Genomic DNA, 108,249 nt, shown 5'->3' on the forward strand with positions numbered 1-108,249 from the left:
TACCCGAGGTATCGTCGAGATCAATTTGCGATCCTCTATAAGATCATTCAACAGTATCCAGCATTCATTGATACTGTTTTGACAAAGTGCATGGCAGAGAAACTATATCATGCGAATGATTTTCGTGATATTGCTCATCACCTTCATACATTGCGAGATGAACCGATTGAAGAGGGACAACCCTTTTATACTAGCTCACCAAAGCATTCTCATATCAAAGCATCTACCCGTTCTCTACTTGCCTATACCAGCATTTTAGGAGGTAGAGCATGATGAACAAGACTGTGCATGAATTACAAGATCAATTTCGTCAGTTACGTTTAGCAGAGACGGCGGAGGAGCTGCCACAGCTTCTTCGCGAAGCTGAAAAAGCATCATGGACCTACCTGGAATTTTTAGAATCGATCACTCGATATGAATTAGCAAAACGTGAAGCAAAAAGCCTCGAGAAAAGAATGAAATGGGCGCGCTTCCCTTTCGTGAAGTCGTTAGATGAGTTTGAACTGAAAGGACAAAACGTTCTGACGGCTCGTCAGCTTTCTCAACTCCGAGAATTAAGCTGGCTAGAGCAGCAGTACAATTTAATCCTTCTGGGTCCCCCTGGTATAGGTAAAACACATATCGCCATTGGATTAGGACTGGAAGCTGTGTATAGAGGATTCCATGTTTACTTCGCTACAATGGGTGAGCTTGTGCAGCTTTTAAAGTCAGAAGAATACCTGAATAAATCTAAAGTTCAGCTTAAAAGAATTAGAAATGCCGACCTTGTGATTATCGATGATTTAATGTATATGGCGATGGATCAGAGAGAAGCAAACTTGTTTTTTCATTTGATTAACCATTTATACGAACGAAGTTCGATCATCCTGACTTCAAATAAGAGTCCAGAAGAATGGGGTCATTTAATTGGAGATCAAGGAATCACAACAGCTATTTTAGATCGCTTACTTCATCGGGTGGAAGTCATCCATGGTGGAGAGAATGAGGAAAGTCATCGCATGAAAAACCGGAAAAGCATTTTTTCAGCAGAAGTGTAAAAAGGAAACGAGCAAAAAGTGTAAAATTCGACTTGACGTCTACATGCCTTAGCGTTTTATACAGCAAAGGATGCAAATGAAATGGATAGGCTATTCCGAAAGTCAGGATTATTTAGAGTAAAGTGGGATCAAATTCATTTTTCAGATGGAAGATCCTATGGTGATTCTGTAATCGAAAAAGCAATAGCTGATACCACTATTGTATTCGAAAAAAGAGAATCAATAACTTCTCCGACTATAAGTAAAGAGGAAAGAAAATTGCCAAATGAAAGTCTATATCCTTGGTACGAGAAAACTCAGACTTCCATGCGATTTAAGCCAGGTGTATTAGCAAAACACTTAGCAGAAACTACTAACTTTGTTTACTCAAGTGAACGTTTTTTCAAGTACGAAAATGGAGTATACAAAGAGGTTAGTAATTTAAAGATGCAGAGCTTTATCCAGAAACATCTAATTGAAGAATATAGTAAAAGCCATCATATTCACGACACACTCGAACAATGGAAAAACCGAATCATTTACGAAGGGGATTTATTAGACAATCCTCAGTTGATGAACATGATTAACTTCCAAAATGGAATGTTTGATTTGAATACTAAATCCCTTATTCCTCACTCCCCACTTTTCTACACTGCAGTTCAAATCAATGCAGAATATAATCCCTCAGCAGACTGTCCTCGGTTTAAAAAATTTATCGAAAATTCCCTCGAACCTAATGATGCCCTAATAGCTCAAGAGATAATGGGTTATCTCTTAATTCCTTTAACGGTTGCAGAAAAAGCATTTATCCTCTATGGACCTGGGCGATCGGGTAAGTCAACTTTCCTAAAAGTAATTGAACAAATTTTAGGGAAAGAACAGATAAGTAATGTACCGTTGCAAGATCTATCCCAACGATTTAAAGCAAGTTTACTGCTTGGAAAATTAGCAAATATTTATGCAGATCTACCAAACAAAAGCATCCAAGATACAGGAGTTTTTAAAACGCTTGTTTCTGGAGATACCATTGTTGCTGAAGAGAAGTTTGGCAAGCCTTTTTCATTCTCAAACAGAGCAAGACTTATATTCTCTTGTAATGAGCTGCCATCAAATTATGTAGACCGCTCCGATGGTTTTTACCGCAGGTTAATTATCCTTCCGTTTTTACGCCAAGTACCCGAAGATCAAATTGATCCATTCTTGCTACAAAAGTTCCAGCAAGAGCAAGATGGCATAGTCCAATGGGCACTCCAAGGTTTGTTTCGCTTAATCGCAAATAAATTTCAATTCACAAAGAGTGAATCTAATAAAACATTACTTGATGAGTATCGTAAGCAATCTAATAACGTAATTTGGTTTGTAGAAGAGCATTGCGAACTCATTCCAAATGAAATTGAGTATAGTAGTGTGCTTTATCAACATTATAAGCGAATGTGCTTGGAGAATGGATTACAACCAATCTCGCAGACCAAATTCAACAAATCGTTGGAAAATGATTATCCTGCACAACTTCTAAGAACCGAAGAGTCAAAATCGAAAAGAGTCATTTTTAAAGGAATAAAGATTCGTAGAAATGTTTAACAGACAACCACGAGGAGGGGGGAACGGGGAAAAGAAATGGTTTTTTGAATCTAATAAAAATTCTTTGCAAAAATATAGATATAAAGTTTATAAGAATGGATGGAACCCTTTGAATTCCCCCTCCTGTAGTTGTGAAAAAATTTATAAAATGAGGAGGAATAAATATGAATAGAAAAAAACTACTAAAGAAAGCGTTAATTAAATATGGGAAATTGGATTTTAAACCTATCTATAAGGAGAGGCAAACATTAGGTATATTGGGCATTATGTATCAGTACCCAGATGAGTATGAATACTTTTATGACGAGCAAGGCAATATTTTAAAAGGTTTCTTCTTGGGTAAGAAGTTTGTTCGACAAATCAATTTTTATGGACATGAACGGATTGAAAAAGAACTATTTCTATTAGAAAACCGAGAGTTTGTTGTGTTTGAAAGACGAGAGGTCTGGACTAATATTGAAAGTGGCAAAACAGTAGTTCGAAAAATTGCTGAAAATCAGTCAATCAAATGGTTTCATTTATAAGGGAATAGTAAAAAAAGGCAGTTTGGTAATAAGTTATTACTTACAAACTGCCCTTTCTTTATTATTTTTGTGAATATCGATCGATAAAATTGAGGAGAAGTTGAGCGATTATATCTTGAATTTTTAAATGGGGAAATTGTTCTTCGCACGTTTTGACAAACTGTTTATATAAATCGTCAGCCATGCGGAAGTTTTTTGTAGCTATTTTAGAGGAAGAGCGGAAGATACGCTTGTCTAATATGAAGTCATCATTGTTTTTGTGACACTCAATTAGATTCTTTAAGATCATGAAGTTTTCTCGAATAAAATTGAGCTCTGGAATTGTATGATCATCATTGGGATGCTCAATAATTTGGTTCTCATCCCGCACGAATTTGTAATACTGATTGTCCCGTTTGATAAACACATAATCGTCTTCTTGCATTAACTTTGTAAAGGTAGAGTAGTTGATACCGATTATATCTGCTACTTTTTGTAAATCTGTACTATCCTTTTTTAGTAGTTCATTAACAATTCTCACTCTTTCTTTGCTACTAATTGTGTAGAATTTGTCTTTGTTCATCTGTACACCTCCTAAAATTTTTTGATGATATATTATAGTAGTTTGATAGAGAATTATTCAATTCTCCCTTGATAAATCAAGGTTTTAACGGGTTGCATATAGGCAATAGGGAACTATCGTTGACAATAGTAAATATATTCCATTTATTTTCGTTTACATTGAACTTTTCTCATTGTACTCTTAGTTCAAATAGGAAAAGGAGAGTGTTGTATGAGTGAAGAAGCAAAACTAAAATCACATTCAAATTGTTTGCAAAGATTATTATTTGATAGCCCAGAAGTAAAAGAAGTAGAAGAAAAACTTGATCAAATAGTTGACATAGCAGATAGTTTATTAAAATTATTGATTGATAAGGAATCAGGATATACTTCTTTTGGGTATATTATTAGATATGATAAAGACGTATTGCCTTTTATAGACAAATATTCTAACAAAGAGAAAGTGAGGATAATAAACGAGGCATTGAAACAATACTTTGAAATACAGGAAAGTATAAAATAAATTAAAAAGTGGTGACTATGGATAAGCGAAGTGACGAATCTTTTGATGATAAATTTCCTAATGGGATATTTGCCGTTCCAAAAGATAGCAGAGTAAAAGTAAGAAAATTATTTGAGTATTGTCAGGAAAAAGGTATTACTCCAGATAAGTTATCGGAAAAGGAAATAGAGAAATTCTTAGATAGAAAAAGTAAATAGATAATAAATTAGCATTGGGAAATTGTAACCGTTAAGTGATTTTGAACACTTTCTGCTAAGTAAGAATGAACACTTAATTGGAAATTGAGCGTGGCATTGTCACTTTACATGGAGCCTCTACGGGCATGATTATGAGCCGAGAAGCCAATTGCACCAATTCATTCGGCTCATTCTTGATAGGCTACCATGCCCGCCTCTCCAAATAAAGTGCTCGTTTCTACTGGAAAATAGTGTTCAATTTTATCGAGCAAAATCTGTTCAATCTTTTCTGACGGTTACAGAAATCCCTTGCTTTTTTTGTGTGTAATTTAAGATACCTGTTCCACTACCAAATATATACAAGGAAATATATAATAGAAATAGTCATACCGAACTATTAAATCATCCAAAGATATTTTTTATTAACTTAATATTACCTGGAGGATAAAATGGAATTAAAAATGTCAGAAATATTAACGGTTGTTAGTTATATTGGAGTGAATAATGGTTATTTAGGTAACTTTTCTTATAGTAGTCATGCCGAATTTTATCCTTTATATTGTGACTTAGAAATAAATCCTTATGATTATGAGGGGACAACAAGAGAGAAATTTATAAAAATATTGTTGAATGCTAATACTAATGATCAAGTAAAAATTCTACGTGGAGTAATTGAAAAGTATCCAATAGAATATTTTGAGGATTTAGACTATGAGGAAAAAGAACTTAAACAGAAAAGAAGACTATTTGACCGCATAAATGTGTATATTCAAAGACTTGAAAAGAGTGGTTTTATAGATGTCCCCAAGTTACATATAACAGCTAATTTTGTTGAAGAAGCATTGAAACAAGCTGAAACGCTATTAAAAGAGCATGATTCTTATAGTGCATTAGATCGTATGCATACAGCACTACATGCATTTCTATTACATATATGTAAAGACGAAAAAATAATATTTGAAAGTAGTGAACCTAAAATACAAGATGTATTTAGTAAATTAAGAAAAGAACATCCTGCATTTAAAAATAACCAACCTTATGTTACACCAGTGAATCAGATGTTAACAAGCATTGGAAAACTCCTCGAAAACCTAAACGAAATTAGAAATAACCGAAGTATGGCTCACCCCAACGAAGAATTTCTCCCAGAAGAAGAAGCCCAATTTGTAATTAACTCAGCTCGGATAATATTAAAATATATTGATAGTAAGGTAAAAACCAAAATAGAGTTTAGAGACAGCAAGAAGATAGAGGTCTAATAATAAATTAAACAGTTGGATCGATTGAAACAATATCGGTATTATTTCTTTCTGAAAGTGATGATTTAGGTGAAAAAATTTAAGAAGCTAAAGTATTTTATTCGTTGTTTACTGTTTTTTATACGTTTGAGGCTGTTACCAACAATAATAACAATAATCCTTTTGACATTGAGTTTATTTTTTAGCAGTGCAGATAGACAATTAGTAGACCCAATTTTAAGGAAAATAGCAGTCGTTGATATTCCATACTTTAATTTTACTTATAATGGCTTTACAAGAGTATTAGAAACTTTCTCATTAAGTGTTCTATTTTTATATGTAAATATATTATTCGCTACAATTAGCAAGAATTTAAGAAAAATTGAAGCCTACAAAGATTGTTTGAGTGAATGTATCTTTTCTTTTTACTCATATTTTGGAAGTTACTATAAAATGGATTATAAAAATCTAAATAAAGAACTTCAAAGACAAGATTTTGACTACTATTGTAAAGTAAAGTCTAATGATTCTATCAACCATGATTATGAACTATTAGAAGGAAGGAATATGTTGTTAAAAGAAGGAGGCATTGTTAGCTTATATACCAAAGATATATACTTTGAAATAATACCTACAAGCTTTGCTAAATATAGACATTTAAAGAAGTACCTCGAAGAATTAAAAGCGAATTTGGATAAGCTATCATTTTATCCATTAAATGAAGAAATAATGTATTTTAGTAAGGTTCTTTCAACAAATTTAACTGAAGAAATAGATAGTATGATTCAACCAAGTGAAAGAGCATTTATACTTAATCCTAATATTGTAATGGTTGATATGGAAGACAAGAGTTACTACTATATAAAATCATATAACTTGCCTAATTATGAGATGTATAAAATGTTCCAACTAATAAAATCAGAATACCTTCTAATTCCTATTAACCCAGAGAGTGATAAAGCTCATCTTGGATTACATAAAATGCTAAATTTAAAATGAAATTTATAGATACAGAAAGAGACGAGAAAAACTTCTCGCCTCTGGCTTTTTGCCTCTTAAACAAACACGCTGAACCGTATCATAAATAAAGGTAAACTATTAAGTGACTCAAGCATGCTACTTTTACGGGGTTCTTCCCCTCTAACAAATAAAATTCATATTATTTATTATTCAACTGTCAAACAGAAAAAATAACATGAAATTAAGCAAAAACAAGTATTTTGTGATTATTTGTCAAAATGTATAATATAATTTAATAAAGGAGTTATATATGGAAGGTACAGTATTGAAACAAGTAATTACTGACAGCGCTGAAGAATTAGCCTCTAATGTAAAAAGTCATATGGAAGAATGTACTTCAGAATTAACAGAAATGTTAAATCATCTTAGTCTATTAAATAGTTGGACAGACTACCTTAGTAGATTCGAGACAAATATTATCCTAAAGGAAGTAGTTTATGACTTACTTTCTTCAGTATATATAAGTACAAATGGTATGTATAGGAATGCATATTCTAGTTTAAGAAGTGCAATTGAATTAGGAATAGGTTTTGTTTATTTCACTGACCATAATTATGATTTTCTAAAGTGGAAGCAGAATAAATTTGATTTATCCTGGAGCCTATTAAATTCAGAAAGCATAGGTGTACTTAATAAAAGTTATTTAACTTTGTTTTTCTCTGAATTTAACTATGAACCATATATAGAAAAAGTGAAGGAACTATACAGAGAATGCTCAGAATTTACCCACGGAAAGTTTAATTATATGCAGACTATTGAATCTTCGAAGATTGCTTTTGATAAGAGTAAATTTATTGAATGGGCAAAAATGTATGTGGAAGTTATTCGAAACTTAGTAATTATCCTCCGTGTAAGGTTTTCTAATGAATTAACTTCTTTTGGACAAGAAGATAATATTGATTTTATGAATGAGATTTTTATAAATTGTGACCATAGGGAGTTGAAAATAAATGAGTAATGTGTTAAATGATGAGTTTATTTACAGGACTGAGGATCTAAAAGATAGCCAGTTAGATGAAGTATTCGTAGAATCAAAGATGGATAGAGAGAATATTGATTTTTTGAAATCTCGTACTCCAGCCTTATTAGTTGGAAGTCGTGGTACAGGGAAAACAATGTTACTGAAAATCGCTGAGAAGGAACTGGATTCAACTTTTGAAGATGATAGGGTACTAAGTATTTTCGTCAGTTTTAAAAAAGCCATATTTTTAAATACTATTGAAGATATAAAGTATTTTCGTCAGTGGATGCTTGCAAAGATTTCATTTAAATTAAAACGCAAGCTAGAGAAAAAAGGATTATTAACAAATAATGAGCTTTTCGGAAGATATTTTAATGTAGATGTAAGCAATCAGAATTTAATCGACACTTTAAGTCAATTTACTAAGCTTTTAGAGAAAGCTTCGAAAAGAACAGTTGATTTTAATAGTGAGGTTAGCCATATTTTTGGGCGGGAAACAGAAGACATTGAGCTCTTAAATGAATTAGATTACTTTCATGCATTAATTGAAGATTTGTGTGAAGAATTAGAAATTGAAAGGATAGTTTTATTATTTGATGAAGCATGTCATAACTTCATTCCATTGCAACAAAGGGAATTTTTCACTTTATTCCGAGATTTAAGGTCTGCATATATATGCTGTAAAGCTGCCGTGTACCCAGGTATATCGTCATTTGGAACATTCCAACAATTCCATGATGCTACGGTTAGAAAAGTGGAAAGAGACCTTTTAGAGGATGAATATGTTGATTATATGAGAGACATAATTAAAAAACAAACAGATGCTGAAGTATATGAAAAATTTGAAAAACAAGGCCAGTTACTCGACTTTTTAATTTATTCAGCTTCTGGAAATCCGAGATTACTACTAAAAAGTATTTATTTAGCAAGTAATGGATTTAAGAAGTTAACTAGTAGTAGAGTAAATGAAACTATTAAAAGCTTTTATCGTTCACAAATTTGGAATGAACATACAAAATTAGGTGATATTTATAGTGGGCATAAAAATTTAATAGATTGGGGAAGAGAATTTATCGAAACTGTAGTTTTACCTGATACTAGCGAAAAAAACGACACAAGATTGGGAAAGGGAGTTAATCAACAAACAATATTCTTTGCGATACACAGGGATGCTCCAGAAACAGTCAAACAAGCCATTAGGATTTTAGAGTATTCAGGTATTGTATCATTGCATACAGAAGGTACAAAAGTAAGAAGGGGAATTTTCGACAGATACCAAGTGAATTTAGGTATTGCTTTAAGTTATTACCAAACCCCAACTGAAAGAGCAGCTAATTTGATTAAGGGGTTGTCTATAAAACTTTATACAGATTATGGTCAAAACTCTCCATCCTATAGTAATCTAGAGAAGCTGAATATAATCACAGAGGATACAGATTTTAAAGATGTTATTGACAAGGTTCTAAATTTATCGATTGAAAATTTAGATATAACGGAATTTCAAAAGAACACTATTAAGAGTGCTGGTTTTAATACATTGCGTGATATCCTTGAAGGAGAAGAATCTGATTTACAAAAAGCAAGGTTGATTGGAAAAAAAAGGGCTAGAGTTATCTGGAATATCGCTTACAACGCAACAGTTGAATATTTCTCGGGCTAATAAAGGAGAGGTTTATCCACTGATAACGAAGAAAAAGGTTTTACGCCAGTGGAATAAGTAAAATTGGCGAGCTATTCGTTTTACATCAAGAGAAAGCGGCAACAATGGCTTTGAACTGCCCGAGTGTTAGACACAATCTAATCTTTGGAATGCAGTGGTGTTCCTTTCCTAAAATTCGCTTCAAATAATCTATAAATTTGGAAACAATGTCTATTATTACTGGTAAAATAGTGCTAAGATAATATATATTTATATAAAGGGGGAGATTACAATGACACAACAAAAGTTAAGTGAATATGAGTTAAATGAAATTATCCAAAAGGCTAAAGATTTTTTTAAAGAGGAAATTGTGCCAAGTCATAGGACAAACACTTTAAAGCTCAAAAAGTTAAAGGAATTTAATCTCAACCCCTTTTTAGACAAATATAAAGCTAGTTTCCTAAGTGGAAATGATGACTCAGAAAGTATTGCTAGAGCATTGGTATATCCAAGGGTTTTGGGAACTTCAATAAATACAATTTTTGGGGAAAGATTACAAAAGTTTTGCAGTGAGGTTTTAGAGGGCTTTGCATCTACTACTTCTGGAATAGATATTGAGTTTGTAGATAAGGTTGATGGTAGAAGAAAATACTGTCAAATAAAGGCCGGGCCAAATACAATCAATAAGGATGATATTGAGACAATTAAAGGGCATTTCCAGGGAGTTAAAAACTTGGCTAGAACTAATAACCTGATCATTGGACTTAATGACTTAGTTGTGGGAGTCTTTTATGGTACCCCTAACGATTTAAGCAATCATTACAAGACAATAAACCAAGAGTTCCCAGTAATTGTAGGGCAAGAGTTTTGGTACAGGCTGACTGGTGAGTTAGACTTTTATCAAAAGCTAACTGATGCTATTGGAGATGTAGCCTCTGAGGTTGATGGCTCAGAAATGATTGAGGAAGTCATTAAAACATTAGCAAATGAAATAGAGGAGACTTTAAAACCAGAATGTTTAGATCCTATTATAAAAGCAAAAAAGAAAGAGAATGGGGAATCTTTAAGCTAGGGGGGATTCTGTTTAGAGATCCCCCTTATAAAAGCACCGTTTAAACTACGTTGATTATTTTCTAAGCTTAACTTATTTGATTTAGTACATTAACTATGGACAAACCTATTGCCTTTGCCATGTTAACAGGTACAGCATTGCCAATCTGTTTGTAAGCATTAGCAGTAGAACAATCAAACTCCCAGTTGTCAGGAAAACTTTGGATTCTTGCATACTCTCTTACCGTAAAAGGCCTCGTTTCATCAGGGTGGCATCGTTCTGTTTGTTTTTGAGCTGGCGAGCAAGTAAGGGTTAATGATGGTTCATCCCATGATAACCTTCTAGCCATACCTGTTCTGCCTCCTCCTGAATAATAGCTTTTTCCCATGTATTCTTTAGCTATATCATCAGGAAGGTCTCTCCAGTAACCACCAGGAGGTACTAGATCCAGCACTCTCTTTTTTTTGTCAGGATATTTAACTCCATCAGATTTAGGAACGTCCTTTAAAACATCACCTAATGTAAGCTGATAACCATATGGTTGTGGAAATGAATAACTTAAGTTGTGTTTTTCTACTAAGTCATTTCTAATACCTACAAGTACAATTCTTTCTCTTTTTTGAGCTACATCATAATCCAAGGCTCTAAGCACATGCCATTTAACTGTGTAACCAATATCGGAAAATACTTTTAACATTAGAGCTAGTGTTCTTCCGTCATCATGATTAACTAGACCTCTAACGTTTTCAGCTAAAAACATTTTAGGAAGTAGCTGCTTTAATGCCTGAGCGTAGTAATAAAACATTGTTCCTCTTGCGTCAGACAAACCCATCTTCTTTCCTGCGTAACTAAAAGCTTGACATGGATACCCACCTGATAGGAGGTCTAACTCCCCCATAGGGATATTTACATAGTTTCTAATACCTTCCTCAACTACAGTAATAATATCCTTATTAACTACATTCCAATTAGGCCGGTTCTTTCTTAGGGTTTGACAGGCATGTTTATCAATTTCAACAAGACCTTTTGAGTCGAATCCTGATTTTTCCAAACCTAGTGCTAGTCCACCTGCCCCTGCGAAAAGCTCTACCACTGAGTAATCTCTTTTAGGAGTAATTCCTCTAACTTCTATAAAGTCCTCTCCTCTATAATCATCAACATTTATTTCTTTATTTTGTGTTTGCTCTGCTAAGGCGTCAGTATCATCTAAGAAAGGTAAGGAGATCTGTTCAGCGTCTATTATGTCCTCTAAGTTAACGTCCAACACCTCACATAGCTTTAAAGCATTGGATTTTATGGGATTAAAACTAGGGGAGAGCAACATTGAAAGTTGGTTTTTACTGATACCTAAAAGCTTCGCTAATTCCTTCTGAGTAGACAGACCTTTATTTTTCATATGTACTCTAACCTTATCTTTACTTATTGCATACAATTTATAACCCTCCACAATAGTTAAAATTATTTTTAACTCTCATAGGGTTATTATGAATTTTTATCTTCAAGATGTCAACAAAATAGATTATGAAATAATCTAATGTTTTTTTCACCGGTTTACTGGTAGTTACAGATTCAAAGTTTTATATACATATCAAGCTTTAAATATCACATACTTTGAAAGATTAACACCTTTTTTGACCTCTGCCTTATACGATTCCTTTATACCAGCTGATTTTACAATTTCTGATGAGCTGTATTTATTTCTTAAAATAATGTCATCATATTTAATTCCAAAAAGATGAATGTAAGTTGCCTTTTCATTATCTGGAGTAGACTTATACATGCTTCCTAAAATCTTGCCAAGCTCATTTATAGACAATTAACTCACCTCAATTTTATTTTACACTAGTAATGCTGGAAATTAGAACAATTAAGACTATGACGGAAGGTATTTCAAGGGGACTACATCAGCCAGAAGAGAAATATTTTATTTATCGGGAACTCCGGCACTGGGAAGAGACTTATCGGTAGCCTTAGGACAAGAGGCCATTGATCAGGGACACAAAGAAAAATACTGAACAGGTGCTCGAATGGCCAACGAATTGTTGAAAACACAAGGAGAGAAAAACTTCTTCAACTGGAGGTGCAATGGCTAGTTGCAGATCTCACCATTTATTAACGAACTAGCTATATCCTTTATCACCAACTTGCAGTGGAGTTAATGTTCCAATTCTTTTCAACTCGGTATGAGAGAGGAAGCATGATCATCACAAGCAACCGAGAGTTTGACCGGTAGAACCGAAGTATTTCATGATGAACAGATGACCGCCGCCTTGTTGGAACGAGTGACACACAATCCCCACATCATCTCCATGAATGGAATGAAATATTTTAAAATTTGTTGTATAAAAAACATTGGGTTTGATAGAATTAAATGGTATAAATAGTTGGTTTTTGTTTACTTTGATAGTTTAACTAATGGAGTTAAAATGCTTGTCTATAGAGGGGGAATTTAATATGCCTAGAAAGAAGACTGAAGCAGAAGTTACTTTAGAATCAAGGAACCCAGCTGTTCCTAGACCGAGGTTAAGTAAACTAATTGTAAAGAACTTTAGATGTATTGGACATAAGCCAGTTGAAATTGAGTTAGATGATATAGTTGTCTTAGTAGGTTCTAATAACGCCGGGAAGAGTACTATACTAAAAGCATACGAAATAATCATGTCTCATGGATCTAACGCATGTAAATTAACTCTCGATGATTTTCCTAATGGAGAGATAGTTGAAGGCTTTTATCCTGAAATAGAATTGCATACTGTGGTTCATGATAATAGTCCAGGTGAACGATGGATTAGAGTTGATAGTGAAACACAAGAAAAATATGTCCGTGAACAATGGGTTTGGAAGGATGTTGGTTCACCTATAAGAAGAGGTTATGATGTTGAACAAGGAGAATGGTCTGAAAATGTGCCATGGGGAGCTCCTAATGTAGCAAATTCTCAAAGACCGCAACCGCATTTAGTAGAAGCCTTTGAAAACCCTGAGAAACAAGCAAATGAAATTATAGATATCCTATCTTCAATTATCACAGATAGAGTAAAAAGTATGTCAAAGAGCTCAGAGGATGTTGAATCCGATTATGAAAAATTATTAAATAACATTCAGAAACTGCAAGAACAAATTTTAAATGATTCTAAAGTAGAAATAGAGGAGGCAGAGGGAGAAATATCAAGCCTTATCAGCGATGTTTTCCCTGGATATAAAGTTAAATTTGATGCTAGACCTCATGATGAAATTGATAAGAGCATAAGTCTTTTTAAAGCAAAATCTCAGCTTTTGATGGGACCTGAGGAAGGATATCAAAGTTCAATTGCGAAACAAGGTAGTGGAGCAAGAAGAACCTTATTATGGGCTGCATTACGTTTTGTTAATGAAACTCAGTTAAAAAAGAAAAACAAAAACGAAAGACCTCATGTGTTGCTTTTAGATGAACCTGAGCTTTGTTTACATCCTAGTGCAATTAGAGAAGCATGTAAAAGCCTCTATGATCTACCTAAAAATAAAAATTGGCAGGTTATGGTTACTACTCATTCGCCTGCATTTATTGATTTAGCTAGAGATAACACTACCATAGTGAGAGTGGAGCGTAGCGAAAATGGGGATATAAAAGGAACAACATTGTTTAGACCAAGGAGAATTTTACTTGATCCAGATGATAAGGGCAGGTTAAAACTACTAAATATGTTTGATCCCTATGTTGCAGAATTTTTCTTTGGAGGTCATTCAATTATAGTAGAAGGAGATACAGAGTATACGGCTTTTAAGTATATTTTAGAGTCTGCACCTGAACTCTTTAGAGGTGTTCATGTTATCAGGGCTAGAGGAAAAGATACTATCGTATCTCTAGTTAAAATCCTAAACCACTTTGACTCATCTTACTCGGTTCTCCATGACAGTGATAGACCGTTTACTAAAAAGAAGAAGGTAAATGGTGAGCCAAAGAAAAATAAGGCATGGACGGCCAATGAAAAAATTATAGATACTGTTAAAAAGCATACCGATCCAAGCAAAGTAAGGCTTTTAGCATCAGTGCCTAACTTTGAAGAAGCATACTTTAACGAGGAAGTAAAAGGGGAAAAACCTTATAATGCACTGATGACTTTAACCGGGAACAAAGAGGCATTCGAAAGAATTAAGCAGTTGCTTCAAGCTCTTGTAGATCATACATCTCCCACCCCAGAGGGATGTATAGAGTGGGAGAATACATCAGAACTTCTAACCGAATTGGAGAAGCTAGGTACAGATGAGATAATTGAATAATTATAACAGAAAGAAGTGCTATTTTAGCACTTTTTTCTGGCTAAAATAGAGAGTGATAAAAAGCAAACCTCATTTAGATTCATTACGCTGAGCAGTATCATAAGTGAGGATGGCGTGGAAAAGAAACGTCAAAAACTCATTGAAACTAGGGGTGGTTTTAACAAATGGAACCTCGAATAATCAACGATCAAAAGAAGTAAAGCAAAGAACAACATTTGGTCACTGGGAGCCCACAATGGTTTAAGAAGGATTGTATCATATTGAAGCTAATCTAAAGAGGAATGGATTTTTCTAGTCACGCTTTGTACTTCTCTCGTCAATTAATATGCCGAATTTCTTCAGCTCTTGATGGATCATGAAGCTATCTTCAATGCCTTGACGATAAGCAAACTCCTGTAATAAGGCTCCTGTGAATATCCAAGCACCTTCTAAGTCGTCAAGCAGGGTTCTTTGGGTTTTTGTCGTTAAGGCATCTCTTAATTGGTTAAATGCTGTTGTCCTTTTTACATCAGCCGACGTATATTCTGGATCATTCGCTGCTTTCTCACGAGCCACTTGATGAATACGTTCCTCCATGATACAAATAAATGCTTTTTCAATAACTGTTTTCTTCATTGCTTTATAAACCTCCTTAGACTAATCCCCCCTTATCATGAAGGGACTGCGGATAATATGGTTAATTCCGAATTTTAGATAGCATTATGAAGGGAATCGGTTTCTTGTCTGTGATGCACTTTTCGTTTCACACACCTCCTTTTTAATTAGATTACAATTTGTTTTGATTAGAGTATTGGTTATTTTGAGCTTTAGTTACATCATATTACCAATATGATTTCTTGTCAAGGCATTTTGGATAGACTTTTGGTTATAGTAATTAGTTATGATATTATTGGATAAGGTAGTATATAAGAAAGGAGCAATCCTTTATGGGGTTCATTCATTGCAATTTAAGGGTTCTAATGGCTGAGCGAGGTCTTAACATTCAAAAAGTAAAGGATAAAACATCATTATCAAGGACAACTATATCTAATCTTTACAATAATAATGGAGCCGGTATACAGTTTGATACGTTAAAACAATTGTGCGAATTACTAAAATGCCAACCAGGTGATCTGCTTGTTTACATAGACATTGTTCCAGAATTCAAAGTGATAACGGAAGAACCGAACACAATAATAGAAGAGGAAACACATGGTGTAGGTGATGAGGAAAACGGCCATGAGGATGTTTCGAGTATCAAGACCGATTTAGACATTTACTGTAAGCTAAGATATGAAGGAAATACTCACGACTTACAATTTCAAGTAGAAATCAAATACGAAATTAATGAAAATAAAAATATGGAACGTTTAAATGTTGGGATATCTCCTGAGTTTGAACATCAATTATACGAATTAAAGCTTCCCCCACATGCTGTGTCTTATGTCTTTGATGAATTCGATGCGTTTTTAGTGAATTGGGGCCATGATTGGTTTAATGGCAAAGAGATTGAAGGGAACCCCAATCTAACGATTAATCACTACGATTTGCCAAAATAACAGACAAAGTTTTTATGCTGATTTTAATATAAGGAATGACTCCTTCAACCCTGACTGGCATGATAGGAAGCGTTGGATTGATAGGCCTGAAACATTTCGGAGAGGGTAATAATGCACTCCTTATAACATTCTCATCGTTTGTAATGGGCATGAGCCAGTGGATCAAAAAGCTCCTAACCATCCAAATCTTGAATGGTAGGAGCTCCTTATCTTTTAAACTCTCAATCAGCACTCACTTGTAAAAGGTAATCTTCAATCTGCTTTATTAACTTTTCTGCTCTCTCTTGGCTTAGTGTACTCTAATGACCAACCGGATACTTCTTTCCGTTCTTCACCATCTTTTCTTCCACAATCTCTTTTACATCTAACCCAAGATCGGAACATAGCATGAGTGAGTAGATCAAAACATCCGCGATTTCTTCACGGATGTTTTCTTTATTTTCCTTAAGTGCTTCTTCACTGCTGATCCATTGAAAGTCTTCTAGTAGTTCTGCTGCTTCGATGGAGATCGAGATGGCGAGATCCTTTGGGTTATGATATTGTCTCCAGTTTCGTTCATCTCTAAATTCATTGATTTTGTTAATCAAGCTTTGAATATCGCTCATGACCGTTTCCCTCTCTTTAGCTCAACTAGTCGCTTTCTTAATTTAGGGTCTGTCGCATAAATGTATAGGCCGTGGATGCCACGCTTCATCAGGACATTAATGGAATTTAAGATGATTTCCTCTTTAATTTCTTGGTTCTTTTCAGGTGTTAGATCTGTTCGTGAAATGAATGCGCCTGTATCTTTGTATTTAGAAGGGTCAATCACTAGTTCGTCTTTGTCTTCATCATAGCTCACAGAAGGGCCGAGAACAACGCCAACGTAATTGAGATCAAATCCTTGAACGGTATAAATAGAGCCAACCTCTTTAATGGAATTCGGACTCTCAGCCCACGTTACGTTATTCTGAGTGCTATTCCATGGCATGTTAATTCCTTCTTCATCAACAATGTAGGTCTTATTGTCTTTTTTATGTAAGTAATCAAAGGTCGAGACAATTCGTGAAAGACCATATTGATTGTTCTTACTATCTATTGCTGCTTTGAACGTCGTAGCATCTTCAAAAATTTTAAGCTCAAAGGAAGAGTCTTCTGACGGTAAAGGGAGAACCTTCTTTTCAACAAATCGGTCAATCCACTGGATTGTATCTGGATTGGCGTTCATTCTCATTTGGTCTGTAAGTTTTACCGTTTTCGCATGATATTGATGAATAATTTCTTCGAGCAATCGGTCGTTCCAATAACTTTTAATCTTTAGGACTTGTTTTGGGTCAAAGATGACGATAGTGATTTTACTGCGTTTAATAATCTCATCCAGTTGGTTTTGATAACGGAAATTGTTATAGGAGTCTTCCTTTGTCAGAAGCAGATGAGCTTCGTCAACTAATACGATATCAGCTGTTGTTCCCGTTTTGGTTTTCTCGTTAATAAATGGTGTTGGCTTCATGAGGCTTCTTTTCTTCAAGTTCGGTAAGCTGTTGGCTATACTTTTATATGTCTTCAGCATCTCACTGTGATTCACTAGCAAGTAATTATCAGTGTCTTTTAATAAAGAGCTATTATCCTTAGCCAAATCTTGAATCGTGTTAAATAGAGAGCTTAACAGGACGCTTTTACCTGTGCCAGCATCACCTTCTATGACGATGACATGATTTCCTTCTTTTTGTATATGTTCTTTACAGAAGTCGAGAATCTCATTCTTTATATCAAGCTGCTGTGGCGAGAGCTCCTTATAGGGAGATAACTTATAGATATCTTTGTTTCTAAGGTTTTCAAGGGAATCGCTCACAATTTTCTCATCTCTAAGCCTATCCCAAATGACTTCAAAGAGCTCTTCGTTATAGAAGGGCTTCTGATAGTAGTTGTGCATTTCCCTTGATCTAGTCTGGCTTACGTTTTGCAGCTGGTAATGGTTATCTGCAATAAAATAGTTAATGAGATTGGACTCGATGTTGTATGTGGCAGACTGATTAAATTTCTCATGCCCAATCAAAATCAAGCGACTCAAACTTCTGCGCCTTTTATCCTCTATATGATTCTTCAACCGTCTTGTTGGTTGAACGGTTTGCCCAATATATGCTGTAGGCCTCTTTTTCTCATTATAGAGGATATACACAATCGGATAGTTATGTAGATGTAGTTCCTTTACAGTGTGCACATGATCGAGAGTAAATTCTCTTTTTTCAAATACAAGTCCATTCATGATCGTAGCCTCTGTATCTTTTTTTAAATAATTGTATCATATTTTTGATAGGGTATTTAACAATATATGCCATGATGGATATTTAAGAAAAAACAGATAGTCTATCTCGCATCTGGAGATCTAATAACACCGGGTGATTGTTTTTTAGACGAGACTTAAGTGGTAACAGATGAAGAAGGAACTTGTAGGTTGAAATAGTATATTCTTAAGTACAACCTATTCACCTTTTACGATAAAATTATGGTCGAGAGTAGAGGAGTGGTTGTTGGTGTTGAAAAATCATTTGCGGGTTGTGATGGCCCGTCATCGGATCAATAATCTAACCGAATTGATGGAAATTACGGGCTTGAGTCGTAATGCGTTGAACAAGCTTTGGCATGATACGGATGTTGAAAAGTGGGAGAAGTTATTTGTGAAAACCATAATTCGGAAATAATAAGAAGGATGTGACTATGTTAATGGTTTATCATTCAAAAACAGATACTTTTTCTATAACATTTATATTCTTATCGATCTGGATAATAGGGGCTTTATCACTGTTTCCCTTCATATCATCATTCTCAACTATCATTACTATGTTGACTATCTTTATTATTTCAGCGGGTTTAATATGGTGGTACGCAACTTCTATTAAGTATGTTTTCTATAAAGATTATCTAGTAGTTAAAGGAGGGCCATTCAAAAGTAAAATTCCTTATCAGAGTATAACAAGGGTTTCTCCAACAACAGAAAAATTCACTGGTTATCGAATTTCATCATCTGATAAGGGGCTTGAATTATTTTATAAATCAGAAACCTATGGTAGTATCAAAATTCTACCCGAGGATAAAATGAAATTTATTACAGATTTAAAAAAACGATGCCCTAATGCACAAATTCCACAGAATCAAATATTTGAATAATTGGTTCGTTTTTTCTTTTTCATCCGATGACCAACTGTATATAAATAAGAAGGAGCCCGTAATAGATAATCTTGTGCCGATGAATACAAACCTGAATCGTTACGGGGAGTATAGGGCCCTAGAAAGGCGATGGGAACAGTGGGTATGAAAGAATTGGTACGGAAACAAAAGGGATCAGTTTTTATGATCAAAATAATTTACCAGAATTTTCTTTGAATAGAAATACAGAATCTCAAATCAAATGCTTTTTGATTTTTTAGAGAATCCTAATAAAGAAGCAACCTTTGATTAATTGTATTAACTATACAAGTGTTTTCGCTTACTTTTAGAGAACGTGTAGGCAAAAAACAATTAACGTGATGAAAAGAGTAAAGCACGAGAGCCCAAGGTCAGTGTCCTAACAGTCATTCATACATTTGGGCGTGATTTAAAATTTAATCCTCATCACATCCATACATTGGTGACAGCAGGGTCATTAGACAATGGATCGGTTACACTAAATTGGGACAAGTTTGTTAAGGTGCTCTACACTGAAATCAACTATAAAAAGCAACGCCTCGTTTCTTGCTTTGAAGATCAAGGAATCACAACAGCTATTTTAGATCGTTTACTTCATGTGTGGAAGTCATCCATGGTGGAGAGAATGAGGAAAGTCATCGGATGAAAAACCGGAAAAGCATATTTTCAGCAGAAGTGTAAAAGGAAAACGAGCAAAAAGTGTAAAATTCAGCTTGACGTCTACATTTATAAATGCAGGTTTATTGCAAATCATTGTCAATAATATAAATAGTAATTGACAGTAGACTGATTATTAAATAATATCATAATATACAAAAACTGAATATCTTATCATGAGAGACTGAGGGACAGGCCCTGTGACGTCCAGCAACCATCATTTTTATGAAAGGTGCTAAATCCTGCAGAATGCTTCATTCTGAGAGATAAGGTTTAGATAAAAAGGGGCTGTCTCAAAAGCCCTTAAAAAGAAAAGCCTGAAGTGACATTTATAAGTCGCTTCAGGCTTTTTGTCTCCGATGATCGGTTTATCTCTTCCTGAAACAGGCGGATGGTCTTCGCCTGTTTCAGGAAGTTGTGGGCGATTGCGATCAGCCCAAACTCAATGTTCACCTTGTCAAGGCCACGAAGGTGAAAACGACGGAACGACCGATTGCCCTTGATATGACCGAACACGCTTTCGACCTCTGTTTTCCGTTTTCGATAGGTCTTTGCGCCTTCTTCCGTATCAAGGGCTCGTTTCATTTTTGATTTTCCTTCTTCATATACCGGATTATAGTGAATCTGGCGATTGCCTTTCGCTTTTGTACAATCCGTCTTGAATGGACACCCGGTACAGTCTTCACATTCATATATTTTGAAGTCTCGTTCGTATCCGTAGGCATCCGTTCGTTTGCGGTAGTATCGAAAAGTCACTCTCCGGTTATTTGGGCATATATAGGTATCATCATGTTCCAAATACGTCCAGTTCTGTACCTTCCATGGGTCGTTCCGATAGACCCGGCTTTCTTCTTTTCTCATCGTATGATAAGGGATGAGGGCATCCCATTCGTTTTCAGCGATATATAAATAGTTGGGCTCACTTCCATAACCAGCGTCTGCGATTAGCTTCTTTGGAAAGGGGAGTTGGCGTTCTTCAAGCATACGAAGGTGTGGAATCAAACAACGAGTATCTGTTGGGCGTTGATGAATGGAATAACCGACAATGAATTGATTTTCGGTCCCTGCCTGTACATTATATCCGGGTTTCAGTTGACCGTTTTTCATATGATCTTCCTTCATACGCATAAATGTGGCATCTCGATCGGTTTTGGAGAAACTATTTCGATCACCGAATGTCGCTAATTGATCTTCGTATCTTTCTAAGCGTGGCAGATAGTCTGTGTTTAACTTCTTATGTAATTGGCGCCAGTGACGAGCTTCCGCTTTTTTCTCTTTTTTCAGAACCGGATCTTGTTCGTCATGAAGGGCTTGTTCCGCTTGATTCGCCTGTTTTTCCACTTGAGTGACAGCTTCACGTAACTGTTCAGAAGTCACACGCTTGTTTTCCCCTTGATCATTCTCTACCTGCTGGTTATCGGAATCAATCGTCTCTTCAATGTGGGCGAATAATTCTTCGAGCTTGTCCTGTAGCCGCTCCTTATACTTCTGGACGGACTTTTTCCAAACAAACGTATATCGATTGGCATTCGCCTCGATTTTGGTTCCATCGAGAAAGTAGTTGTCCATGGTGATGTAGTTTTGGTCGAGCAGTAACTGAATGAGGGACGTAAACAATGGCTCAATGATGTCTTTCATTCGTTCCGAGCGAAAACGATTAATGGTGCGGAAATCTGGTGTTTGACGAGCGGCCAACCACATCATCGGAAGATGTTCACGCAGGGACTTGGCAATGTCGCGACACGAATATAATTTTTGCGTGTAGGCATACAAAATGATTTTCGTCATCATCTTTGGGTGGTAGGCACTCCGGCCGCCACCTTTGTATGGGGCGTAGAAGAGATCTTCATCCACCATTTCCACCATGTCATTCACCACACGCGCCACATGGTCTTCGGCGATGAGATCGCTAAAATCCATTGGAAGGACTAATTGGTCCATGTTATAATGAATGAAAGTAGCTATAGAGTTACTCAAAAGAATCGCCTCCGTTTTCTTATTTTGTTTGTGTGGGTACTTACATTATAACGAACGGGGCGATTTTTTTGTATTCAAAAGGGCTGCCCATAAGTCAATCATTTTGACTTATGGGACAGCCCCTTTCTTTAGTGTTTCAGGCACGCACACCCTAGGGTGCAAGTATTAAACTGTGGAGTGGACGGCGATATCGGCTAGGGAAACCAATCTAGTCACCAGATTGAGAATCATTTTTATAATCACCGTAATAATTTATGGAATTCAATAGAATGTAGTATCTAACATTCTCGAATTTTCATTAATTATAAGAATTTACTTACCTAAAGGAGTTTGAAGAATGAAAATAAAAATACGTTTATTTCAATCAATTATTGCACTAGTAGGTTTGACTGTAATCATGAATGGTTGTTCTTCTAAAGAAACAACAGCAGATGAAACTGAGGAAAAAGTCATTTTAGTTGGGACTCAAAATGATTATCCTCCTTTCGCCTTTGCTGACGAAAATAATGAACTTACAGGATATGATATTGAAGTTGTGAAGGAAATTGATAAAAAATTAGATGGATATACATTTGAATTTGTTGCAACACCTTGGGATAGTATGTTTCTTGCACTCGAATCTAATAAAATTCAGGCTGTTGCTGATCAGATAGCTAAAACACCTGAACGTGAAGAAAAATACTTGTTTACTGATGAATCTTATTTTGCAGCAGAAACTGTGATTGTCGTGAAATCTGGTAGAGAAGATATTCAAACGTTAGAAGATTTAGAAGGGAAAAAAGTGGGCGCTTTAGCTGGTGATTCTTATACCTTATTGTTAGAAGAACATAATGAAAAGGCAGATAACGGTATTATTTTAGAATATAGCGAAAGTGGAAATCCTTCAGAAATTTTGCAAGATGTACAAAATGGCCGCGTGGATGCCTATGTGAATGACCCTATTATGATCAATAACGTTTTAGAAAAGTATGACCTAGATGTAGAAATTGTGGGACAGTCTCTAGTTAATGATGACATGGGAATTGTATTTAAAAAGGGTGAGCAGGGAGAGGAATTAAAGGCGCTAATTGATCCGATTCTAAAAGAACTCAAGGAAGATGGTACTTTAGCTGAGCTCTCAAAAAAATGGACTGGTGGAGAATATATCCCTGAGTAAGTTTGAAGAAGGGAAGATAACATGGAGAATTTACTAGATATTAATTATTTAATAGAAAGCTTTCCTTACATTATTGCACGTCTGCCTATTACAGTTGGAATAGCAGTAGGTTCACTAATATTGAGCTTATTTATTGGGCTTGCCAGGTACTGTCAATAAGTTTGTGTAACGGTCTTAGGGTACTCCTCGAATAGGGTTTCTAGCTTATGACTGTCCCTCTGCAGAGGGACAGTCATAAGCTGCTCGTCGCTCCTTGATTATGGCCCGGAGTAGCGTTGCTTGAACATTTCTTGTAAAGCTTCGTAGGCCTCACCAAAACCACGAAGCCTACGTGTCGCCCAGCGTTCGTTATAGTCAATCGCTTGGAGATACACGATCTTCTCCGCCGCTTTCTCATTGGGTAAGCTGTTCATCGTTTTCGTACGTTTCTTTATTTCTTTCATTGTTCGTTCGATAATATTCGTCGTGTAGATCATGGGCCTGATCGTAGAAGGATACGACAAGAACGTCAAAAGGACATCTAAGTCCTTCTCCCAAGTAGCCACCACTTTTGGATAACGCTTTTGCCAATTTTCTTTAAACTCCTTAAAGCGGTTTTTCGCTTCCTCATACGTATTGGCTTGATAAATCGGCTTGAAGTCCTGGGCAACGGCTGGTTGATCTTTCTTCCGAACAGCGTGTAAGGCATTTCGCACCTTATGAACCACACACCGCTGGACATCTGCCTTTGGATAGACGGCCTTCATCGCTTCTTCTAGCCCAGCTAAGCCATCAAATACACCAAGGAGGACTTCTTCTAAGCCGCGGCTATAGAGATCGAGAAGAATGTTTCGCCATCCATTCGCACTTTCTTGACCCCCTACATAAAAACCTAGGATTTCTCGGTAGCCTTCTTCTGTTACGCCAACGACAAGGTACACCACTTCATTCGCCACATCCTCTCGGCGTAGCTTGAGGTAGGTCCCATCTAGATAGAGCACGGAATAACGCTTTTTTAGGGGCCGCTGTTGCCACTGAGTGATATCTTCTGTCACAACATCTGTCACTTGACTGATCGTTGATGCTGAGTATGAGTGACCCAGAATCTTTTCAATAAAGTGACCGATCTCACGTGTGCTAACCCCTTTTTGATACATGGTGATGATGGCTTCTCCTAGCCACTCTTCTCGACGTTGGTATGGAGAAAATAGCTCGGTTTGAAAGGCATTTTGGCGATCTCGTGGAACGCGTAGATTCTCCAGTCGGCCATATCTTGTATCCAACTGGCGAGTGTAAAAGCCATTCTTTTGGTTTTTTAATTCTGGATGTTCATGCGTAAAGAAACTTTCCATTTCTTCTTTCATGATGGTTTCGAGCTTCTCTTTTACAAATTCACGAACCATAGAATCTAATTGATTTTCAAATGTACTTTGTCCTATACTAGTACTCATAGGTAGGGCCTCTCCTCTCAGTTGGTTTAGCGGTTAACTAGAGGGTACCCTACCTCTTTTTTTGATTCAACGCCTTTACACAAACTATCGTACATCTGGAATGTCAACACTAAATCGGACAATTATTTAAAGGTTCATTAACTTGTATTCAGTCGGTGTTAAGTAATCTAATGATCCATGAATTCGAATAGTATTGAACCAGTGAACGTAGTCAAAAAGTTCAAGGTCAAGTTCCTGTTGGCTAGAAAAAACCGCACCACGAACGAACTCTGTTTTGATCGTCTTAAATGTGGCTTCTGCGACGGCGTTATCATAGGGCGTTCCTTTCTCACTCAATGAACGCTCAATGCCAAAGGTTTCTAATGCCTGATCGATAAGTTTGTTCTTAAACTCACTTCCTCTGTCCGTGTGGAATAATTCGAGGCGCTGAAGATTGTATTTAACCGATGCAAAGGCACGTTGAACTAACTCAGCACTTTTATGAGGACCTGCGCTGTAGCCAATAATTTCACGATTATATAAATCTACTAATACACAAATATAATGCCATTTCTGTTGAACACGTACGTAGGTTAGATCACTGACAACGACTTTCAGTTCTTGCTCCTGATTAAACTCCCGGTTTAGTGTATTCCCAATTTCTGATTCATTACAGCTTGTTTTTGCTGGTTTAAACTGAGCTACTGTATATTTGGAAACCAGGCCCTGCTCCTTCATAATCCGCCCAATACGGCGTCTTGATACAGTCCAGCCTTTCTTTCTTAGCTCAATTTTAATCTTTCTTTGGCCGTAGTTATCACGGCTGTTCTTAAAAATATCAACGATCAGTTCCGACAACTCTTCATCCTGGTCGTCTCGAATTTTTGCTTCATAATAGTACGTACTTCGGGCCATTTGCAGGACATCGCACATTGCTGATACCGAGTATTTGTGGCGGTTGTTCCGAATCACATCTACTTTCGTCCCATGATCAGCGCGGCTTGCTTTAAAATATCATTCTCCATGGCAAGCTTTTGATTCTCTTTCCGCAGCCGAATCAACTCTTCCTGTTCGGGTGTACGGTTGTCTTTTTCTTCAAAGGATCCACTGTTCTGGTGCTGCCGAACCCACTTATCAAAGGCAGAAGGCGTCAGCTCGTATTCTTTGATAATTTCTGCACGGGGCTTGCCAGAAACATGAAGTTGAACGATTTGATCCTTAAATTCTTTTGTATAGCTTCTTCTCGGACGCTTGGTCATGTTTGATTCTCCTCAGAGTTTATTTGAATCAAGTGTATATGACCTTAACGAAACTGTCCAACTAAGTGTAACCTATTCAATCATCGCTTGCCACAGCGCTTATAAAAATATATAAAATTCCCGTATTGAGGGTGTTTTCTTCTTTATATGTTTCTTTCATTAGAGGAACACCTCTATTAGTTCAACTCTATCTTGTATTCTACGGAATACCAAAGGTCATATACTTTTTACAGTCTGAATACGGGTGGCTTATCAATTTAGATGTTAATATTATAGCCCCTGAAGTATATGCACTTTTAGCATTTTCAATTAATTTAGGTGCTTATTTGTCTGAAACAATCCGGTCTGCGATTGAGTCAGTCGATCGAGGGCAATTTGAAGCGGCTAAGGCTATAGGTATGAGTCCTACACAAATGATGCTTAAAATTATATTTCCGCAAGCATTGACAGTGGCCATACCTAATCTCGGAAATATGTTTATTACAACGATAAAAGACACCTCTCTTGTTTTTATTATTGGTGTTATAGACATCATGGGACAAGCTAAAATACTCGGTTCTCGTGGTTTAGCATTTTTTGAAGTATATATTGCTGTATCGATTGTTTATTGGATCGTTTGTATTATAGTCGAGAGATTGCTAGTTAAAATAGAGAAGCGCGCTCGCAGATATGAAAGAGGGATTGCTTCATGATTAAGTTGGAGAATATTCATAAGTACTTTGATAAGCAGCATGTGCTAAAGGGGATTAATCTGACCGTTAATAAGGGAGAAGTTGTTTCGATTTTAGGACCGAGTGGCTCAGTGTTTATGGCAGAATAAAAATGTAGGTTATGGCATTCCTTTTATGCAGGCCCCCCGCGGGGGGCCTGCATAAAAAAAGCCACTTGCTAACACCCCAAAAATTCAATACACTTCCTGTTGGACCCAATAATCTGGCAGGAGGTAGTTTTAGGAGATGTTACAAGTGGACGAAATTAAGTATATCAGAAATGAAGTTAACTCAAAAGGGTATTCGTACTCAGATGTTGCGAGAAGAACAAACACGGATTTCCGCACAGTCAAAAAGTATGCCGATATGGACAATTTCCAACCGGAAAAGAAGAAGAAGAAAGCTCAGCCGGCTCCAGTAATGGATCCAGTCAAAGACATAGTTGATCAATGGTTGAGAGAGGATATGAAGAAGAAAAAGAAGTATCGAAGGACTGCCAAACGTATTTGGCAATTACTTAAAGATGAAGTAAGTTTCAAAGGTTCAGAGCGAACTGTACGCGGGTATGTCTCCAAACGGAAAAAGGAGTTATTGGAAGAAAGCGATGACGCTGCTCTTCCGTTGGAATCCAAGCCAGGAGACGCTCAAGTAGATTTTGGGGAAGCCCCTTTTAAAGTAAAGGGAAAGGTTATAGACCTGCCGTATTTGGTGCTTTCTTTTCCATACAGTAACGCATTCTTAGTTCAGGTGTTTGAAGCTGAAAATCAGGAATGTTTCCTGGAGGGCTTAAAACGGTTCTTCCATCATCTGCAAGGAGTGCCAAAAAGGATTCGTTTTGATAATTTATCCCCCGCAGTAAAAAAGGTTTTACCACAAGGAAAACGCGAGCTTACTGAGGGTTTCAAGCGCTTCGCTTTGCACTACGGGTTTGAGTATGAATTTTGTAATCCGGGTGCCGGCAATGAAAAAGGACATGTAGAAGCGATGGTTAAATATGCGAGGAATAATTTCTTCCTTCCGGAACGAACGGTATATCAGCTGGATAATTTGAATGATCGGTTATGGGAGGAGGCAGAAAAGGATCGAAACCGTCCTCATTATGAAAAGAAACAAGAAATTGCCAGGCTGTTTGAAGAGGACAAAGAAGCGTTAATGTATTTACCGCCGGAAGAATACTCTTGTGTACGCTATGAAACTCTCAAAGCAGACAAGTACGGCTATATCTTAGTAGATACGAAAAGGTATTCTACTTCCCCGCGCTTTGCCAATCAAAAGGTATTGGCTGGCATCACTTATAACAGGATAGATATCCTTTCGGACAACTATGAAGTGATTGTGAGCCATGAACGACTGTATGGAGAAGAATCAAAGTCGATGAAATGGCAGCCTTATCTGTACCTAATGGCTAAAAGGCCGACGGCGCTAAAATATACAACTTTCTATGATCAACTGCCCTTTAAATGGCAAACTTATCTGGAGGAATGTACTCTGGAAGAAAAGAAAAAGGCGCTTCAGTTACTCTCAGACCTTCTTAAAGACCATAGTCTGGAGACAGCTACAGAGGCCCTGGAAATTGCATCCGAGCGATGTCATCCATCCACAGAAACAATAAAGCAAGTCTTTCATCAGCTCATTCATGGCAGAGGCTCCAGAGAGACAGTAAGGCTAAAAAGTACAGTTCCAGTAATGCCAATAGCTGAACGAGGTATGAATCAATACGATGTCTTCTTCCAGCAGGAAAGGAGGAAGGCCTAATGCAGGAACAGATCCAAGAATATGCCAAGCGCTTAAAGCTAAGCTGGATTCGAGAGAACTACCGAGAGGTAGAAGCGGCGAACACAGAAGAATATTTACTGAAGCTCTTTGAAAAAGAAATAGAACAGCGTGAAGAACGAAAAATTAATCTTTTGTTCAAGGCGGCAACCCTGCCGAACGTATCCGGCAAACCTTTTGACTGGAAGGATATTCAGCTGGGGCAGGGGTTAAGTCAACAATCTCTCCTGGACGGTGAATTTATTGAATCAAAAGAAAACATGGTGTTTTATGGCGGCGTTGGTGCAGGAAAAACCTACCTTTCCACCCTCATTGGCATGAATGCGATACAAAAATATGGGAAACGAGTGAAGTTTTTTTTTATACCATTGCTTCTCTAGCCAATGAGTTATTAGAGGCGAATGACAAAGGAAATCTCAATAAGCTGTTTAAGAAAATCGAGAAGCTTGATCTTTTAATTCTGGATGAGCTGGGATATATACCGCTTCACAAACATGGGGCCGAGCTACTCTTCCAGGTCATCTCCTTGTGTTATGAAAAGCGGAGTATTATCATCACTACAAATCTGCAGTTTGGGCAATGGAATCATGTATTTGGCGACCCTATTTTAACGGAAGCCGTGGTAGATCGCCTGATTCACCACTCTCATTTAGTGATTTTCGGAGGAGATAGTAACCGAATGAAAGAGTCATTCCTTTTGAACAATATGTAAGGAATAAGTGTTATTAAGTGGCTGCAAAAAGGCTTGCCGTTTTATGCATTTTTCTCTTGCCAAATACAGTGGCTCAGGCAAATCAACACTATTACGTTGCATTAATTTCTTGGAGCAGCCTACAAGTGGATTCGTTGAGGTTAGTGATAAAAGGGTCAATGTGGAGTCAGCTAGTAAGACAGATATTTTGTCCTTAAGAACGTCGACAGGAATGGTGTTTCAACAAAATAATTTATTCAAAAATTTAACAGTGTTAGAAAATGTGATGATTGGTTTAACAAGTGTGAAGCAAATGAAAAAGAATGATGCTAAAAAGATAAGCATAGACATTCTTGAAAAAGTTGGTTTGGATAACAGGTTAAGTCATTATCCAGCACAGCTATCAGGCGGGCAACAGCAAAGGGTTGGTATTGCCCGGGCGCTAGCTCTTAATCCAGAAGTTTTATTGTTTGATGAACCGACTTCATCCCTTGACCCAGAGTTAGTGGATGAAGTGTTGACAACGATAAAAGGGGTAGCAAATGAAGGAAATACAATGTTAATTGTCACACATGAGCTTAATTTTGCTCGTGAGATTTCCGACCGTGTAATCTTTATGGAAGACGGAATGATTATTGAAGAGGGAACAGCTGAACAAATTTTTAATAATCCAAGTGTTGAAAGAACGAAGAAATTTTTAAGTAAATTTATAAGGAACTAATTATCATTTGAAAATGAAATTCGATTATGGAAGAAGGATATAAAATGAACCCAATAGAACGAATTTTGACTCACTTTCCTCTTATGATTTTAGATGGAGGCATGGCGACAGAACTCGAGAATTATGGGTGTAAATTAAATGATCGATTATGGTCAGCCAAAATATTAATAGAAAATCCGGAATTGATAAAGAAAGTTCATCTAGATTATTTTGAAGCAGGTGCAGATTGTGCCATAACGGCTAGCTATCAAGCTACTGTAGAAGGATATAGGGAAAGAGGCTTGAGTGAAGACGAGGCGATTGGTTTAATTAAAAAATCTGTTCAAATTGCTATTAAAGCACGAGATGAATTTTGGAGAATTGAGGAAAATCAATATGGCAGGCCTGAACCTATCGTGGCTGCTTCAGTAGGTCCTTATGGTGCCTTTCTTGCAGATGGTTCTGAATATCGAGGTGATTATTTATTAAGTGAAAATGAATTAGTGGCTTTTCATAGAAACAGAATTAGAATACTGGTTGAAGCTGGTGCTGATATCCTAGCGTGTGAGACCATTCCTTGTCATAAAGAGGCTAAAGCCATAACAAGGGTATTAAAGGAATTCCCTCAAGTTTACGCTTGGATTAGTTTTAGTGCACAAGATGACTTTCATATTAGTAGCGGAGAAAAAATGGCAGATTGTGCAAAATGGCTAGCAGAGGAGAAGCAAGTAGCAGCAATTGGTATCAATTGTTCTGCACCAAATTATATTGATTCATTAATTAAAGAAATAAAAAATAAAACTTCTAAACCAATCATTGTTTATCCGAATTCAGGTGAAGAATATGATGCATCGAGTAAGCAGTGGAACGAAATAACTTCAAATCAACAATTCACCACTAGCACTCAACGCTGGTATGAAGCGGGAGCTAGGATTATAGGTGGATGTTGCAGGACAACGCCTGAAGATATAAAAGCTATTAATGATTGGGCACGTAAATAGCTATAGATAAAGAGCATTGGTCATTCTACCAGAGCTTTATTATTTTGCCTTTTAAGTAGTTAAGGTGAACCGTATAACCAAATAATGGTATACGGCTAATTGAAATTGAAGGAGACCGTTCATGTGATTTAGACGGTCTCCTTTTAATAATCTTACACTTGTACTTCACTCATCAATGCATGAGTATTATCTTCTGTATCTTTAAAAAATACCATCCATGTTTCTGTTTGTCCCATTTTTGCTACGACATGTGGTTCATCGACAAAAGTAACTTCTTTGTCTGCTAAGCGCTCATAAGCTTCTTTAATATTAGTGACTTGAAAATAAATAACTGAACTTGAATTGGCGAATTCTTCTTTTTCAGGCAGGGATAACATTAGGCGTAACCCGTTGCATTCAAAGAAAGCCATACGATCAGTGTTAAATAAAAGAGACAGACCTAATTTTTCTTTATAAAAATCTAATGCTCTATTCAAGTCTTTAACAGGTACGCCAATCTGTCCAACTTTTTGAACCATTGTCGTTGCCATAATCCATTTCTCCTTTCAAATGTTTATTCAATATAAGCATAAATCATATCCTCTAATTTTTCTTATCCAATATCACCTGTTTCCGATATTCCATAGGAGATATACCAACATGTTGTTTAAACATTTTACTAAAGGACACAGGGTTTTGAAATCCCAGTAAGAAGGTTATATCAGTCATATTTTTACCTGCTTTTGATAATAGTTGCTTTGCTTTTTGTATTCTAAATTCTGAAATATGCTGATGAGGTGTTTTACCATATACCTGAAAGTAAGTCCTTATTAAATGGTTAGGTGATAAACAAGCAACTTTAGCAACATCATCTAGGTTTATAGGTTTATCAAAATAAGCTCTAATATAATCATGTGCCATACTTACTCTTCTATATAATTCTTCACGTGTAGAATGACGAATGGCATGTAATGATTCAATTTCTTTGTATGCATTTAAGTGTTCATTTAAAATAGAGTACATTATCTTATGGAATTGTTCCTCATAACCAATAGAATCAATATCGAGATTAGGTAACATCTGTTTGAAATTTTCTAGTTGCGAAGAAAGAGCGTTATTTTTATGATAGGTTTTTTCAAAAAAACCAATAGAACTTGTATCCTTAAACGGATCGCTTAGAAGACGGTCATTTGTTTCTTTTAAAGAACGAAAGACCTCTTCTGCAAACCCTTCTTTAAAGAAAACACAAAAGGATTCCACCACTCTAGGCTCATCAATTGAAATTGTGTAGGCACCTTCATTGAGGAGTAAGTATCTACTCTCTTCAACAGCAAAAAAGCCTTTGTTCGTCTTGTAATGGGCTTTACCATTAAAGAATGTTTTAATGGACAGTTGACCATTTCCTACCCAGTAAAACTGTTCACTTTTTGCATGCAACACGAAATTGGCAGAACCATTTTTTGTCATAATTACAGTCTCCATAATATCGAAATAAAGGCTAGCCTATCGATGTTTACAAATAGTTGAAAAAGCGGTCAATTAGAGACCGCTTTTACTCATACATTAACGTTATAATTCAGTGCTAACTCATCCCCGGGGAATCCTCTTATTCCCCAGTTGTGTTTCGGTGTTTCAAAAATGGTAATCTCAATATCTTGAGGGGATATACTCAATTCACTATTTATACGTTCGAATAGTAGCTTTAGTAATTGTTTTTTAGCTGCAACCGTTCGACCTTCAAACATACTAATCTCAATTACGGTATATGCTTCAGTTCTCCCGCTCGCAAAATAAAAATCTTCTTTGTCCATAGGGAAAAAGCGATGAAATTTCTTATCTGAAGGAAATTCAAGTGCTTCTACCATACACGAATGAATTACATTCGATAATGTGTCTTTAATTGGACTTAACCTGTCCTTAACCCCATAAATTTTAATTTGTCCCAATCTCATCTCACCTTTCTCTTCTCAACTAAACTCGGCTAACCATATCAATATTCTATAAAAAAGTTAAAAATTCCTTTTGAAAGTATCCTGCCCGTTACTTTAAGCAGTTCACCATAAGAAAATAAATATATTGGTAAGACTTTATTCGGAGTAGAACTTACAAAAAATATATAGAATTTATAGTGGTAAATGTTATCTAGAGGAGAATGTTTATGGCTCAAATATCAATTCAGGAATTAACGGCAAAAAATATGTATAAATGCATAGCTCTAAAATTAGCGGACGATCAAGTGGATCGAATTGCTCCTAATGTTTATTCCATTGCAGAGTCTAAGGTAGATCCCCAATTTACACCGTACGCTATACACTTGGATGAGGAAGTTATAGGTTTTGTGATGACGGAATGTGATCGAGAAGAGATTGAAGAGAGGAAGTATTGGATTCCTAGGTTTATGATTGATGTCTCTTATCAAAGAAAGGGATACGGGAAAGAGGCAATGCAACAAGTCATAGATATGCTCAAAAAGAATGATGACTGTCAGTATATTGGCCTTTCAACAGAGCCAGATAATAATACAGCACTGCGATTCTATGAGTCACTTGGATTCGTAAACACAGGCGAGTTGTTAGAGGAAAGTGAAGTTATTTTACTACTAAAAGTATAGACTGTAACTTCGCTAATGGCCTATTAGGAAAAAATGAGTTATTTATCGGGATGAAGTGAGTAATAGCTTGGGGGTAAGTGAAAGGGGAGTTAAATATGGATACCAATGGGGTTGTATACGCTGCTAAAATGACGAACGCTTTAGCAAAAGAAATTCCAGAAAGCAAATGGGAAATTCAATTAGTACCAGAATTAGGAACATTGAGAAAGCTCTTTATACATATCGTTCGTGTAAGGGATGTTTATCGTGATGGTTTGAAAACTGGAAGTATAAAATTTCCTGGTCAATTGGCATCAGATGAACTTCGTTTGCTTGATGAATTAGAACGAAGTATGGAAGAATTAGTATTTGCATTTAAACAAACAACATTTGATTCTATAAAAATGGGAGAGAATTACCTATCTATAATGGAATTACTAGGTACAGTCATACAACATGAGGGTATTCATCAAGGACAATACTATGTTGCACTTAAGCAGTCAGGGATGAACTTACCAAAACAGTGGGTCCAGGATTGGCATATGTGATTTTACAGTATTGACGATTGTGAAAATATATTCTTACACGAACGGGGAGCGTTAGCACAAGAAGCTGTCGCTGCTTATGGAACATACATCAACAACTTACTGGAATAATCCAGTAGAAATAATACTTTTAAATTCAGAAAACGAGCGTCTAAGGATTTTCAAAAACTTTCAATTACAAAGAAGTCTCTTAAGACCAGATTGTTGAATAACTTATTGTAGAAATAATGGAAATTTGAGATGATTGTTATTAAATTAAAGGGCAGTTTAGCGTGGCTACCGACCAACTAAGTGATTGCTTACACTTAATTAATTGGAAGGAAAGTTTTATCCTTTCGCGAATTCATTATACATGCCGAAATTACGTCATTCGCAAAAAAACGCGGTAGAGCATTGGAAAGAGCATTATAATTTTCTATAACTCCATAGAGAGGGGATTACGCATGAATCAAAGACCGTCAGAAGAAGAATATGCAGGGGACGTCGGAGAGTATATCCGGTTGGTGCCGGATGGCAACATCATCGACATTCTGCTCGCCCAGGAAAAGCAAATGACCGAGCTGCTGGCATCGTTGACCGAAAGCCATGGCGCGTATCGGTATGCGGAAGGCAAATGGACGCTAAAAGAAGTCGTGGGCCACATCGTAGACGGAGAACGCGTCATGACCTACCGTCTGCTCCGGTTCGCAAGAGGGGACCAGACGCCTCTGTCCGGTTTCGACCAGGAATTGTTCATACCTCCTTTCGGAAGCTGGACAACCGCGCAATTGGCCGAAGACTACCGGTCCGTACGGCAATCGACGATCACACTGCTGCGCGGGTTACCGGCGGAGGCGTGGTCCCGCAAAGGCACAGCCAACAACGCAAGCATTACGGTGCGTGCCCTCGCGTACGGCATCGCAGGACACGAGATTCATCACATGGGGGTCATCCGAAATCGGTATTTGAGTTAGTTGTCCGGAAAATCGGGACGGAAGCTGCGCGGAAAACGCGGCTTCCATTCTTTCTTTATGGCAGCCTTCCCGCCCCGTTCATAGACTGATATGAAGAGATGGCAAGACGGGTTGAAAAAATCAAGGCCTCTTCGTTAAGCTAACGAAGAACGAGAGCTCAATACATCATACGAATGACAAACAAGGGTTGGTGGTTATTCCGCAAAAGGGCGCTTAAATGGAATAAATAGTAAAGAAAAAGGCCGCGAAATATACAACGTTTTATACAAAACTTTTATGTTGCGGTCTTTTTAATATGCAAAAATTATACTGCCATTTTATACATGAATTAATTGCCAAATACATTTACATCTAACCCAAGGTCGGAACATAGCATGAGTGAGTAGATCAAAGCATCCGCGATTTCTTCACGATAGAAGAATCTGTACCCATAAATTAGGGCTTTCATATTTTTTCTTTTTAATTATTGTCACATTGAGATATAAATGGTTTTGCTAACCTAGAATGATGTAGTTTATCTCCTAAACTAAAAAACTCACAGAAGCTCATGATGAGGGGCTTCCATTTTTCAGGATCAATATAATTTTGGTTATCTTCTACTAAAATTGATTCGTCAATGTGTGTTTTAATTATCTCAACTTCAATTGCCTTGAGGAAACTAGGTTCATCAAAGGAATGAATGTTCTTAACAATGGCCTCTAGCTGAACAGGACATTCATGTACAACAGGAGCTTTCACTAATTGAGCCGGTTTTGCAGTAAGATTCGATCTCCCAAATTTATCCGCTACATATTCATAACCCATATTTAGTTTATAATCTGGTATTCGTTTTTTTCCGGTGGTTAGAGCTAGCTTATCTACAGCACTAACTAATGCAGCTGAAGGTAAGTTTAATACACATTCTCTTTCTCTAATTAAATTTGTAACAGTCTGTGAATTTCCACTCATGCCCAGCATACATGAATGATTCAACCACCATGCTGATGACATTGGCGCTAAGTTAGGTGTACCATTTTCATTTAATGTACTAATCAGGACAACAGGGGTTCCAAAATAGAATATCTTAGAATTAATAGTTTTATGCATGCCTTTCACTCCCACTAATGATTTCGAATGCAAAGTAAGTATATTATTTTTAGGTGGGAGATTACTTTCAAAATCTTGCTGTTACATTTTTAAATTTTAAAAATGTACTAAATGAGAAGGAGCCCTGTAATTTATCGATGTCCTTCCTTTCTAGAGTGGAATACTCAATGACTGAGTTGGGAATGACGTTACTTCCAATTGTGGAAATGATGTATGATTGGGGAAAAAAACGAATAGAAGAAATCAAGAGAGAATTAGAGAAATCAAAATAAAGGGTGAACTTCAAGAAGCGGGAACTATTAGGAGAGACAAAATCGTTCAAACTGAAGGGAAAAGAGAGATTGGGTATGTCATAATCGCATGAGAGATCTTCTTATAATCGTTCTAATAGGCACGGGCCATTGTATCAAAAAAAGCTCCTAACCATCCAAAGCTTGAATGGTAGGAGCTTCTTTTCTTTTAAACTCAATCAGCGCTTACTTGTAGAAGGTAATCTTCAATCTGTTTTATTAACTTTTCTGCGCCCTCTTGGCTTAGAGTGATCTTTCCATCTTTCAATGCTAGGTTCTTCGGAGAAACTTGTCCGGTGATCATACATTCCTGATGGGCTTTGTATTTTTGGAGGACAATTTTCTCCTCGTCTACAAATATTTCAATTGGGTCCTTTACATCAATCTGTAACACCCGACGGAGTTCCATGGGAATGACAATACGTCCGAGATCGTCTATTTTACGAACAATACCTGTGCTCTTCATCTTTATCCACCTCCTTGAATAAATAGGGCTTTGCCCTGTGGCTCATTTTAAAGTTGAAATCCTTAATACAAAAATATCACAAACTGAGATTATCCTATACTTTTCTCGTGCGCTATAAAAACGGAGCCTCCTATCGCTAGTTTCGTGTCTAACAAAGGAGCAGGGGAATGCAAAGAAAGCATGCATAACTGTTCACTTCTATTTATTATAAAAACAATAACCTCCTACTGTAAATGAATGTCGAAGCCTTAACAGTGGGAGGATGAAAGAAATGCTAGCAATGTCTTAAGTTCATTGTATCAAATTTTTACGAAATCAAAAATCCTAATATATAAAATAAAATGTTGGAAAGTTTTGTACTTTACCTTTCATGACACCCGTATTATTCGTTAGTTTAATCATAAAGTGTGTCTATTTTTGAGTCAACATCAGTTTAAGTTTGTTGCGCGGCTGGCTTAAAGGTGATTTTTTGAGTTTTTAGTACAGTTTTTTGTCCAAATAGTAAGGTTTTTCCTCATGCAATACCATCAACAGCTATTCTATTTCACACTGGGACAAGTTCCTTTGGTTCCAATCCAAATAGCCTGAAACGTCCTGTTTCAGGCTAAAGTGAGATTTTCTAGTTTATATGGTTTTCAGCTATTACAAGAAACAACCATACATAAAGCAAACTTTCGCTTTATATAACTCGTGTGAAACCAATACGCATACTAGTAGAATTGACCATTTTTCAAATTTTATTCATTTTAAGGGATACAATAGATGATCACAAATATAAAAAGTTATTAAGCTTATTCCGTACAATATCAAAAATGGTATGTAAGAAGCAAAGTCAATATATTCTTTAAAGCTACCATCATAAAATACTAAATATACAACTACATAACCTATAAAACCTGATAAAGCATAGACAACACCACGAGTTATGTAATTATCCTTCTTTCGATAAAGAAATAGATACTTCGGTAACAATCCAAAAACTAAAAAACACAAAACTGTTGTTGGAAGGTAAATAATAATAAGGCTCATATCCTCAAAATTAAGATTAGCTAAAAATACAATTGATAGAACTAAAGCTGGAACAAATACAAGCATTATAGGTCTAAAAATATTAATCACCCTTTCATTTCCATTCCCTCTATTTAATTTAACATAATTTAACTCATTCTACAAACATCCAGCTGTTGACAGTTCAGTTAATAACCTGTATAATCCTCCTTAACTAATTGAAAGGAGTTTTGTTATGAAAAAGACATTTTTATCATTATTTAGTATGTTGATTTGTTTGGTTTTTTTTGGCTCTACGAGTCTAGCATCCTCAGAAGAAATTCAAGTATTAAAGACCTATGGTAACGCCTTAATCCAAATCCCAGACATCGGAGCCCATTATGAAATCCTTAATTATGAGGGGATTATTTATAGCGGTGAAGATAATAGCATTACTGTTGACCTAAAGGAAAAAATAGAAAATTTTCAAGTAAACATATTCTCAGATAAAGATGAATTAATCGATACTTACCATCTAAAAATAAAGAATGATTCAGCTATTGAAGACGACAATAGTGTTAGCGCTTTAATTACGAATAACCTCACAATTGACAATACAGATCCTAGACAGAAGGAGATGCAGGCAGCAATTTATAATGACGCATTGGAAGTTGTAACACACGAAACGAATATTACATTAAGTTGGTCTGAATTACCATCAGATTATCCATATGAAATTTATCGTGATGGAGAACTGATTGAAAAGACTTTTGAAACAAGTTACACTGATAAGAATCTACAATCGGGAGAAACTTATACATACCAGGTTTTAGCTACTATGGACATGTCTCCTGACCATGCAGAAGAATTAAGATCAATCATGGCTGACTATGACCTTTCAAAAGAGGAATTAAAAGAAATGACTAAAATTGAAGGGTCTTTGAATACATTAATAAAAATTCCTGAACAAAAAATGAAGACTTTTTCAAGTTTACCCGGATCCCCAGAATGGAGAAATTATATCATTCGATACCAGACATTTATCCCTGATTTTAGTGTCAAGAATCCAAACCCAATAAGTAATCATAATTATTTCAAAGGAGACAATAGAGGCTTCAATTTTTGGTCGAATAAATACCGGACAAGAACTGACATAAATATAAAAATGACTGGTGGAAGCCTTCTTTCTATGCACAAAGATGTTGGTATTACAACTGGTTGTAAAGATGCTCAATGTAAAACAGTTACTGGTACTGAGAGAGCCAGTGCAAGTGGAATTACGTTCTCTAGAGGAACAAATACAACAAGCAAAAAAGTCTGGAACGTAAGGCACGATGTCGGTATACCTTTTCATAAACTATATCCTAACATAAACTACTATTATGAAGGTGAAATGACGAGATCACCTAGCCTTTATATTAACGGCGCCCATGACAAGGCTCCGAGCCACGAAATGTATATTGTTCCAATGGAAAGTGATGATGTAATGACTCTTTATCGAAAGGCAAACCAGGGTTTCGCATATTTGTTACCTGGAACTCCTCAGACAAGCTTTAAAATATCTTATTAATTAAATGTAATCTCCCCCCGCTTATGCGGGGTTTTTGCTTATCCAAATAACCAGATTTTTCTTCCCTCAATCTTCAACACTAATTAACCTGCTATCATAAGTGTTGTTTCATTCTAATGACTTTGCTACTTTTGTAGGTTCTTTTTATTGGCCATTCTGTATCACGGTATTCTGCAACATGAAAAGGATACAAAAAAGGCGTGCCAGCCTTCCGAACATTCTCTACTGTAATTGATGCCGAATCAAGACAGTGGAGGTTGAAAGGGTGTTGCCAGTACCTATTATTAATACTATCAAACTTTTATGAAGCGAGAAATCCTTTTCGATTATTAAAATTGCCCATCCATTAGGGATTGCCTGGGAGACGGTTGAGAAATACGCAGACGGCGAGCAGGTGCCCGAAGAGAAATCGAAAGTTCGGAACGGAATGGTGTGTGAAGAAGGCTGGAGGAAATGGTTTCCGATTGGTTGTGGGAAGATCAGGGCTGAAGAAGAAGTAGCGAAGAAATAATAAGATCCTCTATGAAGCACTGAAGGAGAAAGGGCTTAAAGGATCCTATCGAATCGTGTATGTTTATCAAAGCCTGGAGTGCAAGTCGGGAGGAAGCGGATGGAGAAAATCAGGGGGGGTGTAATATAAACTGTGTAAGTAAGAGAGCGTACGGCTCTTACTTCGCAGTTTATTTTTTTATTGTTACACTATAACTATATAAGTTGAATTTATCTTTTACAATCGAATGCACAATCGATCAATAACTTTTCTAGGTGAGTCATTTAACTCACGAATAAAAGCTTGCACATTTCTTCGAATCTCTTTAACAGAGGAATAAAAAAGGTTATTAATTACGTCTGATTTGAGCCATTTCCATAACCCTTCAATGAGATTTAACTCAGGGCTGTAAGGTGGTAAAAAAACCAATTCTAAACGATGTTGGTGGTTACGCAAAAAAGGTTCAATCAGCTTCGCATGATGAATACGGGCATTATCTAACACCATGACAATCTTACCGGTCGGATAGTGTTTCAATACCTTTTGAAGAAAACGAAGAAACGCTTCGGCATCGTATCGTTCTTCTTCTACACAAAGCACATCTCCCGTTTCATAATTAAGTGTACCGATGAGTTTGACACCCTGGTGCTTTCCATAAGTCGGAATGATTCGTTGCTTGCCTTTTAAAAACCATGTGTATTGAAGAGCTTGGTAATCCCGAATCATCGACTCATCTTGAAAGAGAAGATGGTCAATCTCCTCATTTAAGAGTTTTTTTATAGGCAGGGAACGTCTCTTCCACAAACTCTTTTTGTTTCAACGGGTCAGCTTTTGCCAGCGTATAAGTCGGTTTGGTATAACTAAGGCCTAAATCGTGTAAAAGTCGAGAGACACCACGAAGAGTATACGGTTGGTTCCATTTTTTCTCGATAAATGAAGCAATGATCTTTAACGTCCAATTATACTTAGCTGGGAAGCCAACATCTACGGGAAGTTTGGTCGCAATCACTTGAGCCAATTCCTGTTCTTGTTCGGGTGTTAATTTGCGTGGCGCTCCAGGTGATTGTCCCATGGTTAAGCCATCTAGTCCCTTTTCTTTGTAGGCATTCACATAGTTATAGATAGTTTTTTCGGAACGCCCAATCATGGTTGTGATTTCTTTTTTAGAATAGCCTTGTAAATAAAAGTAAATCGCTTGATAACGTTCATACATTCGTTTATCTTTGGTCGTTTTCATCGCTGTAAGCAAGGTTTCGATTTCATGTTGACGTGAATGGGTCATCTCGTTCCTCTCCGTTCATTGGTAAGTGTTACCCTTATATTTCAACAGAGAGTAATTGTAATCCTTTAATTCAACTTATATATATAAATTGGGGAGTTGTTTATAATGGCGAAATCTAAGCGTGATCCAAAAGCAGTAGAGTTAGCTAATAGAATTATAGAACAATATCAACCAGAATCCGTACAAGACATGCAGAATGCACTAAAAGATATATTTGGTCCTATGTTTGAAACGATGTTAAAAGGAGAAATGAATCATCATTTGGGCTACAACTCCAATGATAAAGGGGAAAAGAACACAAATAATAGAAGAAATGGATATGGAAAGAAAACGCTAAATACTAGTGCTGGAGAAGTAGATATTGAGGTGCCAAGAGATCGTGATGGCTCTTTTGAACCGAAAATCATTCCTAAACGTAAAAAGGATGTTTCTGAAATAGAGGATAAGGTAATTGCCATGTATGCACGTGGTATGTCTCAACGAGACATTTCTTCTACAATTGAGGACATTTATGGCTTTTCTGTATCTCATGAAATGGTTTCTGATATCACAGATACTGTGCTGCCCGACTTAGAAGAATGGCAATCTCGTCCGTTAAATGACTGTTATCCGTTTGTTTTTGTGGACTGCATGTACACAACCATTCGCAATCAATATGAGACAAAGAAGTATGCAGTGTATACCATTTTGGGTTATACCATGGAAGGCAAAAAAGACATCCTAGGTCTGTGGCTAAATGAAACAGAAAGTAAGCATAAATGGATGCAAATCTTTGATGAAATAAAGGCTAGAGGAGTAGAAGACATCTTCTTTATTTCCATGGATGGCGTATCGGGTTTGGCGGAAGGTGCTCGCTCCATATTTCCTGACGTCATCGTTCAACGATGCATTGTACACTTAATTCGCAACTCCATTAAATACGTACCAAGCAAGGACTATAAGGCATTTACAGCCTCTTTAAGAAAGGTTTACGGAGCTCAAAGCCTTAAGGCTTGTCAAAGTACATTTGAATCCTTCAAACAACAATGGTCTGCCTACCCAGGAGCTATTGATGTTTGGGAACGCAATTTTGACCACGTGGAACAATTATATGACTTTGGTAGTGCAGTTCGCAGAATTATGTACACGACAAACGCAGTGGAAAGCATCCACTCTAGCTTTAGAAAAGTAACGAAAAAAGGAGCATTCCCCAACGAGAATGCCCTACTTAAAGTTCTTTATTTACGAGTTAAAGAATTAGAAACCAAATGGGAAGGTGGTCATGTCCGTAACTGGTCACTAGCCATGAACCAGCTATTAATGGATGACCGATTAAAGGATAGAGTTCTCAAATATATCTAAGTGTGTGATCCCAACTTACACACTTTATTTGACAAACCCAAATCAGGAGACCGTCGATCACAATATGACGCATCTGAGCCATCCAACGGGTGAGGCCCAGCTTGATTTTGGGAAGATGGAGGCGATGAAGGGCGGAGAGCTGATCGATGTCCATACCCTTATCCTAATCCTTCTTTTTAGTATAATTCTGTCTTCGCCATTTCCCCTCTCGAGACAGGACACAGAGTGCCTTCTGTATGGACTAAAGGAGATCTTTTAACAGGTAGGTAGTCCCACGAAACCATCCGAATGGATAATATGCGTCCAGCCGTTGCCAGGCGCGTGGGAATGGTTCGGAGACGATCTTCACAGATGAGCTCATGAAATTTCCCTTTTTTTACTACGGGTTCCCATCGCCTGTAATCCCCGTGCAGGAAACGAGAGAGGGAGTGTAGGGAATAAGGTCGGCAATGTCCGACACTACTTTATGAGACCGCTCCAGTGATCGACAAGCTGTTGGTCATAGTGCGTGTGAACAAGGGTATGAAGTTCGTTTTTATCGAGTAGCAAACTTGGCGGAGAGACTTAATAAAGCGTGGAAGGAAGGACGGTTTCAGCAGTTCAGGAATCGATTGAATCGTATCGACTTTGTCCCACAATGAAAAAAGAATCCAGTTTACATAGAGGATCATTTCTTTTCTTGTTCCTACAATAACTTGATGATTTTTTCAAGTTTTTTCTCGATTTCTTGAATGCGTAGCTTATTATGATTAGAATTGAGAACTAATCTTCTTATAAAGAAGGCAAATGATATAAAAAATAAAAGAAATAGACCTATGATCAGAGCTTGATATAGTATTGTCCCTAGATTAGATGGCTCAAACAATATTATCCCTCCATTCCTTTCTTCCATTTACTTCTGAAGCCGATGAACGCGTTCCTCAACGTTAAGCGTTTTCGCTTACGGGCTCGATGACTTATGTTTGGACTAATCCCATTGTACCTGAGTAAATTTCATAAATTCAATCCTTAGTCGAGCGTAGCTATAAAAGATGTAATCTGGCAAGAACGATCACAGGGACTTTTACGTTTATTTTCGGGTATAAACTCTAACCGAGCATGATTCCTACATGAAACCACATGTGCGCTCGTTAATAAGAAAAAACGATGCTTGACACGCGATGCTATTCTGCATTACTATGTAGTAGTAATCAGTATCACTCAATACCTGTGATACAGAGTACTGCGAAATATAATGAAATACAGACGGGTGATAAATGTGGAGAATATCACAGAAATGCTCAAAGGGATACTCGAGGGTTGTGTGCTTGAGATCATTAGTCGAGGCGAAACGTACGGCTATGAAATCACGCAGCAGCTGCGAGAACTTGGCTTCACGGATGTGGTTGAAGGCACCGTTTATACGATTACTATGCGGCTTGAGAGGAACAATCTGGTGAACATCGAGAAAAAGCGATCCACTGTGGGACCGCCGAGAAAATTTTACACACTCAACGAAGCAGGTCAAAAGCAACTCGAAATTTTTTGGGGAAAATGGGAGTTCATCTCGAGCAAAATGAACGAACTTAAAACGAAAGAAATCAAAAGGAGGAGGTAAAATGAGTTTTATTGAAAAAATGATCGGAAGTCTGAATGACAAGCGAGAATGGAAGACGATGGAGGCCCGTGCGAAGGCACTTCCAAAGGAGTATCATCACGCTTACAAAGCGATTCAAAAATATATGTGGACATCTGGAGGCCCCACCGACTGGCAAGACACCAAGCGTATTTTTGGTGGCATTCTTGACCTTTTTGAGGAAGGAGCAGCGGAAGACAAGAAAGTCACTGATCTCACGGGTGAGGACGTGGCCGCATTCTGCGATGAATTAATGAAGGATACGAAAACCTGGATGGACAAATATCGCACGAAGTTGAACGATTCAATTGGTCGTGACTAGCCGAGTATTATGAATCCTAAAGCTATATTCAATTGCAACTGAATAGCTGGTTACAAATGAGATTGTACCTACACTATTCAGTTCAATTTTACCCTAGTAGTAAGTAATACAGAATATCAGTAAGACTGAGTAGAGATAGACAATGTAGATGCACCAGACGATCGACCAGATCATGACTATGCTTTGTTTGAAGAAAAACAACGTATCAGATAAAGCACCCAATTTTCCGATTCGAAAGCCGCTTGACACAAATTTTTAAAAGGAGGAAAAGAGATGAGCCATACAGCCATTTCTGTAAAACGGTTAAAAAAATCTTTTAAAAACAAGGACGTTTTAAAGGGGGGGGATTTTGAGGTGCAGCGTGGTGAAATTTTCGCACTGCTAGGCTCAAATGGCGCGGGCAAGACGACGACGGTCAACATCCTCTCGACATTGCTGAAGCCCGATGAGGGTGAAGCCAGTATTTGCGGCTTTGACGTCCAACGTCAACCGGATCATGTTCGCCAGAGCATCAGCCTGACAGGACAGTTCGCCGCTTTAGACGGTATGCTCACAGGGCGGGAAAACCTGATGATCATCGCCAAGTTGCGAGGAGTTCCTAATCCCTCTCAAGTGGCTGACCATTTGCTTGCAAGATTCAGCTTAACCGATGCGGCCAATCGGCGGGCGGACCAGTATTCCGGCGGGATGAAACGCCGGCTTGACATCGCCATGAGCCTGATCGGGAAGCCAGCCGTCATTTTTCTCGACGAACCAACGACAGGACTGGACCCCGAAGGACGGATTGAAGTCTGGGATGCCGTCAAGGAGCTTGCAGGAGGCGGCACGACCATTTTGCTGACGACACAGTACTTGGAGGAAGCCGAACAACTTGCGGATCGTATCGCCATCCTGCATGGCGGAAAAATCATCACGACTGGTACCCTTGCTGAACTCAAAGAAATGTTCCCACCAGCGAAAGTGGAGTACGTCGAAAAACAGCCGACATTGGAGGACATTTTCCTTGCGATTATCGGGAAAAAGGAGGAAAAAGTAAATGAAAAGTAAAACAGGGGTATTACTAGGGCGATTAATGCGTAACATCATGCGCAGCCCGGATACAATTGTCACGGTCGCGGTCACACCGATTATGATGATGCTGCTGTTTGTCTATGTATTTGGCGGCGCCATAGAGACAGGTACGAACAATTACGTCAATTATTTATTGCCAGGGATCTTGCTGATGGCTATCGCATCCGGTGTCGCTTACACGTCCTTGCGACTGTTTAATGATGTTAAGAGCGGACTGATGGCGCGGTTCATTACGATGCCCATCAAACGCTCGTCGATCTTGTGGGCTCATGTGTTGACCTCGCTTCTTTCCAATGCACTTACGGTCGTAATAGTTATCCTCGTAGCGCTCTTAATGGGCTTCCGTTCCAGCGCGAATATTTTGGAATGGTTCGCGGTAGCTGGGATTCTCGGGCTTTTTACGCTTGCGCTAACGTGGTTGGCGATCATTCCCGGATTGAGGGCAGGGTCTATGGAAGGGGCGACAGCCTACTCGTACCCGCTGATTTTCTTACCATTTATCAGTTCGGCCTTTGTCCCCACGGAAACCATGCCGACAATTGTCCGTGCGTTCGCTGAGAACCAGCCTGTGACTTCAATTGTGAATGCGATTCGTGCCCTTTTGTACGACGGGTCTGTTGGCAACGATATTTGGACCACGCTTGCCTGGTGCATCGGCATCATGGTCATCGCTTACATCTTCGCCAGTAAAGAATTTAAACGTAAGTTAGGGTGAGATACGAGAGAATGTCGAAATTGTTTAAAGCTAAACATAAACATGTAAAGATGTACAGAGCTTCGAGGAATGATCTTGTTTTTTTGCTGAATCGCTTAGGGTCTTAAAGGAGGAGAATGCAATGAACTTTTTAGAAAAAATAACCGGCAGCGATATGACGAAAGAAATGAAAGGCTTTGAAACACGAGCAAAAGTCTTGCCAGCTGAATATCGAGCGGCTTGGGAAGAAATCACAAGTAATCTGTGGCTTCACAGTGACTTCACCGGTCGTAATCTGATGCCGATTCTTGATAGTGCTCTGGAACTGCTTGAAGTTGCCTCAGCAGATGGCCAGAGCGTCGAAGAAGTACTGGGAGATGATATCGAAGGCTTCTGCGCCGCCCTTGTTGGTGACCAAGGTGCAAAAACGTTTAGAGATAAATGGCGTGACCAACTGAACAAGAACGTAGCAAGAAAATTAGGAGGACTGAAATGAGTATCAAAAAAATCATCGAAGGCAAAAGAGAATGGAGAGCCCATGTTTCCCGTGTTGAAAAATTGCCAAAAGATTACCAAATCGTCTATAAAGAGATCCAAAAATATCTCTTCAAAGTCGGTCCTGTTGAGCTAAACGAAGGCATTGGGCTGCTCTCGGAAATTCTCGGCTTCTTTGAAGAAGGCGCAGCTGCCGGAAAAGGAGTGCTTGACGTCACAGGAACAGACGTTGCGGCTTTCTGCGATGCGCTGATTGGAGATTCAAAAACGTACGCTGATCTTTATCAAGAATCAGTCCAACAACACGTCGATAAGGCTATGAAAAAAATGAAGGATTAAAAAATCGGATCAAATACCCCTTCAAATAAAATTGGAATACCGGAACGTTCGATCGATTTGAAAGATGAATGTTTCAGAATGATTGATATTAGCATGTACCTCTAAATAACAAAAAGACGTAACCCAGCATCGTTACGTCTTTCTGTTTTGCAAAGCTTTTGGTTAGAAGTGGTTTTAATTAATACCCATAAAGACATCCTTTTTGACATTCTGTATTCCTTTTATCCTGAATGGGGCAATTAATTGGCACTTAACAGAGATGCTCCACTATAAAGATGCCGATAAGAGTACGACTTTAATTAATCCAAAAGATCTCGCCAAATGACAATTTGTGTTTTTCCTTTTCGATTGGGTAAATGGATTGGGTGTCTCAGTACGCATGAGTGTTTGCTTCTGCACAAAGGAACGGCCTCATAAAGGGCATTTAGGTGAGTTGAAGGGGGGAGTCGGGGGAATTTAGCTTATAATTTTTGGTGATCATGAAGCTAAAAGCGGTGAACACTTAATGGGTGTTTTTGCCCATACTCTCGTTTCACTATATTTTTCCAACAACCTGTGTTTTATTTACAATTTTACATATACAGGATTATAATAAGTGTAGCTCTTTGGAAGGGGGTTCTCTAAATGGAATATTTTTTCTTGATAGGTGCAGTAGTTGTAGTAGCAGTTTATGTTTTAGCTTCAATATTGGCCAAGAAAAGCCCATCTAAAAAACATTATGTTTTACCTGGTGTAATATTAACAGTTGTTTCTTTAGCTCTGGCAGTGACAATGTATTTCACTGGGACTGATGGTTGGAGCAGCATAGGATATGGAATATTATTTGTGTTTGTTGCCGTAGCTTCATTGTTAGGAACGATTTTAGGTAAGAAATTTGCTTTTTGAGAAAAAACAAATGATAAAGAGATGAGACTGGGACAAAACTCAGTAAATGTGAATGTTTAGGCTCTGAGAACAAGGTCTCTTGTACGCGGGGCATTCTTTGAATGTCTCTTTTTTTCATTTTACCAAATAAAAAAAGGACAACCTCTGATGAAATTAAAGTACACAATAACCATGGAGGTGCCCTTAATGTATAAATACTATAACCGTTTCAAGAGACTATTCAAGATAACTCTGCATCATGGCGATTAATCGATTTTGTTCAAATATTATCGCTTTTCCTACCGTCCATTGTATAAAACTGTACCTTAACTTTAATTGGACTTCTTAGTGTTATTTAATGTAGGAAACTTGTTATCCTACCCGTTATTTTCAATACTCAATTAAAGGGCGCTATTCCGGAATAAGAAAGCGCCCATTTTGCATTGGGGATTTCCTTATTCCACCTCGAGGGGGCGGGCAAAAGCATCCTTAATCAAGAACAGCCCACCAGAGATGGCTGAGAAAAACAAGTTCCACGTGAAACATTCCATGCAGCGCAAGCAACACGTCTAGAGCCTAGCGAGTCAAAATCTGAACCCTTTAGCGGCTCACTATCACTTGAATGACGGGCGTTCCCCTGCTTTTTCGAAACGAGCATAAATAGTGATCTATTCCCTGAAGGAGTTACGTGACATTAAGTGGAGGACAATTAATGCCTATAGTACTTGTTGTCGAACGCATGATCGTTGTTGGAATAATTTTGGTACAAATGATTGTCGATGCGAGTGCAATTTCCTTGATTGCGCAAAAAAGAATTGGCTTGTAGCTCCACTGACATTACATTTAATTGTATTTGCGTATTTCCCAAGAGATTTAAAATATAAGTGTTAATCAAGAAATCTATAGGAGAAGAAAAAATCTTATATCTTTTTTAAATAACATGACTAATTTTTAAAAAAGTAGATGATCTCGGTACTGAGGTCATCTGCCTCTAAGTAAGTATTAGAAGCTCAGTGGCATTTGGAGTAAAGGTGAGTGGGCAAATTTTTTTGTTAATTAACTTAATTTAATTTGATACGAGCATAGAATAAGGAGGGAATTGCGAATAGCAAAACTATTATTGAAAGTATTAAGTATGCTGCCCCTTCAAATCCTCGAATAAAAATAAAACCATATAAAATTAAGCTAATAGAGATAACTATAGATAAAATGGCAGGTACGTAAATAACAGTTTTTGATTTTTTAACACTAATAAGCCATTTCGTTGCAAAAAAAACAACCAAACCGACAATAATACCAACACTAATAGGTACTAATAGAAACATAATTCACTCTCCCCTATTTTAATTTTAAGCTCATATAAATTTTGGGAATTTGTAAATATGATTATCCTAACACTTTTTCGGTTATTCCTGGGAAAATAGCGAGCCGCTCGAGCTTTCTCTTGGCGGGTACCTAGAGGGGGCACTGATTTTTCCAGAAACGATAGCAGGTACGATATATTATAGTAATGAAGAGCACTTGAGGAGGCACTTTGGTTTTAGGGCCTCATCCCTTAGGCAAAATTAAAAATGACAAATAAAACATACAATAGCATACTATTAAATAACGTAGCCTGAATAAAACCGACCCACCGTTTTTTACTTTTCATCGGCTTTATTTTTCGAATGAGTGCATAGAGGATAAGGATTCCCATTGGAATGATGTAAGCAAAGCTAAACCTGAATGTCCAGTTCGCGTATATTTCCATCCCTCTTGAAAGACAGGTCCATCATACATATTGTATTTCTCATGGGTGCGATGATAACCATTGATAAATATAATAGTCATAAGAACATAATAGAATCCGACTAAAACTTTTACCCATTTACGATATAAAATGGACTTTTTTATTAATAAGAATGTCACAAGCAATAAAATAATGATTACTAACTCAAACTTCGCAGACTGAGATCGATAAATAAGCCTTGATATGGTTAGGCAGACCATCAATCCATTGCTGAAGTTGACTTTTGATTAATTTTTGAATCATTTTATTTGACTTTGTTAGGGTATCTTCAAGAAGCTCGATTAATTGCTGTAATGCGACAGCCCAATCAAGATCGTTTACTTCATCGCAAAGTTCATAGAAGAGTCCACCTATTGTACGTTGATCTGTGTTACAACGATTTTGCCAGGACAAGACAATATACCGTGAAAACACCATCGTTGTATGACTGACAAGTAGATCATAGGACATTCCTTGAAATTCTTTTTGAAGCTTTAATAGCGATTTAGTCGTCTTAAAGAAGACCTCGATATCCCAACGCATTCCATAAATACGTACGATTTCTTGTTCAGACAGCGTACAATCGGTGCTGAGAATGGCCAGCCATTCGCTCTTTTTATTACGATTTTGTACAAATACTACTTTCACTGGAATGCCATTTGCCATCGTTGTATGAATGGATCGCAAAATGCCTTTCTGTTTTGAGACAGGTGTGGCAACCCTGTACAATTCTTTCAAAGATAGCTTTTGATTGTTCACCAAATAGCGTTGATTGGTTGCCTTGACCATTCCAATGACATCAAGACCGATGTCAACGATGGATTTGATGAGGGGCTGCTGAGTAAACCATGTATCCATTAACACATAGTTTGCTGAAATACCTGCATCCAGTGCTCTCTTAACCATGCTTGGAATGATGGAAGGAGCTGATTCTAATGCTTCTATTCGCCGTTTATATCCAGAACTGCGTTTATCAATGTTCTCGGATATTCCGTTAATTTGGGCGTTTTTTGAGCTTAACAAAGTAAAGTCTAAGGGCATAAAGGTAAACCCATCAGACCAACCAAGCGTAAGCATACGAAACCCTTTATAGAAACGCTTCTTCAATGAAGAATGGTCCATACAACGAGCAAGAAGCTCAACCTTTTTACTACGGTTGCGATCAAACATAGAATCGTCGATAATTAATGCTTTTGGACGTTTTTCATCTGTAAGCCCATCGACTTTTTGAACCGCATGAGCACTTAAAAACGTTAGAAAACGGCGCCAAGCAAACTTAGAATGATTCATAAAGCGATAAACGGCGTCCTTAGCTGGATAACTGTCACCCTTCTTTGATTTTAATAGGGTATACCAACTCTTATGATGAAAGATTAAGCAGAAAATTAGTTGAAACAAATAGGAAGCTGTGAAGCCAAACTTCTTTGTTATTCTAGCTTTTCTAAGATGCTTAAAAATTTCTAATTCGCTAAATACGGATTTTAATTCTTTTGATAGTTGATTGTTTTGGTTATTTTGCTCTATCATATAGGAGACACCTCTTCTGTGTGGTAGTGATTTCTAGACAATCTCACTATACCAAGAATGAGGTGTTTTTTGTATTGATTAAGCATCGTGTCAAGGATCGTATTTAAAGATAAAAGAACCAAACAAAACCAATGGCTGTACCTAATTATTTAGGTGCGAAGTTTGAGTAATTAAGATTAATTAATTGGTTCATAACGCAGAGAGAATGAAAGTGTACGGGCAGAGAGACTTATGAAGTAATATACTGCACAGTGACCAGGGGCTCAGTATACTTCTTCAAGAAAGAGCAAAAGAAAAAAGCATTTTCACAAGCATGTCCCGCAAAGGAAATTGCTTTGATAATGCCGTAATCGAATCCTTCCACTCCTCACTAAAGTCGGAAAATTCAGCACTCAACAACGAGTGCACCTTACAAATTCCATTGCACAAGAAAAAGTAAAATGTACATGTATTATTATTACTTTATACAACCATTTAAAAAGCTAAACTGCCATTCCTCAGTAGAATACAAGGTAATGGCAGCCTAGGCGTTTTTTCTGTCTCATTTTTCAAGGTTAGTTCAATAAAGAGAGGTTTTTTTCTTAAAAAAATTTCCTTATCACAATCTTATATACAAAATAAATACTCCATATTGGAATGTCAACACTAAATCGGACAATTATTTAAAGGTTCATTAACTTGTATTCAGTCGGTGTTAAGTAATCTAATGATCCATGAATTCGAATAGTATTGAACCAGTGAACGTAGTCAAAAAGTTCAAGGTCAAGTTCCTGTTGGCTAGAAAAAACCGCACCACGAACGAACTCTGTTTTGATCGTCTTAAATGTGGCTTCTGCGACGGCGTTATCATAGGGCGTTCCTTTCTCACTCAATGAACGCTCAATGCCAAAGGTTTCTAATGCCTGATCGATAAGTTTGTTCTTAAACTCACTTCCTCTGTCCGTGTGGAATAATTCGAGGCGCTGAAGATTGTATTTAACCGATGCAAAGGCACGTTGAACTAACTCAGCACTTTTATGAGGACCTGCGCTGTAGCCAATAATTTCACGATTATATAAATCTACTAATACACAAATATAATGCCATTTCTGTTGAACACGTACGTAGGTTAGATCACTGACAACGACTTTCAGTTCTTGCTCCTGATTAAACTCCCGGTTTAGTGTATTCCCAATTTCTGATTCATTACAGCTTGTTTTTGCTGGTTTAAACTGAGCTACTGTATATTTGGAAACCAGGCCCTGCTCCTTCATAATCCGCCCAATACGGCGTCTTGATACAGTCCAGCCTTTCTTTCTTAGCTCAATTTTAATCTTTCTTTGGCCGTAGTTATCACGGCTGTTCTTAAAAATATCAACGATCAGTTCCGACAACTCTTCATCCTGGTCGTCTCGAATTTTTGCTTCATAATAGTACGTACTTCGGGCCATTTGCAGGACATCGCACATTGCTAATACCGAGTATTTGTGGCGGTTGTTCCGAATCACATCTACTTTCGTCCCATGATCAGCGCGGCTTGCTTTAAAATATCATTCTCCATGGCAAGCTTTTGATTCTCTTTCCGCAGCCGAATCAACTCTTCCTGTTCGGGTGTACGGTTGTCTTTTTCTTCAAAGGATCCACTGTTCTGGTGCTGCCGAACCCACTTATCAAAGGCAGAAGGCGTCAGCTCGTATTCTTTGATAATTTCTGCACGGGGCTTGCCAGAAACATGAAGTTGAACGATTTGATCCTTAAATTCTTTTGTATAGCTTCTTCTCGGACGCTTGGTCATGTTTGATTCTCCTCAGAGTTTATTTGAATCAAGTGTATATGACCTTAACGAAACTGTCCAACTAAGTGTAACCTATTCATATACAAAAGACACTTAACAACAATAAACCACCATAAAAAAATATAAAATCCCTAATTTATAAAACTCCCTTTTTTCAATAATTATTCATTAAGGTCAACTATGCAAACATACTTATTTTGGTTTATAGCCAAATGTAGTACAAACTCTTGTAACTCCCCGTGTATTTTTGTATCTATTACAAGCACTTTGTACCCCATTATTAACTGCATTTGTAACTATAGCTTGAGCAGTTGTTATACTGTTTATGGCAGAATAAAAATGTAGGTTATGGCATTCCTTTTATGCAGGCCCCCCGCGGGGGGCCTGCATAAAAAAAGCCACTTGCTAACACCCCAAAAATTCAATACACTTCCTGTTGGACCCAATAATCTGGCAGGAGGTAGTTTTAGGAGATGTTACAAGTGGACGAAATTAAGTATATCAGAAATGAAGTTAACTCAAAAGGGTATTCGTACTCAGATGTTGCGAGAAGAACAAACACGGATTTCCGCACAGTCAAAAAGTATGCCGATATGGACAATTTCCAACCGGAAAAGAAGAAGAAGAAAGCTCAGCCGGCTCCAGTAATGGATCCAGTCAAAGACATAGTTGATCAATGGTTGAGAGAGGATATGAAGAAGAAAAAGAAGTATCGAAGGACTGCCAAACGTATTTGGCAATTACTTAAAGATGAAGTAAGTTTCAAAGGTTCAGAGCGAACTGTACGCGGGTATGTCTCCAAACGGAAAAAGGAGTTATTGGAAGAAAGCGATGACGCTGCTCTTCCGTTGGAATCCAAGCCAGGAGACGCTCAAGTAGATTTTGGGGAAGCCCCTTTTAAAGTAAAGGGAAAGGTTATAGACCTGCCGTATTTGGTGCTTTCTTTTCCATACAGTAACGCATTCTTAGTTCAGGTGTTTGAAGCTGAAAATCAGGAATGTTTCCTGGAGGGCTTAAAACGGTTCTTCCATCATCTGCAAGGAGTGCCAAAAAGGATTCGTTTTGATAATTTATCCCCCGCAGTAAAAAAGGTTTTACCACAAGGAAAACGCGAGCTTACTGAGGGTTTCAAGCGCTTCGCTTTGCACTACGGGTTTGAGTATGAATTTTGTAATCCGGGTGCCGGCAATGAAAAAGGACATGTAGAAGCGATGGTTAAATATGCGAGGAATAATTTCTTCCTTCCGGAACGAACGGTATATCAGCTGGATAATTTGAATGATCGGTTATGGGAGGAGGCAGAAAAGGATCGAAACCGTCCTCATTATGAAAAGAAACAAGAAATTGCCAGGCTGTTTGAAGAGGACAAAGAAGCGTTAATGTATTTACCGCCGGAAGAATACTCTTGTGTACGCTATGAAACTCTCAAAGCAGACAAGTACGGCTATATCTTAGTAGATACGAAAAGGTATTCTACTTCCCCGCGCTTTGCCAATCAAAAGGTATTGGCTGGCATCACTTATAACAGGATAGATATCCTTTCGGACAACTATGAAGTGATTGTGAGCCATGAACGACTGTATGGAGAAGAATCAAAGTCGATGAAATGGCAGCCTTATCTGTACCTAATGGCTAAAAGGCCGACGGCGCTAAAATATACAACTTTCTATGATCAACTGCCCTTTAAATGGCAAACTTATCTGGAGGAATGTACTCTGGAAGAAAAGAAAAAGGCGCTTCAGTTACTCTCAGACCTTCTTAAAGACCATAGTCTGGAGACAGCTACAGAGGCCCTGGAAATTGCATCCGAGCGATGTCATCCATCCACAGAAACAATAAAGCAAGTCTTTCATCAGCTCATTCATGGCAGAGGCTCCAGAGAGACAGTAAGGCTAAAAAGTACAGTTCCAGTAATGCCAATAGCTGAACGAGGTATGAATCAATACGATGTCTTCTTCCAGCAGGAAAGGAGGAAGGCCTAATGCAGGAACAGATCCAAGAATATGCCAAGCGCTTAAAGCTAAGCTGGATTCGAGAGAACTACCGAGAGGTAGAAGCGGCGAACACAGAAGAATATTTACTGAAGCTCTTTGAAAAAGAAATAGAACAGCGTGAAGAACGAAAAATTAATCTTTTGTTCAAGGCGGCAACCCTGCCGAACGTATCCGGCAAACCTTTTGACTGGAAGGATATTCAGCTGGGGCAGGGGTTAAGTCAACAATCTCTCCTGGACGGTGAATTTATTGAATCAAAAGAAAACATGGTGTTTTATGGCGGCGTTGGTGCAGGAAAAACCTACCTTTCCACCCTCATTGGCATGAATGCGATACAAAAATATGGGAAACGAGTGAAGTTTTTTTTTATACCATTGCTTCTCTAGCCAATGAGTTATTAGAGGCGAATGACAAAGGAAATCTCAATAAGCTGTTTAAGAAAATCGAGAAGCTTGATCTTTTAATTCTGGATGAGCTGGGATATATACCGCTTCACAAACATGGGGCCGAGCTACTCTTCCAGGTCATCTCCTTGTGTTATGAAAAGCGGAGTATTATCATCACTACAAATCTGCAGTTTGGGCAATGGAATCATGTATTTGGCGACCCTATTTTAACGGAAGCCGTGGTAGATCGCCTGATTCACCACTCTCATTTAGTGATTTTCGGAGGAGATAGTAACCGAATGAAAGAGTCATTCCTTTTGAACAATATGTAAGGAATAAGTGTTATTAAGTGGCTGCAAAAAGGCTTGCCGTTTTATGCATTTTTCTCTTGCCAAATACATTGTTATACCCACAAAAGCAACCAAAGCCAAATAAAAATTTCTCCAAAAAGGATCTCTAGTAGGTACACGAGGTGGCAGCGACATAATTCCAATTACATTGTTTTCAATTACATTGTTTTTATGTCAGCATATTAGACAAAATGCTGACATTGTAATAAATAATATAATTAGCGATCAGACGACTGCACTCTCCCCATATTTATTGGTCTTGTTCCGTTTTAAAACGTAGCTTCCCAAAATTAGCATAGGATATTTCTGTGCATAATTGATGAAATCTTTCGCCTCGATTCAATGCTTTTTGTCCATTACGACGTAAAGGTGGGGAATCGATATAGTTCAAGAAATATAGACTTTTAATGATAGGGTGCAATATGCTGGTTCACCTTTGTGATATAAATGGTCTTGAATCGGTTGATTGAAAACAGTTAGACCAACATCAGCGAGTAAATTCTCTTTCTGTTTCCACTCTAGATCGCTTTAAAAAACTCCTGCGCCTGAATGATCAGACGCGGGAGTTTTTAGCTGTTTTCGTTTTCACTTTCGTCTTTCTCTTTAATGAGCGTTGCTTCTAAAATGTAACGCTCTGGTGCAGAGCCGATAAAGTCGAACGGATAGCAGGTTGACACGGTGAGCGTGGCCCGCGGCTTTGGTACGATGACGGTTCGGTCATCCTCGTCCACGATCCGCACCTTGCGCACGCGGTACGTATGGGTGCCGGTCGCAGTTTCGACGATGAGCAGGTCACCGACGCCGACCTCGCCAAGCTCGCGGAAGACGGTGTCGCGGTGCCCAGATAGCACCGAGTTGTCCTCTTCCCCTGGCAGGACGCTGTTCGCGAAATGCCCCACGCCGCGCTCCAGTTCATCCTCATCGGTTCCGTGATAAATCGGAAGGGTGGCTTCCAGCTTCGGAATGTATAGCTCCCCCATCAAGTCCCCTTTTTCAGGTTTGAGGGGGTACGGTGAATCAACAGGTTCTGTCGGTTCGTCTTCGGCTGGCGGCACAGGCTGCGGTTCCTCTTTCGTCATTTGACCCACCTTGAAGATGGCGTATCCGGTTAAAAACTTGCTGAGGTTCGTCGTGCTGAACCAGATACCAAAAATGATCGCAACGACAGCCAGGCCGAGTATCCCTTTTCTCATCATCCGTTTTGCTTAACGGAGAATCTGCGATAGACGAACACTCCACCTAATGCAAGAAGGAGTCCATACAATGTGTGCTCTAAGTAGTTAGAGGCCGTCTTTGGCAGCTTCGCCCCTTTGACTGTTTTCGTCACTTCACCGTCTTGCTTTTGCACGGTTTCATTGACTTTCTTCAAGTCTTTCCCTGTCTCTTGGATTAAATCCCATCCGAAATCTTCAGCGCGAAGAAGAATATCAGCAAGGAACTCTCCCTCAAGATTGTACAATTCGATTAGTAAGTCATAGCCGTTTGTTGTCGTCATTGATACAAGCTCACGCAAAGAGAGAGCGATTTTCTCGTCGCCTTTCACGAGGTACATTTTCACGTCAAGCTCAAATAGGTCAAGCATTTCTGAAAAAATGTCGAGAAGCTCCGCAATTTGTCTTTCCGTTAACTCAGACGCTTCGTCAAACTCTTCGAATGCCATCAAGCGATCCGATAAGTTAAGGAGACGTGCTTCAAACGCTGGATCTTCATAGTCTAACGTTTTGAAGTGCTCAATAAGACGATCCAACTCCTCTGGTGTAAGGCCGATCATCTCGAAAAAGTCGGAGTAAAGGTCGTCCCAATCTTCTCCGTTCAGATAGAACCCGATCGCAAAGTCTAAGTCATCGTAAAACTTATAATCATCCAGCGTTTCCCCATATTCGGCAAGCAGTTCTTCAAGCTCTGCTCTCGTTAAACCATACTCGTCGAGTAAGTCTTGTAAGTTTTCTTCCGTTAGAACAGGCCCTAAGAAGTCACGAAGCTCGTCCACTGAATCAAAATCAGAAATAACTAATCCCATTTCTTCTAAGTACCATTCAAGCTCTTCCTGTGACCACTCAATGTCAGTTAAGTAGTTGTCCAGCTCCGCTTGGTTCACAGCTGCAGACGCCGTGAACGGAGAAGCGAACGCCAATACGAGTGCAAAACATAAGGCTAATAATTGTCGCATTCTAGGTTCCTCCATTATGAAATTTTTTACTATTAATGAGAAAATTATAATTCATTCTGACTATTTTGGATAGAGCCTATTTTTCGGCAAAATTCGCCAAAATTCGAACGGGTTGCGACGGCTCTATTGCTAGTTTGGGAGAGGACACACAAGGCGACACACAAAGAGCCCTGTTGGAGTCTAGCACCAATCTAAGGGCAAAGTACTTTGCTCACCTACTAAGGTAACCTTTCACTATTGGCTTTTCTTATACTTAAAGTAATCGTTCATGATGATCATGATTGGAAAGATTAATACGACCAAACCAATAATGTAGTTGAAATAGCTCATGAAGGCGAAACCTAAGATAACGTTTAGAAACGCTAAGACTAACAATGACCAAAAAGTGTTTTTCTTTTTTTTGAAGCGATAAACAATAAAGCTGAGTATTAAAGAGACGAGGAAAAGGCTTGAACTAATAGCGATAACCAATATAATCACCTGAAGGATTTAATGTTGAGTAATGTTGAGCAACATGGCACTTCATCAATTTACGTAAATACTAGAGGTCCTGTTAAAAAACGAGGAGAACGCCTAGTTAAATAAGAAGGATTTGATTTTTCAAGGGGTTGCTATTGTACTGTGTTTCTTTTTATACATTTTTGAAAGCCCCGTGGACTCTTCTACGGGGCTTCTGCCTGGTAAATCAGGCTCCGGTACTCTGTTTCTGCTGGATCGTAAATCCGTCTCCTGAACTGCTGTTTTGACTTAGCTCCTGAGGACTCACAAAGCCAAAGAGTAAACCTGCTGCAATGAGTGATAGGAAAACATTCTTCATGTTCTCTCTGCCTCCTCCTGTGCCTTTTTACAGGGGCATTGCACGATATTTTATCAGTTTCCACCTCGATGCAATTCCTGAGTGGTAAAACCGCTTTCTGATGAACTGCTGTTGATATTGACTTGATCTGGACTTGCACAGCCGAACACAAAGCCTGCTACAAGTAACGTTAAAATTGTCTTTTTCATATTCTCTCAGCCTCCTCTTGTAATGACGGCAAGTTTTCTTTTGCTTTTAATGCCTCAATTAAATATTTCGTCGCCATCTTAAACATTTCCTTCTTTTTGAAATGACGCCCAGCAATCGCACTTAAGTCTGAAACATCATGCCATAATTTCTTCTTTTTTAATTTCCCCAATTCATTATCAAGAGAGGCTTCATTTGGCTCTAAGTAAATCGTTTGAAGGATGGATATCTTTGTCTGATACGTCTGTTCATTTATTTCCTCAGCCAATTTTTTTGACTGATTGAGCCACTCCCTACCTTCTTCTATCAAATCCATTCTGAACAATACTCTCGCCAACATATACTTAATAGCAAGATAGGTGTCCTTTTTAATGTCTTTTGGATAATCGATATCAAGCGCCGTTTCAAAAGAATTTTTAGCTAATTCCAATTCATCCAAATATTCATAACAGACACCTAAATTAAAATGACCTATGATCTCCAAGAAAGTATTGTTATTCTTGGATGCTGTATTAACTACTTCCTTATATAAAAGAATGGTACACTCATGTTGATTTAAGCTAAACCTATTTGCGGCTATCGATATTTTAGCAGATAATTGTCGACTAACGTAATTATCGTGTTGTTTATAAATGTCTAGGGCTTTTTCTGCATGACTTAACGAGAAGTAGTTTTGCGTGATCCCATAGTAGGCATAAGCTAGCTGTAAATGAAATTCGGCATGTTCAATTTCGTCAGGGATATCATCGAGGAATTTTTCTGCTTGGCGGTAGGAGTGAATGGATTTTATGTAGTTCCTTTTATAGAACTCATAAAGTCCGCAAAAAAAGTAATAGTAGTATTTAAGCAATTGATCCGTTTCAGTATGCTCGGTCTGTTCTTTGACACTTTCTAGTATGTTTTTTGACTCATCAAATTGCTCAATTAATTGCTTGTACCTAGAATCAATCAAATTGTAATACAGCAAAACGTTCTGGTCCTCTTCCATTTCTTCAATGGCTTGTTGAACTTCACTTTTGAGCCTAGTGGCTTCTTCAATCTCATGACGTTTAATCGTGTCGTACCATTCATTTAGTCGATTGGCCACTTCCGTACTGGCTAATTTACCCACCATCATTATCCCTCCCTTTATTCTACAAATTTCAAGAAATTTTCCTATCTTAATCATAAAGTTATCTATCTTTTTCATCAATACTCAAAATTAGAACAATCTGTAAAAAACACTGTAAACACTTTGGTTATACTAGTGAAATCTACTGAATACTCACATGTCCATAAAAATAGTTATGAAAGGAAGATCAACCGACCAAAGAATTTAAATATGGGAGAAATATAATTTACCACTGGTAAATAGAATCCAAAATGGTACAATATTCTATGTAAAATCATGAAAGAAATAGTAGTTCATTAGAATAGGAGAATGAGTCATGGACTATTCATCCAAAATTAGCTCACTTAATAACGAAATCAATCAGTTGAATAGCGTGATACGCAATGCATCAAACAATCGAGAAGAGCTTGCCCATGCTCGGTCCAAATTGCTGAATAAAAAAGAGGACTTAGCATCCGATGCTAAGTGGGTTCATGAGCCAGAGCTGGGTCATGAATTAGCACGAGGCACCATTGCGACCGAACATGACGATGCTCGTGATTCGATTGATCACGCATATGCGAAAGCCTCAGAGCAAATCGAAGAAATGATTGATGCCATTGATCAAGAGAGAAATCGCCTCAGTAGAGAGATTGACCGTACACGTACCATGGTCACATCAAGAAGAGATCGCATCACAACTCTAAAAGCAAAACAGCGATTACATGATCAAAGGGGGATGGTCTGATGGAAATTAAGGTTAATGTAGCAGAAGTCTCTGCCCTGCTTCAAGTGGTTGGTGAAGTTGCAGGAAGTTTTAACACTCAACCGACTAAAGAGACTGAAGACCTAGACATGATGGCTACGTTTGGTGATATAAAAAACGAGCTAGATGATTGTCTCAACGCTTATATGCATGCAGCAGCAGGCATGCAGGAACAATTGCAAAGCCAAATCCAAACGTATGACAAAGTGGACCAAGCCTTGGCCACTAAAATAGGCAGTAATTAAGGAGGGTAAGGAACTTGACGAAACATCTTGACGTAGCACAATGCCTGCAGATCATCGACGGCACGAACACAGCATTAAAATCTTATATGGACCACTTCGATCTTATGGAAGCGGCCATTTCTCGTGTGCTTGAATTAGAAGGCTCCCTTAAAGGGAAAGGTGGCGAAGCTCTACTGCGCAATTATCAAGAGCTGCAATTGCCTGCCATCCGTGCTGGACGTGCACTTATAAGCAGTATGATGGATAAGGGTGAGAAGCTACAGTCATTGATCTTGGCGTTTGAACCATCAGAAAATGGAATGGTTTCTGAGGACTATTATGATAGACTAGTTCCACGAGGATATGATCGTTTTGAGAACTTCATGGAACAAAATAAATCAGAGATTGATTCTATCGCAGCATCTGTCAGCCATATCATTGATCTTGGGAAGTTAGACATTAGCCACGTTCAAGACCAAGTCGATGAGGCGAGAAAACATGCGAAGGATGTTGTCGAAGGGTTGTACGAACTCGATCATGAAGGCATGACCTTGATGCGAGAGCTTCAAAGAGAAATGAACGAACTAAAAGCCATATTAAAGCAAGTAATCGAGTGGACTACTAACGGAGGCCCTCTTCTAAACGGTGTTAATATTCAGGATGTGAGATCATACTTTCAAGATATGACCCTGCATACAAAAGCATCGGAAATTGATTTGGAGACTTTGGATGCTCATGCGCTTCGAGACATTCTTCAAGATGGAGCCCTTATCAAACCGATTGTACAAAAATTTGCTGCCGGAGAGGCTTTAACGTATACAGAAAGGGAACTTCTCTATTTCTTCTTACAGCACATTTTCCTCGGTGCTGAAAAGCGGAAAGAAATTGAAAGCATTGCCGAGATGATCAGTGAAGATCGGATCGATGAATTAGTTTATCGCCTCAATCATACCGTACTTACATCTGAATCTACCCTTGATGATGAAATCGCCCTTATACAGGCTTATTTATTCAACGGAAATCGTCAATTGGAGAACGAACTTTCCTATAAAGAAATGATTCCAATCCATAAATTAAGGGCATATTCAGCATTGCTTGATAATTATAAGATCGCTTATACCGAAAGTAAACGTCTACATGGTACAACGAACGTCTGGGCACGAGTCGAATGGGTTTCTTATAAATACACCCCATATAATGGCGATTTCCAAACTCATGCACTTCAAACCGCTATTCAAATGACACCTATAGTGAATGAGTATAGCTCCCAAACACGAAAGGAGTTTTTGGCACAGGAGACTCATCAATTAGACGGGTGGGCTGACGTTTCAAAGGTAACGTATTTTGCAGGACGAGATATACTTTCAGTATTAAAAAGTATCGAAGAAGGTAAATTGCAAAAAGAATATAATGATTATACGTATAATTTTATAAAGAATGAAGTAGTTAACGTTCAATCCCCAATAAAGAGTGGAAGTGCTCTCGGACAAGTAGTTGGCTTAGTTAATCTAGGGAGAAAATACAACGACGGTAAAGAAGATCTGGAAAGAAGACTAGGTGAGGCACAAGTAGAGAGTGTTTTAGGTCAATTAAATGCAGAATTTCTGATTGTAGAACGACCAAAACGGTACAATATTAATCATTTCGAAGCCGAAGTGTTCCCTACCGTAGATACTTATAACCTTGTGAATCGGTGGAAAGAAGTGTACAGCATTAATCCGAGTATTCCTTATCCTGAGGAAGCGATAGTATCACAGGACTGGTACGAGGTTAGCGAGTTTTTTAGAAATCAAGGCGGAGAGTTTAGAAAGATACATGATGATCTACATAGCTACATCCGTGGGGGTTCAAAAAGAGACAATCAAACAGTGGAAGAGATTGCGAATGGAAATTAGTCAGGCAGGTGGAGAACGATGAAAAGATCAAATAAAAAGCGATTAATCGTCATCATCCTGGTCATCGCAGGAATCATTCTAGGGGTATATTTGCATAACGAAAAGAAAAATGCTGATCAAGAGTTGGAGCTAGCTTGGTACAGGATTGAGGAAACTGCAAAAATGTTCTGGCTTGATGTTAAATATACAGGTAAAGACCCGAATGATGTTGAATTTTTTCCAAGCCAGGATACAGAGCGGATGATGGAACGATGGAAGGCAGTTACACAACTTTATCCAGAGGGAGGTTATCCTGACGAAGTGGTAGAGCGAGGAGATTGGTTAGAAGTAAGACGAATTTTCCGGGAGATCGCTTTTCATGAAATACAAGAGGAAATGATTGAAGATACAGATGCTTTGCCAGAGGGGCAGAGGATATCTACTGGAAGCTTGGAGGATTATATTACTTATAGAAGCCTCTATAGTTTAGGCCCAGTCTTAGTGGAGCTAGGACTTGAAGAAGAGGATCATTAGTCATGGGTGGTGGTGGATCTATGTCAAGGATATGGAGGGTTATTTTAGGTTTGATCGTCTTGCTATTAGTCGGTGGTTATGTGTTGACAAGCATAGCAAAGGATGAAGCACAGAAAATAGAAGAGGAAGTGAATAGCGTACACACAGACTCTGTGACACTCATTCATATTGAAAAGATGGATCAGAACAAGGTTCTCGTCTTTTATGAGTGGGGTGGTATGTGGGAGATGGGAGGAAAACTAGCAGTTGCTGAATTAAAGAGGAGCTTGTTTGGCTGGAGCTTTGAGAGCAGCCTTTCAATAGGTGGTAGAGAAGAGAGACGGTCCTTAGTTTTTAATGAACACACTGTTATGGTTGGCCTAGCGTCCTATGCTAAAGATTTTCATGAAATCAAAATTGAAATGGCAGGCGGTGACATACATACAGCCACGATTATCGATAATGAAGATAGCTATGGACGCTATTGGTTCTATATAGCAAGTGAAGAAGAATCTGAAGAGATATTTAATGCGTCGGTTTATATGGTAACAGAAGATGGAGAAGTGATTGAAGAGATCGAGAAACCTGACAATGATCCGTTGTATTGAAAAGTGTTTAGATACAATCAAGTAATTGTAACAGCCCCCTTCGAAGCTCCTATTTGGCTTCTGAAGGGGGCTTTAGCGATTTATGAACTTTGTTGTTCGACTAGGGTTAATGTGGTCGTTTCCTTTTTCCCTTCGCGGTAGTAGGTGACTTCCACTTCGTCCCCAATGTTCAATTCGGTATATAAAAATTTCCGTAATTCGTGGCCGTCGTTAATGTCTTCGCCATTGAGCTCGACGATGACATCGTACTGACGCAATCCGGCTGTTTCGGCAGGTGACATCGGTACAACATCGGTGATCACGACGCCGCCCTTCACATCTTCAGGAAGTTTAAGCGTCTCTTCCCAATGGAAGCTCGGAATCTCACTTAGTGAACGGAAGGCGACACCCATCTGTGGACGCTGCACCTCACCGTAAAACTCCAAATCTTCGATGACTGGAATCGCGAGGTTTGACGGAATGGCAAAGCCAATGCCTTCAACAGCGCTTTGCGCAATTTTCATTGAGTTAATCCCAATCACTTGACCTTGGATGTTCACGAGTGCGCCGCCGCTGTTCCCAGGGTTGATCGCTGCATCCGTTTGCAGCACCTCGGCTTGCCAGTCGATTTGTCCGTTGCCTGTTAAGTCGATTGGAATGCTTCGCTCGGTCGCACTGATGATTCCGAGAGTGACAGAGCTTGAGAAGCGTAACCCCAGCGGATTTCCGATCGCGATTGCTGGTTCACCTGGGCTGAGAAGGTCGGAGTTCCCGAATTCAGCAACGGTTTCTACGTCAGACCCGTCAATTTCGAGGACCGCCAAATCCGTGAAAACGTCTGATCCTAGCACTTCAGCTGGGAGGCGGGAGCCGTCGGTTAACACGACCTCGACTTGATTAGCACCGGAAATAACGTGCTCATTCGTGACGATAAACGCCCGATCGCCTTCCTTTTTGTAAATGACTCCAGATCCTGTCCCTTCCTCTTCCTCTGAGGAGGAGAACATGCTGCCATTCGTCATGCTGACGATCCCGACGACGGCGTCAGATACTTTCTCTACCGCTTGAGAGACATCTGAATTTACGGCATAATTGACCGTTTCGATGTCGTTAGGTGCTTCCGTCAGCTGACCTGTTTCTTCTGTGGGTGCTCCTGAGTCTATTTCATAAGGTAGCCAGCCAAGACCTGAGAGAGCCGGTACCGAAAAAAGAACGAGAAGTGCGCCTAAAATAGCACCGATAAATGCAGAAATGCCAATTCCTCGTCTTGCGCCTTTTTGCTTTTCATTTCGATTAGATACGTGTTCATCATAGTACCCCATATGATATCACCCACCTTTATTATGAATGGAAATAGTCCATTTATCCTTATTATATAAGGCTTTTTTCATTACGCTAGCCGACTAGGCCTATTTGCACAATTTTTTATACTTCTAATAGAATTGCCAACAACATTGACGCTTAATCATGGAAGTTGCACCTTTAACCGTGGGAAATTGACGCACGTTTTAAATGACATGATGAAAGAGAGAGTCATCCAAAAGAAAAAAGCCTCCGAAAAAAGGAGACTTTTACACGACTGCGAGGGGCGTCGGCTTATAGGGATCGGTATCGTAGAGACGGAACCGCTCGCCAACCGCCAATCCTTGTTCTTGTAACACCTGCTCGACCGTGAGCCGAGCCAACTCTTTCATATTATTGTCCAGGCTTAGGTGAGCGAGATAGATTCGCTCGGTACGGTCGCCAATTACCTCGGCTAGCGCGTACGCCGCATCTTCATTGGAGACGTGGCCTACATCACTCAAAATCCGCCGTTTGACGTTCCACGGATACCGCCCCATTCGGAGCATGTTTAAATCATGATTAGCTTCAAAAATGAGTGTATCAGCGTTTTCGATCGTCTTTTTAATCCGTTCACTTACATAGCCCATATCAGTCGCAAGGACAAGCTTTTTCCCATCGTGGTGAAAGACGTAAAACATCGGCTCAGCGGCATCGTGGGACACGCCGAACGATTCCACTTCTAAGTCGGCAAACGTCTTCACCTCACCGATTTCAAAATGAAACCGCTGGTCGGTTGTGAGCGTTCCGAGAGCCTTTTCCATCGCCTGCCACGTTTTGGCGTTTGCATAAATGGGAAGGTTGTATTTCCGCGCGATGATGCCGACCCCTTTTATGTGGTCGCTATGTTCATGGGTGACGAGAATTCCGTTGAGTTGACTCGGATCGCAGTCAATTTTTTGGAACAGCTCGTCCATTTTTTTGCCGCTCAGCCCAGCGTCAACGAGCAGCTTTTGCTTATCTGTCTCCACGTAAAGAGCATTTCCCGTACTCCCGCTCGCTAAAACACTAAATCGCAACGACATCGTTTCTCTCCCTCTTACTGAATAATCTCACCGCCAATGGCGTTGATTAAGTACGTGTTCTGTTCGCCTTCTTGCTCATCGACGACGGTAATTTGCCACATGGGGGCAAACACTTGAATAGCACCTTCTTGGTGCACGAGGCTATGGTAGCCAAATTCGATCGCTGTTACGGCTTGGTTCATGCGCAAAAGCTGATCGGTATAAAGGCCTTCGATCGCCCGCAGGCTTGACATGAGGTCATGTTCCCGCCCGTGTTCCTCAAATTCAAGGATCGATTGCTCGTATCCGATTATTTCTTGCTTCTCATTAAAATTTAATACGAGCTGGTCGTCTTCATAGGTGTACGTTGTAAACCCTTCATATTGTTGGTACAGCGGCAGTCTTCTATTGTCTTGGTCAAAGGCTCCGAACTGATAGGCCGATCCGTTCAGAACATACGTATTGACGAAGCTTCGTAGCTGCTGTCCCATGTTTTGGTCTGAGATCGGGTAGGGCTCATCCAGTGTAGCGACAAGCCGAGTCGGTTCAGGGAACGAAAGGTTGTCCGCTGGAAGAGGCACGACATCGACCATGGCTTGGGTCCATTCCTTCTTTTTTCCGACAAGATGTAGGCCGGATGGCTTGATCTCTGGTAGTTCCACATGAATGGAAATGTTGTTATCATTTAAAATTTCTTGAATGCTAGACTCGTTTAAAATCGCAATTTGATTGGCGCTTTTTTTATCGAGTAGCTGCCAAGTGAGGAAAAGGTTAATCAACAGGAAGATGATGATAAATATGGACTTCGTTCTACTCCAATCCATCAGTCACTTCCTCCTTTGCTGTCAAATCAATCTTTTCCCAACGCCCGTCGTATTTTACAAACCAGAAAGGCTCGGCAATCACATAGGACGGTTTCACCATCTCGTAGCCGATTACCATTTTCTCAAGGGATCTAGGATTGAAATCTTCTCGCTCTTTTAAGGCGTCTAGCACTTCTTCGCCAGAAGGAAGCTCCTTTTTCCCTCCATCAATCGGCTGATTGTCAATGTCAAATAAAGGCCGGCGATATTCAGTCGGTTGATTCCCTGAGCCCCGTCGGACTAAATCTAGCTTCATTAAATCTTCGCCTTGAAAGCTCATCACCGGAAAGCCGTTCACCCACAAACGATACGATACGAGATCCCGCGTTCCGAACGATTGCCAGTCGTCAAGGATGTACTGATCGGTCCATCCCCCGTGACTGTTAATAAAATCAAAGCTCGCCTGAATGATGTGCCTACCGCTTCGTTCTGTCGTTTCCGAGAAGACGGGGTTCGTGTATTCCATAAAGTTGCCGCCGCCTTGTTCGGAAATGATGCGGTTCCCATCCGTGTAAGAATCGTCCTTCCCGTTTGATTGATGATACATGCTAACCGCACTCGGATCGGTAAACAACGCTTGCGAAAACTGCATCGATGACAGCATCGTCGCCGTATACGAGAGTGTCGGCAAATGAGTGTGATCCACTGGGACGTATTGACTTTGCTGGTGCATTCCCATGACGATAGAAGTGGCCGCCATATAGTCATCCGTATCTTCCATGAGCGCTTCAAGATCCGAAGGGCTCATATCCGTTTTGATCGTCACCACTTGTTCATCAAAAAGAGAAAGAAGCTGAGCCACGACCCCTTCATCAGGCTCCACGTAAAAGTAGATGCGATTGATCGACGTGAGTGGCAGTAGAAAATCCTCGTCCTCCACATCAAACAAATGGACAAACAATTCGCTCGGAATCGAGGTAGGGTAAATGAGTTGAATGCCTGTCGGAGCACTGGCAAACGGGTGTTGTACTCTCATGTCATCGTCGATGAAGGTCGTCTCGCTCATTGTTGCTAAAAAGTCTTTATGTTGCTCAAGGTCCGGACGAACGATGTAATACTCTTCATCTCCCCCATGGACGATCATCGATTCGGGAACGATCACTTCATTCATGGAGCGCTCTTCTTCAAGACGGATCAATTCCTCATAGTTGTTTTCATTATCTAAGACCGCGTAGTCCAGTTGAAACGTCCACAGTTGCCATGTGAGGACCCAGCTCATGATCACAAGTCCAGTGAGGAGGACGGTTTTGATGTTTTCATAGTTCACGCTTCTTCCCCCTTGAACGTGGAATAAGGCAACGTAAAGTAGATCGTCGTTCCAACCTTGTACTTGCTCTCAACCCAAATTTCCCCTCCATGGGCATGAACAAGCTCTTTTGCAATCGCAAGCCCTAGCCCTGTGCCACCTACGCTCCGGGCCCGCGCCTTGTCTACGCGATAAAACCGGTCAAAGATTTTCGTTTGGCTTTCTTTCGGAATCCCCATTCCTTGATCGGAAATGCTGACGCGTACATTGTGGCCTTGATGCAGCAAGGTGATCGTCACGTCGCCTCCTTCTGGGGAATATTTCATCGCGTTCGACAAAATGTTGTCGATGACTTGTGTGAGCTTGTCCTGATCGATTTCCACAAAGGTGGCGTGCTTCGTAATTTTGCGAATGAAATGAATGTCTTTCTCCTTGGCGATGATTTCATGACGATCAATCATGTCATGCAAATACGGTCCAAGGTCCACCCATGAGAGGTTCAGCTTGTAATCATGGGTATCAATTTTTGAAAGCTGCAATAAATCATTGACGAGACGAATCATGCGCTCTGTCTCATTTTGCGTTACATGTAGGAAGCGGGGCGCTAGGTTTGGATCGTTCATCGCGCCATCATCTAACGCTTCTAAATAGCTTTTCATCGTCGTCAGCGGTGTTCGCAGCTCATGAGACACATTGGCGACAAACTCTCGTCGCTCTTGCTCGATTTTTTCCCGTTCTGTTACATCATGAAGCACCGTAATTAAGCCATTTACAGGTCCTTCATCCTCTTGAATAACGGAGAAGCTCGCTTGGATTAAATAATCTTCCTCGGTGCTAAAATCAAGCAGGACGCTATCGTTGTAATCATATAATTCATCGACTGCAAACGTTTCACTAATGTTTAACAGTTCAGGCAAAAGGGTTCCCTGTACCTCTTCATAGCTCACGCCGAGCATTTCCTCGGCCCGCTTGTTCATTAAGATCATTTTCCCATACTTATCGGACGCAATCACTCCATCCGTCATATGTGTCAGGACAGATCGGAGCTTCTTCTGTTCCTGGTCCCTTGTAGAAAGGGCGTCCTTCAGCTTCATCGTCAAGTCGTTAAACGACATAGCGAGCTGACCGATTTCATCGGTGCTGTGGACGTTTACCTTTCGAGAGAAGTCCCCATACCCCATGCGCAGCGCCTGCTTACGCATGTCTAAAATCGGACCAGTAATCGTCCGTGAAAGGAGGATCATTAATAGGGCGGTAATGCTGGCGGCAATGAGCGTCCCACTCGCTAAAATACTATTAATATCCTGCATCTGGTCATAAATGTCCTCAATAGAAGCTTCGATGTAAAGGGCACCGACAATCGCTTCTTCATCACGAATCGGTACAGCCAAGACGCGAATGCGATTTCCGGTTTGCGGATCGCGGTAGATCGAGCCAGGGCCGTCACGATTGCCGATTAACGCCCGTCGTACCGGGATTTCAGAGCTCAGCTGCCCGATAATGTTTTGATTTGATAAATTGGACGTACCGATGACGACACGATTGGCGTCGATCACCTGCACCTCTGAGTTTTCAATGGAAAAGAGATCCCGCAGCAAGCTGTTCACTTCCGCTGTCAATTCTGCACGGTCCTCCCATTGCGCTGTTAACGGTTCGACTAAGCTATAGGCTAAAAGGTCCGCTCGCTCATCAAGCATGTTAAAATGGTTTTCTACGAGCTGATCCTCTAGCTGACGCGTAAAATACACGCCCATAATTTGCATGGCAATTAAAATGAGCAGCACGTAGATGATGATGAGCTTAAATTGAATCGATTTAAAAAAGCCGACCTTTCGCTCCATTAAGCATTCTCCTGCTCAGGGTGACGCAAATAGTACCCGACTCCACGGCGTGTAATAATCCACGTTGGATAGCTAGGATTGTCCTCTACTTTCTCTCTGAGGCGACGAACAGTGACATCGACTGTGCGCACATCTCCGAAGTAATCATAGCCCCATACGGCCTGCAGCAGGTGCTCACGGGTCATCACTTGGCCTAGATGCTTGGCTAAGTAATGTATAAGCTCAAATTCCCGATGAGTGAGTTCGATGGATTCTCCGCGTTTTTTCACGAGATAGGCCTCTGGGTGGATCGATAAATCTCCGACTGAGATTTCCTTATACGAGAGTTGATCGTCGCCAGATGTTTGGTGACGACGCAAATTCGCCTTCACTCTCGCTAATAGCTCTCGGGTGCTAAATGGCTTTGTCACGTAGTCATCGGCCCCTAATTCAAGGCCTAACACTTTATCGATTTCCGAGTCTTTTGCGGTCAGCATGATGATCGGCATCTCAAATTGCTTACGAACCTCTCGGCACACTTCCATACCGTCTTTATTCGGTAGCATGATATCTAGCAAAATTAAATCAGGCTTTTCCTGATTCACCTGTTCCACAGCTTCAGCTCCATCATAGGCACATATGACGGTAAACCCTTCTTTTTCTAAATTGAATTTCAGTATATCTGCAATTGGCTTTTCGTCGTCAACAACTAGAATTTTTTTATTTTCCATTGTTCATCCGCTCCGTTTCCACAAGCTCTCTATTTTAGTATTGTAACATATGCTCCCTTAAATCGTGGCAAGAACCCCTGCCACTTTTTGTCTAACCTCTAAACTGTCATTCGAGATCGGTCAGCCGAACCCCTTTGGTAAAGCGAGGGTCGTTGTAGATAATGTTGTTGATCCCCCACGTGTAAAAAGCCCCTTTTCTGAGTAAAGGAGCGGTGTCTGTCGAAGTTAAATCTATCTTAAGAATAATGGAAAACGCACGGTACGTCCAATGAGAAGAGCCAATTCATCATGATGGAGGGTTCTTAGTCAAATGTTGGGGTGGCATAGGAGGGCGAGCCCCTCTTATCCTACCCCGAATGTTTGATGTTTGAATGGATGATGCATGAGAATACGGCTTCGCAAGCGATCATAACGCCGAAAACCAAAGGCATTTCTCTTAATCACCTTCGTTTGATTATTCAGTCCTTCAATAAAACCATTGTTTAAGCCAAACGCGAAGCTATTCAAGATCTCGGTCTGTTGACCCTTCTCTTGAAGATATCGTTTAAGCGTATCGGCTTTACGATCCGGTAAGATATCCAGTGGCTTCCGTGTATCTGCATCCGCAATGATCACTTGATATTTCCCCGCTTTCGTATCCCCTTTGTAATCATCAATCGCAATCCGAGGAGGAAGGTGATCCACCTTCTTCACGAGGGGGGCCGCCAATTGATCAAACCGGCGCATGGCAGTTGTCACGGACGTTTGGAATTGATTCGCTGTGTCCGTAAAGTTCTTCCCTTGAATGAGCCGTAAGCGAAACGCTTGATTCCATTCCACTGTCTGACGCTGATATCGCTCTACAAAACAGGCTTTCTCCGCAAACCGCTTCCCGCATCTGCACGCGTACCGGCGCTTTCGATAGAATAGATACACCCACCGTTCAAAGAGCTTGAGATGTTGAACTTTTTGGATGCGGTAATCATGGATTCTCTCGGTTCTCTCCCCGCAGGATGGGCAACGATGAGGCGTTCGCGGCATTTCTACATGGAGCGCGATAAAGCCCTCTCGTTCCTCCATCTTTGTGACCTTCACACCTTTTAATCCGGGCAAATCCATGGTAAAATTCATCGTACACGCAGCTCCTATCCTTTCTTTGTTTCTCGACAATTCAAGGATAATGGATAAAGGAGCCTGCGTGCATTTTTTTTGCCCTCTTTTGTGCAAAAACCCCAACATTTATTGTAGAGCCTTTATTTTCCCTAAACGTGCAAAAACGCGTGCTGATCGCACGCGTTTCCAGGATGCCGGCCAGAGGACTTGAACCCCCAACCTACTGATTACAAGTCAGTTGCTCTACCAATTGAGCTAGACCGGCGTAGTATAAATGATGCTGATTCAGGTTCGTTGTCTCTTCCTCTTCTCGCTTTGACAACGATGTAAATGCGTCGAGACAAGTCGTAGCCTACTCGACGATGTTCCGCTCCTTGCTCTACCAATTGAGCTAGACCGGCGTAGTATAAATGATGCTGATTCAAGTTCGTTGTCTCTTCCTCTGTTCATACAAGAAGATTCAACGAAACACCGCTCCCTACCTAGATGGGTAAGATGAAACGGTTAAAAGATGGTGGCTCGGGACGGAATCGAACCGCCGACACATGGATTTTCAGTCCATTGCTCTACCGACTGAGCTACCGAGCCTTATGAAAGTGGCGGTCCGGACGGGACTCGAACCCGCGACCTCCTGCGTGACAGGCAGGCATTCTAACCAACTGAACTACCGGACCTTATGAAATTTGGTGACCCGTACGGGATTCGAACCCGTGTTACCGCCGTGAAAGGGCGGTGTCTTAACCACTTGACCAACGGGCCACCTTAAGATGGTGAGCCATGAAGGACTCGAACCTTCGACCCTCTGATTAAAAGTCAGATGCTCTACCAACTGAGCTAATGGCTCTCTTTGTTTGTTTTCATCGCTTGCTTGTCTTTCAGCGACAATAATCATATTAACATAGGATTCAAAATCACGCAAGAACTTTTTTATATTTTTAGCAAATGTTTTTTTCTTCTTGCCGTTTTGTCCTATCTAGGATATCGAAAATTGGCGGAGAACGCAAGGGGTTCTCCGTTCTCCACACGAATTCATTTTAAAAGACTTACGCAAATACGCCACGAACGAGATTCGTTTGCTTCCGATCAGGACCTACCGAAAAAATCGTTAACGGAATGCCAGTTAATTGAGAGACACGCTCAATGTAATGACGAGCATTTACAGGTAATTCATCGAGAGAGGTGACCCCTGTAATGTCTTCATCCCAGCCTGGTAGCTCTTCATAGACTGGTTCACATTCAGCGAGCACCTTCAAGCTAGCCGGGAATTCTTCAACCACTTCCCCGCGATATTTGTAGGCTGTACAAATTTTGAGTGTCTTGATGCCTGTAAGCACATCGATTGAGTTGAGGGATAGATCCGTAATCCCACTGACACGGCGGGCATGGCGAACGACCACACTGTCAAACCAGCCCACACGGCGCGGGCGGCCAGTCGTCGTACCATATTCATTTCCGACCTCACGAATTTGATCACCGATCTCATCATGAAGCTCTGTCGGGAACGGACCATCTCCAACACGTGTTGTATAGGCTTTCGATACACCGACAACGTGATGGATTTTCGATGGGCCAACACCTGATCCAATCGTAACCCCACCGGCAATCGGGTTAGAAGACGTAACGAATGGATACGTTCCTTGGTCAATATCAAGCATGACGCCTTGTGCTCCTTCAAATAACACGCGGCGGCCTTCGTCGAGAGCATCATTTAACACGACGGACGTATCGCACACGTAACGAGCGATTTGCTGACCATACTCATAATATTCATCTAAGATGTCTTCCTTGTTGAAACCACCTACTTCATAGTATTTCTCAAATAGACGGTTTTTCTCAACTAAGTTACGCTCAAGCTTTTCCTCAAATACTTCTTTATCTAACAAATCGGCGATTCGAATCCCGATCCGGGCCGCCTTGTCCATATAAGCAGGACCGATCCCTTTTTTCGTCGTCCCAATTTTATTGGCACCCTTCCGCTCTTCTTCTACGATGTCAAGCTTCAAATGATAAGGCAAAATGACGTGAGCGCGGTTGCTAATGCGCAAATTGCTCGTATCCACATTCCGCTCATGCAAGTAAGCAAGCTCCTCCACGAGGGCCTTAGGGTCAATCACCATCCCGTTTCCAATAACACAAACTTTATCGCTGTAAAAAATACCAGATGGAATGAGGTGCAGTTTGTATTTCTCACCATTGAACACAATCGTATGTCCTGCGTTGTTCCCACCTTGGTAACGAGCTACTACTTCCGCTTTCTCAGAGAGATAGTCTGTAATTTTTCCTTTTCCTTCATCTCCCCATTGGGTACCGACAACAACAACTGATGACATTCTCGTCCACCTCCGTCTCGGGCGTACAATCCGAGTCATTAATCAAAAATCCTCAAACAGTATATCAATTTAGGCAACAAACGTCAATCAAATCCGAACATTTGTAAGATATTGTCCTAAATTTGTTCGGTTCATATCGTGAGTACACTCGTTGCAGAATAAGCTTTATATTACATAAAAAAAGCTAACCCGTTCTAGGTTAGCTTGCTGGCGGCATGTCCCGTTCATCATGGTGCCGATCCAAGTTAACAAATTTATTGTATTCCTTGATAAAGGCTAGCTCTACTGTACCAACAGGGCCGTTCCGCTGCTTGGCGATAATAATTTCAATGATGTTCTGATTTTCTGTTTCTTTATCGTAGTAATCATCACGGTATAAAAAGGCGACAATGTCGGCATCCTGCTCGATCGATCCTGACTCACGAATGTCAGACATCATTGGCCGTTTATCTTGGCGAGATTCTACTCCGCGGGAAAGCTGAGACAATGCGATGACCGGTACTTCCAGTTCACGGGCAAGGCCTTTTAAGGAACGGGAAATTTCCGAGACTTCCTGCTGACGGTTTTCGCCTGAGCGTCCGTTCCCTTGGATCAGCTGCAAGTAATCGATCAAGATCATGCCAAGCCCTTTTTCCTGCTTCAGCCGGCGGCATTTGGCGCGAATTTCGTTCACTTTAATCCCCGGCGTATCGTCGATGTAAATACCGGCACGGGCAAGGCTCCCCATCGCCATCGTCAGCTTTTGCCAATCTTCTTCCGTTAGGGCTCCTGTCCGCATTCGCTGAGCGTCAATGTTTCCTTCAGCGCAGAGCATCCGCTGCACGAGCTGACTGGCTCCCATCTCGAGGCTAAAGATCGCTACATTTTCGTCGGTTTTCGTCGCCACATTCTGCGAAATGTTTAGGGCGAAGGCTGTTTTTCCGACCGACGGACGTGCAGCGACAATGATTAAGTCGTTTCGCTGGAACCCTGCCGTCATCCGATCCAAATCTTTAAATCCAGTCGGAATCCCGGTAATTTCCCCTTTTTGGTTTTGCAGCATTTCGATTTTGTCATATGTCTCGACAAGGACGTCTTTAATCGAAATAAAGGCGCTCGAATTTTTCCGTTGTGCCACATCGAGAATCGTCTTCTCTGCGTCATCTAAGATCGCATCGACTTCCTCTTCACTGGCATAGCCTTCTTGGGCAATGTTCGTGGCCACACGGATAAGACGGCGCAGCAGCGACTTTTCCTCGACTATTTTGCTATAGTACTCCACATTCGCCGCTGTCGGCACGGCGTTCGCGAGATCCCCTAAGTACGCAACACCGCCCACATCGTCAAGGGCTTTCCGGTCTTGCAGTTCAGCGGTAACGGTCACTAAATCCACTGGCTCGCCTTTTTCCGCTAAGTCTAGCATCACTTGATAGATTCGTTGATGGGCTGCACGGTAAAAGTCCTCAGGTGCGAGCCGCTCCGAAGCGGTCACAAGTGCATGGTCCTCTAAAAAAATCGCCCCAAGGACAGCCTGCTCGGCTTCTATGTTTTGCGGTGGGGTCCGATCAGCAAACAGATCGCTCATCCCATGTTCCTCCCTTCGATCACAAGACGCATGTCTTTCTATTGTACGTCATAAGAAACTCCTTACACAGGCCCAGTTTTTTCCGAGACAACGTAAGGAGTTTCAGCCGTTCACTCTATTCTTCAACGACGTGTACTTTGACAGTAGCCGTTACTTCAGGATGAATTTTTATCGGCACGTTTGTATAACCAAGAGAACGAATTGGGTCATTGAGTAAAATTTTTCGCTTATCGACCTTTTTCCCTTCACGGCTTAACGCTTCTGCAATTTGCTTTGTTGAAATAGCTCCGAATAACCGTCCACCTTCACCTGCTTTGGCCTTTAGCTCAAGGGTGAGCGCCTCTAATTCCGTTTGATATGCTTTTGCTTCTTGAAGCTCTTCTTCTTTTTTCTTTTCCTCGCTCTTTTTCTTCGCGTTCAAATTTTTCATATTGGCGCTTGTCGCTTCAACAGCAAGGCCATTTGGAATTAAGTAGTTGCGCGCATAGCCTTCAGAAACGTTTTTTACTTCTCCCTTTTTCCCTTTGCCTTTTACATCCTGCTGGAAAATGACTTTCATCTTAGCTTCCCCCTTCAAGATATTGATCGATTGCTTCTTTTAATTTCGCTTCCGCTTCCTTCAACGTGGCATCTTCAAATTGGGTCGCTGCATTCGTCAAATGGCCACCCCCATCTAACGATTCCATGATTAACTGGACATTCACATCGCCGAGGGAACGGGCCGATATACTAACGACACCATCATGCCGCCTCGAAATAACGAATGAGGCGACAACCCCTTTCATCGTTAACAACGTATCGGCTGCTTGAGCGATAAGCAGTTGGCTGACAGCCTCCTCTTCCCTTGCTGTTGCGATTGCCATACCGTCGCGATAAAGCTTCGCCGTTTCTACTAGTTTCGCACGCTTCACGTAATGATTCAAATCTTCCTTTAACAGCTTTTGGACGAGCACCGTATCCGCCCCGTGAGAGCGGAGAAACGAGGCTGCATCGAACGTTCTCGCGCCGGTGCGAATGGCAAAGCTCTTCGTGTCGACGATCATTCCAGCGAGCAACGCAGTCGATTCCAAAATGTCCATTTTCAGCTTTTTCGGTTGATATTCAAGTAATTCCGTCACGAGTTCTGCCGTGGACGAGGCATAAGGCTCCATGTAGACAAGAACAGGGTCCTCAATAAACTCTTCGCCCCGGCGATGGTGGTCCAATACGACAACACGCTCAACGTAATTGAGTAGCCTCGGTTCAATGACCATGGACGGTTTATGCGTATCCACCACGACAAGGAGCGTCTCTTCTGTCATCAGTTCTAAAGACTCTTCAGGGGTAATAAATTTATCCCATAATTGCTCGTTTTTCTCCACTTCCTCCATCAGCTTCGACACGTCCGGATTCACATCGTTCGGATCTAGCACGACAAACGCTTCCCGATCATTGACCTCGGCGATCTTCAAAATTCCGATCGCTGCACCGACTGCATCCATGTCCGGATTTTTATGGCCCATCACAATGACGCGATCACTTTCAAGGACAAAATCACGCAAAGCGTGGGAGATGACTCTTGCCCGTACGCGGGTACGCTTTTCCATCGCGTTCGATTTTCCACCATAAAATCGAACCTTTCCTGTCTTTTGCTTGATCGCCACTTGGTCACCACCGCGTCCGAGCGCCAAATCTAAGCTCGATTGGGCAAGCTGACCAAGCTCGCGCAACGATAAATCTCCGTAACCGACGCCGATGCTGAGCGTTAATGGAATTTTTTCTTTTCCCGTCGTTTCACGAATTTCATCTAGAATTCCGAACTTTGTTTTCTCGATCGCTAAAAGTGACCCGTAGCTCATCACCGCAATAAAGCGATCAGCTGCTGTTCGCCGCAAAAACAAATCATGTTCATTCGCCCATTGATTTAACGAGGAAGTGACTTGGCTCATCAAGCGACTGCGGACCTGATCCTCCATCCCTTGAGTCACTTCATCATAGTTATCAAGATAGATAAAGGTGAGAACCGGTTGACTCTCCTCAAACTGCTGGTGCATCCTTTCACTTTCTGTTATATCAAAAAAATAGATGAGCCGCTCATTTGGCTTAAACGTACAATCATATGTCTTTTCTTCGATGACGATTTTTTGCTCGTCCGTCCCCTCTTCAAGAGCACGAACAAGCTCTGGAGACAACTCCTCGAGAGATGCATCGATTTCAGCCTTCGGTAAGTGCTCAGCCGCATAGGGGTTTACCCACTGCACGCGAAGCTGATCATTGTACAAAATCATTCCGACCGGAAGCTGTGTAACCGCTTCTTCCCCTGCTTTATGAACCCGGTAGGAAAGGGTGGAAATGTATTGCTCCAAGTCACGTTCAAAGGAGATACGTGCCCGCAAGGAGAAGATTGCTATCACGAGTAACAGTAACACACCGATGACGCCCAGCTGCCACTGATAAAACGAAAGGGCGATTAAAAAGACAAGCGCGACAGCCAAAAGAGCGATCACGTGATAGCCATGCCACCTCTTCAATAAAAACTTTGGCATAATGTCAACTCCTACTTTCCTTGGCTCCCCATTCGTTTACGAAGATCGAAGCCTAAGTCGATAATCCCGATAATTCGCACAAGATAAAGCAACGGTGTCACAATAATGCAAAGGATCATAATAATGACCGGAACGGCCTTCGCCACCCCTTTAGTGTGGAAATAGGCAAAAATAACAGCAAAGCCTTGGATCGCCATGATGATCTCTAAAACCGGGAGTAGGTTCCATACGGCTATGTACGGCATGCTACCTTCTTCAAATCCGATCATAAATAACACGACCACAGCTAAATAGTAAAACAGGAATGACCTAGGAAACGACCACGTCCGAAATGGAGGTAAAGGCTTCACTTCATGGCGTAACCTTTTTAAAATCGGCGCAGCCACCAATTGTGTGACAGCTGCGAGCAATGTGCCACAAATGACCACCATTGCTGGCCCAAGATAAAAGAGCTGGTTAATGCTTTCTTCCATTTGTTTTAACGCTTCAGATGGCTCCTGTCCTAAACCAATGATAAGCTGTTCCGCTGTTTGCATCGACTGACGCATCGTCTCTTGTGCCGCTACGAGAGGATTTACATCCAAAATGACGATGCTACTGACAAATAAGAGAAGCACCCACGCAATGTTGGTCAAGCTCCCGCCGAGCAAAACGGCAAATGGACTTTTCCCCCGACGATAGAGCTCCCCCATAACAACGCCACTCGTGCCAAAAAGCAAGGCTAGGAGCAATAACAGCGGTCCTAGGATGAGCATAACGACAACGCTAGCCACAAGTAATACGATTACCGCCGGCTTTAGCCCATGGCGTAGCGTGTACAAGAGAAAAGGAATCGGTAAAAACCACATCGTAATAAATGCGATAAATGGTACGAAAAACGTAATGACAAATAAAACGGCAAATAGGGAGGCAAAAACCGCTCCCTCTGTTAATGGTCTTGTCTGATACACACTTTCACCTCTCTACAACCGAGCAAGCAAGAGGTCTTTTCAGAAGGATGTACATGACACCACTTCCATCTAGCTGCTACTAGGTGCGGGACTTTTTTAGAATTTCCCATATCCTTGTCTATTTTAGCGTAATTGCTTCAAAAATTAAAGGTAAGGGCAAAAAAGGAGGCGAAAGCCCCTTCCCGATGATCCATCCATCGACTCGACATTCGAATCGGCCACCTCATTCCAAATGCTGTTAATAGGATCGTCTTCTTGCCCCATATGTATGAAAGAAAATAGTCGCTAATGAATGTCTAAAGCTATCTGTACATTTTTTTCTAAAATACTGATCTCTATAACAAAAATCGCTCAAATGTTGTTAGATTATCTACCAGAACCATTGCATCTATTACCAAAAGATTGCTATTCTTGCCTTTGAAAAAAATTTGTATAATGTTTTAGAGGAGAATTGATGTTATTATTTGAATATTACTTCTATTACTATTTTCCTTGGGGGAGGGAGACAAATGGGAGAAAAGCTTAATGAAATCATCGGAAGCATTAGTAGTTTCGTTTGGGGGCCACCGCTTCTCATCCTGCTAGTAGGTACTGGGATTTATTTAACTTTTCGTCTTTCGTTTTTACAATTTTCTACTTTGCCGTATGCGTTAAAGCTGGCGTTTAGCCGTAAGCAAGATAAGAAATCAGAGGGAGACATTTCCCACTTTCAATCGTTAATGACGGCCTTGGCTGCAACGGTTGGGACAGGGAACATCGCAGGGGTCGCAACGGCTGTCGTTCTTGGGGGGCCAGGGGCCGTCTTTTGGATGTGGCTATCGGCTCTATTCGGAATGGCGACAAAATACGCCGAGGCGATTCTAGCGGTCAAATACCGTGACAAAGACAAGAGAGGCCAAATGGCTGGTGGGCCAATGTATTATTTGGAAAAAGGCTTAGGTATGCGCTGGCTCGGGATCGTATTCGCTGTCTTTGCAGCGGTTGCTGCGTTTGGGATCGGGAACATGGTTCAATCGAACTCCGTCGCCGCCGTCATTGAATCGAACTGGAACATTAGTCCATGGATTACTGGAATCATTCTTGCGATTCTTACAGGTTTGGTCATCCTCGGAGGCATCCGTGGGATCGGTCGTACCGTGTCGTTTATCGTCCCGGTTATGGCGCTATTTTATGTCGGGGCAGGACTTGTTATCATTTTAGGGAATCTTTCGTTAGTGCCAAGCGCTGTCGGCTTAATCTTTTCCGATGCCTTTACAGGACAGGCAATGGCTGGTGGGGCAATCGGTGTAGTCATTCAGTACGGGGTGGCGCGCGGGGTATTCTCGAACGAAGCCGGTCTCGGTTCTGCGCCTATCGCTGCTGCAGCGGCGAAGACAGACTACCCAGGGCGTCAAGCGCTCGTGTCAATGACCCAGGTTTTCATTGATACGATTGTGATTTGTTCGATTACTGGAATTGCCCTTGTGATGGGGAACCTGTACATGAACGGGGAAAATGGAGCGGCACTCACGTCAACAACATTTGAACATTTCCTAGGGCCTGCAGGGGCCGTCATTGTCGCGATCGGTTTAATTTTCTTTGCCTACTCGACGATTTTAGGCTGGTCGTACTACGGAGATCGCTGTATCTATTACTTGTTTAAATCACAAACGGCGATCTTGGTTTACCGCGTCGTATTCGTATTGGCCGTCGCGTTAGGTGCAGGGGCAAGCTTAGACCTCGTCTGGGGCGTCGCCGATATCATGAACGGCTTAATGGCGGTGCCGAACTTAATTGGCCTCCTCGGCCTCTCAGGTGTCGTAGTCGCTGAGACTCATCGCTTCTTAAAGCAAATGAAAGCAGAAAAACAAGGGACCGCCAAACAGACCGACGACATTAGTCACAATGGCTAACAACGAGTGCAAGCAGCCCACGGTCATACACCAATGACCTTTGGGCTGTTTTTTATGATCTCTTCTATTACTTGGTGAGCCGAGCTTTACTTCATGATGTTTGATAAGGGAGGTTCTATGAAAATACTGACGTTTATTGATCCATATCTTTTACAGCTTTATATCGTTCCATTTGTTGTGATTTCAGTGGGCGTATTGGCCGCGATTGTTACGAAGAAAGTACGTATAGCACCTGTGGTGACACTCGTGTTGAACGCTCTTTATGAATTCACTAAGCATCAACTTTTCTATTCAGAGTCTCCATTCCAGTTCACCTCTTGGAACCTCATTTTCCCTACTTTCTCGCTATTCATTACTTCGTTTATTTTTCTAGTAAAAAAGGCAAATGGTGGGCACCATCGTAAATGAAAGAAGGAGCGAAACATAGTCGCCCCTTCCTTTCCTTCATGATTATGCCCATTCCTTTCGCTTCGCTCAAGGCACAAAACGGCATGAAATAAACTTGTGCTGAGCGATTTTTTTATTATTCTAGACTTATAGGGATACCAGTACACTACAAATCACGTGGAGGTGAGTGGGCTGCTCCAGTTATGGAGTGACCGCATGATTATATGTGTAGATTACCTTTCCAAGCACAAATAAGTGTGACTTCGAGCACGCAGACTTATCTTTGTATAAACAACTCGTTTATAGCTAGGTAATCAGTCAATGCTGTCTATCCCTATATATCTTGGAAAGGAGTTCTCCCTATGGGTTTAAAAATTGTCTATCCCGTCTGTTGTGGAATTGACGTCCACAAAACCTTTGTTGTGGCCTGTATTGCTTCAACCAACAAAGGAGTGACTACTTACAAACGCCATCGCTTTTCTACCTATACCAAAGGGCTGAAAGAGCTGTCACAATGGCTTTGTGAAAACAACTGTAAAGATGTCTGTATGGAATCTACCGGGAAATACTGGATTCCCGTGTTCAATGTTCTTGAAGATTCCTGCAACATCACTCTGGCTCATCCCAAATACGTCAAAGCCATTCGGGGTAAAAAGACGGACAAAAAAGATGCCAAATGGATTGCTGATTTATTTAAACATGATCTTGTAGCTGGAAGCTTTATGCCTCCCCTAGCTATTCGGCAACTTCGTGACCTGATGCGTTATCGTTTTAAATTGACCAACTTTACGTCCAGTGAAAAGAATCGATTTCAAAACAGCCTAACGGTATCGAACATCCAGCTTGGTAATACCGTGTCGGATACCTTTGGAAAGAGTTCCATGAATATTATTGAAAAACTGCTGGAAGACCCAACAGATACAGATTTTGATATCGAACCCCTTATACACGGTTCGATGAAGGACAAGATTCCCGAGTTAGAACTTGCCATTGATGGTGTTATTTCACCTGAGCAAGCAGGGAAAATAGCTGTGATTAAACAACATTATGATGATCTTCAAGCTCGTAAAGCAGATCTTGAACAGCTGATCCTTTCTCTTGCCGAGCCCTACACAGAAGAAATTAACTTGATCTTAACTGTTCCGCCCTTTAAAAACATCTTCTCCGCCATTGCAGTGGTTTCGGAAATAGGTGTCAATATGGACGTGTTCCCGACAGCTAAGCATTTATGTTCCTGGGCAGGGCTAACACCAACGAATAACGAAAGTGCTGACAAGAAAAAATCCGTAAGGGTTTCGAGAGCAGGGGTTTATATCAAGCCCCTTTTGGTACAGTGTGCTACGGCTGTAGTCAAAAGCGATAAGCATCCCGAAGTCCGAAACCGCTATTTAAGACTTAAAAAACGTCGCGGACACAAACGTGCCATTATCGCTATAGCGCGAATGTTGTTAACAGCAATTTACCATATTTTGAAGAAAAAAGAATCTTATAACCCAGATCTGTATCAGAAAGCCGATGTTCTTCCAGTAAATCGCGAAATTACGATTGAACAAGCAATCTCGTTGGCAAAATCCCAAGGCTTTCGAATTATGGAAACAGTAACTTAAGTTTTGTTTGATATACCATAATTTGCTAAACAGTCATCTCTGGATGGCTTATTTGTCATACTCTTTTACTTTAGTTGTTACATCATTGGTTTATTTCAGACTTATTCGTCCTTCATTCGCAACAGTCGTAATCCGTTTAGTGTGACGAGCAGTGTCGCTCCCATGTCGGCTAAGATGGCGATCCATAATGTGAGCCAGCCCGGCGCAACTAGGAGCAAGGCGACGAGTTTTATTCCGAGAGAAAAAGCAATATTTTCTTTTATTATTAGCAATGCTTTTCGGCTAAGGCGGATTAAAAACGGTAGCTTCCGTAAGTCGTCTCCCATTAAAGCCACATCGGCTGTTTCAAGGGCTGTATCGGTGCCCGCTCCTCCCATCGCCACACCGACAGAAGAGGCGGCTAGCGCGGGTGCATCGTTCACTCCGTCCCCAATCATGGCCACACGGCCGTGCTCCTCCTTCAAGCCCTTCACAAAGCCGAGCTTATCTTCAGGTAAAAGCTCTGCCTCTACTTCCGCTACACCGACTTGCTTTCCAATGGCGCGTGCCGTCATGCGGTTATCTCCTGTGAGCATGACCGTCTTCGTAATGCCAAGCGCATGAAGACGCTCCACAGCCGTACGGCTCACCTCTCTCACTTCATCAGCGACAGCGAGTAAGGCGAGAACCTTTTGCTCCGCTCCGATAAGCATGACCGTTTTACCAGCTGCTTGCAAGCGAGCTACATCCGCTTCAATAGCTGGAGGCAACTCGCCAAACAAGGCAGGCTTTCCAACGTTAATAGCGATTCCATTCACTGTGCCGGCAATCCCTTTTCCTGTAATTGAAGAAAACTCGGAAACCTCCATGTCTGTATAAGAAAGCTGTTCGTCGTCTGCTTTTTTCATGACCGCCGCTGCAAGAGGGTGCTGCGAGCGGTATTCTAAAGCGGCAACAGCTGCTAACAGCTCACGTCCATCCGTGTCAGCATCGTATACTTGATAATCGGTGACAGCAGGTTTCCCTTTTGTTAATGTCCCGGTTTTATCGAAGGCAACGGCACGCAGTCTTGCCGCCTCTTCTAAGTAGATACCACCCTTCACGAGAATGCCGTGACGCGCTGCATTCCCAATGGCCGTCACAATCGACACAGGGGTAGAAATGACGAGAGCGCACGGGCAGCCGACGACGAGCACGGCTAGCCCTTGGTAAATCCACGTTTCCCAGCTCGCGGCAAAGAAAAGGGGCGGTACTGTCGCCACGAGAGCAGCAATCACCATAATCGCCGGTGTGTAATATTTTGCAAACGTATCGACAAACGCTTGTGATGGAGCGCGCTCTCCTTGCGCCTCCTCCACTAAGTGGATGATTTTCGCAAGCGTTGTATCCTCGACCCGTTTCGTAACCTCTACCTCTAAAAAGCCTTCTTCGTTTAACGTCCCTGCAAACACATCGTCTCCGACCATTTTTTCCACAGGTACGGATTCTCCTGTAATCGCCGCCTCGTTCATCGAGGAGCGACCAGAGCGAACAATGCCATCCATGGCAAGCTTTTGCCCTGGTTTAATGAGCATGATGTCCCCTACTTCGATCGCTTCCACCGGAATCACCAGCTCTTCCCCGTTACGGCGAACCAGCGCTTCTTTCGGCGCCATATCGACAAGGGAGCGGATGGATTGGCGCGCCCGATCCATAGAAAATCGCTCTAACGCTTCACTAATTGCGAAAAGGATCACAACGACAGCCCCCTCCAGCCATTCGCCAATTAGCGCCGCCCCAATAACAGCCACCGTCATTAACGTCTTCATGTTAAAGCGAAGCCGTATGAGGTTATAGAAACCTGCCTTAAATAATGAGTACCCGCCAATAACAATCGATGAGGCAAATAAAGAGACAGTCCACAGATGCCCTTCTCCATTCATAAAATACGAGACCACACCTACTAGCAACAAGAGGGCAGAAACGATCACGTGGCCGTATGCTTTCCAAAACGGCTCCTTCGTCTCTATCGCCTTTTCGTTTTCAGGACGAACCTTTAAATGTTCAAACGCCCCTGCACGTTCCAAGTCTTCCACTGTGGCATCACCGTAAACAGTAAGCTTTGAGGCCCCGAAGTTCACTTGGGCTTCGACGACCCCATGTAAATCCTTTACATTTTTCTCAAATGTATTGGCACAATTAGCGCAAGAAAACCCTTGAACGCGGTAGGTTGTTTTCTTCACTTCAACGGTCGCTTGGTCAGCCATTCCCTTTCCCTTCTTTCCCATGGACAACAGCCATGCTTAAAATGGTGCGAACGTGATCATCATCTAAAGAATAAAAGACAAGCTTGCCTTCCTTCCGCCGTTTCGCGATCCCGAGGTTACGTAAATGCCGCAAATGGTGCGATGCTGTTGCCGTTGTCGCGCCAATAATATGAGCGACATCACAAACGCAAAGCTCCTCTTGCTGCAAGAGAGCGTAGGCAATCTTCACACGTGTCTCATCAGCAAGCGCCTTAAACATGTCGGCAACCTTGGCGAAATTTTCTCCTTTCATCGCTTCTGACACGAGCTGTACCTTCTCTTTGTCGTATAAAAAAACATCACATGTATCGAGTTCATCCACTTGTTTTGGTTGTTTCGTCATCGCGTTCACCCCTTATTCAAATGATCGTTTGACTATTAGTATATGCAAAAGTTGCCAGAATGTCAATCATATAATCAAATAAACATTTGAATATTAAGTGAGAGATTGCTAAGATACCATCTTAATGGGAAAAACCGCATCGCCTAGGCAATGCGGTTAGCTTTCCTTCGCTTGGAACAATTCCTTTAGCTGCCTTTTCTTTTTCTTTGATACGAGGACATATAAAATATCATCCGCTTGGATCGTCGTTTTACCATATGGCGTAATGAGCTGTTCGTCGCGAATAATCGCATTGACGAGCACATCCTTCGGCAAGTTGATTTCCTCTAATGTTTTTCCGATTACGGGAGTATCCTGTTTCATCTCAAGCTCCACAATTTCCGCGTTCGCCTTCCCGATCGACACAAGCTCAAGGGAATGCAAAGGGGTCGTTTTTTGTGGCCCCGTTAGCTGCAGTTTATTGGCAAAATGGGCGATAGTAGAACCTTGGATAAGGGCTGAGGTGAGGACGACGAAAAACACGACATTGAAAAACAACGGACTGTTTTCGAGGCCTGCTGTCATCGGAAAGGTCGCTAATACAATTGGAACCGCACCACGCAAGCCAGCCCAAGACAGAAAGAGCTTTTCTTTCCAATCGAACCTCATCTTAATGGTTGTGAGGAACACGGCAACCGGCCGAGCCACAAGCATTAAAATGAGGGAAAGAAGGATACCTTTAATAAAGATGGATGCTTCAAACAGTTGATTCGGAAAAACAAGGAGTCCGAGAATGATGAACATGAGCATTTGCATCATCCACGCAAACCCTTCGTTAAAGCGGAAAATCGAATGTCGATACGTCAAGTCTTGGTTGCCGATCACAAGAGCCGCTACGTAAACCGCGAGCAGCCCACTCGCTCCAATCATCGCGGTCACACTGTACGTGAGCAAGGCAAACGCAAGAGCAAACACAGGATAAAGTCCACTGGAATCAAGGTTAATTTTATTAATCGAGTAAGACCCTAGCTTGCCAAGTCCGAATCCAAGAATGAGCCCTGCCCCCATTTGCCATAGGAAGGAGCCGAATAAGTGGAGCGGGTTCATGGAACCGATCGTAATCAATTCAATAAGGGAGAGGGTTAAAAAGACGGCCATTGGATCGTTCGTCCCTGACTCTGCCTCTAATGTGGCGGCGAGACGGTCTTTAATGTTTTGTTCCTTTAATACAGCAAAAACCGCTGCCGCATCGGTTGACCCAACAATCGCCCCGAATAAATACGCCTCAAGCCAGCTTACGCCAAGGACGTACTTCGCCGCAACCGCCACCAATGTGGAAGTGATCAAAACACCGAACGTGGCAAGGGAGAGCGATGGCACCGCTACCGATTGGACCGTTTTCCATTTCGTCTGTAACCCTCCTTCAAACAAAATGATGACAAGGGCGAAGATCCCGATGAGTTGGGCAAAATGTGCTTGACTAAAATCAAAATGAATGAGGCCTAGCCCGTCGCTGCCAACAAGCATACCGACGAGAATAAACAAGACGAGAGCGGGCACACCTAATCGAGTGGAGAACTTAGCTGTGATGACACCGACAATGAACAAGAGCCCTGCCAGAAGGATAATCGTATCTGTGTGAAAGTCCATAAGGTTCCTCCTCTCTCTTTATAAATTGACATTAATCCGCGGGATGGTTTGTTCATTTTTTGCAATGCCGATGTAGCGCAACGTTTGTGCTGGGGTTTGGTGGTTGAACCTCTGTTGCAGCAACGATAGGGCGACTCCTTGGCGATAGGCATGGTATCCGAACGTCTTTCTCAACGTGTGGGTGCCGATCTGATCTGTTAAGCCAACCTGGAGCGCGGCTTGTTTAATGATGCGGTATGCGTGCTGTCGCGTCATCGGCTGATCCGGGTTGGTGGAGGCAAACAAACAATGTTGTTCCTGAAATTCGATAAAATGGGCATAAAACTGGAGCGCTTTTTTCACTTGGTCATTCAAATATACAATTTCTCCAGATTCTAGCTGTAAATAATCTTTCGGCTTCTGTCCGTCATATACGTCCTTTATTTTTAACGCCAGTAACTGAGATATTCGCAGACCTGTGTTGATACCAATTGTAAAGAGGAGATAATCCCGTGGTGACTTCTTTTTGAGCGACCGTTTTATCGCCTGAATCTGATCCACATCGCGAAACGGTTCTACATATTCCATCGCCATCCCCCCTTTTAAGCTTGTTACATATTATTATACTATCATTATATTAAGTCACATTCAAAAGATGTGCTCTTCTGCATAAAAGTAAAAGCCTCCCAGACCATATCTGGGAAGCCATTTTTCAAAAATGCTATAAATCAATCCAATAACCTCCGATGTTTACCGAAGTGATCGTCTTTTTCGTACCATCATCTCCTATCATATCCATCAATCCAATGGAAAAAAGACCGTACCAAGCTACACTTGTGTCAACATCATAGCGCTCGACTTTCGTTCGGTAAGCACCGTCCGGACCGACAGACGATGTCACTTCAACGCATTCCAAGTCGTGGACACATGCATAGCGCTCTTGCTCATTCATATGGGCAAGAATTGAAGCTTCCGTCATTGGAATGCGTGCAATGTATAGGAAAAGGATCAGCCAACTACTAAATCAACTGTGAATTTCTTTTAAGATTTTTGCTTTATTTGTCGTAAACAAAAGGTAGTCTTGTTTTTTCGTTTTAATCATGATTCGATCGGTTGTACCATAAGGCGTGCCGATTCTAACAGCAGCTGGATTTTCTCCACCATAAGTCTCGTCTTCATTCACTTCGTGGTGGTGCTCAACTGCCACTGAATGACTAGATTCGTTTCATCCTTTTTTACGTTTATTCCTAGCATGTTACCAATCCTCTCTCATTAGGTGTAAGGAATATCGTGCTTGCTTGCACTTACAAACACTGATGTTTATGGATATAATAACCATACCATAGAGGACTCTTTTCTAGCAACCGGATTTACAATCCTTGGTAGAGCGAGTGCCTTAGGATATAATTGATTAAGGAATGTATTTCGACCATTGATGTTGCTTTTCTTGAATTTACTGTGAAAAACGAACGTGGATTTAAATGAACAATTCAATCTTAGAATGGGGGGATAAAAAGCTCTAAATACGTCACCGCCTAATTACCAAGAAGAGTAAGTGGTCAACTAGACGGAGTTCTTTCCCAGATGACGAGTAAGTCTCGTCCTAATTAAAAGTAGGATGTGAATTTATGAGAAATAATATGATATTGCTTATTTCCGGTTCGATACTTCTACAAATCACTTTGTTGGTTAATATAATAATAAGAGAGCTTGCTAATGGACTTTCATCTATAAATCCTGTTCCGTGGTACGCCTATATTGTGCCTGCCCTTTTAATAATGATAAGTCTCATTAGAATTCTTAAGGTTACAGATATATAGACGAATGATGAACGTAGGTATAATCATGATGCGAAGCTGCCTCAAAAATCTACCGATTGAGGCAGCTTCTTTACTGAACCTTTTAGACCCATTGACAAGTTTAACCCTCAACAAGATCAAAACTCTTTGACACGGGCTTTTATCGTTTAACAGCATTTTTTATTTTTTTTGTACAGCTTTTCAACTCCATAGATGTCTAATCGCTACGTTATTAAGCATAATGGTAAACGTTTCGATAATGAGTTAAAAAGATGATACAGACGAGCACAGATAGAATCTCTGCTAATGGAATCGCGAGCCAAATTCCCGTTACTCCTAAAATGGCTGGTAAGATCCATAACGATGCTAAGACAAAGACCAACGTCCGCAAAAATGATATAGCAGCTGAGATTTTTCCGTTTGAGAAGGCGGTAAATACCATGGATGAAAAAATGTTGAACCCCATAAACAGAAAGCTAATGCTAAAAATATTCAATCCTTCAATTGCTATTTTATAAACCGCACTTCCTTCAGGAGCCATAAACTGTATAAAATAAGCACCGAACATCATAGAAATTCCGTACATCGTAACCGACCCTATCACAATAATAAGCAAGCTGTAGTTGAAAACACGCTTCAGTTGAGAACTGTTTTTACTCCCGTAATTATAGCTAATAATCGGAGCCACCCCTGCCGAGTACCCCATGGATATCGAACTTAAAATAAACATGACATACAGCATAATCGTAATAGCTGCTACGCCGTCAACTCCTAAGTGTTTGATCATGAGAAGATTAAAAGCGAACGTTACGACAGAGGAAGCAAGATTCGATACCATTTCCGATGAACCATTTATACAGCTGTTGAGAAGAACCTTCCCATCTACTTTTGGTTTAACAAAATGAAGCCCGCTTTCTTTATTGTAGATAAAATACACGAACCCATAAGCCGCTGGAATAAATATCCCAATAGCTGTTGCAATTCCTGCACCTGCGATCCCCATCTGTAAGAGAACAATAAAGATGTAATCGAGAACAATATTAGCCACTCCTCCTGCAACCGTGATCGTTAGACCTAAATTCGGTTTTCCAGCCGTCACAAAGAAATTTTGAAATAGCATTTGCAGAATCATGAACGGACTCGTGCAAAGAATGATCTTCGCGTAAGTGGACGTAAAGTCAAACAGTTCCTCTGTGGCCCCTGCCCCAAGCAATAGGAGAATCGGTTCCATCAACAGCAATCCAAACACCGTGATCACGAGGCCTAGTACAGCACCGCAAATGACAATAAACGTAAAGTTTACTTTTGCTTCCTCTTCGTTGTTTTCCCCAATTTTTTTTGCAATGATGGCATTCGCACCTGTACCTAGCATTAAAGCAAGGGCGATGATTAATCCATAGATCGGAAAGAATATATTAACGGCCGACAACGCCGTTGCACCGACATAACGGGCAATGAACATACCGTCCACCATTGTATAGATCGACATAAATAACATCAGTGCCATTGTAGGCGCTGCGTATGCTAACAAGGTCAAAAGGTTAAACTTCTTCCCAAGTTGTTTTGACATTTCCATCGCGTGTTTCATCCCCTCGTTTAAGTTAACAATGGTATACTAAGGTGTGGTGTAACACGATAGTCAAGAGGAGAATCTGAATGAACATGAATCCACAAATCCATTTAACAACAGGTCAGTTCGCCAAATTAATGGGCGTTAGCAAGGATACGCTGTTTCATTATGATAAAATTGGCATCTTTTCCCCTGAGATTACAGCCGATAATGGGTATCGATACTATTCTGTTTACCAATCGGATGTTTTGTATGTCATTACCACGCTGAAAGAGTTAGACATGCCCTTAAAGGAAATAAAGACATACCTGGAAAAACGTTCACCAGAAGAATTGGTTCGTCTACTTGAGAAGGAAGCAGACCTACTCACAAAGAAAATCAATCGTCTTCAAAAAATGAAGCAATTGGTTTTAGAGAAATCACGGATTACACAAGAAGCGATGGCGATCGATCCGTCAGCCATCGTTTTTGAGGAAAAAGAGGAGGAGCGTTTGTTCGTAACAAAGGCCAAACCTTTAACAGACGAAAAAAACATTTATGATTCGATTTATCATCACTATCACTGCTTACAAGACAATCACATTGGTGTGACCCACTCGGCAGGATGGATGATCGACACGAACAAGGTATATGCGGAAGATTACTTAAGCTATGATTACCTTTATACAAGGATAAACACATCAGACTATGCTAATTTTACAATTGAGAAAGGGACGTACTTGGTTGCTTACCATTCAGCAGGCTACTCTAGCATCGAACAATCCTATGATCGACTCATCACCTTTGCCAAAGAGCATGACCTCATCTTAAAAGGATTTTTTTATGAGGACATCTTGCTTGATGAGCTGTCCGTGAAAGGCTTTGAGAAGTACTTGATTAAGCTTTTTGTCAGAATAGATACATAGTCGTTCTTAAAAACGTTTCAAGAGGTTCACTATATCAACAAAGGACCACTTTTTCTTCAGTGGAAAGGAATTCACTGGAAAGTAGAGGAGTGATCCTATAACATAAGATTAAAATATCAATTCAAAGTAGAGTCATACGATTAACTTCCTCAAAAGAAGTAGAGTCGCTAACATCACCTGAGGACCTTGAAGATTATTTGACTTTTAAAGTGAAACCTTTATCGTTTAAAGCATTATCGAATAATCAAAGAATTATATAAGAACAATGAATAAAGGAACCTCCGTGTATTTTTTCCCTTTACTGTGCGAAAACATTTATTGTAGAACCCTAAAAAAGCACATCGGAGTCCTTACTCCAATGTGCTTTCCTTTATCATTAGTTGTTGTCAGTAACATATGGTAACAACGCAATTTGACGTGCGCGCTTAATCGCTGTTGTCAATTGACGTTGGTATTTAGCCGATGTGCCTGTTACGCGGCGAGGAAGGATTTTTCCACGCTCAGAGACGAACTTTTTAAGAAGATCAACATCTTTGTAGTCGATTTTCTCGATTTTGTTCACTGTGAAGTAACACACTTTCCGGCGCTTTGGACGACCACGACGTGCCATGAGATCCACTCCTTTCGTTTTTTGTCAGGCGCGGTTGCCTGCGGCATCTATTCGTTCTTCATTTTCCTTCATGGAGAGGGGTTAGAATGGCAAATCATCATCGGAAATATCGATTGGCTTGCCATCATTTGCAAACGGGTCTTCTGCGAAACCACCGGATTGACGTCCGGAGCCACCAGATTGTTGCCCGAAATCATTACCGCCCATTGGGTTGTTAGGGGAGCCGCCACCAAAGTTGTCAACGTTTGATCCCCCTTGGCTTTGTGAGCCGCGCGGTTCAAGGAATTGAACGCTTTCTGCCATGACCTCTGTCACAAAGACTCTGCGGCCTTCATTGTTGTCATAACTGCGCGTTTGAATCCGACCATCAACACCAGCTAGACTTCCCTTTTTCAAATAGTTCGCCACGTTCTCCGCTTGCTTCCGCCAAACGACACAGTTAATGAAATCTGCTTCGCGCTCTCCTTGTTGGTTCGAGAACGGGCGGTTTACAGCAAGTGTAAAGTTTGCTACAGCAACACCGTTTGGCGTGTAGCGCAACTCTGGATCACGTGTCAACCGACCGACTAGGACGACACGATTTAACATGAAGGACCCCTCCCACAATCATTCTTTATTCTTCATCTTTTGTAATCAATACGCGGATAACGTTATCGTTGATCTTGATCAAACGATTGAATTCCGCAATCGCATCAGCATCTGCTTTAACGTTGAGCAATACATAGTATCCTTCACGGAACTTGTTGATCTCATACGCAAGGCGACGCTTCCCCATTTCTTCAACCTTTTCGATTTCTGCACCTTGGTTCGTCAAAACGCCGTTAAAGCGCTCGATGATTTCCTTGTTTGCAGCCTCTTCAAGGTTTGGGGCAATGATGTACATGATTTCGTACTTACGCATTCTTGTCCACCTCCTTTTGGTCTAAACGGCTCCAGTTTAGGAGCAAGGAGCAACCTCTACCAATTGGTATAGTGATTTACTCGCATTATTAGATTATAACAGAACGACTAGTTGAACACAAGAATATTTCCTACAGCTACGCGTTTCGAAGTGTCTCTCTGTTTCGCCTGTAAACAAATTATACCATTTATTCTCCTCTGTGTACAGAACATATATTCGCTTTTTTTTAAAAAATAAAATCCTCGCGTTCAAGCAAGGATTTTACTCTTTTCGTTATACATTAAAGCGGAAGTGGATCACATCGCCATCCTGAACCACATACTCTTTCCCTTCAAGGCGGACCTTTCCGCGCTCTTTTGCTACCGCCATCGAGCCTGCCTCCACAAGGTCGTTATAGGATACCGTTTCAGCACGAATAAAGCCTTTTTCAAAGTCACTATGAATGATACCAGCGGCTTGTGGCGCTTTTGTTCCTTTGCGGAATGTCCATGCACGCACCTCTTGCTCACCGGCTGTGAAGTATGTTTGTAGGCCAAGAAGCGAGTAGGCGGCGCGGATTAATTGATCTAAGCCAGACTCTTGAATCCCTAGTTCTTCTAGGAACATCGCCTTTTCTTCCCCGTCGAGCTCGGCAATCTCTTCTTCAATTTTCGCTGATACGACAATCACTTCACTGTTTTCTTCAGCGGCAAAGGCTTTTACTTTTTGCACAAACGGATTGTCGTCAGGGCTTAAAACGTCATCCTCACTGACATTGGCGACGTACAAAACTGGCTTGCTCGTTAGCAAGTGCAAACCTTTGACGATTTTTTGTTGTTCTTCGGTGAACTCAATGCTGCGTGCAGGCTTTTCGTTTTCAAATGCATCTTTTAGCTTTTCGAGCACTTCCAGCTCTGCAACCGCCTCTTTATCCTTCGTCTTCGCTAGTTTTTGTACGCGGGAAAAGCGTTTGTCTACCGATTCAAGATCCGCTAAGATCAACTCTAAATTAATAACAGAAATATCGCGAATCGGGTCGACGCTTCCTGATACGTGGGTAATGTTCTCATCATCGAAGCAACGCACAACATGAGAAATGGCGTCCACTTGGCGAATGTGAGAAAGGAATTGGTTTCCTAATCCTTCTCCTTTGCTCGCCCCTTCGACAATTCCAGCAATGTCAGTAAATTCAAAGGCTGTCGGGACCGTTTTCTTCGGATTGACGAGCTCGGTCAGCTTTTGCAAACGAGGATCGGGCACTTCCACAATTCCTACGTTCGGGTCAATCGTACAAAATGGATAGTTGGCTGACTCAGCACCAGCCTGTGTAATTGCATTAAACAATGTGGATTTTCCTACGTTCGGTAATCCAACGATACCTGTTGTTAAGGCCATGGAACGGCTCACTTCCTTTATTTAAAAAATTGCTTGATCTCCATATTGACATCCATTCCAATTATAGAGACAACCCTTGAGAAAAACAACTACTTCTACAAGAGATACAATGGGAAACACTTCACTTGAATGTACATCCGGCCAGTATTGATTTCCAACAGTTTTTAAGTGCAAAAAAGGCAATGTCGACTAGTTGTCGAGATTGCCCTAAGATTCTGAAGCGCGCTCCAATACTCGCTTTAGCTTTTTTGTAAATTCCTTTCGAGGGAGGAGGACGCTATGTCCACAGCCGAGACATTTCATTCGGATATCCATTCCCATCCGAATAATCTTCCAGCGATTTTCACCACAAGGGTGCGGCTTTTTCATTTCCACGACATCGTGAAGATCGAATTCCTTTTCCAACTTACGGCCTCCTTTTCTCACGTTTCAACTCTCATAGATGAATAGTATTATACATGATTCGAAAAAGAAAAGGAAAAGAGATTTCCCTTCGTTCCTTATGACCGCTGCACGAGCCTATGGTGAAAAATCGGATAGAGAAGAATCGCTGCAAACACATAAAGATTTAAGATACCGTACAGCGGATACAATACGGCGATAAGCGTAGAAAATCCAAACGTGGTTAATGGCACCATAAAGCCTAGCAAGGTTAACGCAAGGAGCCAGCTTGGCCAATTTAAAACCGCTCCCATTCTTGAAGACAATCCGAAAATCCCAGCTGCCGCCGTCGTGTAAATGGCAAGCCATAATAAGCCCGACATGACGAGAACCATGTAGTATGGGTAATGCTTCATAATGGCAAACAGAGGAATCTCATAGACGACGAGATCACCTGCTACTTGAATGAGAGATTCATTGTATAAAAACGAAATCGCCCCAAGAATGAGGCCACTGCCGATACTCGCCACCCAAATTTCCCCCTGGTGACGAATGCGGTGGCCGACCGCCCCCAACACAGCCACAAGAGGCAAAATATTTAAAGCTGTAAACGTTAGAGCACTTGGCCAATTGCCTTGCTGGGTAAAATCAATCGTAATCGGGAAGCCAAGAAGGGACTGAAAGACGAAAAGGACACCTAACAAACAAAAGATCAAAATTGGAATAATGATCGCGTTCATCGTCGTCATTCCTTCACTTCCGCGTAAAAATAACAAGACCACCATCATCATTAAAATGAACACTCCACCCCAATACGGGATATGAATGACTTCTAAAGTCGCTCCCCCACCAGCGAGCATGACAACAGTCGTTGTAAACAAGTAGAGAAAAATCATACCATCATAAAGCTTTGCCACCTTTTTTCCCATTAAAGCATGCAAAATCGGTATGTAATGGGTGGATTGTTGGTTATAGCTAATCGTCATAATCACAGCACAGCATACCGAGAATAATACAGCAAACAATCCAATAGCCAGTCCACTTTCAGGGCCAAAAAATTGCCAAAGCTCCCGGCCAGAAGCATATCCTGCGCCAATCATAGTTCCGATAATGAGAAACATCCATTTACACCCGTTCACCCACATAGCTCGCTCGCTCCTTACTGTGCTCGTAATAAAAGTTCAACGTATAGAAAGGAAAATATATCCGTATACTGTTACTACTATGGCAAAGGAGCTTGCATTATGAATGGAAACCGATTCTTCTCAAAAAAGCCACCTCCGTTCCGCGTTCATATGGACGACCCACAAGCAAGTGATCAGCTGGTGGAGCAGTTACTCACTCATGTTTCTTCCTATCGGCACCGCGAGCTCGTCATTGTCTGCATCGGCACCGATCGTTCGACTGGAGATGCTCTCGGACCGATTGTCGGGACAGCATTAACGAAAGAAAGCTTAAACTGCTTTCATGTGTACGGTACGTTAGCCGATCCTGTTCATGCTGTTAATCTAGAAGAAAAACTAAAATTGATTGAAAAAAAGCACCGACGGCCATTTATTATCGCCATCGATGCTTGTCTTGGGAAACTAAGTAGTGTCGGGAAAGTTTCTCTTGCAGCTGGGCCCGTGCAGCCAGGAGCAGCCGTCAATAAAAAGCTCCCAGCAGTAGGAGATGTCCACTTGACAGGGATTGTGAATATCGGTGGTATGATGGAATATTTCGTCCTGCAAAACACAAGACTGCATACTGTCATGCAGTTGGCTGACACGATTTCATCTTCCTTGGTAAAACTAGATCAACAGTTCATCAAGCTAACCGAAAAACAGCGAAAGTCTCAGACAATTCTTCAATCCCTCGGGCTCTCATTTCAAGCTGGCAAAACGGAGAGTCAATAGTGAAACGTAAACGCCTTCCGTATGTGGGAGGTGTTTTCTTTATCCTAAAACGGGAAACCTTTATAGACGAACGTAACAAGGACGGCGACGATGACAAGACTCGGCAATAAATTAGCCACCCTAATGTTGACGACGTTTAACAAATTCAAGCCAATGGCCACGATCATCACTCCACCTGTAGCGCTCATCTCCGTTATAAAGGAGTCCATCAAGGCGGTAGGAACGTATTGATCGATTTGACTCGCAAACAAGGCAATGCTTCCTTGGTACAACACGACAGGGATCGCTGAAAAGAGAACACCGATCCCTAATGTTGAAGTAAAGAGAATCGCTAAAAATCCATCAAGCAAAGCTTTCGTCAATAAAACGGAATGGTCGCCGCGCAAGCCACTATCTAATGCTCCGAGCACAGCCATAGCCCCAACAACATAAATAAGGGTTGTCGTGACAAAGGCCGTTGCGATGGAGCCATCCTTTTTACCACCAACCTTCCTCTCAATCCAGCGCCCAAGGTGGTCTAGCCTTTTTTCAAGATTAAGTATTTCTCCAATGACCCCACCGATAACCAAGCTACAGATGACGATCAGAAATTGTTCCGTCTGAAGGCCCATTTTTACGCCGAGGAGAACGATGGCTAAACCGATCGCCTGCATCACTGTTGTCTTTACTCGCTCGGGAATGTTTTTCACAAGCAACCCAATAAGTGCAGCAATCACAATTGCTGCACCGTTAACCACCGTTCCGATAAGTACCATTTTTGTTTCTCCCCATTTCTTTCTCTTTATGATGTAAAGGCTTGTTGAATATCCATGACTGCTTGTAGTAATTGATCTACTTCCCTTTCTGTATTAAAAGGACCTACACTTGCCCGAATTAAACCAGTGTCAGTCGTCTGTAACGTCTCGTGAGTCATCGGGGCACAGTGGAGACCTGCACGAACTGCAATTTGATAGTGCTCGTCCAAAATAAGGGCAACCTCATGGCTATCGACACCGCTCAATCGAAAGGAAACAACCCCTAATCGTTTGCGAGGTAACGGAGGACCATACACATCCACCTTTTGAGCACCAAGTCCTTTAAGCAGTCGCTCCGTTAGCGCCCATTCATGAGCAAAGATCTGCGCAACTCCGTTATCAAGAACATACTCAATCCCTGCTTTTAACCCCGCAATTCCTGGGGTGTTTAACGTTCCACTTTCATAGCGATCAGGCCATTGGCTTGGCTGATCAATCAACTCCGAGTAGCTTCCAGTTCCACCATAGGAGAGCGGTGTGAGCCCATAATCGTCTGCTACGATGAGCACCCCTGTCCCCTGGGGACCAAGTAAGCCTTTATGACCAGCGCAAGCAAGCATACCAATGCGATCCCGCTTCATATCAATGTCGATGACACCTGCTGTTTGTGAGGCATCAACGATCAATACAATGCCATGAGCTTCGGCCATTTCCCCGATCTTCTCCAATTCAAGATACGCACCCGTGACGTTGGAGCCGTGAGAAAGAACGATCGCCTTTGTTTGATCGGTACAGGCTTGGGCAATCTTTTCCGGGGAAATAATCCCTTCTTCGTCTGGCTGAACGTACGTAATTGCTAAGCCCTTTCGCTCACGGAGCTGTTCCAGGGGGCGACGAACAGAGTTATGCTCTAACGCTGTTGACACAACGTGATCACCCTCCTTAAATGGAAAGCCAAATAACGCTTGATTCAGGGCGCCGGTCGCATTTTGATAAAACCAAACATGTTTTTTACTTGGGGCATTAAACAATGTTTTAAGCAATTCCCGTGTTTCATCGATCGTTACCCGAGCTTGGGTTGCTAACCTATGACCGCCACGGCCAGGGTTCGCTCCATATTCGTTGACAGCAGCGACCATCGCTTCCGCCACTTCCTTCGGCTTAGGAAACGACGATGCAGCTTGATCCAAATAAATCATGTGTCGATCCTCCAGACTAGAACTACACTTAGCATTGATGCTACGCTCGATCGTTTTTCTTCAACTCTCTATAAGTGGAAAAAGAGACGTTGACCAATCAACGCCTACTTCCCTTCTGTTTGCTGTTCTGGGGAGAGCATCTCCAAAATTCGTTCTAAATCGTCATCTGAGAAAAATTCGATTTCAATTTTCCCCTTTTTCTTACCTTTTTTGATCGCAACCGACGTGCCGAAATGGCTGCGTAAGAAGTCTTGGCGCTCTTTTAAAAAAGGGGAAAGCTTCGGCTTTGTCTTTTTCGTTCCACGTGAAACGCGCTCATTCATTTGTTGGACGAGTGCTTCTACTTGCCGAACGCTTAACTTCTCCTCCAATATTTTGTTCAGCACACTGGAGATCTCATTTTTGTTTGCTAATCCGAGGAGCGCCCTTCCGTGTCCCATCGATAGCTTTCCTTCTGAAATAAACTCCTGTACGACTTTCGGTAGCTGGAGTAAACGCAAATGATTGGCGATATGAGGGCGACTTTTCCCGAGACGCACAGCCAGCTGCTCTTGTGTCATTTGTAAATGAGTCATGAGCTTTTCATAGGCGTTCGCTTCCTCAATGGGATTCAAGTCCTCTCGCTGCAAGTTTTCGATCAGCGCCATTTCCATCATTTTTTGATCATCCAATTCACGGATGACGACAGGGACCTTCACAAGCCCTGCACGCTCTGCTGCACGAAAGCGACGTTCGCCGACGACGATTTCATAACCTTTCACACTGCTTTTTCGCACAACAATCGGTTGCAAGATGCCGTGCTCCTTAATCGAATCAGCTAGCTCCTGAAGGGCTTCCTCCGAGAACGTCTTCCTCGGCTGATAAGGATTCGGGCGAAGCTCTAGAAGCTTGACTTCCTCCACTTGTTCTGTCGTTTCATCAACCGCCTCAGGGAAAAATGCATTCAACCCTTTCCCTAAACCTTTACCCATTAGCCACTACCTCCTTCGCAAGGTCGAGATACACTTCTGCCCCACGGGACTTTGCGTCATAGCGGATGATTGGTTCGCCATGGCTCGGTGCTTCGCCTAAACGGACATTTCGAGGAATGATCGTATCAAATACCTTTTCTCGAAAATATTTTTTCACTTCATCGATGACTTGAATCCCAAGGTTTGTTCTGGCGTCGAGCATTGTCAACAAAACGCCCTCAATAGCAAGATCTGTATTGAGGTGCTTTTGCACGAGTCTCACCGTGTTTAATAACTGACTTAATCCTTCAAGGGCATAATACTCACACTGGACTGGGATTAAAACGGAATCTGAAGCGGTAAGGGCATTGATCGTTAATAGCCCAAGAGAAGGGGGACAATCAATAAAAATAAAGTCGTACTTTCGCCCCACTTGATCTAAGGCTCGCTTTAATCGAACTTCACGAGAGATGGTTGAGACAAGCTCAATTTCTGCACCTGATAGCTGAATCGTGGAAGGAAGGACATCTAAATTCTCCATATTTGTCGTTCGAATGACGTCTTGCGTATCTACATCTTCCACGAGCACATCGTAGATGCATTCATCGATGTCTCCTTTTTCAATTCCGACGCCGCTCGTTGCATTGCCTTGTGGATCTATATCTACTAATAATACCCGTTGACCAAGGTGGGCTAGACAAGCACTTAAATTGACAGCTGTTGTCGTTTTGCCTACCCCTCCTTTTTGGTTTGCGATTGAAATAACTTTTGCCACACTGCCACCAACTTTCCTTCCCTAAACATTAAAACAATTTCGCTCTTTATTTTATCACAACTCGCCATCGTAAAGAGGGGGAAACTATTCCTATCTATTGTCGTTCTATGTATATGAAAAAGTAACCTATCGCAGGCACCGATAGATTACTTCTTTTTCGGAATCCGAATCGTAAATTGGTAGAAATCCTCATGCTCTTCTTCAGCCGTATCCACCTTTAATCCACTTTTCATGACCATATCGACCGACTGCCTGATCGTGTTCATCGCAATTCGCATATCCTTGGAGTATGCTTTGCGTGTCGGCTTTTTCTTAGGCTTTGAAGCCGGTGCGTCTTCCAGCAGCTCCTTTACCCGTTCCTCTGTCTGTTTCACGTTTAAATGCTGCTCGACGATTTCCTCTAACAACTTCGTTTCGAGCGCGTCATCCTTTAACGAGAGAAGGGCGCGCGCATGACGCTCTGAAATTTTTCGTTCCATAATCGCCTGTTGAACCGGTTCGGAGAGATGGAGAAGTCTCAGTTTGTTTGCAATGGTGGACTGCCCTTTACCAAGTCGCTGTGCTAAGCTTTCCTGCGTTAAACCGTGCAGTTCAATCAGCTTTTGGTAAGCAACCGCTTCCTCAACTGCCGTTAATCCTTCCCGCTGCAAGTTCTCAATTAAAGCGACTGAAGCCGTTTGCGAATCGTTAAACTCTTTAATGATGGCTGGGATCGTTTCCCAACCGAGCAACGTTACCGCACGAAAACGACGCTCACCGGCAATAATTTCGTACTTGCCCTCACGCTGACGAACGACAATGGGCTGAATGATCCCATGAGTTCGAATCGTCTGCGCTAACTCTTCAATCCGCTCGTCATCAAAAATCGTTCGCGGTTGAAAGCGATTCGGGACGATTTCCTTGATCGGCAGCTGGTGTACTTCCTCCTGCTTTCCTGTCTCCATTTCTTGATCCTGTTTATCACCGAAGCCAAAGAGGCGTGAAAACGGTTGTTTCATCGCCCTACACCACCTTCTAAACTCCATCTGCGTCTCTTAATGTTGTTCGACATAGATGGAAAAAATCCTTCTTTTTTACCTATGTCCTTTATATCTTTCAAACCAATCCCAGTCAAGAGAAACCTTCTTCTTTTTGCTAGCAACTTTCTTGCTCTACCTGAGTTTTCACTCCGCAACGTTTACGATCAATATGTTATCCACAGCTTCCATCCACAAGTTATCTCCTCAATCACCCGTAGAACTTCTGTCCACATGTGGATGATGATCTGAGACAGCTTTTCAAGTTATTCACAACTTTTCGTACTCTTTAAAGGCCTGATCAAGAAGAGCTTGGGACATCACAGTAAACAAGAGTGGTACTCTTAGTTTTCAGGTGTTTTTATTAGGAGGTTGATTGTTTCAAAAACCACTCGCTTGCCGCGGGCAAGGCTTCAGCTAAGGGGGAAGGGGGACGTAGGACAGTCTTTGATTATCTGAAGGCTCATTTGCGTTTCACTCGACTGTCTGTAAGAGGGCAACGAGACTGTCAGAGAATGAGGGTTTGCCTGCCTTTGTGGCCGTGAACTGACGAAAGGGCACGGTCATAAACGCCCATCAAACAACAGACGAGCCCATGAATCAACAGAAAAAAGGTTCGGATCATCGAAATAAAAATGTCCGAACCTTTTTATTATGTGTTTAGCTAGTTTGGTCCAAGCCCTTTAAGATAATGGTTGTTTATTCGGTGTTCCTGGTTTACGAGGGTATTTTTTCGGTGTGCTGCGCTCTTTCCTTATGATTATGACATGACGTTCACTCTCCTCGATCGGGAGGGTGAACTGTTCATTTTGTATCACGGATCCTCCTAATTTCTTTAGGGCCCCTTGTGCAGCCGTAAGCTCTTCATTAGCCCCGGCGCCTTTCATCGCAACAAAGGTTCCTTCTACCTTCGCAAGCGGAAGACAAAGCTCACTCAACACAGGCAAGCGAGCAACTGCACGGGCGAGGACGAGATCATACTGTTCGCGATGTTCTTTTTTCTGAGCAAAGGTTTCCGCCCGATCATGGTAAAACGCCGTTCCCTTCAGCCCTAACGTCTCACTTAAATGCTCGAGAAATCCGATTCGTTTTTTTAATGAATCGACGATCGTTACCCGAAGCTCAGGGAACACAATTTTAAGTGGAATGCTCGGAAATCCTGCCCCAGCCCCCACATCAACGACAGTAGCCACTTTCGTAAAATCAACGTAAAATGCTGCGGTTAACGAGTCGTAAAAATGCTTTAAATACACACCCTCTTTATCGGTAATCGCCGTCAAATTCATTTTTTCGTTCCATTCGACGAGGGTATGGTAATAGTGCTCAAATTGGTCAAGCTGGGCTTGAGAAAGGGAGAATCCTCGCTCCTCCAGCCGTTGTCGAAACTCTGTTATCTCCATGTCAGCCCCCGTTATACTGTTTTTTTCCCGAGCTTGGCGAGACGACCTTGCTCTAAGTATACGAGTAAAATTGAAATGTCCGATGGATTGACCCCTGACACACGTGATGCTTGCCCGACAGAGAGAGGGCGAACTTCGCTTAGCTTTTGTTTCGCTTCCGTCGCTAGGCCATTAATCGCATCGTAATCCAAGTCTTCTGGAATCTTTTTATCGTTCATTTTCTTTGCCCGCTCTACTTGCTGGAGCATTTTCGAAATGTACCCTTCGTACTTAATTTGAATCTCCACTTGCTCGGCTACATCGGCGCTCAATTCTTGTTCAGGTGCTGGAATCACCTTTGCTACATGCTCATACGTCACTTCCGGTCGCTTGAGGAACACATTGGCTTGCACCGCTTCCTTCAATGGCGCTGAGCCCACTTCTTCAAGGAGAGCATTGACTTCTTTTGACGGCTTCACTGTAATCGATTCTAGGCGTTTCTTTTCCGCAGCAATTTGTGCTTTTTTCTCGCAGAATCGTTCATAGCGCTCCCTTGCAATTAATCCGATCTCATAGCCTTTTTCCGTTAACCGTAAATCGGCATTGTCATGACGGAGCAAGAGGCGATATTCAGCCCTTGATGTGAGCAAGCGGTACGGCTCATTCGTCCCTTTTGTGACGAGATCATCAATCAATACGCCAATGTAAGCTTCTGAACGGTCTAAAATGAGCCCGTCTTTGCCTTGGACGCGCAGTGCTGCATTAATACCAGCCATAATCCCTTGACCGGCTGCTTCCTCATAGCCTGACGTTCCATTGATTTGACCTGCAGTAAACAAGCCTGGAACTTTCTTTGTTTCTAATGTTGGCCAGAGCTGAGTTGGCACGATCGCATCGTATTCAATCGCATACCCTGGCCGCATCATACGCGCTTTTTCCAAGCCTGGGATCGACTTAAGTACGTCTAGCTGTACGTCCTCCGGCAAGCTCGTTGACAAGCCTTGGACATACACTTCTGACGTATGACGTCCTTCCGGCTCTAGGAAAATTTGATGGCGTGGCTTATCATTAAAGCGAACGATTTTATCCTCAATCGACGGGCAATACCGTGGCCCTGTCCCTTCAATCATCCCAGAGTACATCGGTGAACGTCCTAAGTTATCGTTAATGATTTGATGGGTTTTATCGCCTGTATACGTTAACCAGCATGGAAGTTGATCGGTAATGTATTTCGTCGTCTCGTATGAAAATGCCCGCGGCACCTCATCCCCTGGCTGGATTTCCGTTTTGTCATAGTCGATTGTTTCACCGTTTACGCGAGGCGGGGTTCCTGTTTTAAAGCGAACCATCTCAAATCCTAACTCTTGTAAGTGGTAGGACAAATTGATGGAAGGCTGCATGTTGTTCGGCCCACTCTCATAGGCGAGGTCACCGATAATGATTTTCCCGCGCAAATAGGTCCCTGTCGTCACAACGACTGCCTTGGCTCGGTATTCAGCCCCTGTGTTCGTAATGACACCACGGCATTCCCCATCCTCAATGATGAGGCGCTCCACCATACCTTGACGAAGGAGTAAATTCTCCTCCTCTTCAATTGTTTTTTTCATCTCATGTTGATATAAAAATTTATCCGCTTGGGCGCGCAATGCTCGCACAGCTGGACCTTTCCCTGTGTTTAACATCCGCATTTGGATGTGGGTTTTGTCAATGTTGCGCGCCATCTCTCCACCGAGGGCGTCTATTTCCCGAACGACGATCCCTTTCGCCGGTCCCCCAACAGACGGATTACACGGCATGAACGCGACGGCATCGAGGTTAAGGGTAAGCATCAGCGTATTCGCTCCCATCCGTGCAGCAGCGAGGCCTGCTTCGACCCCTGCATGCCCTGCACCGACGACAATGACGTCAAATTCGCCACCTTGATAAGACATGGACTGTACCTCCTTTTCCTTTTAAACACTTCATTCAAAGCTCTCTAAGAGCACTATTTACTTTCCGAGACAAAATTGTGAGAACAACTGGTCGATTAAGCTTTCATGGACGCTGTCTCCGATAATTTCTCCTAGCAGCTCCCATGCACGCGTAATATCGATTTGGACCATGTCGATTGGCACGTCCATCTCAATCGCCTCTAGCGCATCTTCTACTGCTCGCTTCGCTTGCTCTAGCAATGCAATGTGTCGCGAATTGGAAACATACGTGACATCACCGCTCTCGATGCCGCTCTCAAAAAAGAGGGACGCGATCGCTGCTTCTAATTCGTCAATTCCTTGATCTTGGACGATCGAGGTCGTAATGACAGGGCGCCCTGCCGCAAGCTCGCGGACCCTCGTTAAATCAATTTTTTGCTCCACGTCGGTTTTGTTCACGATGACGATCGCTTCCATTCCAGATATAGCCTCAAATAGAGCTTCATCTTCTTTCGACAACTCTTCGCCGAAATTAAGGACGAGTAAAATTAGTTCCGCTTCCTTCAATACTTCACGTGAACGCTCCACACCGATTCGCTCAACGATGTCTTCCGTTTCTCGAATCCCGGCTGTATCCACAAGTCTTAACGGGACGCCGCGCACATTCACGTACTCTTCAATGACATCACGAGTCGTCCCTGGTATATCGGTGACGATCGCCTTATTTTCGTGAACTAGGCTATTCAGCAGGGAGGATTTCCCTACATTCGGCCGACCGATAATGACTGTTGACAGCCCTTCACGTAATATCTTCCCCTGCTGCGCCGTCATCAACAGCTTGTCAATTTCCTTTCTTACAAACTGAGCCCGGTCTTTTAACATATCTAGCGTCATCGTTTCCGCATCATATTCAGGATAGTCGATGTTTACCTCTACGTGCGCAACGGTTTCTAGTAACGCTTGGCGCAGCGATGAAATTTTCGTTGATAGTCGTCCCTCGACTTGCTTTAAGGCGACATTCATGGCTCGATCGGTTTTCGCACGAATTAAATCGATAACTCCTTCAGCTTGTGACAAGTCAATCCGCCCATTTAAAAACGCTCGTTTCGTAAATTCGCCTGGCTCGGCAAGTCGTGCCCCGTGGTTTAACACGAGCTGCAGGACACGGTTTACCGATACGAGACCACCGTGACAATTGATTTCGATAACATCTTCCCGTGTAAACGTCCTTGGTGCCCTAAGGACAGAGACCATCACTTCATCAATGATTTCGTCCGTTTTTGGATCGACGATATGCCCATAAACAATCGTATGGGACGGAACTTCCTGAAGCGGTTTTTTCCCTCGGTAAACCCGATCAGCTAATTGTACAGCCTCATCACCGCTCAGCCGGACAATTCCAATCGCTCCTTCACCAAGAGCCGTTGAAATGGCAGCGATTGTATCAAATTCCATTTCGGCTCACCTCTCTTTCTTTACAGTGTTTACCGATCTATTCGAAAGCATAACGTTATAAGCAAATCATGCTTGATGAAATCATTTTTCCCTAACTAAATAAGATAACACAAATTGGTGGCCTAGTCATCCATTCAGCCTTAGAAAACGTAGATTACCACCAAGTTTTCGTCATGTAAAAAAACAAGCGGCCTTCTGAAAGTAGAAAGCTGCTTGTTTTCCGTTCCATATGAACGTAAGTGTACTACCTTTTTGGTGCAATCACAACGTGACGACCGATGCCTTGTCCTTCTGAATACGTCTCGACATCCCCTAGCTCCTGCAGAGCCGTATGAATGATTTTTCGCTCGTGGGCACTCATCGGCTCTAACGATACAGGGCGTTTCGTTCGTAACGCTTTACTTGCAAGACGTTCCGCTAATTGAACGAGCGCTTCCTTCCGGCGAGCCCGATAATTTTCAGCGTCCAACTGAATCCGAATGAATTCGCCTTCTTCTTTATTGGCGACAAGATTGACTAAATATTGCAAGGAATCTAACGTCTGTCCGCGCTTTCCAATTAACGTCCCTAAATCTTGCTCACCCGAGATGTTAAAGAGGACGGTAGCCGGGTCTTTCTCTATCGTTACCTCGACTTCCATATCCATTTCTTGCAGAAGTTCTTCTAAAAAGGCTTTTGCTCGGTCCACGGGATCAGGTTTGACAACGACTTCGATGACTGCTGGCTTCGATCCTAATATCCCAAACAACCCACTTTTCGGCTCTTCCACGACTGTATACGTGATGCGTTCCCTCGTTGTTCCAAGTTCGATGATCGCCTGTTCAACAGCTTCTTCCACCGTTTTACCTGATACTCTCCGTTTCGTCACTTTTTCTTTCCTCCCACCTTTACATCAGCAGCTGCTTTTTTAGCGCCGACGTTTGGTCCTGTAATGAAATACGTTTGCAAGATCATAAACAAGTTACCAATGACCCAATACAATGCGAGGGATGACGGTAAAAACATCGCAAAGACTAAAATCATGACAGGCATAACATATAAAAGCACCTTCATTTGCGGGTTATCTGTAACCATCATCATTTTTTGCTGCAAGAATGTTGTGATTCCGGCAATAATCGGTAATAAAATCGGATCCGGCTGGTTCAATACAAACCATAAAAAGTGTTCATCTCCAATTTCCCGCGTCCGCATAATCGCATGATAAAAAGCGAGTAAGATCGGCATTTGGATCAATACAGGAAAACAACCAGCTAACGGATTTACTCCATGCTTCTGGAACAAGGCCATCGTTTCCTGCTGCAATTTTTGCTGGGTTCGCTGATCCTTCGCACTATATTTTTCACGAAGCGCCTGCATTTCAGGTTGAAGTGCTTGCATCGCTCGTGTACTTTTTAACTGCTTAATCATCAGCGGAAGGATGAGCAATCTGATTAAAAGCGTGACAACGATGATCGCAAGGCCAAAGCTGCCATTAAAAGCATTGGCAAAATAAATCATTAACCACGAAAGAGGATAAACAAAATATGAGTCCCAAATCCCTTCACTCTGTGCATTAATGGGCTCGTTCACGTTAAAACACCCTGTCATTAGAAGCAGGATGGAAACTAGCATCGCTGCCATTCCAAACTTTCTATACACGACGGTTCCTCCTTGTTTCTCTTCCAATTCCTTGTTTGTCAAATCTATTTATTTATGGGCACGTACCTTAGGCTGAATGATTTTTGCTTTTTTGCATACGTGCCATAAGCTCCCTTTGACTTGCTCATAGGTCATGTCAGCTGCCGGCTTTCGCGCAATAATGACATAGTCACGCTCCCCGGAAATCGCCTGTTCATGCTCCTGAAAAAACGTGCGGATGAGACGTTTTACACGGTTACGCGTTACGGCATTGCCGATTTTTTTACTGACCGAAAGACCGACACGAAAAAAGTCTTGTCCTTCTTTCGGCAACACATAGATGACAAATTGGCGATTAGCAACGGAAAATCCTTCATTGAAGACGCGGGAAAATTCATCGCTTCTTTTAATCCGATGTTCTTTTTTCAATCCGTTCCACCGTCCTCTTTACCATCTTTTCCCCTGAAGAAAAAGACCACTGACATCAGTGGCCTTATGCAGATAGCACTTTTCTTCCTTTTTTCCGACGACGAGCTAATACTTTACGGCCATTTTTAGTGCTCATACGCGCACGAAAACCGTGTACTTTTTTACGTTTGCGGTTATTTGGTTGGAATGTTGGTTTTCCCATTTATAACACCTCCC

103 protein-coding genes, 5 tRNA genes, 10 pseudogenes and 1 riboswitch (1 of these 119 cut by a window edge) are annotated in these 108,249 nt (G+C 41.2%); of the genes and pseudogenes, 51 read left to right on the forward strand and 67 right to left on the reverse strand.

All coding sequences use genetic code 11. The features are described 5' to 3' along the window. The 5 genes and pseudogenes from istA (FED51_RS20395) to FED51_RS20410 form a co-directional block, all read left to right on the forward strand. Nucleotides 1-273 carry the final stretch of an IS21-like element IS643 family transposase gene (istA, locus tag FED51_RS20395; protein ID WP_138090185.1) on the forward strand. It extends 1,272 nt beyond the left edge of the window, so only the last 273 of its 1,545 coding nucleotides appear in the window; its start codon lies beyond the left edge, outside the window; its stop codon occupies nt 271-273. Continuing rightward, complete coding sequence (gene istB / locus FED51_RS20400) at nt 273-1,037, forward strand: IS21-like element IS643 family helper ATPase IstB (RefSeq protein WP_010900090.1); 765 nt, start codon at nt 273-275, stop codon at nt 1,035-1,037. Before istA (FED51_RS20395) ends, istB (FED51_RS20400) begins: the two co-directional genes overlap by 1 nt. Nucleotides 1,038-1,091: 54 nt before the next feature. Then, nucleotides 1,092-1,235, forward strand: a pseudogene (locus tag FED51_RS21800) (phage NrS-1 polymerase family protein); the annotation flags it as partial. 108 nt (nt 1,236-1,343) lie between these two features. Then, nucleotides 1,344-2,597, forward strand: a complete 1,254-nt coding sequence (locus tag FED51_RS20405) for a DNA primase family protein (protein WP_420810283.1) — start codon at nt 1,344-1,346, stop codon at nt 2,595-2,597. A gap of 164 nt (nt 2,598-2,761) precedes the next feature. Then, nucleotides 2,762-3,121, forward strand: coding sequence for a hypothetical protein (locus FED51_RS20410; protein ID WP_138091032.1), 360 nt, complete (start codon nt 2,762-2,764; stop codon nt 3,119-3,121). Between the two features lie 61 nt (nt 3,122-3,182). Here the strand turns inward: FED51_RS20410 and FED51_RS20415 are convergent, their stop codons facing one another. Further along, the gene (locus tag FED51_RS20415; RefSeq protein WP_138091036.1) at nt 3,183-3,683 is read right to left on the reverse strand and encodes a hypothetical protein; all 501 of its coding nucleotides are present in this window, start codon (nt 3,681-3,683) and stop codon (nt 3,183-3,185) included. 210 nt (nt 3,684-3,893) lie between these two features. Here FED51_RS20415 and FED51_RS20420 point away from each other — a divergent pair, with 210 nt between their 5' ends. The 7 genes from FED51_RS20420 (at nt 3,894) to FED51_RS20450 (ending at nt 10,290) form a co-directional block, all read left to right on the forward strand. Next, complete coding sequence (locus FED51_RS20420; protein ID WP_138091039.1) at nt 3,894-4,184, forward strand: hypothetical protein; 291 nt, start codon at nt 3,894-3,896, stop codon at nt 4,182-4,184. A 17-nt stretch (nt 4,185-4,201) separates the two neighbouring features. After that, on the forward strand, nt 4,202-4,381 hold the full coding sequence (locus FED51_RS20425) for a hypothetical protein (RefSeq protein WP_138091042.1): 180 nt from the start codon (nt 4,202-4,204) through the stop codon (nt 4,379-4,381). 428 nt (nt 4,382-4,809) lie between these two features. Next, nucleotides 4,810-5,619: an abortive infection family protein gene (locus tag FED51_RS20430; RefSeq protein ID WP_138091045.1), complete on the forward strand. Its 810-nt coding sequence runs from the start codon at nt 4,810-4,812 to the stop codon at nt 5,617-5,619. A 69-nt stretch (nt 5,620-5,688) separates the two neighbouring features. Beyond that, nucleotides 5,689-6,597, forward strand: a complete 909-nt coding sequence (locus FED51_RS20435) for a hypothetical protein (RefSeq protein WP_138091048.1) — start codon at nt 5,689-5,691, stop codon at nt 6,595-6,597. A gap of 271 nt (nt 6,598-6,868) precedes the next feature. Further along, nucleotides 6,869-7,576: a hypothetical protein gene (locus FED51_RS20440; RefSeq protein ID WP_053432384.1), complete on the forward strand. Its 708-nt coding sequence runs from the start codon at nt 6,869-6,871 to the stop codon at nt 7,574-7,576. Further along, nucleotides 7,569-9,239 carry an ORC-CDC6 family AAA ATPase gene (locus FED51_RS20445; protein ID WP_138091051.1) on the forward strand — a complete coding sequence of 557 codons (1,671 nt, stop codon included), beginning with the start codon at nt 7,569-7,571 and terminating at the stop codon, nt 9,237-9,239. The genes FED51_RS20440 and FED51_RS20445 overlap by 8 nt, the downstream gene beginning before the upstream one ends. A gap of 271 nt (nt 9,240-9,510) precedes the next feature. Beyond that, the gene (locus FED51_RS20450) at nt 9,511-10,290 is read left to right on the forward strand and encodes a PmeII family type II restriction endonuclease (RefSeq protein WP_053432387.1); all 780 of its coding nucleotides are present in this window, start codon (nt 9,511-9,513) and stop codon (nt 10,288-10,290) included. A 67-nt stretch (nt 10,291-10,357) separates the two neighbouring features. Here FED51_RS20450 and FED51_RS20455 read toward each other — a convergent pair whose 3' ends face one another. After that, nucleotides 10,358-11,701, reverse strand: coding sequence for a DNA cytosine methyltransferase (locus FED51_RS20455; RefSeq protein ID WP_338035670.1), 1,344 nt, complete (start codon nt 11,699-11,701; stop codon nt 10,358-10,360). 156 nt (nt 11,702-11,857) lie between these two features. Continuing rightward, nucleotides 11,858-12,085, reverse strand: a complete 228-nt coding sequence (locus tag FED51_RS20460) for an HTH-like domain-containing protein (RefSeq protein ID WP_053432389.1) — start codon at nt 12,083-12,085, stop codon at nt 11,858-11,860. 638 nt (nt 12,086-12,723) lie between these two features. Between FED51_RS20460 and FED51_RS20470 the strand changes: the two genes are divergently transcribed. Further along, the gene (locus FED51_RS20470; RefSeq protein ID WP_053432390.1) at nt 12,724-14,526 is read left to right on the forward strand and encodes an ATP-dependent nuclease; all 1,803 of its coding nucleotides are present in this window, start codon (nt 12,724-12,726) and stop codon (nt 14,524-14,526) included. A gap of 291 nt (nt 14,527-14,817) precedes the next feature. On the opposite strand, the gene FED51_RS20480 is transcribed toward FED51_RS20470, so the two are convergent. Then, complete coding sequence (locus tag FED51_RS20480) at nt 14,818-15,141, reverse strand: hypothetical protein (protein WP_138091054.1); 324 nt, start codon at nt 15,139-15,141, stop codon at nt 14,818-14,820. Between the two features lie 311 nt (nt 15,142-15,452). On the opposite strand from FED51_RS20480, the gene FED51_RS20485 reads away from it, so the two are divergent. Next, complete coding sequence (locus FED51_RS20485) at nt 15,453-16,064, forward strand: helix-turn-helix domain-containing protein (RefSeq protein ID WP_053432392.1); 612 nt, start codon at nt 15,453-15,455, stop codon at nt 16,062-16,064. Nucleotides 16,065-16,363: 299 nt separating this feature from the next. On the opposite strand, the gene FED51_RS20490 is transcribed toward FED51_RS20485, so the two are convergent. Beyond that, nucleotides 16,364-16,669: a nucleotide pyrophosphohydrolase gene (locus FED51_RS20490; RefSeq protein ID WP_010900121.1), complete on the reverse strand. Its 306-nt coding sequence runs from the start codon at nt 16,667-16,669 to the stop codon at nt 16,364-16,366. After that, nucleotides 16,666-18,309, reverse strand: a complete 1,644-nt coding sequence (locus FED51_RS20495) for a DUF2075 domain-containing protein (RefSeq protein ID WP_053432393.1) — start codon at nt 18,307-18,309, stop codon at nt 16,666-16,668. Before FED51_RS20495 ends, FED51_RS20490 begins: the two co-directional genes overlap by 4 nt. Before the next feature lie 268 nt (nt 18,310-18,577). Between FED51_RS20495 and FED51_RS20500 the strand changes: the two genes are divergently transcribed. The 4 genes and pseudogenes from FED51_RS20500 to FED51_RS21280 form a co-directional block, all read left to right on the forward strand. Next, on the forward strand, nt 18,578-18,745 hold the full coding sequence (locus tag FED51_RS20500) for a helix-turn-helix domain-containing protein (protein ID WP_083445668.1): 168 nt from the start codon (nt 18,578-18,580) through the stop codon (nt 18,743-18,745). 16 nt (nt 18,746-18,761) lie between these two features. Continuing rightward, nucleotides 18,762-19,211, forward strand: coding sequence for a PH domain-containing protein (locus FED51_RS20505; RefSeq protein WP_338035671.1), 450 nt, complete (start codon nt 18,762-18,764; stop codon nt 19,209-19,211). A gap of 406 nt (nt 19,212-19,617) precedes the next feature. Beyond that, a pseudogene (locus FED51_RS21805) lies at nt 19,618-19,740 on the forward strand (transposase); the annotation flags it as partial. Nucleotides 19,741-19,785: 45 nt separating this feature from the next. After that, nucleotides 19,786-19,910: pseudogene (locus FED51_RS21280) on the forward strand (ATP-binding protein); the annotation flags it as partial. A 144-nt stretch (nt 19,911-20,054) separates the two neighbouring features. Beyond that, a riboswitch (SAM riboswitch) is annotated at nt 20,055-20,159 on the forward strand. 30 nt (nt 20,160-20,189) lie between these two features. On the opposite strand, the gene FED51_RS20520 reads toward FED51_RS21280, so the two are convergent. Further along, nucleotides 20,190-21,827, reverse strand: a complete 1,638-nt coding sequence (locus FED51_RS20520) for an IS1182 family transposase (RefSeq protein WP_138091072.1) — start codon at nt 21,825-21,827, stop codon at nt 20,190-20,192. A gap of 373 nt (nt 21,828-22,200) precedes the next feature. Here FED51_RS20520 and FED51_RS20525 point away from each other — a divergent pair, with 373 nt between their 5' ends. Next, nucleotides 22,201-23,019, forward strand: a complete 819-nt coding sequence (locus tag FED51_RS20525) for a transporter substrate-binding domain-containing protein (protein ID WP_138091057.1) — start codon at nt 22,201-22,203, stop codon at nt 23,017-23,019. Between the two features lie 257 nt (nt 23,020-23,276). Here FED51_RS20525 and FED51_RS20530 read toward each other — a convergent pair whose 3' ends face one another. Further along, nucleotides 23,277-24,449, reverse strand: a complete 1,173-nt coding sequence (locus tag FED51_RS20530) for an IS256-like element IS654 family transposase (protein ID WP_010896492.1) — start codon at nt 24,447-24,449, stop codon at nt 23,277-23,279. A gap of 126 nt (nt 24,450-24,575) precedes the next feature. Further along, nucleotides 24,576-25,687 (reverse strand): IS3-like element IS655 family transposase gene (locus FED51_RS20535; RefSeq protein ID WP_134228893.1). Its coding sequence is split into 2 segments (ribosomal slippage): nt 24,576-25,438 and nt 25,438-25,687, totalling 1,113 coding nucleotides; the frame shifts between segments, so codons are not numbered across the junction. Nucleotides 25,688-25,761: 74 nt separating this feature from the next. Between FED51_RS20535 and FED51_RS20540 the strand changes: the two genes are divergently transcribed. The 6 genes and pseudogenes from FED51_RS20540 (at nt 25,762) to mmuM (ending at nt 30,562) form a co-directional block, all read left to right on the forward strand. Beyond that, the gene (locus FED51_RS20540; RefSeq protein ID WP_138091060.1) at nt 25,762-26,379 is read left to right on the forward strand and encodes an amino acid ABC transporter permease; all 618 of its coding nucleotides are present in this window, start codon (nt 25,762-25,764) and stop codon (nt 26,377-26,379) included. After that, nucleotides 26,376-26,489 (forward strand): annotated as a pseudogene (locus tag FED51_RS20545) (amino acid ABC transporter ATP-binding protein); the annotation flags it as partial. The gene FED51_RS20540 and the pseudogene FED51_RS20545, both read left to right, overlap by 4 nt. Nucleotides 26,490-26,643: 154 nt before the next feature. After that, complete coding sequence (gene istA / locus FED51_RS20550) at nt 26,644-28,152, forward strand: IS21 family transposase (RefSeq protein ID WP_134230280.1); 1,509 nt, start codon at nt 26,644-26,646, stop codon at nt 28,150-28,152. Then, nucleotides 28,152-28,882, forward strand: a pseudogene (gene istB, locus FED51_RS20555) (IS21-like element helper ATPase IstB). The gene istA (FED51_RS20550) and the pseudogene istB (FED51_RS20555) overlap by 1 nt, the downstream one beginning before the upstream one ends. A gap of 43 nt (nt 28,883-28,925) precedes the next feature. Beyond that, nucleotides 28,926-29,582, forward strand: coding sequence for an amino acid ABC transporter ATP-binding protein (locus FED51_RS20560; protein ID WP_053430107.1), 657 nt, complete (start codon nt 28,926-28,928; stop codon nt 29,580-29,582). A gap of 44 nt (nt 29,583-29,626) precedes the next feature. Continuing rightward, the gene (gene mmuM, locus FED51_RS20565; RefSeq protein ID WP_053430106.1) at nt 29,627-30,562 is read left to right on the forward strand and encodes a homocysteine S-methyltransferase; all 936 of its coding nucleotides are present in this window, start codon (nt 29,627-29,629) and stop codon (nt 30,560-30,562) included. Between the two features lie 152 nt (nt 30,563-30,714). On the opposite strand, the gene FED51_RS20570 is transcribed toward mmuM, so the two are convergent. From FED51_RS20570 to FED51_RS20580, 3 genes are all read right to left on the reverse strand, one after another. Further along, nucleotides 30,715-31,092 (reverse strand): VOC family protein, encoded by a 378-nt coding sequence (locus FED51_RS20570; RefSeq protein ID WP_053430105.1) that lies wholly within the window; start codon nt 31,090-31,092, stop codon nt 30,715-30,717. 52 nt (nt 31,093-31,144) lie between these two features. Next, on the reverse strand, nt 31,145-32,008 hold the full coding sequence (locus FED51_RS20575; RefSeq protein ID WP_053430104.1) for a helix-turn-helix domain-containing protein: 864 nt from the start codon (nt 32,006-32,008) through the stop codon (nt 31,145-31,147). An 89-nt stretch (nt 32,009-32,097) separates the two neighbouring features. Next, nucleotides 32,098-32,487 carry a tautomerase family protein gene (locus FED51_RS20580; protein WP_053431904.1) on the reverse strand — a complete coding sequence of 130 codons (390 nt, stop codon included), beginning with the start codon at nt 32,485-32,487 and terminating at the stop codon, nt 32,098-32,100. Nucleotides 32,488-32,699: 212 nt separating this feature from the next. Between FED51_RS20580 and FED51_RS20585 the strand changes: the two genes are divergently transcribed. The 3 genes from FED51_RS20585 to FED51_RS20595 all read left to right on the forward strand — a co-directional run bounded on the left by FED51_RS20585 (nt 32,700) and on the right by FED51_RS20595 (nt 34,629). Beyond that, nucleotides 32,700-33,152 (forward strand): GNAT family N-acetyltransferase, encoded by a 453-nt coding sequence (locus FED51_RS20585; RefSeq protein WP_053430103.1) that lies wholly within the window; start codon nt 32,700-32,702, stop codon nt 33,150-33,152. A 95-nt stretch (nt 33,153-33,247) separates the two neighbouring features. Next, nucleotides 33,248-33,679 carry a DinB family protein gene (locus FED51_RS20590; protein WP_053430102.1) on the forward strand — a complete coding sequence of 144 codons (432 nt, stop codon included), beginning with the start codon at nt 33,248-33,250 and terminating at the stop codon, nt 33,677-33,679. A 440-nt stretch (nt 33,680-34,119) separates the two neighbouring features. After that, nucleotides 34,120-34,629, forward strand: coding sequence for a DinB family protein (locus FED51_RS20595; protein WP_053430101.1), 510 nt, complete (start codon nt 34,120-34,122; stop codon nt 34,627-34,629). Between the two features lie 459 nt (nt 34,630-35,088). Here FED51_RS20595 and FED51_RS20600 read toward each other — a convergent pair whose 3' ends face one another. Beyond that, a complete protein-coding gene (locus FED51_RS20600; RefSeq protein ID WP_010900108.1) occupies nt 35,089-35,715 on the reverse strand; it encodes a flavin reductase family protein in 627 nt (208 codons plus the stop codon). A 152-nt stretch (nt 35,716-35,867) separates the two neighbouring features. Between FED51_RS20600 and FED51_RS20605 the strand changes: the two are divergent. Further along, nucleotides 35,868-35,987, forward strand: a pseudogene (locus tag FED51_RS20605) (winged helix-turn-helix transcriptional regulator); the annotation flags it as partial. A gap of 193 nt (nt 35,988-36,180) precedes the next feature. Here FED51_RS20605 and FED51_RS20610 read toward each other — a convergent pair. Beyond that, the gene (locus FED51_RS20610; protein WP_010900106.1) at nt 36,181-36,471 is read right to left on the reverse strand and encodes an AbrB/MazE/SpoVT family DNA-binding domain-containing protein; all 291 of its coding nucleotides are present in this window, start codon (nt 36,469-36,471) and stop codon (nt 36,181-36,183) included. Between the two features lie 1,243 nt (nt 36,472-37,714). Here FED51_RS20610 and FED51_RS20615 point away from each other — a divergent pair. Next, complete coding sequence (locus tag FED51_RS20615; protein WP_053430099.1) at nt 37,715-39,028, forward strand: fibronectin type III domain-containing protein; 1,314 nt, start codon at nt 37,715-37,717, stop codon at nt 39,026-39,028. A gap of 727 nt (nt 39,029-39,755) precedes the next feature. Here the strand turns inward: FED51_RS20615 and FED51_RS20620 are convergent. Next, nucleotides 39,756-40,800 (reverse strand): IS630 family transposase gene (locus FED51_RS20620; protein ID WP_138090594.1). Its coding sequence is split into 2 segments (ribosomal slippage): nt 39,756-40,301 and nt 40,303-40,800, totalling 1,044 coding nucleotides; the frame shifts between segments, so codons are not numbered across the junction. A 105-nt stretch (nt 40,801-40,905) separates the two neighbouring features. On the opposite strand from FED51_RS20620, the gene FED51_RS20625 reads away from it, so the two are divergent. Together FED51_RS20625 and FED51_RS21480 are read left to right on the forward strand one after the other, a co-directional pair. Further along, nucleotides 40,906-42,141, forward strand: coding sequence for an IS256 family transposase (locus FED51_RS20625; RefSeq protein WP_053430206.1), 1,236 nt, complete (start codon nt 40,906-40,908; stop codon nt 42,139-42,141). A 503-nt stretch (nt 42,142-42,644) separates the two neighbouring features. Then, a pseudogene (locus tag FED51_RS21480) lies at nt 42,645-42,782 on the forward strand (ATP-binding protein); the annotation flags it as partial. 44 nt (nt 42,783-42,826) lie between these two features. On the opposite strand, the gene FED51_RS20635 reads toward FED51_RS21480, so the two are convergent. Further along, entirely contained in the window at nt 42,827-43,033 is a 207-nt protein-coding gene (locus FED51_RS20635) for a DUF4083 family protein (RefSeq protein ID WP_233443867.1), read from the reverse strand. Between the two features lie 366 nt (nt 43,034-43,399). Here FED51_RS20635 and FED51_RS20640 point away from each other — a divergent pair, with 366 nt between their 5' ends. The 7 genes from FED51_RS20640 to FED51_RS20670 all read left to right on the forward strand — a co-directional run bounded on the left by FED51_RS20640 (nt 43,400) and on the right by FED51_RS20670 (nt 47,562). Further along, nucleotides 43,400-43,738, forward strand: coding sequence for a PadR family transcriptional regulator (locus FED51_RS20640; protein WP_041821025.1), 339 nt, complete (start codon nt 43,400-43,402; stop codon nt 43,736-43,738). A gap of 1 nt (nt 43,739) precedes the next feature. After that, nucleotides 43,740-44,078, forward strand: a complete 339-nt coding sequence (locus FED51_RS20645; RefSeq protein ID WP_053430097.1) for a DUF1048 domain-containing protein — start codon at nt 43,740-43,742, stop codon at nt 44,076-44,078. 273 nt (nt 44,079-44,351) lie between these two features. Beyond that, nucleotides 44,352-45,125 carry an ABC transporter ATP-binding protein gene (locus FED51_RS20650; protein WP_053430096.1) on the forward strand — a complete coding sequence of 258 codons (774 nt, stop codon included), beginning with the start codon at nt 44,352-44,354 and terminating at the stop codon, nt 45,123-45,125. Beyond that, entirely contained in the window at nt 45,115-45,864 is a 750-nt protein-coding gene (locus tag FED51_RS20655) for an ABC transporter permease (protein ID WP_010900102.1), read from the forward strand. Before FED51_RS20650 ends, FED51_RS20655 begins: the two co-directional genes overlap by 11 nt. 121 nt (nt 45,865-45,985) lie before the next feature. After that, complete coding sequence (locus tag FED51_RS20660) at nt 45,986-46,339, forward strand: DUF1048 domain-containing protein (RefSeq protein ID WP_010900101.1); 354 nt, start codon at nt 45,986-45,988, stop codon at nt 46,337-46,339. After that, on the forward strand, nt 46,336-46,677 hold the full coding sequence (locus FED51_RS20665; RefSeq protein ID WP_053430095.1) for a DUF1048 domain-containing protein: 342 nt from the start codon (nt 46,336-46,338) through the stop codon (nt 46,675-46,677). Before FED51_RS20660 ends, FED51_RS20665 begins: the two co-directional genes overlap by 4 nt. Nucleotides 46,678-47,301: 624 nt before the next feature. Then, on the forward strand, nt 47,302-47,562 hold the full coding sequence (locus FED51_RS20670) for a YesK family protein (RefSeq protein ID WP_053430094.1): 261 nt from the start codon (nt 47,302-47,304) through the stop codon (nt 47,560-47,562). Nucleotides 47,563-48,602: 1,040 nt separating this feature from the next. On the opposite strand, the gene FED51_RS20675 is transcribed toward FED51_RS20670, so the two are convergent. From FED51_RS20675 to FED51_RS20685, 3 genes are all read right to left on the reverse strand, one after another. Beyond that, complete coding sequence (locus FED51_RS20675) at nt 48,603-48,866, reverse strand: YesK family protein (RefSeq protein ID WP_053430093.1); 264 nt, start codon at nt 48,864-48,866, stop codon at nt 48,603-48,605. A 608-nt stretch (nt 48,867-49,474) separates the two neighbouring features. Further along, complete coding sequence (locus FED51_RS20680; RefSeq protein WP_053432296.1) at nt 49,475-50,836, reverse strand: IS4 family transposase; 1,362 nt, start codon at nt 50,834-50,836, stop codon at nt 49,475-49,477. A 662-nt stretch (nt 50,837-51,498) separates the two neighbouring features. Next, nucleotides 51,499-52,610 (reverse strand): IS3-like element IS655 family transposase gene (locus FED51_RS20685; protein ID WP_138091063.1). Its coding sequence is split into 2 segments (ribosomal slippage): nt 51,499-52,361 and nt 52,361-52,610, totalling 1,113 coding nucleotides; the frame shifts between segments, so codons are not numbered across the junction. A 473-nt stretch (nt 52,611-53,083) separates the two neighbouring features. On the opposite strand from FED51_RS20685, the gene istA (FED51_RS20690) reads away from it, so the two are divergent. Continuing rightward, nucleotides 53,084-54,592: an IS21 family transposase gene (gene istA, locus FED51_RS20690; protein WP_134230280.1), complete on the forward strand. Its 1,509-nt coding sequence runs from the start codon at nt 53,084-53,086 to the stop codon at nt 54,590-54,592. Further along, a pseudogene (gene istB / locus FED51_RS20695) lies at nt 54,592-55,322 on the forward strand (IS21-like element helper ATPase IstB). Before istA (FED51_RS20690) ends, istB (FED51_RS20695) begins: the two are co-directional and overlap by 1 nt. Before the next feature lie 190 nt (nt 55,323-55,512). Here the strand turns inward: istB (FED51_RS20695) and FED51_RS20700 are convergent. From FED51_RS20700 to FED51_RS20715, 6 genes and pseudogenes are all read right to left on the reverse strand, one after another. After that, nucleotides 55,513-55,752, reverse strand: a pseudogene (locus FED51_RS20700) (Tn3 family transposase); the annotation flags it as partial. A 157-nt stretch (nt 55,753-55,909) separates the two neighbouring features. Beyond that, nucleotides 55,910-56,533 carry a class D sortase gene (locus FED51_RS20705; RefSeq protein ID WP_010900134.1) on the reverse strand — a complete coding sequence of 208 codons (624 nt, stop codon included), beginning with the start codon at nt 56,531-56,533 and terminating at the stop codon, nt 55,910-55,912. Then, a complete protein-coding gene (locus FED51_RS20710; RefSeq protein WP_053432381.1) occupies nt 56,533-57,510 on the reverse strand; it encodes a processed acidic surface protein in 978 nt (325 codons plus the stop codon). The genes FED51_RS20705 and FED51_RS20710 overlap by 1 nt, the downstream gene beginning before the upstream one ends. A 685-nt stretch (nt 57,511-58,195) precedes the next feature. After that, entirely contained in the window at nt 58,196-58,327 is a 132-nt protein-coding gene (locus FED51_RS21655; protein ID WP_010900136.1) for a hypothetical protein, read from the reverse strand. 53 nt (nt 58,328-58,380) lie between these two features. Then, the gene (locus FED51_RS21660) at nt 58,381-58,515 is read right to left on the reverse strand and encodes a putative periplasmic lipoprotein (RefSeq protein ID WP_010900137.1); all 135 of its coding nucleotides are present in this window, start codon (nt 58,513-58,515) and stop codon (nt 58,381-58,383) included. Next, nucleotides 58,512-59,627, reverse strand: coding sequence for a response regulator aspartate phosphatase (locus tag FED51_RS20715; protein WP_041821037.1), 1,116 nt, complete (start codon nt 59,625-59,627; stop codon nt 58,512-58,514). The genes FED51_RS21660 and FED51_RS20715 overlap by 4 nt, the downstream gene beginning before the upstream one ends. Before the next feature lie 313 nt (nt 59,628-59,940). Here FED51_RS20715 and FED51_RS20720 point away from each other — a divergent pair, with 313 nt between their 5' ends. From FED51_RS20720 to FED51_RS20740, 5 genes are read left to right on the forward strand one after another with little or no spacing between them, the layout of a single operon-like run. Beyond that, nucleotides 59,941-60,351, forward strand: coding sequence for a YwqH-like family protein (locus FED51_RS20720; RefSeq protein ID WP_053432380.1), 411 nt, complete (start codon nt 59,941-59,943; stop codon nt 60,349-60,351). Beyond that, nucleotides 60,351-60,614: a DUF5344 family protein gene (locus FED51_RS20725; protein ID WP_053432379.1), complete on the forward strand. Its 264-nt coding sequence runs from the start codon at nt 60,351-60,353 to the stop codon at nt 60,612-60,614. Before FED51_RS20720 ends, FED51_RS20725 begins: the two co-directional genes overlap by 1 nt. Before the next feature lie 14 nt (nt 60,615-60,628). Further along, nucleotides 60,629-62,488 carry a ribonuclease YeeF family protein gene (locus FED51_RS20730; RefSeq protein ID WP_053432378.1) on the forward strand — a complete coding sequence of 620 codons (1,860 nt, stop codon included), beginning with the start codon at nt 60,629-60,631 and terminating at the stop codon, nt 62,486-62,488. A gap of 18 nt (nt 62,489-62,506) precedes the next feature. After that, on the forward strand, nt 62,507-63,001 hold the full coding sequence (locus FED51_RS20735) for a hypothetical protein (protein WP_053432377.1): 495 nt from the start codon (nt 62,507-62,509) through the stop codon (nt 62,999-63,001). A 20-nt stretch (nt 63,002-63,021) separates the two neighbouring features. Continuing rightward, nucleotides 63,022-63,588 (forward strand): hypothetical protein, encoded by a 567-nt coding sequence (locus FED51_RS20740; protein WP_083445670.1) that lies wholly within the window; start codon nt 63,022-63,024, stop codon nt 63,586-63,588. Between the two features lie 80 nt (nt 63,589-63,668). Here FED51_RS20740 and FED51_RS20745 read toward each other — a convergent pair whose 3' ends face one another. The 17 genes from FED51_RS20745 to FED51_RS20825 all read right to left on the reverse strand — a co-directional run bounded on the left by FED51_RS20745 (nt 63,669) and on the right by FED51_RS20825 (nt 79,033). Further along, entirely contained in the window at nt 63,669-64,889 is a 1,221-nt protein-coding gene (locus tag FED51_RS20745; RefSeq protein WP_053432375.1) for a S1C family serine protease, read from the reverse strand. Between the two features lie 249 nt (nt 64,890-65,138). Next, nucleotides 65,139-65,933, reverse strand: a complete 795-nt coding sequence (locus tag FED51_RS20750; protein ID WP_053432374.1) for an MBL fold metallo-hydrolase — start codon at nt 65,931-65,933, stop codon at nt 65,139-65,141. 14 nt (nt 65,934-65,947) lie between these two features. Continuing rightward, nucleotides 65,948-66,736: a two-component system regulatory protein YycI gene (locus FED51_RS20755; RefSeq protein ID WP_053432373.1), complete on the reverse strand. Its 789-nt coding sequence runs from the start codon at nt 66,734-66,736 to the stop codon at nt 65,948-65,950. Next, a complete protein-coding gene (locus FED51_RS20760; protein WP_053432372.1) occupies nt 66,723-68,042 on the reverse strand; it encodes a YycH family regulatory protein in 1,320 nt (439 codons plus the stop codon). The genes FED51_RS20755 and FED51_RS20760 overlap by 14 nt, the downstream gene beginning before the upstream one ends. After that, nucleotides 68,039-69,862 (reverse strand): cell wall metabolism sensor histidine kinase WalK, encoded by a 1,824-nt coding sequence (walK, locus tag FED51_RS20765; protein WP_010900150.1) that lies wholly within the window; start codon nt 69,860-69,862, stop codon nt 68,039-68,041. The genes FED51_RS20760 and walK overlap by 4 nt, the downstream gene beginning before the upstream one ends. Beyond that, nucleotides 69,862-70,572: a response regulator YycF gene (gene yycF, locus FED51_RS20770; RefSeq protein ID WP_010900151.1), complete on the reverse strand. Its 711-nt coding sequence runs from the start codon at nt 70,570-70,572 to the stop codon at nt 69,862-69,864. The genes walK and yycF overlap by 1 nt, the downstream gene beginning before the upstream one ends. A 342-nt stretch (nt 70,573-70,914) precedes the next feature. Then, entirely contained in the window at nt 70,915-71,682 is a 768-nt protein-coding gene (locus tag FED51_RS20775) for a transposase (RefSeq protein WP_138091066.1), read from the reverse strand. 174 nt (nt 71,683-71,856) lie between these two features. Next, nucleotides 71,857-71,929: transfer RNA gene (locus FED51_RS20780), tRNA-Thr, on the reverse strand. 247 nt (nt 71,930-72,176) lie between these two features. Continuing rightward, nucleotides 72,177-72,252 (reverse strand) — tRNA-Phe (locus FED51_RS20785). 9 nt (nt 72,253-72,261) lie between these two features. Beyond that, a tRNA-Asp gene (locus tag FED51_RS20790) sits at nt 72,262-72,338 on the reverse strand. A 10-nt stretch (nt 72,339-72,348) separates the two neighbouring features. Next, nucleotides 72,349-72,423 (reverse strand) — tRNA-Glu (locus FED51_RS20795). A gap of 9 nt (nt 72,424-72,432) precedes the next feature. Next, nucleotides 72,433-72,508, reverse strand: a tRNA-Lys gene (locus FED51_RS20800). A 199-nt stretch (nt 72,509-72,707) separates the two neighbouring features. Further along, on the reverse strand, nt 72,708-73,994 hold the full coding sequence (locus tag FED51_RS20805) for an adenylosuccinate synthase (protein ID WP_010900152.1): 1,287 nt from the start codon (nt 73,992-73,994) through the stop codon (nt 72,708-72,710). 199 nt (nt 73,995-74,193) lie between these two features. Next, the gene (dnaB, locus tag FED51_RS20810; RefSeq protein WP_010900153.1) at nt 74,194-75,558 is read right to left on the reverse strand and encodes a replicative DNA helicase; all 1,365 of its coding nucleotides are present in this window, start codon (nt 75,556-75,558) and stop codon (nt 74,194-74,196) included. Nucleotides 75,559-75,673: 115 nt separating this feature from the next. Further along, complete coding sequence (gene rplI, locus FED51_RS20815) at nt 75,674-76,117, reverse strand: 50S ribosomal protein L9 (RefSeq protein WP_053432371.1); 444 nt, start codon at nt 76,115-76,117, stop codon at nt 75,674-75,676. 1 nt (nt 76,118) lies between these two features. Next, nucleotides 76,119-78,083, reverse strand: a complete 1,965-nt coding sequence (locus FED51_RS20820; protein WP_053432370.1) for a DHH family phosphoesterase — start codon at nt 78,081-78,083, stop codon at nt 76,119-76,121. A gap of 11 nt (nt 78,084-78,094) precedes the next feature. Then, a complete protein-coding gene (locus FED51_RS20825) occupies nt 78,095-79,033 on the reverse strand; it encodes a YybS family protein (protein WP_053432369.1) in 939 nt (312 codons plus the stop codon). A gap of 509 nt (nt 79,034-79,542) precedes the next feature. Here FED51_RS20825 and FED51_RS20830 point away from each other — a divergent pair. The 3 genes from FED51_RS20830 (at nt 79,543) to FED51_RS20840 (ending at nt 82,919) form a co-directional block, all read left to right on the forward strand. After that, nucleotides 79,543-80,925, forward strand: a complete 1,383-nt coding sequence (locus tag FED51_RS20830; RefSeq protein ID WP_010900157.1) for an alanine/glycine:cation symporter family protein — start codon at nt 79,543-79,545, stop codon at nt 80,923-80,925. 117 nt (nt 80,926-81,042) lie between these two features. Continuing rightward, complete coding sequence (locus tag FED51_RS20835) at nt 81,043-81,333, forward strand: DUF2651 family protein (protein WP_010900158.1); 291 nt, start codon at nt 81,043-81,045, stop codon at nt 81,331-81,333. A gap of 341 nt (nt 81,334-81,674) precedes the next feature. Continuing rightward, nucleotides 81,675-82,919 carry an IS110 family RNA-guided transposase gene (locus FED51_RS20840; protein WP_053432116.1) on the forward strand — a complete coding sequence of 415 codons (1,245 nt, stop codon included), beginning with the start codon at nt 81,675-81,677 and terminating at the stop codon, nt 82,917-82,919. 101 nt (nt 82,920-83,020) lie between these two features. Here FED51_RS20840 and FED51_RS20845 read toward each other — a convergent pair whose 3' ends face one another. The 7 genes and pseudogenes from FED51_RS20845 to FED51_RS20875 all read right to left on the reverse strand — a co-directional run bounded on the left by FED51_RS20845 (nt 83,021) and on the right by FED51_RS20875 (nt 90,509). Then, complete coding sequence (locus FED51_RS20845) at nt 83,021-85,144, reverse strand: heavy metal translocating P-type ATPase (RefSeq protein ID WP_053432368.1); 2,124 nt, start codon at nt 85,142-85,144, stop codon at nt 83,021-83,023. Continuing rightward, nucleotides 85,137-85,526 (reverse strand): ArsR/SmtB family transcription factor, encoded by a 390-nt coding sequence (locus FED51_RS20850; protein ID WP_053432367.1) that lies wholly within the window; start codon nt 85,524-85,526, stop codon nt 85,137-85,139. Before FED51_RS20850 ends, FED51_RS20845 begins: the two co-directional genes overlap by 8 nt. Before the next feature lie 156 nt (nt 85,527-85,682). Continuing rightward, nucleotides 85,683-87,155 (reverse strand): potassium/proton antiporter, encoded by a 1,473-nt coding sequence (locus tag FED51_RS20855; protein WP_053432366.1) that lies wholly within the window; start codon nt 87,153-87,155, stop codon nt 85,683-85,685. Between the two features lie 18 nt (nt 87,156-87,173). After that, nucleotides 87,174-87,722, reverse strand: a complete 549-nt coding sequence (locus tag FED51_RS20860; protein ID WP_053432365.1) for a tyrosine-type recombinase/integrase — start codon at nt 87,720-87,722, stop codon at nt 87,174-87,176. A 133-nt stretch (nt 87,723-87,855) separates the two neighbouring features. Continuing rightward, complete coding sequence (locus tag FED51_RS20865) at nt 87,856-88,113, reverse strand: hypothetical protein (RefSeq protein WP_053432364.1); 258 nt, start codon at nt 88,111-88,113, stop codon at nt 87,856-87,858. A 45-nt stretch (nt 88,114-88,158) separates the two neighbouring features. Continuing rightward, nucleotides 88,159-88,388 (reverse strand): annotated as a pseudogene (locus FED51_RS20870) (SunI/YnzG family protein). Between the two features lie 777 nt (nt 88,389-89,165). Then, entirely contained in the window at nt 89,166-90,509 is a 1,344-nt protein-coding gene (locus FED51_RS20875; RefSeq protein WP_083445665.1) for an MATE family efflux transporter, read from the reverse strand. Between the two features lie 80 nt (nt 90,510-90,589). Between FED51_RS20875 and FED51_RS20880 the strand changes: the two genes are divergently transcribed. Further along, on the forward strand, nt 90,590-91,408 hold the full coding sequence (locus FED51_RS20880; RefSeq protein WP_053432363.1) for a MerR family transcriptional regulator: 819 nt from the start codon (nt 90,590-90,592) through the stop codon (nt 91,406-91,408). A 376-nt stretch (nt 91,409-91,784) separates the two neighbouring features. Here FED51_RS20880 and rpsR read toward each other — a convergent pair whose 3' ends face one another. From rpsR to FED51_RS20910, 6 genes are all read right to left on the reverse strand, one after another. Continuing rightward, nucleotides 91,785-92,018, reverse strand: coding sequence for a 30S ribosomal protein S18 (gene rpsR, locus FED51_RS20885; RefSeq protein WP_010900172.1), 234 nt, complete (start codon nt 92,016-92,018; stop codon nt 91,785-91,787). Nucleotides 92,019-92,099: 81 nt separating this feature from the next. Next, the gene (gene ssb / locus FED51_RS20890) at nt 92,100-92,606 is read right to left on the reverse strand and encodes a single-stranded DNA-binding protein (protein ID WP_053432362.1); all 507 of its coding nucleotides are present in this window, start codon (nt 92,604-92,606) and stop codon (nt 92,100-92,102) included. 25 nt (nt 92,607-92,631) lie between these two features. Then, a complete protein-coding gene (gene rpsF / locus FED51_RS20895) occupies nt 92,632-92,919 on the reverse strand; it encodes a 30S ribosomal protein S6 (protein ID WP_010900174.1) in 288 nt (95 codons plus the stop codon). Between the two features lie 273 nt (nt 92,920-93,192). Then, nucleotides 93,193-94,293: a redox-regulated ATPase YchF gene (ychF, locus tag FED51_RS20900; protein WP_010900175.1), complete on the reverse strand. Its 1,101-nt coding sequence runs from the start codon at nt 94,291-94,293 to the stop codon at nt 93,193-93,195. Nucleotides 94,294-94,500: 207 nt separating this feature from the next. Beyond that, nucleotides 94,501-94,698, reverse strand: coding sequence for a DUF951 domain-containing protein (locus FED51_RS20905; protein WP_010900176.1), 198 nt, complete (start codon nt 94,696-94,698; stop codon nt 94,501-94,503). Between the two features lie 95 nt (nt 94,699-94,793). Then, the gene (locus tag FED51_RS20910; protein WP_010900177.1) at nt 94,794-95,819 is read right to left on the reverse strand and encodes a YkvI family membrane protein; all 1,026 of its coding nucleotides are present in this window, start codon (nt 95,817-95,819) and stop codon (nt 94,794-94,796) included. Nucleotides 95,820-95,918: 99 nt separating this feature from the next. Between FED51_RS20910 and yyaC the strand changes: the two genes are divergently transcribed. Then, the gene (gene yyaC, locus FED51_RS20915) at nt 95,919-96,569 is read left to right on the forward strand and encodes a spore protease YyaC (RefSeq protein ID WP_053432361.1); all 651 of its coding nucleotides are present in this window, start codon (nt 95,919-95,921) and stop codon (nt 96,567-96,569) included. Nucleotides 96,570-96,613: 44 nt separating this feature from the next. Here yyaC and FED51_RS20920 read toward each other — a convergent pair whose 3' ends face one another. The 12 genes from FED51_RS20920 to rpmH form a co-directional block, all read right to left on the reverse strand. Further along, a complete protein-coding gene (locus FED51_RS20920; RefSeq protein ID WP_053432360.1) occupies nt 96,614-97,324 on the reverse strand; it encodes a DUF554 domain-containing protein in 711 nt (236 codons plus the stop codon). 26 nt (nt 97,325-97,350) lie between these two features. Beyond that, entirely contained in the window at nt 97,351-98,502 is a 1,152-nt protein-coding gene (locus FED51_RS20925; protein WP_053432359.1) for a cysteine desulfurase family protein, read from the reverse strand. Nucleotides 98,503-98,606: 104 nt separating this feature from the next. Continuing rightward, on the reverse strand, nt 98,607-99,473 hold the full coding sequence (locus FED51_RS20930; protein ID WP_053432358.1) for a ParB/RepB/Spo0J family partition protein: 867 nt from the start codon (nt 99,471-99,473) through the stop codon (nt 98,607-98,609). Beyond that, entirely contained in the window at nt 99,466-100,227 is a 762-nt protein-coding gene (locus FED51_RS20935) for a ParA family protein (protein ID WP_010900182.1), read from the reverse strand. The genes FED51_RS20930 and FED51_RS20935 overlap by 8 nt, the downstream gene beginning before the upstream one ends. A 146-nt stretch (nt 100,228-100,373) precedes the next feature. Continuing rightward, entirely contained in the window at nt 100,374-101,225 is an 852-nt protein-coding gene (noc, locus tag FED51_RS20940) for a nucleoid occlusion protein (RefSeq protein ID WP_010900183.1), read from the reverse strand. 701 nt (nt 101,226-101,926) lie between these two features. After that, nucleotides 101,927-102,643 carry a 16S rRNA (guanine(527)-N(7))-methyltransferase RsmG gene (gene rsmG, locus FED51_RS20945; RefSeq protein WP_010900184.1) on the reverse strand — a complete coding sequence of 239 codons (717 nt, stop codon included), beginning with the start codon at nt 102,641-102,643 and terminating at the stop codon, nt 101,927-101,929. 11 nt (nt 102,644-102,654) lie between these two features. Continuing rightward, nucleotides 102,655-104,553, reverse strand: coding sequence for a tRNA uridine-5-carboxymethylaminomethyl(34) synthesis enzyme MnmG (gene mnmG / locus FED51_RS20950; protein ID WP_010900185.1), 1,899 nt, complete (start codon nt 104,551-104,553; stop codon nt 102,655-102,657). Nucleotides 104,554-104,610: 57 nt separating this feature from the next. Continuing rightward, nucleotides 104,611-105,987 (reverse strand): tRNA uridine-5-carboxymethylaminomethyl(34) synthesis GTPase MnmE, encoded by a 1,377-nt coding sequence (mnmE, locus tag FED51_RS20955; RefSeq protein WP_010900186.1) that lies wholly within the window; start codon nt 105,985-105,987, stop codon nt 104,611-104,613. 244 nt (nt 105,988-106,231) lie between these two features. After that, nucleotides 106,232-106,855 (reverse strand): RNA-binding cell elongation regulator Jag/EloR, encoded by a 624-nt coding sequence (gene jag / locus FED51_RS20960; RefSeq protein ID WP_053432357.1) that lies wholly within the window; start codon nt 106,853-106,855, stop codon nt 106,232-106,234. After that, the gene (gene spoIIIJ / locus FED51_RS20965; protein WP_175414344.1) at nt 106,852-107,625 is read right to left on the reverse strand and encodes a YidC family membrane integrase SpoIIIJ; all 774 of its coding nucleotides are present in this window, start codon (nt 107,623-107,625) and stop codon (nt 106,852-106,854) included. The genes jag and spoIIIJ overlap by 4 nt, the downstream gene beginning before the upstream one ends. A 48-nt stretch (nt 107,626-107,673) precedes the next feature. After that, nucleotides 107,674-108,033: a ribonuclease P protein component gene (gene rnpA / locus FED51_RS20970; RefSeq protein ID WP_010900189.1), complete on the reverse strand. Its 360-nt coding sequence runs from the start codon at nt 108,031-108,033 to the stop codon at nt 107,674-107,676. Between the two features lie 64 nt (nt 108,034-108,097). Further along, nucleotides 108,098-108,235, reverse strand: a complete 138-nt coding sequence (gene rpmH / locus FED51_RS20975) for a 50S ribosomal protein L34 (protein ID WP_010900190.1) — start codon at nt 108,233-108,235, stop codon at nt 108,098-108,100. Between the last annotated feature and the right edge of the window lie 14 nt (nt 108,236-108,249).

Source organism: Halalkalibacterium halodurans (assembly GCF_005671335.1).
Lineage (GTDB): Bacteria > Bacillota > Bacilli > Bacillales > Bacillaceae_D > Halalkalibacterium > Halalkalibacterium halodurans.

What these genes read in the sequence shown, in the direction of transcription:
- mmuM (WP_053430106.1), top strand. Translation starts at nt 29,627, where the DNA reads ATGAACCCAATAGAACGAATTTTGACTCACTTTCCTCTTATGATTTTA.
- FED51_RS20665 (WP_053430095.1), top strand. Translation starts at nt 46,336, where the DNA reads ATGAGTATCAAAAAAATCATCGAAGGCAAAAGAGAATGGAGAGCCCAT.
- rpsF (WP_010900174.1), bottom strand. Translation starts at nt 92,919, where the DNA reads ATGCGTAAGTACGAAATCATGTACATCATTGCCCCAAACCTTGAAGAG.
- FED51_RS20425 (WP_138091042.1), top strand. Translation starts at nt 4,202, where the DNA reads ATGGATAAGCGAAGTGACGAATCTTTTGATGATAAATTTCCTAATGGG.
- FED51_RS20855 (WP_053432366.1), bottom strand. Translation starts at nt 87,155, where the DNA reads ATGGACTTTCACACAGATACGATTATCCTTCTGGCAGGGCTCTTGTTC.
- FED51_RS20490 (WP_010900121.1), bottom strand. Translation starts at nt 16,669, where the DNA reads ATGAGCGATATTCAAAGCTTGATTAACAAAATCAATGAATTTAGAGAT.
- FED51_RS20655 (WP_010900102.1), top strand. Translation starts at nt 45,115, where the DNA reads ATGAAAAGTAAAACAGGGGTATTACTAGGGCGATTAATGCGTAACATC.
- FED51_RS20570 (WP_053430105.1), bottom strand. Translation starts at nt 31,092, where the DNA reads ATGGCAACGACAATGGTTCAAAAAGTTGGACAGATTGGCGTACCTGTT.
- FED51_RS20560 (WP_053430107.1), top strand. Translation starts at nt 28,926, where the DNA reads ATGCATTTTTCTCTTGCCAAATACAGTGGCTCAGGCAAATCAACACTA.
- FED51_RS20415 (WP_138091036.1), bottom strand. Translation starts at nt 3,683, where the DNA reads ATGAACAAAGACAAATTCTACACAATTAGTAGCAAAGAAAGAGTGAGA.
- FED51_RS20635 (WP_233443867.1), bottom strand. Translation starts at nt 43,033, where the DNA reads ATGGAAGAAAGGAATGGAGGGATAATATTGTTTGAGCCATCTAATCTA.
- FED51_RS20600 (WP_010900108.1), bottom strand. Translation starts at nt 35,715, where the DNA reads ATGCATAAAACTATTAATTCTAAGATATTCTATTTTGGAACCCCTGTT.
- istA (WP_134230280.1), top strand. Translation starts at nt 26,644, where the DNA reads ATGTTACAAGTGGACGAAATTAAGTATATCAGAAATGAAGTTAACTCA.
- FED51_RS20485 (WP_053432392.1), top strand. Translation starts at nt 15,453, where the DNA reads ATGGGGTTCATTCATTGCAATTTAAGGGTTCTAATGGCTGAGCGAGGT.
- FED51_RS20720 (WP_053432380.1), top strand. Translation starts at nt 59,941, where the DNA reads ATGGACTATTCATCCAAAATTAGCTCACTTAATAACGAAATCAATCAG.
- FED51_RS20835 (WP_010900158.1), top strand. Translation starts at nt 81,043, where the DNA reads ATGAAAATACTGACGTTTATTGATCCATATCTTTTACAGCTTTATATC.
- yyaC (WP_053432361.1), top strand. Translation starts at nt 95,919, where the DNA reads ATGAATGGAAACCGATTCTTCTCAAAAAAGCCACCTCCGTTCCGCGTT.
- FED51_RS20715 (WP_041821037.1), bottom strand. Translation starts at nt 59,627, where the DNA reads ATGGTGGGTAAATTAGCCAGTACGGAAGTGGCCAATCGACTAAATGAA.
- FED51_RS20775 (WP_138091066.1), bottom strand. Translation starts at nt 71,682, where the DNA reads ATGAATTTTACCATGGATTTGCCCGGATTAAAAGGTGTGAAGGTCACA.
- FED51_RS20595 (WP_053430101.1), top strand. Translation starts at nt 34,120, where the DNA reads ATGAATCAAAGACCGTCAGAAGAAGAATATGCAGGGGACGTCGGAGAG.
- FED51_RS20910 (WP_010900177.1), bottom strand. Translation starts at nt 95,819, where the DNA reads ATGTGGGTGAACGGGTGTAAATGGATGTTTCTCATTATCGGAACTATG.
- FED51_RS20430 (WP_138091045.1), top strand. Translation starts at nt 4,810, where the DNA reads ATGGAATTAAAAATGTCAGAAATATTAACGGTTGTTAGTTATATTGGA.
- FED51_RS20880 (WP_053432363.1), top strand. Translation starts at nt 90,590, where the DNA reads ATGAACATGAATCCACAAATCCATTTAACAACAGGTCAGTTCGCCAAA.
- dnaB (WP_010900153.1), bottom strand. Translation starts at nt 75,558, where the DNA reads ATGAGCGATCTGTTTGCTGATCGGACCCCACCGCAAAACATAGAAGCC.
- FED51_RS20675 (WP_053430093.1), bottom strand. Translation starts at nt 48,866, where the DNA reads ATGTTTCTATTAGTACCTATTAGTGTTGGTATTATTGTCGGTTTGGTT.
- FED51_RS20480 (WP_138091054.1), bottom strand. Translation starts at nt 15,141, where the DNA reads ATGAAGAAAACAGTTATTGAAAAAGCATTTATTTGTATCATGGAGGAA.
- FED51_RS21655 (WP_010900136.1), bottom strand. Translation starts at nt 58,327, where the DNA reads ATGAAGAATGTTTTCCTATCACTCATTGCAGCAGGTTTACTCTTTGGC.
- FED51_RS20845 (WP_053432368.1), bottom strand. Translation starts at nt 85,144, where the DNA reads ATGGCTGACCAAGCGACCGTTGAAGTGAAGAAAACAACCTACCGCGTT.
- FED51_RS20705 (WP_010900134.1), bottom strand. Translation starts at nt 56,533, where the DNA reads ATGAGAAAAGGGATACTCGGCCTGGCTGTCGTTGCGATCATTTTTGGT.
- istA (WP_134230280.1), top strand. Translation starts at nt 53,084, where the DNA reads ATGTTACAAGTGGACGAAATTAAGTATATCAGAAATGAAGTTAACTCA.
- ssb (WP_053432362.1), bottom strand. Translation starts at nt 92,606, where the DNA reads ATGTTAAATCGTGTCGTCCTAGTCGGTCGGTTGACACGTGATCCAGAG.
- FED51_RS20740 (WP_083445670.1), top strand. Translation starts at nt 63,022, where the DNA reads ATGTCAAGGATATGGAGGGTTATTTTAGGTTTGATCGTCTTGCTATTA.
- FED51_RS20505 (WP_338035671.1), top strand. Translation starts at nt 18,762, where the DNA reads ATGTTAATGGTTTATCATTCAAAAACAGATACTTTTTCTATAACATTT.
- walK (WP_010900150.1), bottom strand. Translation starts at nt 69,862, where the DNA reads ATGGAGCGAAAGGTCGGCTTTTTTAAATCGATTCAATTTAAGCTCATC.
- FED51_RS20830 (WP_010900157.1), top strand. Translation starts at nt 79,543, where the DNA reads ATGGGAGAAAAGCTTAATGAAATCATCGGAAGCATTAGTAGTTTCGTT.
- FED51_RS20645 (WP_053430097.1), top strand. Translation starts at nt 43,740, where the DNA reads ATGAGTTTTATTGAAAAAATGATCGGAAGTCTGAATGACAAGCGAGAA.
- FED51_RS20805 (WP_010900152.1), bottom strand. Translation starts at nt 73,994, where the DNA reads ATGTCATCAGTTGTTGTTGTCGGTACCCAATGGGGAGATGAAGGAAAA.
- FED51_RS20650 (WP_053430096.1), top strand. Translation starts at nt 44,352, where the DNA reads ATGAGCCATACAGCCATTTCTGTAAAACGGTTAAAAAAATCTTTTAAA.
- FED51_RS20840 (WP_053432116.1), top strand. Translation starts at nt 81,675, where the DNA reads ATGGGTTTAAAAATTGTCTATCCCGTCTGTTGTGGAATTGACGTCCAC.
- FED51_RS20850 (WP_053432367.1), bottom strand. Translation starts at nt 85,526, where the DNA reads ATGACGAAACAACCAAAACAAGTGGATGAACTCGATACATGTGATGTT.
- mnmG (WP_010900185.1), bottom strand. Translation starts at nt 104,553, where the DNA reads ATGTCTTATCAAGGTGGCGAATTTGACGTCATTGTCGTCGGTGCAGGG.
- FED51_RS20735 (WP_053432377.1), top strand. Translation starts at nt 62,507, where the DNA reads ATGAAAAGATCAAATAAAAAGCGATTAATCGTCATCATCCTGGTCATC.
- FED51_RS20420 (WP_138091039.1), top strand. Translation starts at nt 3,894, where the DNA reads ATGAGTGAAGAAGCAAAACTAAAATCACATTCAAATTGTTTGCAAAGA.
- FED51_RS20440 (WP_053432384.1), top strand. Translation starts at nt 6,869, where the DNA reads ATGGAAGGTACAGTATTGAAACAAGTAATTACTGACAGCGCTGAAGAA.
- FED51_RS20930 (WP_053432358.1), bottom strand. Translation starts at nt 99,473, where the DNA reads ATGGGTAAAGGTTTAGGGAAAGGGTTGAATGCATTTTTCCCTGAGGCG.
- FED51_RS20470 (WP_053432390.1), top strand. Translation starts at nt 12,724, where the DNA reads ATGCCTAGAAAGAAGACTGAAGCAGAAGTTACTTTAGAATCAAGGAAC.
- FED51_RS20410 (WP_138091032.1), top strand. Translation starts at nt 2,762, where the DNA reads ATGAATAGAAAAAAACTACTAAAGAAAGCGTTAATTAAATATGGGAAA.
- rsmG (WP_010900184.1), bottom strand. Translation starts at nt 102,643, where the DNA reads ATGGAGATAACAGAGTTTCGACAACGGCTGGAGGAGCGAGGATTCTCC.
- FED51_RS20625 (WP_053430206.1), top strand. Translation starts at nt 40,906, where the DNA reads ATGGCGAAATCTAAGCGTGATCCAAAAGCAGTAGAGTTAGCTAATAGA.
- rpsR (WP_010900172.1), bottom strand. Translation starts at nt 92,018, where the DNA reads ATGGCACGTCGTGGTCGTCCAAAGCGCCGGAAAGTGTGTTACTTCACA.
- FED51_RS20680 (WP_053432296.1), bottom strand. Translation starts at nt 50,836, where the DNA reads ATGATAGAGCAAAATAACCAAAACAATCAACTATCAAAAGAATTAAAA.
- FED51_RS20745 (WP_053432375.1), bottom strand. Translation starts at nt 64,889, where the DNA reads ATGGGGTACTATGATGAACACGTATCTAATCGAAATGAAAAGCAAAAA.
- FED51_RS20520 (WP_138091072.1), bottom strand. Translation starts at nt 21,827, where the DNA reads ATGGACCAATTAGTCCTTCCAATGGATTTTAGCGATCTCATCGCCGAA.
- FED51_RS20575 (WP_053430104.1), bottom strand. Translation starts at nt 32,008, where the DNA reads ATGACAAAAAATGGTTCTGCCAATTTCGTGTTGCATGCAAAAAGTGAA.
- FED51_RS20615 (WP_053430099.1), top strand. Translation starts at nt 37,715, where the DNA reads ATGAAAAAGACATTTTTATCATTATTTAGTATGTTGATTTGTTTGGTT.
- FED51_RS20525 (WP_138091057.1), top strand. Translation starts at nt 22,201, where the DNA reads ATGAAAATAAAAATACGTTTATTTCAATCAATTATTGCACTAGTAGGT.
- ychF (WP_010900175.1), bottom strand. Translation starts at nt 94,293, where the DNA reads ATGGCCTTAACAACAGGTATCGTTGGATTACCGAACGTAGGAAAATCC.
- FED51_RS20860 (WP_053432365.1), bottom strand. Translation starts at nt 87,722, where the DNA reads ATGGAATATGTAGAACCGTTTCGCGATGTGGATCAGATTCAGGCGATA.
- FED51_RS20405 (WP_420810283.1), top strand. Translation starts at nt 1,344, where the DNA reads ATGCGATTTAAGCCAGGTGTATTAGCAAAACACTTAGCAGAAACTACT.
- FED51_RS20925 (WP_053432359.1), bottom strand. Translation starts at nt 98,502, where the DNA reads ATGATTTATTTGGATCAAGCTGCATCGTCGTTTCCTAAGCCGAAGGAA.
- FED51_RS20495 (WP_053432393.1), bottom strand. Translation starts at nt 18,309, where the DNA reads ATGAATGGACTTGTATTTGAAAAAAGAGAATTTACTCTCGATCATGTG.
- FED51_RS20590 (WP_053430102.1), top strand. Translation starts at nt 33,248, where the DNA reads ATGGATACCAATGGGGTTGTATACGCTGCTAAAATGACGAACGCTTTA.
- FED51_RS20660 (WP_010900101.1), top strand. Translation starts at nt 45,986, where the DNA reads ATGAACTTTTTAGAAAAAATAACCGGCAGCGATATGACGAAAGAAATG.
- FED51_RS20875 (WP_083445665.1), bottom strand. Translation starts at nt 90,509, where the DNA reads ATGGAAATGTCAAAACAACTTGGGAAGAAGTTTAACCTTTTGACCTTG.
- noc (WP_010900183.1), bottom strand. Translation starts at nt 101,225, where the DNA reads ATGAAACAACCGTTTTCACGCCTCTTTGGCTTCGGTGATAAACAGGAT.
- FED51_RS21660 (WP_010900137.1), bottom strand. Translation starts at nt 58,515, where the DNA reads ATGAAAAAGACAATTTTAACGTTACTTGTAGCAGGCTTTGTGTTCGGC.
- FED51_RS20445 (WP_138091051.1), top strand. Translation starts at nt 7,569, where the DNA reads ATGAGTAATGTGTTAAATGATGAGTTTATTTACAGGACTGAGGATCTA.
- mnmE (WP_010900186.1), bottom strand. Translation starts at nt 105,987, where the DNA reads ATGGAATTTGATACAATCGCTGCCATTTCAACGGCTCTTGGTGAAGGA.
- yycF (WP_010900151.1), bottom strand. Translation starts at nt 70,572, where the DNA reads ATGGAAAATAAAAAAATTCTAGTTGTTGACGACGAAAAGCCAATTGCA.
- FED51_RS20725 (WP_053432379.1), top strand. Translation starts at nt 60,351, where the DNA reads ATGGAAATTAAGGTTAATGTAGCAGAAGTCTCTGCCCTGCTTCAAGTG.
- FED51_RS20755 (WP_053432373.1), bottom strand. Translation starts at nt 66,736, where the DNA reads ATGGATTGGAGTAGAACGAAGTCCATATTTATCATCATCTTCCTGTTG.
- FED51_RS20670 (WP_053430094.1), top strand. Translation starts at nt 47,302, where the DNA reads ATGGAATATTTTTTCTTGATAGGTGCAGTAGTTGTAGTAGCAGTTTAT.
- FED51_RS20450 (WP_053432387.1), top strand. Translation starts at nt 9,511, where the DNA reads ATGACACAACAAAAGTTAAGTGAATATGAGTTAAATGAAATTATCCAA.
- FED51_RS20865 (WP_053432364.1), bottom strand. Translation starts at nt 88,113, where the DNA reads ATGACGGAAGCTTCAATTCTTGCCCATATGAATGAGCAAGAGCGCTAT.
- FED51_RS20750 (WP_053432374.1), bottom strand. Translation starts at nt 65,933, where the DNA reads ATGTCGTTGCGATTTAGTGTTTTAGCGAGCGGGAGTACGGGAAATGCT.
- FED51_RS20585 (WP_053430103.1), top strand. Translation starts at nt 32,700, where the DNA reads ATGGCTCAAATATCAATTCAGGAATTAACGGCAAAAAATATGTATAAA.
- FED51_RS20920 (WP_053432360.1), bottom strand. Translation starts at nt 97,324, where the DNA reads ATGGTACTTATCGGAACGGTGGTTAACGGTGCAGCAATTGTGATTGCT.
- FED51_RS20820 (WP_053432370.1), bottom strand. Translation starts at nt 78,083, where the DNA reads ATGCCAAAGTTTTTATTGAAGAGGTGGCATGGCTATCACGTGATCGCT.
- FED51_RS20710 (WP_053432381.1), bottom strand. Translation starts at nt 57,510, where the DNA reads ATGCGACAATTATTAGCCTTATGTTTTGCACTCGTATTGGCGTTCGCT.
- FED51_RS20530 (WP_010896492.1), bottom strand. Translation starts at nt 24,449, where the DNA reads ATGAGTACTAGTATAGGACAAAGTACATTTGAAAATCAATTAGATTCT.
- istB (WP_010900090.1), top strand. Translation starts at nt 273, where the DNA reads ATGAACAAGACTGTGCATGAATTACAAGATCAATTTCGTCAGTTACGT.
- FED51_RS20610 (WP_010900106.1), bottom strand. Translation starts at nt 36,471, where the DNA reads ATGAAGAGCACAGGTATTGTTCGTAAAATAGACGATCTCGGACGTATT.
- rpmH (WP_010900190.1), bottom strand. Translation starts at nt 108,235, where the DNA reads ATGGGAAAACCAACATTCCAACCAAATAACCGCAAACGTAAAAAAGTA.
- rplI (WP_053432371.1), bottom strand. Translation starts at nt 76,117, where the DNA reads ATGAAAGTCATTTTCCAGCAGGATGTAAAAGGCAAAGGGAAAAAGGGA.